The organism is Actinomadura sp. NPDC000929 (assembly GCF_040492065.1).
GTDB lineage: Bacteria > Actinomycetota > Actinomycetes > Streptosporangiales > Streptosporangiaceae > Spirillospora > Spirillospora verrucosospora.
Genome location: NZ_JBEUPA010000003.1, coordinates 55,230 through 160,727 on the forward strand (window position 1 = coordinate 55,230; position 105,498 = coordinate 160,727).

The window sequence follows — 105,498 nt, forward strand, 5'->3', positions numbered from 1 at the left end:
CCTGCCGCTGACCCTGCTGGTCACCGCCGTGCTCGCGCACTACGTCGTCGGCCTGGGATGGGTGCAGTCACTGCTGATCGCGGCCGTCCTCACCCCGACCGACCCCGTGTTCGCCGCCGCGCTCGTCGGCAACGACAAGGTCCCGCCCCGGCTGCGGCACCTGCTCAACGTCGAGTCGGGCGTCAACGACGGGCTCGTCCTGCCGTTCGTGGTGCTGTTCCTGGCGATCGCCCAGGGCGAGGAGAACCTGCACCTGGGCGAACTCGGCGCCGAACTGGCCGGCGGTCTGGCCATCGGCGTGGCGATCCCCTGGGCGGCGATCATGCTGGTGCGCACCCGGTGGTTCGCGATCTCGCCCAAGTACGAGCCGCTGAACGCCGTCGCGATCGGGCTGCTGGTGCTCGCGACCGCGCAGGCCACGCACGGCAACCTCTTCCTGGCGGCCTTCGCCGCCGGGGTCACCGTCGCGACCGTCGGGCACCGGCACCGGGAGGCGTTCGAGCAGTTCGGCGAGCTGGTCGCCGAACTCCTCAAGCTCGCCGCGCTGCTGGTGTTCGGTGCGCTGCTGTCCCCCGCGTTCCTCGGCGACGTCGGCTGGACGGGCTGGGCCTTCGCCGTGCTGGCGCTGGTGGTCGCCCGGCCGGTGGCGATCTGGGTGTCGTTCCTGCGCTCCGGGCTGACCGCGCGGGAGCAGGCGGCAGTGATGTGGTTCGGCCCGAAGGGCTTCGCCTCGGTCGTCTACGGGCTGCTGGTCCTGGAGTCCGGCATCCCGGCGGGTGAGAAGATCTTCCACCTGGTCGGAGTCACCATCACCCTGTCGATCCTGGCGCACTCCTCCACCGACATCGTCGTCGCCCGCGGCTTCGACGACGAACGCGAAGTACCGGCCTGGTTCGAGCGCACCCGCACCCGGATCAGGCGTCCGGGAGTCTCCGGCAAGGCGCCGGACGAACCCTCGCCACCGTCGAGATCGGAAGATCGTTCCGAGGACCGTCCGCAGTGACCGCGAGGCTGCCCGTCCGCGCGGGCCCGGTCCTCCTTGACCGGGTCCGCGCGGCACCGGGACCGCCCGTCACACCTTGAGGACTCGGATCGACGGGTGGTTCCTGGTGTTCAGGTAGAGCTTCTCCTTCGTGCCGTCCTGCTCCAGTTCGAGGACCAGGCGGTAGCGGTACAGCCCCGGCCGGGCGGTGCTGAGGACGGCCCCCGCCCAGTAGTAGTAGATCGGTGTGTAGGGCGAGCGCATCAGGTCCGGCATCCCGTAGATCTTCAGCTCGGTCATGACGCGACGTTCGGCGACGTCCTCCTCGTCGCCCCGCTCGGTGTCCAGGAACACCAGGTTGTTGATCTTCGGCATCGGCGGCCATGTGCCGTCGGGGCGCTTGTGCATCTCGATCGGGCGGATGATCCAGTTGATCACCTGCCCCTGCTTGCAGATCGTCTCGAGGTGGTCGGTGCCCTGCCCGACCCCGCCGACGCTGTTGTCCATCATGTAGAGCGCGTCGTCGAGGGAGCCGGTCCGGGCGGCGCGCTCCATGTTCACCAGGGTGACGACGTTGAGCTGGACGGAGTTGAGCTGACCGCGGGCCTCGGTGGTCATCGGTGCCCCCTTCCGGTGGCACTCTGGCCGACCAGGGCCGGCGTCGATATGGCGTACGGCTCCGTGACGGTGCCGAGCCGGAACTTCAGCCGGTACGAGACGGGCTCGGCGACATGCCGCTTCACCGTCGCGGTCCAGTAGGTGATGTCGGTGTTGGGGTAGACCTTCCGCTCGGGCGCGCAGAACTTCTCGTCGATCACGATGCCGTCGAGGGCGGCGTAGGTCTCGCACTCCAGGACGACGACGTTCCAGATGATCCGGTCGCCGGAGCGCACCCGGGTGCGCAGGTCCACCGTGCCGAAGCCGGTCGACCCCTCGGCCTTGTTGGTGTCGTACAGGTACAGGTTCCCCTCCAGGGTTCCGGAGGCGAGGGCCGCGACCGGGTCGATCACCGCCGTGATCGACACGGGCCGGGACTCGGGTGGTCTGGCCTTGCTGGGCATCGGCTTCTCCGTTCGGTGCGGGACTCGGGGGGATGCGGGCTCAGGGCATCGGCAGCGCGCCGAGGCCCGCCCCGGTGAAGGCGTTGCGCTTGGGATCGCTGATGACCTTGATGGCGGAGTCGCAGGTGAAGTCGACCGGCTCCCAGGACGGCTCGTCGTTGCGCCAGACCAGCTCGTGCAACTGGATGTGCATCGTGTAGCGGTACGTCCCGGGACGGGCCGTGTCGACCGAGGCCGCCCAGTACCAGCCGTCCGACACCATGTCCGGCGAGCCGTACTGGGCGGGATACATGACCTTCTCGTCCACGGCCTGGCCGGTGATGTCGGTGATCACGGGGTTGGGGTGGTTGTAGGCCTGCCCCTCGCCGGTGACGACGTTCCCGGTGACGTCCAGGACCTTGCCGACGGCCGGGGCTCGGCCCCCGCGCGGCCTGCGGGCGCGGGCGCCCACGCGGCGACGCAGGCCCTCCAGTTCGGCAGCCGTGTCGACGGACGGGTCCCCGGCCCGGTCGGCGACACCCGCGATCTCCTCCAGCGCCTCCTGGTCGGTGGCCTGCGCCCGGTCGGCGTGGTAGCTGCGGGGGACGGTCGGAGGGATGGAGCCGAGACTGGCGGGCAGCCAGTTCAGCACCTGCTCGGTGGCCTGCGACCCGTCCGCCCAGTACGTGCCGGGGCAGATGGTCACCAGGTCCGGTGTGCCCTGTCCGGTCGAGCCGAGGAAGGCCATGTTGTCGAAGAGGTAGACGTTGCCGGTGAGCGTTCCGGCCTGGAGCGCGTTGGCGATGTCGACGAGAACGATGATCCCTTGCTGCTGCGCCATGGATGCGCCTTTCGGGTCGCTGGTGGGGTCACGCGCACATCAGCGCGGGCGAGTCGAGATGCAGGACGCTGTGGCGGCCCTCGTGCATCTGCACTTCCAGCCGGTAGTGGTAGGGGACGCCGCGGGTGAGGTGGGCCGGGACGACGCCCTCCCACACCTTCAGGTCGAGGTTCTCGTGGCCGCCGGACGGCGCCTCCCAGACCGGTGCCCGCGCCGGGGCGGCTCCGCCGGGGGGCAGGAAGGTGATGGCGGAGATCTCGGCGGTCGTCTGGACGTCGATCGCGATCGCGGTCCACTGGACGACCTGCCCGGGCACGACGATCGTGCACAGGTCGACGGTGCCCTGGCCGTGGCTTTCGAAGTCTCCGTCGTCCACCAGGGAGAGGTTGCCGTTGTGCAGCGTCCCGTCCGACAGGGCTCCGACGGCGTCCACGAGCACGACGATGTTGACGTGGGGTTTCACTGGCACTCCTGTTCTGGTCGGTCGCCGTCCCTCAGCCCCGGTCGCGCACGAGGGGAACCTTGCCGACGGCCGTCCGTTCGATCTCGGGCGAGGACCGGGGCACGAACGCGAGCTGGAAGCGGTAGCCGGTCCGCTCGACCGCCTCCGGGGTGGCCTCCCGGTCGTTGAACAGCGACAGGGAGCGGAGAAGCGCACCGACGAAGACCTGGTGGACGCCGGCCGGGCCGAGCGCGGCCGACAGCGCGCAGGTGTGGCCGTCGGCGTCGTCGACCGCGGCGAGCAGCGTGATGGTCTTGTGCTCGCGGTTGTTCACGAACTGGATCTCGTGCGCGGCGGCGTCCAGGTCCATGCCGGTCGTCTCGCGCAGCCGGTCGCGGAGCGCGGCGTAGGCGATCGCCGCCGAGTACTGGCTGTCGTTGATGTGCAGCACGTCGGCGGTGCGGCCGGCGAACTCGAACCGGCCGGTCTTCAGGCCGGGCCCGTCGAGGGCGGGGCGGCGGATCATCCGGTCGCCGAGCTTGAGCCGCAGCAGCGGCGCCTCGTGCGCGTGCAGCCGGGTGACGACGAGCTCGCCCTCCTCGCCCTCGGCGACCGCGCGGCCCTGGTCGTCGACGACCTCCACGAGGTGCAGGCCGGGCACCGCGGCCAGCCAGGGCGAGTCGTCGCTCAACTGGAGACCGACGGTCTCGGCCTGGGTGGCGGCGAAGTAGCTGAGGATCGCGACGTTCGGGAAGACCGCGCGCAGCTCGGCGCGCTTGCGGTGCGGCAGCACGCCGCTGCCGTACAGCGCGACGCGGAAGCTCTCCCGCGCCTGGGGGCTCAGTCCGGCGCCGAGGTCGCTGAGGATCGCGATGCCCGCCGAGATGCCCATCATGGCCTTGGGCCCGGGGTAGGAGAACATGTGCTCCAGCACGGGACCCGTGACGGGACCGGCGCCGATGTAGTTGACGCCCGGGACCTGCTGCAGGACGCCGCCGACCATGGTCCCGCTGCTCCACATCTGGTAGTCGGCGAGGTTCGTGAACAGCCATTTGGGGTCGCCGCCGGCCAGGTGGTCGCGGAGCTGGTAGGTGCCCATGAAGGCGCCGGCGATGCGGTAGGTGTCGTGCAGCTCCCGCAGCGAGTAGACGATCTCCAGCGGCAGCCCGTCACTGGTGCCGCCGCTGGCGACCACCTCGAACCCGCCGTGCGCGAGCGGCACCACCATTCCGGCGCGGGCGCCCGTGAACATGTCGCGTTGGACGGTCTTGTCGGACAGCGGCACCCGTTCCCATTCTTCGAAGGTGGCGGGCGGACCGGTGATGCCGGAGGCCGTCAGCCGCTCCCGCCACAGCGGGTTGAGCAGCGCCGTATTGATCATCTGGCCGAGGCGGCGCAGGACCAGAGCGTCCTGGACATCGTGCGGAGTCTCGGCGTAGGGGACGCCGCAGAGCCGCTCGCACTCGCGCAACTTGCTCGCGAAGGAGGGCAGCGCCGGGACGGCGTCCACCGACCACGGCCGCATCTCCTCCTCGGGGATCAGCCGCGCGGCCAGTTCCGGGCCGTCCACGGGTGACCGGCCGACCGGCGTGAGAATCGTCGAGGTCATGTCGCGCTCCTGTTCGTCACGGGGGGTTCGTCATTCGGGGAGATCACCACGGAGCAGCCGCTCACCGGTGCTCCTGATCTCGGCGAGGAGCATTCGGAAATGCTCCGCGCTGATCTCGTGGTTCATGAAGACGATGCGCAGTGCCGCGGTTCCCTGCACGTCCACCTTGGAGATGAAGAACCGTCCGGCGAGCCTTACCTGTTTCCTGATTCGCAGTTGCAGGCGGTGGACACGGTCGGCGGCGACGCCTTCCGGCCGGTAACGGAAACAGAGAATGTTGGCTTCCGGCTCGTGCAGCACCTCGAAATCGGGTTCGTCGAGCAGGATGCGGTGCGCCTCGTACGCCGTCCGGCACAACTGCTCGATCTTCTCGGCGAAGAGGGCGCGCCCGTACACCGCCCACAGCGCCCACAACGGCATGATCATTGGCCGTTTCGTGCACTCGAGATTCTTGTCGCCGCTGTCGAACGCGCAGTGCGCGTCGGGCTCCTCGTCGAGGACGTAGCTGGCGGCACGGCGGCCGAACGCCTCGGGGGCGTCCCCCGCGTCGCGGTAGAACAGCATGGTGCAGGGCGCGGGGACGAACATCAGCTTGTGCGCGTCCCAGGTCAGCGAGTCGGCCTTCTCGATACCGCGCAGTTTGTGCCGCAGCACGTCCGACACGAGCAGGCTCGCGCCGTGCGCCCCGTCGACATGCAGCCAGATACGGCCTTCGGCGGCGATACCGGCCAGTTCGTCGATCGGGTCGAAGGCGCCGAGCGCGGTGGTGCCCGCGGACGCCACCAGGCAGAAGACCTCCAGGCCACGGCGCTCGGCGGCGGCGAGCACCGCGGGCACCCGGCGCACGGCGATGCGTCCTCGCGCGTCCACCGGCAGCCGGACGATCCGTTTCTCGCCGATGCCGAGGACGCCGGCCGCGCGGGTCACGCTGTAGTGCACCTCTTCGCTGACCGCGATGGCGGGCAGGCCGCGACCGCCATGCTCGCCGGACGCCCAGATGCCGGGATAGGCGCGGTTCCTGGCGGCCAGCAGCGCGGTGAGATTGGCCAGCGACCCCCCGGACGTGGTGACCATCGCGAAGGAGCCCGGGTCCCAGCCGATGAACCGGTTGAGCTCCTCGGCCATGATCCGTTCGGCCGTGATCGGCAGCTGCCCCGCCTCGTAGTAGGACGAGGGCTGGTTGACGACCGAGCCGACGAAGTCGATGACGCCGGCCAGCGGGACGGTGCCGGAGAACTGCCGTCCCATGTATCCGGGCGAGTGCACCTGGATGCCGGTGCGGAGATAGAGGTCGACGATCGCCGCCAGCCGTTTCTCGTCGAAGGCGGCGATGCCCTCGCGCTCGACGGTCATCAACGCCCGCGCCGCCTGCGCCAGGACGTCCGGATCCGCGAGGTCCAGGCCCCGGACGGACCGGTCCGCCAGATGCGATTCCAGGCGCGCGGCGACCGTTTCGGAATTTCTCCGAAAGAGGACCGGATCAAATGCGGCGAATAACGAGTCCCCTGGCGCCGCCCGTCGCGAGATAGACGGCGAGCATTCTTCCGACACGTCGGCCACGCCTAGCCTTTCATTTCTCTGACTGCTCCGAAAACTCACCCGACCCGGGCGAGTTTAGGCAGGATCCAACAAAACCAACAAGGGCATGCACTGCTAACCATCGGGACACCGCATGCTATGACCACTCAGAAACGCAATTAAATCCAGTTGACGACTTTTGTCTAATATCAAGCCATTTTTGGCTTATCGTCGAACCGCATACGCGCCCAGGCCCGACAAAAGCGCCACTCGCCGGCGGGTCAGCCGACGTGCGCGGACCTGCACGGTCGCCCCCACCGGGGGTGCGCGCAAAAACCCCTCTCAGGGGCTGGACCGGCACTGAGTTCACCGACCCGCCGCAGATCGGTGGAGGCATTACGAAGCGCGTGCACAGTGTCAGGCGCGCATTGCTGTCGGATGCCGCGAGCACTGAGCCCGCCCCAAGAACGCACGCCAGGAAGCTGATCAAAGGTGCCGAAGGCGTCCCGCCCTCGAGTCCCGTGGCCGGGCGGCGCTATGACGTGGTCGAGGGTTGGATCAGCTGCGGGGGCCTGAGCGTGCAGAGCCGCCGGGGTGACAGCGCGGGTGTTGCCGGAGTTGCGCTTCGCCACTACCGACGGCACCGGGACGGCAGGTGCATTCGCGTGACGCCGGGCATCGTTCCGAGACCTTTTTCGGGCAGGCCGCTAGGTAGATGAAGGCCGACGCCGTCGGGCGTAGGCCCGTGCCGCCCGGACCCGATCTCCGCAGCGCACTGAGCACCAGAGACGGGCTCCATGGGTGCGCACGAGGAACCGAGAGCAGGGTTCGGCAGCGCACGCAGCAAGTTTGGGCACATCTGAACCCGTGAGGAGGTCGGCGGCGTCGGCGGCCAATTCGGCGAGAATGTGGTCGGTGGCCTGGTCCAGCGGATGGAGCCGGCGCCGATACAAGCCCTGTTCGGAACTCCAGGCCAGCAGTTGCGCGCGCGGCACCGCGGTCAAAGCGTCGTTGACCACGGTCAATGCATGCTGAGGCGCGGGCTCCTTCTGCGTCAGAGCAGTGAGCAACTCGCGGATGCTGTGCCGCAACGTGCGCAGGCGCGCCGTGCAGGGGTCACCGAGCGCCAGCCCGGAATCGATCAGATCACGCTCGACGAGCCAGGCCGTCGCGAGCTCCCGATCACCGATCATGTCGGTCGTGCCGGCGGGGGTGACCAGCCAGGTATTCGCCAGTGCCAGCGCCGGACGTCCGTCATCGCCCGGAGCAGGGGGCAGGAGGTGTCGTGAGGCCGCAGCGTCCGTTGGACTCATCTTCTCATGTTAACTGCTTGGTTCTTCCGTGACGTCATGCTAGTGTCCTCACGGAGAAATCCATTAATAACGTGAGGAGTGTTCATGTCGGATTCTCGCGCCGGCGCCGCCCGCGTTCGGGTCTTCGGCGGGCCCACCGCTCTCATCGAGATCGGCGGGCTGCGCATCCTGACCGATCCCACGTTCGACGAGCCGGGCGACTACGAGGTGGGCCCCGGCATGTTCCTCAGCAAGACGGCATCAGCCGCCGTCCAGGCGAGCGAGATCGGTCACCTGGACGCCGTACTGCTCTCGCACGACGAGCACCCCGACAACCTCGATCACGCCGGACGGGCCCTGCTGCCGAACGTTCCCGTGGTCTACACCACCGAGAGCGGCGCGCGGCGCCTCGGCGGCAACGCGCTCGGCCTGGCGCCGTGGGACGCTCACGAACTCCCCCGCCCCGACGGCGGCCGGCTCACCGTCACCGGCGTCCCGGCGCGCCACGGGCCCGAGGGCTGCGAACCCGTCACCGGCGACGTGATCGGCTTCGTGCTCTCCGCACCCGATCTTCCCAGCGTCTACGTCAGCGGCGACAACGCCTCGCTGGGACTCGTCCAGGAGATCGCCGACCGGTTGGGCCCCGTGGACACAGCGGTGATCTTCGCGGGCGCCGTCCGCACGCCTCTCCTCGACCAAGCTCTGCTCACGCTGAACAGCGAGCAGGCAGCCACCGCAGCCGCGATGCTAGGTGCGCGACGGATCGTCCCAGCGCACGTCGACAGCTGGTCCCACTTCACCGAAGGCCCCGACGACATCCTGGCCGCGTTCACCGCCGCGGGCCTGGCCGAGCGCCTCTACCTGGACTGAGCGAAGGACGCAGCCTTTCGTTGCGAGACGTGGGCTTTTCGCTGCTCCTGATACACCGACGACAGCGTGGAGCTCGGCAAGGGCCTCGACATTCGCACGCCAGGCCGCATGAGCGGCGCGTCGCCGGTCCGCTCCGCGCCCACATCACCAACGGTCGGCTTCCTGGCCGTGTCAGTGGCTCATGGTGTCTTCAGCAACGCGCGGGGTCGGGCTCGTCGGCCGTGACCGTTGTGTGCTCCTGGTCAGCCACAGGCCCGTGAACACGGCTGTGGCCAAAGTGACGACGCCGGCCACCACGAAGGCGCTGTTGAGTCCGTCCTCAAGGGAGGCGCCACCGGATTCCCGGGTGCGGACGACGGCTCCGAGCACCGCCACGCCGAGGACCGCGCCGATCTGCCGGGTGGTGCTGCTGACACCCGACGCCAGACCGCCCTCCTGCGGACTGACCGACTGGATGGCGGCGCCGGTCAGCGGGGACATGGTCAGGGCGAACCCGATACCGACGACGGCCAGCCGCCACCAGACGTTCGTGTAGCCGGTGTCGGCGTGCACGAAACCCAGGGCCAGCAGTCCCAGCCCGGCCAGGATCAGGCCGAAGGTGACCATGATCCGGAAGCCGTACCGGGCGGCGAACCGGCCCGCGAACGGGCTGATGACGACCATCGCGAGCGTGGCGGGCAGGGTCTGCACCCCGGCTCGCAGGATCGAGCTGCCCTGGACGTAGACGAAGAACTGGGAGAAGAAGAACGACGAGCCCATGAGCGCGAAACCGACCACGATCATCGCCGTGTTGGAGACCGTGAACAGCCGTTGCCGGAAGAGGCGCAATGGCAGCATCGGCGCCGATACCCGTCCTTCGACGACCACGAAGACGGCGAGGAGCACGGCCGCTGCGGCGAAGCTGCTCAGGATCACAGGCGAGGTCCAGCCACGGGCGCCGCCCTCGATCAGCCCGTAGGTGAGCGCCCCCACGCCCAGGACGGACAGGACCGTTCCCGGGACGTCGATCGAGGGCGCGTTCGGGTTGCGGGACTCGTCCAGCACGCGCAGCCCGGCGACCAGCAGGACCGCGCCGACGGGCACGTTGACGAGGAAGATGGCGGGCCAGCCGAAGGCCTCCACCAGAACACCACCGGCCAGTGGGCCGGCGGCCAGACCGATTCCGCTGAATCCGGCCCACAGCCCGATCGCCCTGACCCGCTCCTGCGGAACCGGATACGCGGCGGCGAGCAGGGTCAGCGAGGCGGGGCTCAGCGCCGCGGCCCCGATGCCCTGCAGAACCCGCCCGACGACCAGCCAGCCGAGCGAGGGCGCCGCGGAGCACACGACGGACGCGGCGGTGAACACCACGACGCCGGCCAGGTACATCCTCTTGCGGCCGAAGCGGTCGGCGAAGACGCCGCCGGACAGCAACAGCATGGCGACCAGCAGCACATAGGCGTCGACGATCCATTGCAGCCCGGTCAACTCGATGTGCAGCCGCTGCTGCATGTCGGGCAGCGCCGCCCCGACGATCGTGTTGTCGAGCAGCACCATGAACTGCCCCAGGCAGGTCACCGTGAGCAACGCCGCCCTGTTCGGCACGGCCACCGGCGGTGCAGACTTCATCGTTCCTCCTAAAGCAGCTCTTAACTGCTTTAGGAGAGAGTAGACGGCAGGCGTCATTAACGCAACCACGAGCTGCGCTAAGGTGAGGGCATGGAAGAGCGACGACCGGTCCGGCGGCCCGGCGGGCGCAGCGCCCGTGTCCGGGCGGCGGTGCACCAGGCCGTGACGGACCTGGTCGGCGAGCGCGGCTACGGCGAGTTCACGGTCGGCGACGTCGCGGCCCGCGCGGGCGTGGCCGATACCAGCATCTACCGCCGGTGGGGCACCCTGGAAGCCCTGCTCACCGACGTGGTCCTCACGCGCCTGAACGCGCAGTCGCCGATGCCCGACACCGGAAGTCTGGCCGGTGACCTGCACGCCTACGCGGCTCAGGTGGCGCGCGAGATCACGGGACCCGACGGTCTGGCGGTGCTGCGCCTGACCGTCGCCCTGTCGAACAGGGGCGAACAGGGTTTGCGGGCGCGTGACGACTTTCTCGCCGAACGCACCCGGTTCATGCAGGCCATGCTCGACCGCGCCGGCGAACGGGGCGAGAATCCACCCGACGTGCTGGGCGTGCTCGACCACATCATGGCCCCGATGTACATCCGCGTCCTGTTCGGCGCGGGCCCGCTCACCCCGGACTACATCGCCGGGCTGGTCGACCGATTGCTGGCGCAGCCCTGATCTACGCGGATCACCACCACAAAGAGCCCAGGCGGGTGAGTGTCGGGGGCCGCGGGGCGGCACGCATCAGGACCTACCAGTCCTCCTCCTCGCCGCCGCGCATGTGACGCCACTGCTCGACGGCCTCCCGCGCACCGCGTGCCAGCTCGGCGTAGTGCGCCGGGCATTCCCACAGTTCGCGGGCCGAGAGCTCGACGGGCACCGGAGTGTCCGGGTAGTCCTCGGGCGCGTACAGATGCACCACCGCCTCGTACCGGGAGTCCACGTGCGTGGTCGCGGACCAGGGGTGCTGGGGGTGCTCGCACGAGGCGTCCGGGTCGATGGTGTCCAGGGCCGCGACCAGTTCGCGGGTGTAGGAGGGAGGCAGACCTTCGTAGGTCTGGGCGATGCCCATCCACAGGGACAGGAACAGGCCGATCCGTTCCTCGTCGCGCACCTGCCCGGCCAGCCAGCGGCGGGCGGACCACAGTGCGACGGGGCCGGTGTTGGCCTCCCAGGAACGCCGGATGGCCTCCTGCAGGGCGACGATGTCGATCCCGCCGCCGTCCCGGAGGAACCGCGCGTCGAGGTGGGAGACGTCCACACTGCCGAAGAGCTCCTCGTGGGCCTCGCGCATGCGGACGGTGGCCCCGTCGGCGAGGCCGGCGAGGAACGCCTCGCAGTCGAACGCCGCCAGCTCCTCGCCCTCCAGCCCGTACTCCTCGGCGAACACGGCACGGCCGGCCTCGGACAGCATGCTCACCCCGGCCTCGACGCCGTACTCGTCGTCCACGTCCGTGGGGTGGGCTCCGTCCGGGCAGGTGCAGGACGCCGGGTCGAGCGTGGCCCGCACCCCTTTCAGGGCCTGCGTGTACGACGCGAAGAGGGACTTGCTGAAGACGCGTGCGGCGACATACCAGCACGTGGTGTGGAGCAGGATTGTGTACCCGGTCCGTTCCCGGCGCCCCTGCGGAGTGCCGATGCGGGCGAGCGCGTCCGCCGCGTCGTCGGCGAGCAGACCAAGGGTCGCCGACGGACTCCCGTGGGGGTAGTCGCTGACGATCCCGCAGAGGTCGGAGATCAGTTCTTTGTGGTCGTCGGACAGGGCGGGGGTCACTTCAGTCACGTCAGTAATCGACGACGCAGTGGGCCGGCCGGTTCCCCACGGCGTCGTGGTGGGGGACGTAGTCGGCCCGGGCCTCAGGTGTCTGGGCGATACGGGGGTATCCGGTCTGGGCGGCGGAGGTCAGTCGGCCGCCACGGGGAGCAGGGAGTAGAGGGTCAGGCCCTGGTAGTCGTCTCCGCCTGACACCTCGAAGTTGCCCTGGAAGACGAACTCGCCGTGCACGAAATTGAGCCCTCTCCAGGGGCGCTCGTCATTGCCGATGTTCACGTGGTAGGCGGTGCAACGTCCGATTTCGGGCTTCTCGTTCTCGGGAAGGCCGCCCTCGCAGGTGGACCAGACCTGGAAGATGACGTTGTCGTGTTCGGCGCCGCTCGTGTCGATGGCGGCGCCCTTCCCGTCGGTGATCTTGAGGTCCATGTTGAGGCCGACCTTGAGCCGCACCTTGCGGCCGATGTTGTTCTTCAGGAACGAGCCGAAGCCGGAGCGGCCCTCGCTCAGATCGGAGACCGACCCCTCGAACGACGGCCGGGAGGCGGCCGTCACCGTCGCGCCGGCGGCGGGGCGGCCGGTGGGCGGCCGGTCACTGTTGTCGCCGTCCCCGCTGTCGAGGTAGCGGAAAGCGACCGCCGATCCCAGGACCAGGACGGCGGCCGCGGCACCGGCGATGACGCCTGTGCGGCGTAGCCTTCTCGTTCTCCCGTGGCCGTGCGGTACCAGCCCCTGCCGCACCGCTGTTGCCACGTCCGCCGGAACTGGCTGCGCTGCCAGCGCGGTGATGTGCTGGTACGCGGAGTCACTGGCGAACCCATCCTGCAGACCGCGTGGGGCGGCGGGGCGGTCGCCGGTATCGGCTTTGCCCGTTCGCGCAGGTGCCCCGCATGCCGCGGCCAGTTCTTGTGCGGTTGGACGATCAGCGGGGTCCTTGGCCATCGCCGCCGCCAGCGGTGCCGCCAGCTCGGCGGGCAGCCCGGCCAGGTCGGGTTCGTCGTTGATGGTGCGCAGCAGCACCGCCTCGACCGGACCTGCGCCGAACGGCGGACGGCCCGTGGCGGCGTAGGCGATCGTCACCCCGAGGGAGAACACATCGGCGGGCGGCCCGAACGCCTGCTCGCGCAGCACTTCGGGCGCGACATAGCCGGGGGTGCCGTTCCAGCCCCCGGTGCGGGTGATCTGCGTCTGGTCCTCGCCCCGCGCGATCCCGAAGTCGATCAGTTTGGGGGCGTCCGGGGCCAGCACCACATTGGAGGGTTTGAGGTCGCGGTGCTCCACACCCTGGGCGTGCACCTCGGCCAGCCCCGTGGCCAGCGCGGCCAGCAGCCGCACACAGGTGCCGACGGGAGGCGGGCCGTACCGCTGCACGGCCTGGCGCAGCGTCGGGCCGGGCACGTACTCGGTGGCCAGCCAGAACGGCTCCTCCATCAGGCCAGAGGCGACCATCGCCGCCGCGTACCGGGTGCGCACCCGCGCCACGGTCTGCGCCTCCCGCCGGAACCGCGCCAGCACCTGCGGATCGTCCAACCCCTCGCGCACGACCTTCAACGCGATGTGGCGGCCCCCTCCGGCCAGCGCCAGGTAGACCAGCCCCATCCCGCCCTCGCCCAACCGGCCGAGCAGCGGATAGCCGCCGATCGCGACCGGATCAGCCGGACGCAGTGGCTGCACGGTGCACCCCCGCCCACAACAAGATCATGGCGCGCATGATCGCAGTCCCGTCGGCCACGTGTCATTCCGGTTTCTCGAACCGGCGATCGAAGCGCGCGGAGGACTGGAACACCTGGCGGCCATGGCACGGGACGTCTGACGGCAAGCACCCGCACGCGTGGCCACGGCGGCTATTAGTAGGGTCGTCCCTCGGTGGCCGGTCGCTCTGGCCACTGCGGGACCGGCGTAGGAAGCCGCGCGTCCGCCAGAAGAGCATCGCAGCGGAGGCGGCGACGAAGACGAATGCTGGCTGTTCACGGTTCATCTCCGCTCAGGATCCGCCTCCATGGCAGCCGGATTGCCCGGCGAGGAGCGACTGCCCAGCGGAGTGCTCGTCGGCTCCCGACACGAAGCCCTCGACCGCGCAGGAGCCTTCACCTCGCACCCCTCTCGCACCGGTGATCCGGGTGCCGGCAGGACTCGTCGTCCTCGTCGGCCCACCAGCCTCGGGCAAGACCAGCTTCGTCCAGGCCCTGATCGCGCGCCGGCAGATCGACGCGGAGGCCGTGGTGTCCAGCGACGAGATCCGCGCGGAGCTTTTCGGCGGCTCACCTGCGGAAGCGGGATCCGACGCGGCGGACGCAGCGATCTTCGAGGAACGTGACCGCAGGATCGTCGCCAGGCTCGCCACGGGCCGCACCGCGGTCGCCGAGTCGACGAACGTCACGCCGCGGGCACGCGCGCGACTCATCGCCATGGCCAGGCGTTTCGACGCACCGGTGACCATGCTGCGGTTCGATCCGGACGTCACCGAACTCCTGCAGCAGTACACCGAGCGCGGCCGCACGGATCTCACCGCCGCGCAGATCCGCGCCTACGCCGCCGTCATGGCCCGGGATGCCGGGGCTGGCCAGCTCCGCTCCGAAGGCGCGGCCACCGTCCACGATGTTCCCGGACGTCGCCAAGGGAGCACGCCCGTTCAAGCCGCCGCACTCTTTTCCTTCGCCTGACCCCGGCCGCAGGACGCAGGCTTCTCGGATCTCCTAATCCCCTGCCAGTCGGATAGGCGGTGCGGCAAAGAGCGAGACCCACGCCTCTGGGCGGCAAGCGTGGGTTGCAGCCGACGGTTCCACTAACTCTTCGCGGTCCTTCCTGGGTAGGGGATGAGCATGGACGACCTGACACCCGGGGAGGCCGGTCCCCAAATAGGCGGGCTGGGGGTGGCGGAGGTGGCGCGTCGGCTGGGCGTGGCGCCTTCCACGCTGCGCGTCTGGGATCGCCAGTACGGCGTGGGCCCGACGGGCGGCGGCCCTGGCAGGCATCACCGCTATACCCAGGCCGACGTCGCCCGGCTGGAGACCATGCAGCAGATGATCTCCGCAGGAGCGCCTCCGGCGGAGGCCGCTGAGGCGGTCCTGCACACGCCGCACGGGCAGGACCAGGGGCCGCAGAGCCACAGTGCCGCCGACAGCCACAAAGAGCTTGAGATCTCTGCCGCCGAGCATGCCGAATCGCAGGTCACGCGGATCAGGAACCTCGCGGATGCGGCGATGGCGCTGGACGAGCTTGTGATGACCGGCATCCTGGAATCGGCTCTGCGACACGAGGGCGTCACTGCGACATGGGAGCAGGTGATCGTACCGCTGCTCGTCGACCTCGGACGCAAGCATGCGGCCACTGGCGAGTACGTGGAAGTGGAGCATCTACTGTCGGCCGTGGTATCGCGCTGTCTACTTGCGGTGACGTCGCCTCAGACGCAGTTTCCAGCCGGGCGGATTCGTAGTCCCGTGGTGCTGGCATGCGCCCCAGAAGAGGAGCACGCCCTGCCGGTCCTCGTGCTGGCCGCCGCCTTGGCCGAGATCGGCGCGGCGAGACTCATGCTGGGTGCGCGAGTGCCGGCATCGGCCCTGGCAGCCGCGGTAGCCCGTACCGGGGCGCACACGGTGTTCGTGTGGTCGCAGACCTCCGAGACCGGTGACCCGTCCTGGCTCACAGACCTGCGCACCACGCATCCTGCGCTCCAGGTGGTGGTCGGAGGCCCGGGCTGGGACCGTGACCGTCTCCCACCCGAGGTGCCCTTCACATCATCGGTGTCCGCAGCACTCGGGGCGTTGCTTGCAGCAGGCACCACTGACCGCTGAAGGCCCACCCACTGATCCAGCGTTCATAACGCGAGTCCGCGTCACTTACGAGCGACGCAGCCCACTTCACCGCGCTTTCCGGATTGCCTACGCCATATCTCCCCGGCAGTACCGTCGCCAAGTCCTCGATGAAGGCGAAAGAGCGCATTGAGTCAGAATGCCTCTTCAATGGGCGGCTGGAGCGGATCGCGCTGGCGCGTACTTCTGGTCGGCCGCCACTGCACGCGGTGCCGGACTGAGGTCCCCGCTCTCCGGTTTCAGGGCCCTAAGGCCCTGAAACGCGAACGAGTCGGCTCGCTAACTTCGCTGATTGTCAACGACGGGACTGAATCGCTCAGTAGATGTGCCCGTCCCCCAGAAAGGGTTCAGCCATGAAACGGAAGAACGCACTCGTCGCGGCGGGCGCCCTGGGCGTCGCCCTGGCCGGCGGAGCGGTGGTCTCCGGCCTCACCATCGAGTCGACGTCATCGCCGAAGCCCGCGGCGCGCGTCGCGGACACGGGGTCGGTCGCGGCCGCCGGAGGCCAGGCCGCCGCGACAACGATCAAGAAGACGGACTACGGCCCCTGGAGCGGCCACTTCGCCAACCAGAGTCTGCAGTGCCGCACCTACGCCAGCGCCGGTACCGTCGGAGGCCGCGTCTGGCACTACGGCAAGATCGAGTGCAACAAGAAGACCGCGATCATCGACGTGGTGTCCGGCGTGAACCCGGGCAAGCCAGCCATCGCCCAGCATCTGTGCCGGGACGTCCAGTCCTGCTCGGTCAAGGGGTGGGTGAACAACCCCTCCGGCAACCAGAACTGGTCCGTCACCACCACGGGAAGCGTCGGAGTCCTCCTGTTCAGCGGCGAACGGCTCTCCGCCCACGTCGCCTTCCGCGCCTGACCCCGCTGGCACATGGCCTGAATGACAGGTCAGGGCAGGCCCCTTCTCTTCGGCACTGAGAGCCGAACCTCCGTCGAGACACCGGCACGCGCGGGGCGGCACATGTTCGCCACCCCGCGCGTTGCCAGATGAGGCGACGTGCAGCGCAACAGCACTGTCGCACCGCCCTCATACTGGGCACCGTCCGCGCCCACCAACTGCGGTTCCGCGACGACCCGGCCAGCGCCGGCTGGCTACAGCAGGAGAGCCATCGCGTACTCGTCGCGCGGAATCCCATCCACGATCACTGCGTGCTTGCGTACGCCCTCGATCGTGAACCCCAGCCGCTGGTACAGCCGGTGCGCCGGGTTCTCGACGGCGACGTTCAACTGCAGCCGGGTCAGGCCCCGTTCGGGGGCTTCGTGATTGATGAGCGTGTGCAGCAGGCCCGTCCCGATTCCTTGTCCTCGGTGTGAGGGCAGCACTCCGAGCACGAGATGCCCGCAGTGCGCGACCCGCTGGAACCGCCCGACGGCAACGCGCAGCGTGCCAAGCAGCGGGTTACGGCCGGCCACGACCTCGAACGACCGGTCCTCCAAGGGGGCAGCCCTCTCGCCGGGTTCCGCGAGCATGTACTCGGCGTCACTCTCGACCTTCCGCCACAGTTCCGCCACGGCTGGCCGCTCCGTGGCGTCCGCGACACGATAGATAACGTCGGCCATGCGGACCCCCGGTTGACGCTCGCTCAGACGGCTTGGCCGCTGGCAGTACGGCTTCGACCTCGACAGATCCTCATCGTGCCAGGCCACCGGCGGGCCGCCCGGGTGTTTCGCATGTCGGCCCGCGCGCTGGGCCCGGCTGGCCGAGGCCGCCCGGGTGCCCTCCTCCAGCGACGCTCACTCGGCGTCGTGGGCAAGCAGGGCGATCTGGACGCGGTTGTTCAGGTCGAGCTTGCGCATGATGCGTGACACGTACGACTTGACGGTGGTGACGCTCATGTACAGCTCGGCGGCGGCTTCGGCGTTGGACAGCCCGCGGCCGACGGCCTCTGCCACCCGGCGCTCGCTGTCGGTGAGGCAGGCGAGCCGGGTGCGGGCGACCGTGCGGGTCTGGTGATCCCGGCCGGTGACATGGGTGATGAGCTTGCGGGTGACCGACGGGGAGAGCATGGGCTCGCCGGCGGCCACCCGGCGGATCGCGGTCACGATCTCGGCCGGTGGGGTGTCCTTGAGCAGGAACCCTCCGGCGCCCGCGCGCAGGGCATGCAGAACGTGCTCGTCGGTGTCGAAGGTGGTCAGGACGATGACCTCGGGGGCGTCGGCGGCGGCGCGCAGCAGGCGGGTCGCCGTCAGGCCGTCGGTCCCCGGCATCCGGATGTCCATGAGAACGACGTCGGCGCGGGCGGCACGCACCGCCGCGGGCACCGCGGAGCCGTCGGCGGCCTCGCCGGCGATCTCGATCCCCTCGACGCCGCCGAGCATGGTGGCCAGGCCCGCCCGCACCAGCCATTCGTCGTCGACCAGCAGCACCCTGATCGGTTCCGGCATCACGCCTCCCATGGCAGCCACGCGCGCAGCAGGTGGGCGTCCGCCACCGGGCCATGCTCCAGCCGCCCGCCGGCCAGCGTGGCACGCTCGGAAAGCCCGGTCAGGCCGGTGCCGGTCCCCGGAATCGCCGGACGCCCGCGATCGGGGCCGGGCAGCGGCTGATGCACCTGGACCTCCAGCCCATGCCCGGCCTCACCCCGCACGGTGACGGTGACCGGCATGCCCGGCGCGTGCTTGCGCGCGTTCGTCAATCCCTCCTGGACGACCCGGTAGGCGGTGCGCCCGGCCAGGGTGGGCACCGCCTCCACGTCCCCGACGTCCATGTCCAATGTGACCTGTGCGCCCGCACGCCGCGACTCCTCGACGAGCCCGGCCACGCCGGCGAGCGAGGGCGGCGGGGCGTCCGCGCCGTCGACCGGGTCCTCGCGCAGCAGCCCGATCACTTCGCGCAGGTCGACGAGCATCTGGTGGACGCCGCTGCGGATCACCCCGGCGGCGCGCGATATCTCCTCCGGCGAGGCGTCCGGGCGGAACTCCAGCGCGCCGGCGTGCACGCTGAGCAGGGACATGCGATGGGCGAGCACGTCGTGCATCTCGCGGGCGATCCGCACCCGTTCCAGCCGCCTGGCCTCGACCTCCCGGAGGTGCCGGTCGCTCTCGGCGCGGTGGGCCCGCTCGGCGAGGGAGGCCAGGAGCTGGCGTCGCGCGCGGATCGCCTGCCCCCAGCCCACCGTCGCGGCGGTCAGCAGGGCGACGATCGCCACGCTCACCGCGTAGGGCAGCTCGGGAGGGGGACGCAGAGCCACGGCGATCATGCCGGTCAGCACGCCGAGCGCGCCGATCCCCACCGCCACGGGCCAGGGCCGCCGCACGGCGACCGTCAGCGTCGCCACGAACGCCGCGCCGCCGGCCGCCAGGGACACGGCCGAGACCGCCGTGACGACCAGTGCCAGCCCGACCGGCCGGCGGCGGCGCATCACCAAGGCTGCGCAGCAGGCGAGCCCGGCCGCCAAGTCGGCGTTGGCGAGCGTGTCCGCTCCCCGTGCGTAACTAGGCCAGAGGTTCAGCGCGCCGATCACCACCGCGACGGCGATGACCACGAGGGCCGGCGCCGACCCTGCCGGCGTTTCGGCGGCCGGGTCACGATGCGGCTCGGCCCGGCGCGCCCCCGGCGCCGGCCACCACGGAGTCCTCATGTCCGTGACGCCCAGAACCGGCAGTGGTGACCGGCGGCCAGATCGGTCTGGGAGATTCCGCCGCGCGCGGAGTCCAGCGACTGGGTCGCCGGGAACCCCGGCCAGCGGGGCAGCCCCGCCCTGTTCGGATCGCCCTGGGCGGCGAACGCGGCCCAATACATGATCATCGATTCGGACAGGTTCCGCTGCGCGGGGTCGAGTGGCACGGACGTGCCCTCGATGTCGAAGAGCAGGGGGAGCTCCGAGCCGTGGAAGGCGCCGGGCGGGTAGCCCTCGGGGAAGATGCCGAGGAAGTCCGGCACGTTCGGCTCGGCGAACTCGAAACTGAAGACGGGCATGTGCCGGGCCAGAAGCCGGTCGGCGGCGAGGGTCGGGCACACCCATCCGACGTCGGTGCCGACCGCGGCCCAGGCCAGCGCGGCCGGGGAGCCCGACTGGCCGGAGTACGCCCGGGGCGGATACCTGACGTAGACGCGACGGGCCATGCGCTCTCCGAAGGACGTCGCCAGCAGAGCCCGGTAACGGGCGTCATCGATGGGCTCCTCCGCCTCGAAGAGGCTCCCGAACAGCCGGTGTTCGTCCCGGGTGTTTCCCTGCATCACCGGTACCCGATGGAAGGCGCCGGTCCGCAGTGCCTTGACGGGGTCGGTGGGCAGCGCCCGGGTCCCGAACGCCGGGGTGACGAACTGGCCGTTCAACGCCAGGAGCTTCCTGGTGTCCGTCCGGCGCAGGCATGCCGGTCCGTCCGGTCCCGCGCAGCCCAGCCCCGCTGCCGCCGCGGCGCCCCGAGCCTGCACGGCCGTTCGGGGCGCCCAATAGGAGATGGCGCCGAGCCCGGGGCCCATCACGTTCTTGGGCCAGCTCTGCAGGCACGATCCGCTCTGGATGATCGCGCGGTGGAAGAGCCCGGCCGCCGGAGGCGAGACCACTTGGGCACAGACGCTCGCCCCGCCCGAGGACTCTCCCATCAGCGTGACGTTTCCCGGATCGCCGCCGAACGCCCGCGCGTTCGCCCGTACCCAGCGCAACGCGGCCCGCTGGTCGGCCAGAGCGTAGGTACCCGACCCGGCCATCCGGGGATGGCCGAAGAACCCGAACACGCCGAGCCGGGAGTTGACGGTGACCACCACAACGTCGCCCATGGCGGCCATGCGGCGGGCGTCGAAGTCGCTGCCCGAACCCGAGCTGAACGCTCCGCCGTGCAGGTACACCACGACCGGCCGTCGCTCAGAACGGTTCCGGCGGGGGCCGGTGACGTTGAGGTAGAGACAGTCCTCGGAGGAATGCGCCGCGACGCCACCGGTCTCGTCCAGCTGCGCGCATGCCGGTCCGGGCTTGCTCGCGTCCCGTACCGCCGTCCAGGGACGAGGACGGACCGGCGGGCGCCAGCGCCTGGCCCCCGTCGGCGGCTGGGCGTAGGGAATGCCTTGATAAAGCTCCGTGCGTCCTGTCGCGACTCCGCGCACCGGACCCAGATCGGTCTGCACCACCGGGTCCGCCTCGCCCGTCGTGACCGACGCGCCGACCGCCGGGACGCTCAGGGAGACCGTCATCAGGGCCGTCACGGCCCAAACCGGCTTGGCCGTCCGCCACCTTCGTCCCATGCCCGGCTCAGCCATGGCCCGACACCAGCCAGCTCTTCAGCAGGCGGGTCCACTTGCGGTTGGCGGTGGTCTCCAGGAACGTCTTGTGATCCACCATCAGGTAGATCTCGCCGGCCGTGACCGTTTCCATGATGAGCGGCCTGCCCGAGTTCAGCAGCCCGCCGACGAACCGCCCGTACAGCTCGGTGTACTCGTTGGCCACCGATCTCACCTCCTCCGGCCGCAGCACGAGATCGGACCCACCATGCCAGCCGCCGATCACGAGGCGGTCGGGATGGAGCTCCAGCCGTCCGGACCGCGGGAACAGCACCCGCTGGTCCACCCCCGCGGCGATCCGGTGACCTCTCTTGCGCCCCGCGAGCTCGTCAGCCGGGGAACCGACGTACGAGCCCTCCGCAAGGGGAACCTTCGATTCGCTCATGATCCCAGGCTCCCGCCATGCCCGGTACGCCCGCAGCCTCCAAAAGAAGGCAACGCGCCACCGACTTTGGTCGGCCGGTACGCCTCTACCTCAGACCAGGGAAAGACGACGATCTGAATGATCGGCCGCGAGCCGTCCCCTTCGGGAGCTCCTGGTGGTGGGCACGAACCGAGTCGGTAGCCAGAGCACGGCAACCGACTTGCGGCCGAGGCCGTGTGACTCCCCCGACGTTGTCGGCGGAAAATCGGACCGGAGTTGTCGGATCCGGGCCGCGCCGTTCGTAGCGATGGTGAGACGCCGCCCACGAGGGCGGCTGTGACGATCACAGGAGATGCCGACCGATGTCGCACGCACAGTCCAAGATCCACAAGATGTTCGAGCTCGTCGAGCCGATCGCCACCGTCACCTTCTCCGAGGTCCCGAACGAGGCGTTCCTGGCCCTCGGAATGCGCAACTACTGGGACGGATACTTCGCCGGGCGAGCCGCGCCGCTGGGGCTGGCACCGGCCGAGGTGGTGCACGCGGTCTTCTACAACTTCGCCGACGGCGAGGTGGCGCGGCACATCCCGTGGGTCTGGGGGAAGATCACCCCGCAGGAGGCGATCGCCGTGCGCGAGCGGGGCAGCGCCACCGCGCTGCGGCAGATGATCGGACAACTCGCCGACTCCCCCGGCCTGGCGCGGGCCGCCGACCTCGCCACCCGGGCAGCGGTCAGCGCACCGACCGAGGGCCGAGTGCTGTACGCCGCCCTCCGGGCGCTCGACGTCCCCGAGGAGCCGGTGGCCCGGCTCTGGCACGCGGCGACACTGCTGCGCGAGCACCGCGGGGACGGCCACAACGCCGCCCTCGTCGCCCACGGCATCGGCGGCACCCAAGCCCACGTCCTCATGGCCCTCTCCCTCGGTATGAAGGCCGAGGAGTTCGGCCGGATCCACCACCTGCCCAAGGCGCAGCTGGCCGCTGTCGTCGACGGGCTACGCGGCCGCGGCCTCGTGAACGCCGACGGCGGGTTCACCGACGCCGGCCGGGAGACCAAGGAGCGGATCGAAGCCCTCACCGACGAGCTGGCGGCACCGCCGTTCGAAGTGCTCAGCGCGGACGAGCTCGACGAGCTGGCCGCAGGACTCGAGCCGATCGCCGCCGCAGTACGCAGCTACGACAACTGAGCAGCCAGATGCAAGAGACGCCACAACTTCCACCCCAGCCACCGAAGTGAACAACATCCCTGCAGGACGGGAGACTGCGGGCGTCTCGCCCTGGACGCCCGACAGGTCAGGTCCGCCGCTCAGGAGGCGATACCGCAACCCAGCTCGAGGCACCTGAACAAGGAAGCTGCGAGCTCTCGGGCCCGTCCTCGACCGCGCAGAGTGACCGGCAGCGCGCTCCTCTCGTGACCTCCTTCGCGGTGGAAGAAAGATGATCTCCCGGATCCCTCCCACTGAATCGCTGAGGGCCTGGCCCAGAGTCGAAGAAGGCCCCGCTCTAAACGGGGGTCGCGCGCGCTGCCGGTTAGCCCCGGTGACCTACTGGTCACTGCGACCACACCAAAGAGGCCTGCCGTTCGTTCGAACAAGCCTCTGACGTGAAAACGTGGGCGAGACAGGCGCGGGCGAGCGCGGCGGATGCTCAAGCCAAGGTCGTCCCGACGGCAGCGGTAACCGTCGGCGGCGGTCTCTCCTCGTGCGGTGCGGCCAGCGGGCCAGAGCACGTTCGGTGTTCTCTGCCTTCAGCCGGGTGATCGGGGTCGGCTCCCGGCTCGGGCGGCCGCCCCCCGTCGATCACGAGTGGAGCCGGAGTCGGCGCTTGCCCCAGTACTGTCGGGTCGTATGACGGACTCCGAGATCGAGGTCACCGCGGATCTGGTCCATGAGCTGCTGCAGGAGCAACATCCCGACCTTGCGGAGCTGCCCATGCGCGAGGTGGCGGGCGGGTGGGACAACCAGCAGTGGCGCTTGGGGGACGAGTTGGCCGTGCGCATGCCGCGCACGGAGCGTGCCCCGGACCTGCAGCGCAAGGAGCGCCGCTGGTTGCCCGTCCTGGCCCCGCGCCTGCCGCTCCCGGTCCCTGACCCGGTACGGCTCGGTGAGCCCTCCGAGCGTTTCCCGAAGCCCTGGACCGTCATGACGTGGGTTCCCGGCGAGCCACTGGACTCCACCTCGATCAACCGCGTCGACCACGCGACCGACACTCTGGCGGGCTTCCTCAGGGCGCTGCACGTGGAGGCGCCCGCCGAGGCGCCGATCAGTTCGGACCGCGGTGCTCACCTCAGCAAGTACACGGACGACTTCCACCACGTCCTCGACGCCGTTGCCCTTGGTGGTATCGCCGACGATGTCCAGGCCGTCTGGGATGACGCCGTTGCGGCGCCCGAGCGGGAGGGCCCGCCGGTCTGGGTGCACGGTGACCTTCATCCCGCGAACGTCATCATCTCGGACGGGACGCTCGCAGGAGTGATCGACTTCGGTGACATGTTCGCCGGCGACCCGGCGTGGGACCTCGCGGCCGCATGGGTCATCCTTCCCTCGGGCGCCGCCGCACGCTTCTTCGACGTCTATGCGCATGCCGACGAGGCGACGATCCGACGCGCTCAGGGGCTCGCTGCTCTGAAAAGCCTGATCCTCATGCTGATAGGCCAGAACGGAGACCGAGGCATTCCTGGCGGCAAGCCGACCTGGGGACCCGCAGGCCGGGCAGCGCTCGATCGCGTTCTGAGGGGAGCTCAACTGTAGGCACACCACGCGGATTTTCCTTGTGCGCGCATGGCACCCACCCGCAGCTGAACCTGCATCGGCTGCGCCTGCCCGGTGGCTTCGGCCGAACGGCGGGCTGCCTATCGACGCCCCCGATCGCGGCCAGGCAGGCGTGAGCGGGGCTCGCGGTTTGCGGTTGCCGACTTACTCGCTCGATGTCGGCTCGGTTCGCCAGCGGGCACGCAGTACCCCGTCGGTGTCGGGCAGCACCGCGGCGAACAGCGGGTGATGGTCACCCGCGGTCAGGGGGATCACCGCCGCGGCGCGCGCATGGCCAGTAGCGCGGCCAGTTCGGCGAACTGTTCCTCGCCACCGATCCGGCTCGCGATGTGTCCTGCCGGGTCCTGCCAGACAAGTTCGATCGAACCCTCCTCGGGGAACGCGGCCACAACCGCATCTAGGTCGGTGGACAGGTCCGGCCACACGGTCACCCGGGCGCGCGGGGTAAGCCCGGCACGTACTCGGTCAATGTCCGCGAAAGTGAGGCGATACCACCGGGAGGCGTTGCCGACGTAGCACTCCTGCAGGAGAAGCGCCCCTTCCCCGGGAATCTTCAGGGACACAGCAGCCCAGAAGTCATCGTCAGCGAGGCACTGTTCGCCGGGCTCTATTTCCGGTTCGTAGGGAGATGCGTCGATCCGTTCGGGAAACAGCCCCAGTTCACCGGTGAGGGCCTGCGCCCGCTCACATGGCACGTTGCTCCCAACGTACACGTACTGGTCGTACCCGACGTGGACGAAGAACCGGTCTTGGACCTCCAGCCGACACCAGGCGCCGTTGTCGCGCAGTATCGCCCGGACCAGTTCCAGCCCGACGGTCACCGGCACCTGCGCGCCGTCGTGATAGCCCGATAGGTCGGCCGGGAACAGCCCGGCCAATCCGTATCCCTCGACCGGAGCCTCAAGCCCGAAATGCGCCAGACCGGCCACCTCCGGCTCGCGGATGTCAAGACGCTCGACTCCGGTGTCGTGCGCGAAGGCGGCCACGGCCTCCAGATAGGCGGCCTCAACCGGCCCGCGATCGCTTATCGAGTCCTCGCCGCCGACATAGTGACCACGCTCATCGCGGTCTGCCGGGTTGTACTTGGTAATCCGGTAGACATGCGGCAGCACGTCACCACCACTCCTTCGCAGGACGAAAGGACGGGGACAGGACGGTGAGCTCAGCCGTTCGCATGGTCACCAACCGATCCTGTGCCCTACTCGCTCGAACGATATTCGAGGATCAACCCCCGACCTACGGATCAAAGCCGGAGCCCTCGTATCAGAGCACTTGGCCGCCTGATGACCGGGCGGCCGGTCCATCTCCTCGGTTTCGGGCAATCGACGACCCGGCCGGCCATCGAAGGTTTCACCTCCCGCGCCCGGAACTGGTGTCGCCGGGTGGACGTCGTAAGGATCATGCTGAGAGCTGAGGACTTCATGGCGTCGGCCGATGTGAACACCGACGTGGCCGCCAACGTGCTCGCTTATGTGGCCGAGTTGGAGCGGCGTGGCGTCATCGTCTCCGATGTGGAACACGAGCCGGACGCCGACGGCGCGGAGGAGTGGTCCTTCCGCCTCAAGATCGCGAATCGGTGGCTGGTGCGCGTCATGATGCCGGTCTGGCCGCTGGAATGGGTACAGCGCCCCGCGGAGTTCGAGGAGCAGATCGCAAACACCGAGTGGCAAGGCGGCATGTACGTCGACGGCAGCCTGGACGGCCCGACCGACTTCGACGATGAGTACCCGACCTGGGAGGAGGCCGTCGAAGCGGGCGTCCGCATCGCCCAGGCCGCCGAGCAGGACTGACCGGCCCCAGACGAACGGCCGGGCGGATTGGGAGACCAGTGTGGTCGGTGCGCTCGCCGCATTGATCGGGTTGGCCATGACGGCGTACGGGTTGTTCGCACCGGGTGGACATCAGGTGTCGCAGCGGGCCACGGCGTCGGGCCAGGGCCGGGTGAGCCAGGTCAGCGGAAAGCAGACCACCAGCGGCGACCGAGGCGGCGCAGGAGATCCTTAGCCGACTCGACACGCCGCTGGCACAGGAGGCCGAGCAGGGGCTGGACTGGGTGGCCCAGGCCCGCCGGCAACGGCGGACGGCGGCCGGGCGCACCACAACACCAAGAAGAGCAAGGGGAAGCGCGGAAAGCGGAAAAGGTGAAGATGATCCTTCGCCGGGCCCGGCGATTCGGACGAGTCAGCCCTCAAAGGCGGGGGTCGGCGCCGAGGCGGTGAGGAGAGCCGCGATCTGGGGTGCGGCACGGTCGGCCCAGGCGTCGAGGAGCTGCTCGGCGTCGGGAAGTTGGGATTCGAGCAGGACGATGCCGGGAGTGGGGACGTGCGCCCCCAGTTCCACGAGCAGCGGCCGGAAATGGGTCTCCACGGCCAACGCGTGCTTGGCGTCGCCCATGACCAGCAGGGGCACTGCGATCGTCCTGGTGAGCGCGTAACCGGGCAGGCGGTCAAGGAAGGTCTTCAGCAGCCCCGTGTAGGTGCCTTTGTACGTGGGGCTGGCGGCTACCAGCACGTCCGCGGCAGTGACCAGGTCCAGAGCCGACTCGACGGCGGCGGAGGAGGCGGTCGGCAGTTCCGGCGCCAGGGCCGCCAGGTCGATCGTCTCCCCCAGCGCCGCGTTCTCGATGCGGTCGGCGATGGCCTGCGCGGCCTGCAGGGCCGCCCGGTTCGTGCGGGACCGCGCTCGTGGATTGCCCACGAGCGTGATGATGTTGTTGGTCACCTGTTCTCCTTGGAAGTGGTCTCGGTCGGTCGGCGGGAAGGGTCCCGCGTCAGGTCAGGCGCCGGAAGACGCTGGCGTGGAAGACAAGCGGCGGGGTGCCGGGGACGGCGTCGAGGTCGTGCACGCGGAAGACGACGATGTCGTGGTCGCCGGACCGGACCTGCTGCTCGATCGAGCAGTCGAACCAGGCGGCGGCGTCGTCGAGCAGGACGCAGCCGTCACTGGTGGCGCGCCAGTCGACCCCGGCGAAGCGGTCCGGGGCGCGCGAGCCGATCCGCCGCCCCGCGTGCTCCTGGTGCGCGCCGAGAACGCTGATTCCGATGCGCGGAAGGGGGCGCAGCAGCGGCCAGGTGGTCGAGGTGTGCGCGACGCAGACCGACACCAGCGGCGGGTCCAGCGACACGGGGACGAACGAGCTGGCGGCGATCCCGACGGGCCGGTCGTCCACGAGCCCCGCCACCACCGCCACACCCGTCGGGTAGGCGCCGTAGACGCGGCGCAGATCGAGTTCCACGGACGTCATCGTGCGGTTCCCTTCGGGAGGAAGGCATTGTGCCCGGTGCCGGTACCGCCCCCGACATGGAAGAGCCCGTGCCGGTCGAGGTGGGGAAGCACTCCCTCTCCGAACCAGTACAGCTCCTCCAGGTGGGGGTACCCGGACAGGACGAACTCGTCGATGCCGATGCCGGCGTACTCGGCGATCCGGTCGGCGACCTCGGCGTGCGAGCCGACTAGCGCCGTCCCTGCGCCGCCGCGGACGAGCCCGACCCCGGCCCACAGGTTGGGCGCCACCTCCAGCGCTCGGGGGTCGCGCCAGGTGCCGTCGGCGCGGCTGCGCTCATGCAGGTCGCGCATGCGCCGCTGGCCGGTCGACTCGCTGCGGGCCAGAGCGGACTGCGCGGCGGCGACCGTCTCCTCGCCGAGCGCGTCGACGAGCCGTCCCGCCTGCAGCCATGCCTCCTCGGCGGTGTCGCGGGTGATGACGTGCAGCCGGATGCCGAAGCGCGGCTTGCGGCCCCGGGCGGCTGCGAGCCCGCGAATCCATTCGATCTTGCGGGCCACCGCGTCCACCGGCTCGCCCCAGGTCAGGTAGACGTCGGCGTGCTCGGCCGCGACCGGTCCCGCCGCGGCGGACGAGCCTCCGAAGTACAGCGGCGGTACCGGATCGGGCCGCGTCGGCAGCCGGGCCGCGTCGATGTCGAGGTGGGCGCCGCGGTGGGTGACGGTCTCGCCGGCCCACAGCCGCCGCACGACCGACAGGAACTCGTCACAGCGGGCGTATCTCTCGTCCTTGGACAGGTGGTCGCCGTAGGCGCGCTGCTCGTGATCCTCACCGCCGGTGACGACGTTGAGCAGCAGCCGTCCGGGAGCGTGCGCGGAGAAAGTCGCGGCCATCTGCGCGGCCAGCGTGGGGCTGACCAGCCCGGGACGGAACGCCACGAGGAACGCCAGCCGCTCCGACTCGCGCGCCAGCATCGCCGTCGTCAGCCACGCGTCCTCGCACCAGGCCCCGGTGGGGGTGAGAGCGCCGGCGAAGCCGAACTCCTCGGCGGCGCGCACGATCGACGACAGGTAGCCGACCGAAGCGCGGCGGTCGCCGGCCGCCGCGCCGGCGAGTTGCCCGTGCCCGCCGCCCACGATGAAGCGCGAGTCGCCGTAGGTGGGCAGGAACCAGTGAAGAGTGAGGGTCACAGTGTCTTTCCTTCCTTCCGCCCCGTCTCGGGCGCCGCCCGGGAAACCGGGTCAGATCTGGCCGTGGCGCGGCGGCGGAGTGCCCGACAGCAGCCAGCGGCCGACGTGCTGCACCTTCCAGCGGGCCGGGTCGTGAAGCGTGTGCGTGCGCGCGTCCCGCCAGTAGCGCGACAGGTTCAGCGCATCGGCCGCCGACCGCGTCCCACCCAGTTCGAACAGCGCCGACGACGCCTCCAGCGAGGCTCGGGACGCGGCGACCTTCGCCACGGCCGTCGCCACCGACGCCCGTGCGGTGGCGTCGCCGGTGGGCTCGCGCTCGGCCGCGTCGATCGCTTCCGCGGCCTCGCGCAGCAGCGCCTCGGCGGACCGGACGGTGATCTCCAGCTCGCCGGCCTGCTGGACGGTCAGGGGGTCCGCGGCCGCGGTCTCAGCGCCGCTCTCGAACCACGGTCGTGCCTTCGCCACGGTGGTCACCGCGGCGTCCAGCGCGCCGCGGGCGATGCCGGCGTCGAGCGCCGCGTGCAGCACCTGGGCGCGGGCGCCGTAGGTCGTCGGCCCGTCGAACAGCGTGCTGTAAGGGACGACCTCGTCGCCGTCCACGCGCACGCCGACGAGCCGGACCGTTCCGCTCGCGGTGGTGCGCTGGCCCATGCCGTCCCAGTCGTCCTCGACCGTGACGCCTTCGGCGCCACGGCGGATGTACGCCAGGGCCTTGCGCGGGAGGCCGTCCGGTAGCGGCGGTCCGTCGGCGAGAACCGCCCGCACGACCAGCCAATCCGCGAACAGCGCTCCCGTGCTGTAGTACTTCTCGCCGTCGAGGGTGTACCCGCCTTCCTCGCGGCGGCGCAGCGTCGTCGCGTCCTCGGCCGCCGTCCGCCCGCCCCGCTCGGACTGGGCGTTGGCGAAGCGGGCGCCGGCCAGGGCCTCGGCGAAGTACCGGGCCTGCTGCTCCTCGGTGCCCTGGCGGCGCAGGGCCTCCAGGAACACGAAATGGCTGTGCGGGATCTGGGCGAGGCTCGCGTCGGCCGCGGCGAGCGTCCGGAACACCTCCGCGAGGGTCGCCACGTCCACCTCCGCCCCGCCGAACCGCGCCGGGACGGTGACGCCGAGGAGTCCGGACTCCGACAGCTCCGCGACCTCGGCGGCGGGCGGTCGCCGGTCGCGGTCGCGGTCGCCCGCCCGCTCGGCGAACGAGGCGGCGAGCTTGCGTGCGGTCTCCACGGCCTCGCCGCCGGAGCGGATCACGTGCGTGGTCGTCATCGGCCCGGTCCGGGGTGCACGAGCGCGGTCGTCGTCATGGGTCTCCCTTCGCGGACCCGGTCCCGCGGCGGAAGGGGGACCGCCGCGGGACCGGGGGGACGGATCAGTGCGTTTCCAGGGCGGCGCCCCGCATTTCCTGCCGGCGTCGCCGGGATCAGCGATAGAGCGAGAACTGCGGGGCGCGGCGGTTCAGCGTCCAGTCCCCGACCTCGCGCGCCTTGTAGGCGACGGGGTCGTGGAGCGTGTGGGTGCGCAGGTTGCGCCAGTGCCGGTCGAAGCCGTAGTCGCTGGTGGTCGCCCGTGCGCCCTGGATCTCGAACAGCCGGGACGCCGCCCCGAGCGCGACCTTCGTCGTCAGGTACTTGGCCTCGTAGACGGCGACGGCGGCCTCGGCGCGTTCCTCCTCGGTGAGCGACGGGCCGGTGTCCAGGGCCGCCTGGAGCGCCTCGCCCGCCCGGTCGGCGAGCAGGGCGGCGGCGCGGATCTCGCTCCGCAGCTCGCCCACGGTCTGCAGAACGTAAGGGTCGTCGGTGGCGCCGTCCACGCCCGATGTCTCCCACGGGGCCGCGTGCAGGCGCGTCCAGTCGAGGGCCTCGCGGAGCGCGCCCTCGGCCGTCCCGATGTAGAAGTTGACGAACGCGAGCTGCCAGTGCGGTGTGACGAGCGTCTGGTACGGGCTGAGCTCCCGGCCGGTGAGCGGATCGGGCCCGAGGATCTCCGAGCGCTCGACGCGGGTTCCGTCGAACTCGACGCCGCCGGAGTCGGTGAGGCGCTGGCCGATGTTGTCCCAGTCGCCCAGGGCGCGAAAGCCCGCGCGCCCTCCCGGCAGCGAGACGAAGACCAGTTCGCCCTCGTAGGAGGCGGTCACCGACAGCTGGTCGCCGAGGCTCGCACCGGACGCGAACGAGCGGCGCCCGTCGAGCCTGAAGCCGTCCCCGTCGCGGGTGAGGACGATGCCGGAGCCGCCGCGCGGGTTCTGCACACCGCCCCAGAAGAGCTTCTCCTCGCCGTTGCGGCGGGAGAGCGCGTCGGCCTGCTCCGACGTGCCGAACAGCGGCGCGATGCGGGTCTGGGCGTAGTGGTAGCCGATGAGGTGGGCGATGGAGGTGTCGCCGCGCGCGATCCGGCGGGTGATCAGGGACGCCTGCGCGTACGACAGCCCGTCGCCGCCGTACTCGACTGGTTCCTGGACCTGCAGGAGGTCGTGTGCGCGCAGCAGTTCGACCTCGGCGCGGGGAGTTCCGTTGGCGCGGTCGCGTTCGGCGGCGGTGGCGCGCAGCTCGGCGGAGACGAGGTCTGCGCGCTCCAGGGCCGCGGCGAAACGCTCGTCCCGGCTCTTCTGCTCGTTGGCGGTCTGCTGTTCGGTGGCGGTCTGCTGTTCGGTGTCGACGGACATGCTGCTGTGTCTCCTCAAGGGGGCTGCGGACGGGTCGTGGACGCGGCGTCGCGACACAACGCGCTGCAGGTCCTCTGCAGGTCGATGTGGCGGCGGCGGACGAGGCGCATGACCGCGTCAGGACCCGGTGCGCGCCGGCTCGCCGCGGTCGGCGTCCGCGGCCTCGAGCTCGCGCACCAGCGGCAGGACGCGCTTGCCGAAGTACTCGACGTCCTCCAGGTAGTGCAGGAAGCCGAGCAGGAAGAGGTCCACGCCGAGGCGCTTGTAGGCGACGATGCGCTCGGCGATCTGCTCGGGCGTGCCGATCAGCCCGGTGCGGAAGCCGTCGTTGTACTGCACCAGATCGGCGAACTCTGAGTCCTGCCACATGCCCTTGCCGTCGGACGTCGACCGCCCGGCCTGCCTGACCGCGGTCCCGAAGCCCTCGACGGCGTCCCGGTCGGCCTTGGCGACGATCTCGCGCAGCACCTCGCGCGCCTCGGACTCGGTGTCCCGAGCGATCAGGAACCCGTTCAGGCCGAACCGCACCCGCCGTCCGTGCAGCGCGGCCTCCGCGCGCACCTCGGTGATCTGCTCGGTCACGCCGTCGAAGTCCCTGCCGTTGCTGAAGTACCAGTCGGAGACCCGACCGGCCATCCGCCGGGCGCTGGTGGAGTTGCCGCCCTGGAAGATCTCCGGGTGCGGGCGGCCGGGGCTCTCGACCGGCTTGGGTCGCAGGTCGAAGTCGTGCAGGCGGTAGAAGTCGCCGCGGAACTCGGCGTGCTCGGACGTCCAGATCTCCCGCAGCACCCGGATGAACTCCTCACTGCGCCGGTAGCGTTCGTCGTGCTCCAGCCACGGTTCGCCGAGCTTGGTGAACTCGTCCTTGAACCAGCCGCTGACGACGTTCACCGCGGCCCGTCCGCCCGAGAGCTGGTCGGCCGTCGCGACGAACTTGGCGAGCACGCCGGGCTGCCACAGCCCCGGGTGGATCGCCGCGATCACCTTCAGCCGCTCGGTGGCGAGCAGCAGCGCGAGGCTGAACGCGGTCGACTCGTGCTGGTAGGCGGCGCCGTAGGACGCGATGTAGCGCACCTGGCTGAGCGCATACTCGAAACCGTTCTCCTCCGCCAGGACGGCGAGCTTCCGGTTGTAGTCGTATCCCCAGTCCGTGCGCTGCTCGATCTTGCTCACGACCAGGCCGCCGCTCACGTTCGGCACCCAGTAGGCGAACTTCACCGGCCCGGCGGGACTGTTGTCGATATTTCCTACTGACATAGTTGAGATTATGGAGTCCCGTCCCACCGCCGGTCAATGCGGCGCTGGTGACGGGCCGAGAGGGACCTGTCACCGGTGGCCGCCCGCCCGCGGAGACCTTCAGTGGCGGCGGCGTTCTGCGGGCTCCAGGAGAAGGACCTCCAGTGCCTGCGCGCAGGATTGGGCGTGCGCCAGGAACCAGGGGATGCGCGTGTCGGTGATGACCTCGGGCGTGGAGCGCAGCGCGAGCGCGTAGCGGACGTACCCGGCGCGGTCGAGCAGCGGCACGGCCAGCGTGCGCACGCCCTCCGCCGACTCTCCGTCGTTCATGGCGTGGCCGGCGGCCCGGACCTTCTCGATCTCCGCGCGCAGCAGGCCCACGTCGGCGATCGTCCGGTCGGTCAGGGGCCGGAGCGGACCCAGCTCGGCCAGGTCGTCCTCACCGGGAGGCGCCCAGGCCAGCAGCACCTTGCCCAGGGCCGTGGAGTACAGGGGCCGGCGCAGGCCGATGCCCGTGTCGGTGCGCCGCACGGTCCCGCCGGCCAGCAGCAGGGCTTGGTCGCCGCTGCGGATCGCGAGGTCGGCGGTCGCGCCCGTGAGCCGGGTCAGGTGGTCGAGTTCGGGCGCGGCGCGGTGAAGCCCGTGCTGGTGGTAGGAGAGCAGGCCGAGTTCGGTGACCGAGTGGCCGATGCGGTAGCGGGCGGTCACCGCATCCTGCGCGAGGAAGCCGGACGAGGTGAGCGCCCGGGCGAGCCGGTGGGCGGTCGAGGTGCTCAGCCCGAGGCGCCGGGCGATGTCGGACGCGGTGAGCGCGGTACCGCCGTCCCGGAAGCACAGCAGGACCTCGAGCGCGCGCAGCACCGTCTGGCTGCCCGGCGCGCGGTTCGTCGTCGGCATCAAAGACCTCCGGCCGGGGCCCACGATGCAGTAATCCTGACCGGAGCCGTCGATTGGCGAACACCCTGGCCAGGACGCTGATCGACCAGGAAGTTTCCCATCATGTGAAATCCATGTTGAGTTGGTAGGTTTTACCGAGAATACTCCCGGCCATGGTCACCACGCATCCGGCGAACCTGTGGTTCACCCGCTGTCCCGTCCCCACCGCGACCGGCATCGCCGCCGACCGGGGATGGCTGGCGGACGAGTTCGCCGCCGACGGAATCGCGGTCCGCTCGCTGCAGGACGCGGGCACCGAGGACGTCCGCGGGGAGCACTACCGGCACCGGCTCGCCACACTCGTCCGGGAGGGTGGGAACGTTCCCGCCCTGTGGGCCAGGTCGAACGGCGCGCCCACGCGGCTGATCGGGCTCACCTGGTTCGAGGAGCGGCAGGTCATCGCCGTCCGGCCGGGCTCGGGCATCACCGAGCCCAGGGACCTGAAGGGCCGGCGGCTGGCCGTCCCGCGGCGCGCCATCGAGATCGACTTCTGGCGGGCCATGGCGCTGCGCGGCTTCGACGGGGCGCTGCGCCAGGCCGGGCTGACGCTGGCCGACGCCGAGCAGGTCGAACTCGACGGCGACGCGCTGCCGGGGCAGTGGGAGGCGGAACTGGCCGCCCTGCGGGACGGGCGGGTCGACGCCGTCTACACGAAGGGCTCGGTGGCCGTGGAGACCGCGGCCCGCTACGGCGCCGAGGTCGGCATCGACCTCGACTCGCTCCCGGACCGGCGGGCGCGGGTCAACAACGGCACGCCCCGTCCGATCACCGTCGATCAGCGGCTGCTGGACGACCATCCGGACCTGGTCGTGCGGTTCCTCGCGGTCCTGCTGGGCGCGGCGGACTGGGCCCACGACCACCCGGAGGAGCTGGCCCGGGTCCTGCAGGCCGAGACCGGGTCCGGTCCGGCCGGAGTGGCCGGAGCCTACGGCGCGGGTTACCACCGGAGGCTGCACGCGGAACTCGGCGCCGACCGCCTCGACCTGCTGGCCGAGCAGGAGGACTTCCTGCGCCGGCACGGCTTCCACGACGCCCGGGTGGACGTGTCCGCCTGGGCCGATCCCACACCACTGGCCGAGGCCCGCGGCCTCGTGCCGCGCCCCGCCTTCTCCCAGGAGTATTCATGACGCGGTTCCTCTCCCGCAGGCCCCTGCTCTCCGCGGGCGCCCTCGCGGTCCTGCTGGCCGTCGCGGGCTGCGGCGGCTCGGGCTCGAAGGCGGCCGCCGACGGGACGGTCGTCCTCCGGATCCCCGATCCCGGCAACTCCGGGGTGCTGGCGCTCGGCAAGAAGGACGGCAGCCTCGCCAAGGCTCTGTCGGCCGTCCACGCGAAGGTCGCCTGGACGGGGAGCACGGGACCGTTCGCCCCGGCCGCGCAGCAGATGAACGCCGGCCAGCTCGACTTCGCGCAGGGCTCGATCACCTCGGCGATCGCCGCACTGGCCCAGAAGCCGGGATTCGCGCTCTTCGCCCAGGTCGCGCCGGACAAGGCGGGCGAGGGCATCCTCGTCCGCAAGGACTCGACGATCACCTCGGTGCAGGGCCTGGTCGGCAGGAAGGTCGCGGTCAACAAGGGCGGCACGGCGGAGTACCTGCTGCTCAAGGCGCTGGAGTCGGCGGGGGTGAAGCCGGACCGGGTCACCCGCGTCTACCTCAACCCGGCGCAGACCGCCCCGGTCTTCAACTCCGGGAAGGTCGACGCGTGGGCCGCGTGGGCCGCGTACACGATCCCGGAGATCGCGTCCACGGGAGCCCGCTTCCTGGTGAAGGGCGGAGAAATCGACTCGCAGAACTACTCGGTCTGGGCGGTCCGCGCCAAGTTCGCCGAGGAGCACCCGCAGGTCGTCAAGGCGTTCTACCGATACGTGCACGACCAGGGTCTGCGGCAGATCCAGGACCCGGCCCCCTTCGTCAACGTGTTCACGAGGTCCGGGCCGCAGGCGGTGACCGGGACCGCCGAGCAGCTCACCATCGCCAACGTCCGCCAGGGCGCCGCCGCCGCGCCGATCGGCGCGGCGGACCTCGCGAACTTCGCCGCCGTCGCGCGGTTCTTCGCCGACCAGAAGATCACACCGACGGTGGTGGACGTGAAGCCGCACGTCCTGGACCTGGCAGAGGACGGATCATGACCGCCGTCCCCGCCGGCCCGGCGGCGTACCCGGACCTGGTCGTGCCGCGGCCGCGGCTGCCGAAGCCGCGGCGCCGCGAGGTGACGCTCGCGCTGCGGACGCTCGGTCCGCTGGCGCTGCTCGGCGGCTGGTGGGCCGCCTCGGCCGCCGGTGTGCTCAGCCCCGACGTGCTCGCCTCCCCCGCGACGGTCCTCGGGGCCGCCGGGGAGCTGTGGTCGGACGGCCAGCTCACCGACGCGCTGCGCGTGTCGCTGACCCGCGCCGTGCTGGGACTGTCCTGCGGCCTCGCCGCCGGGCTGATGCTCGGGGTCGTCACCGGCTTCTCCCGGCTCGGTGAGGAACTGCTCGACTCGCCGCTGCAGCTGCTGCGCGCCCTGCCTTTCCTGTCGCTCGTCCCGCTGTTCATGGTGTGGTTCGGCATCGGGGAGACCGCCCGGATCGTCCTCATCGCCGTCGCCACCACGTTCCCGATGTACGTCTCGACGGCGGGCGGCGTCCGCAACGTCGACCGGCGGCTGCTGGAGGCGATGCGCTCCTTCGGGCTCCGCGGCTGGCCGCTGGTCCGCGAGGTCGTGCTGCCGGGGGCGCTCCCGTCACTGCTCGCGGGGTTCCGGCTGTCGATGACCCTCAGCGTCATCGCGCTCATCGCCGCCGAGGAGATCAACTCGACGTCCGGGATCGGCTACCTCATGACGCAGGCACAGAGCTTCTCCCGCACCGACATCCTCTCGCTCTGCGTCCTCATCTACGGGATCCTCGGGCTCCTCGCGGACCTCGTCGCCCGCGGCGCCGAACGGGTGCTGATGCCGTGGCGTCCGAGGGAGGCCGCCCGATGAGCGTCGCCGTGCACATCCGCGGCCTGCGCCGCGTTTTCGGGACCCGCGCCGTCCTAGACGGCCTGGACCTCGACATCGAGCGGGGCGAGTTCGTGGCCCTGCTCGGAGCGAGCGGCACGGGCAAGACGACCCTGCTGCGGATTCTCGGGGCGCTCGACCGCCCGGACTCGGGAACCGTCCTCGTGCCCGAGGCCCGGACGATCGTCTTCCAGGAGCCGCGGCTCGTCCCGTCCAAGCGGGCCCTCGGGAACGTGCTCGTCGGACTGCCGCGCGGCGCCGCGTCGCGCGAGCGCGGGCAGCGAGCCCTCGCCGAGGTAGGTCTGACCGAGCACGCGAACGCGTGGCCGCACACGCTGTCGGGCGGCGAGGCGCAGCGCGTGGGCCTCGCGCGGGCCCTCGTCCGCGAACCGGAACTGCTGCTCCTGGACGAGCCGTTCGCCGCGCTCGACGCGCTGACCCGGCTGCGCATGCAGGACCTCGTCGGCGACCTCGTCAGCACCCACCGGCCCGCCGTCCTGCTCGTCACGCACGACGTGGACGAGGCCGTGCGGCTCGCCGACCGGGTCGCCGTGCTCCGGGACGGCACGCTGATCACCGACGAGACCGTCGGCGCGCGGCACCCCCGCGACCCCGCCGACCCGGCCCTCACCGCCCTGCGCCGCCGCCTGCTGACCGATCTCGGCGTGCGCCTCCCCGAAGAGCCGGGCGGTGCCCCGGAGCCGGACGGCGTCCGGCAGCCGACGGAAGGAGCGATGCGATGACCCGCTTCCATGTGGTCGTCCCCACCCGCGTGCCGGAACGTTCGGCGCTGCCGGGCTTCGTCACCGACATCCGGCCGCCGGCGCGCGGGCCCGAGCACCGGCTCACCGCCCGCGCGGCCGAACTGGGCGGGCTGGACGGCGCCTTCGTCCCGTTCGACCCGGACGGCCACGACTCCCTGATCCTCGCGCCGGCGCTCCTGCGCGACTCGCGCCATCTGCAGGTCACCGCGGAGTTCCACCCAGGGACCGCGACACCGGTCTACGCGGCGAAGCTGTCGGCGTCGCTGCAGCGCTACGCGGCCGGCCGCCTCGCCTGGCGGCTCGTCGTCGACCTGCCTCCGGCGGTCGCCCGCGCCCACGGCGACTTCCTGGAGGGCCCCGCCCGGTACGCGCGCGCGGACGAGTTCCTGACGATCGCCAAGGGCGTCTGGAACCAGCGCGGCTACAGCCGTGAAGGCGAGTACTTCCAGGTGAAGGACGGCGGATTGCTCGCTTCGCGCGTGCCGAGCCCGTTCCCGCGGGTCTATCTCTCCGGCACGTCACCGGAGGCGCTCGCCCTGTCCGCCCGTCACGCCGACGCACACCTGCTGGACCCGGACGGCGACGTCTCGCTGGTACCGGACGGCGTGGACGCCGCCCTCCGCCTGCCGTTCCATCTCGCCTCGGAGGACGACGACCTGGAACTGGCCCGCGCCATCGCGCGCCGGCGAGAGGAGGGCGTCTCGGAGTTCTTCCTCGACCCGGCCGATCCGGTGGCCGACACCTACAGGCTGGCGCAGCGCGTCCTGCCGCTCGTGGAGAAGGAGGGGGCCGGGCATGTCCGTTGACGTCTACTGGCGGATCGCCATGGAGGGGGACGCTCCGGCGCTTCGCCTGGGCGACATCACTCGGGGCGGTTTCGGGCCGTACCTGCCGGGGGCGCTCGGTCCCGGGCTGCGCGGCGGCGAGCCGGACGGCCACGGCCCGCTCGACTACATGGCGGAGGTGGCGCGCGCCACCGAGGGAGCCGGTTTCGTCGGCGGCCTGATGCCCTCGTTCCCGGTGACCGACGACCCGTGGGCGGCCGCCGCTGCGCTGTCCGGTGAGACCTCCGCCTACCGCTTCATGATCGCGTTCCAGCCGGGCTTCCTGCATCCGGTGCAGGCCGCGCGGATGTCGGCGTCCCTTCAGGCCGCGACGGGCGGGCGGGTCGTGTACAACATCATCTCCGGCGGGGGCGGGCCGCAGCAGCTCTGGTGGGGCGACAAGGTCCACCACGACGACCGGTACGCCCGCACGTCCGAGTTCCTGGACGTCCTCAAAGGCGTGTGGAACGGCCCCTACGACCATGAGGGCCGGTTCTACCGCGTCGCGGGCGCGGCGCTGCCGCCCGATCTGCGCGAGCAGCCGTTCCCGGAGGTCTACTTCTCCGGCTCCTCCCCCGCGGCGATCGCCGCGGCCGGACGCCACGCCGACTACTACCTCTCATGGCTGGAGCCGTTCGACGCCCTGGCGGAGAAGTTCGCGCTCGTCCGCGAGCACTGCGACACGCCGCCGAAGTTCGCGGTGCGCGTGGACGTCCTCGCCCGGGAGACCGAGGAAGAGGCCTGGGAGGAGATCCGCGAGGGCTGGGCACGGGCCGGTGACGCCGAGCGCACTCCGGACGCGAGCGAGTCCGTCGGCTGGCAGCGCGGGCGTTCCTTCACCGCCGGCGCCGTCGACTACCGGGACCTGGAGGTCCAACCGGGTGTCTGGGGCGGCTTCAACCGGCTGCGGCCAGGCCCCCTCTTCGGCCTGGTCGGCGACTACCACCAGGTCGCCGAACGGCTCGACGAGCTCATCGGCCTCGGTGTGGACGCCTTCATCCTCGCGGGCGTGCCGCACCTGGAAGAGGCCCGGCGCATCGGCCGCCACGTCCTCCCACTGCTGAAAGGAAACAAGTCATGAGCCTGCGTGTGGGCTACTTCCCGCAGAACAACTCGCTCTGGGTACTGCGGCACCGGGGCATCCTCGAGCGCACCGTCCCTGACGTGGAGTGGGTCGACCTGCGCTCGCTGCCCGCCGGCGAGCGGCCCGACCCCACCCGCGGCCTGCCGTCCGCGCACGGCGACCACCTGTTCGACGGCGGCTACGACTTCATCGGCACCGGCTCCACGCCGCCGGTCACCGCGCAGGCCAAGGGGCACGACGTGGTGTACGTCGCGGTGTCCGGTCCGCGGATCGAGAACGGGCGGCTCGTCGTCCGGGAGGACTCCCCCGTCACCTCGCCCGCCGACCTCAAGGGGCGCAGAATCGCCCTCGGCCACGGCTCCTGGCAGACGACCCTCGTCCTTCTCGCGCTGGAGAAGGCCGGGCTCAACTGGAGCGACATCGAACCGGTCGACGCCTACGGCAACGCCGCTGAGCTGTTCCTGAAGGGCGACGTGGACGCCTGGGTCGGCTCCTACCCGTACCTGACCGGCGTGGAGCGGCGCGTCCCGGTACGCACGGTCATCGAGACCGACGGTCTGTTCAGCCACCGTTCGCTCTGGTTCACCAGCCGGGCGTTCGCCACCAAGCGCCGCGACGAGCTCGCCGCCATCGTCTCCGCGCTGCAGGAGTCGGACGCGTGGGTGCGGCAGAACCCCCGCGAGGCGGCCGAACTCTTCGCCTCCGACGACGGAGGGAGCCTCGACGCATGGGAGCACGCGCTGCGCACCCGCCCATGGGGCCTGCTGCCGGTGGACGACGGTTTCGTCACCGAACAGCAGCACGCCGCCGACCTGTTCCACGCCAACGGCCTGATCGAGCGTCCGGTCAGAGTGGCCGACGCCGTCCTCCCAGAGGTCAACGAGCTGGTGTGAACACGATCGACTACCCGTAGGTCACCCTGCGCATCAAGATGCCGCCGGCGACGACGAGGCGCGCGCTGGTGGCAGTGACCGTTGCACCCGCGATAGCTCACCGCTTCCGGTCGGAGGATGCAGAAACCTCGCCCACCCTCTTGGCTCCGACGGAGCCGCGTCCTTCTCTCTCCCCGTTCCGCGCCCTGGAGCGCGAAGCGGCATGCGTGGTGCGGGGGCCGGTTTCGGTCGGATTGGTTGGCCGACCACGGCAACCGAGGTGATCGCCGGGGCGTCCCCACTGCACAGCGCGGAAGCGGGGAGGAGTTCATATGCGGTTCGTGAAGCGTTTCGCGATTCCCATGGTGGCGGTGGCGGGAGTGGTGCTCGCCGGAGCGCCGCCCGTCTTAGGAGCGGAGGCGGACTGGCGGAAGGTGCCGCACTCAAGCGCGGAGGGAACTCTCAAGGACGTCGCCGTGCTCGGCGGAAGCGACGCGTGGGCGGTCGGGGAGAAGCATCCTCCGTACGAATCCGCCGATCCGGTCGCCGAGCACTGGGACGGCACGTCCTGGAAGGAGGTGACGGTTCCCGACACGCCGACGGGCACGGGCAGCCTCGACGGTGTCAGCGCCGTTGCATCCGACGACGTCTGGGCCGTCGGCGACAGCACCGGTCTCGGACCGGTGATCCGGCACTGGGACGGTGCCGTGTGGACAGCGGTCCAGCCCGCCGCGCCACCCAACGGAGCGCATGTCGGGGCCGACCGGCTCAACGACATAGCGGCGGTCTCCAAGACGCTGGCATGGACGGTCGGATCCTTCTCCGACCGGAACACCCCCGGCCCGGTCACCCTGGTCGAACGCTGGGACGGGACGAAGTGGTCGCGGATGACCTCCCCGAACCCGGGTCGTCTCAGCAACACTCTTCAAAGCGTTGCCTCCCTCTCGGCGACGAACGCGTGGACGGTCGGGTGGTACCTCAGCGACGCCGGCAACAACGTCGCCCTCGTCCTGCATTGGGACGGCCGCGCCTGGACCAGAAGCCCAGTGACCCTCCCGACGGGCAACACTGAACTCCAAAGCGTCACCGCCGTCTCAGCCAACAATGTGTGGGCGGTCGGCAACCATGAGGGCAGACCGCTCGTGATGCACTGGAACGGCACTCGCTGGCGCGTCCTGCCGGAGCCCGCGCTCACCGAGTCGTGGCTGAGCGCCGCGGCTCCGGACGGCAGGGGCGGGGTCTGGGTCGGCGGCTACCGCATGACGGACGGCGGGGTGACGAGCAGACCGCTGTTCCTGCACTGGAACGGCACCGCCTGGACCACCGGCACCAGCGAGGAGGCCGAGGGCACCGTCGAGGGACTCACCCGCGTAGGCACCTCGATCTGGGCCGTCGGAACGACCTCGCCCTGCACCTGCTTCGTCGCACCCCCACTGGTCGAGGTCAACGGCCCCGTCCCGCAGTGACGCCGCACCCCGCGGATGCCGCCAGCACGGGGCCGCGGTTGTCGATGCCCTTGCCGAGGGCGGGCTGCCGCGTGCTGGAGTGGTCCTCGGGGTCAGCGCAGCACGGCAAATTCGGTGACCATAGTCAGGATGCGCTGCGAACCGTCCCGGGCCAGTGAGCCGGCGAGTGCGCCAACCCGGTCGGCTATTCCGAAGGAGGGGCAGACAGCCTGGTCGGTGAGCCCGGGGCATCGGGCGCCGAGTACCACGGGGCGAGCAGCCTATCCATAAGGACGTGAAGGTGTGCGCGGAATGACTCGACGACCTCTGGCTGAGCCGCGTCCCTCATTCCCTGGTTGGGGCTGAGAATTCCCGAGCCCAGGAAGCCGTGCACGCACCAGACCATGGTGCCGAGAAGGTAGTAGGTGTTCACGTCCGGGGGGACCGCGTCTTTTATCCTGCGGGCGGCGAGTTGGAGCAGCGGCCGGGCGTACTGATCCTCCATGGTGGAGAAGTCGGCGGCGTCGGCCACCCAACGATGTGCCCACAGTGCACGGTTCTGCGGGTTCGCCACGTGAAAATCGAGATAGGCGTCGACGATCTCGTGCACCGCCGACCGCGCGGAGTCCGCCCGGGACACGGCAGCTTCCAGCATTTCCCGTTCCGCCTCGAATGCCTGCCGCATGACCTCCTGGTAGAGAGCGCGCTTGTCTCCAGCCACCTCGGCGACAACCGCAGAACCGACGCCGAGGACGTCACTGATCAGCTGCAAGGAGGTCCCGTCATAGCCGAGTTGCCCGAACAGGCGGGCGGCGACCTCAAGAACCTGTGAGCGCGCGATCTCATCCGACACAGTTTCACGCTACGCATCGTTCGGTGAGGCAATGCCTGCGCCAGGGCAAGAGCCCGGCACCAGAGGGCAAAGACGACTTTGAGGCTCCCGTGGCAGGTCAGCTGCCTCAGTAAGCCTCGCGGCAGAGCGAGCAGGGGGCCATGGGGGCTACAGCCCCGTCCCGCAGGTCGACCCTCGCCAGAAGCCGCGCCTCATCGAGATCATCGGCAATCTCCGCGACCTGATCGCCGAGGCCCCGCATCCCAGCCCCGCCCCTTGCGGGCCCGCTCTCATCCAGGGTCTGTCCGGCGGATCTATCCGGGCTTGGCGCTCCTGGCACGGCTGCGTTACTGGTCGACTTCAGGTCGGGCTCACGCGAGGGATGGCCATCTGTCGGCGGCCCACTCCAGCCATCCCGGCCATCCAGGAGGTGGACCTCCTAGCTCTTGTCCATCGAGTTCCGTGGCGTCGGGCTCCTCGAACAGCGTTCCCCAGTGCAAGAGGTCTGTCTCGCTCATCACGAACGTCTGATCAGGGGTGGTGGCCTGGCGATGGGCGATCCGAGCACGTTGGGTCTCATGATCCACCGGCACGTACACGAGTTGACAGGACGCGCTCACAGACATCACCAACCAGCGGATCGCGCACCTCTCGACACGAGACCAGCATCCGAAATCCAGGACCACGTTCGTTCCCAGCTTCAGCGCCTCCAGACCGAGCCAGAGCAGCCGTCCTTCCAACACATCGCGCTTCCCGACCGGCTGCGGATCGCCGAACAGCGAGCGCATCCACTCATCAGGCGTCAGCCGCAGCGCGTTGTACTCCTCGGCCAACTGTCGAGCTCTCGTGGTCTTTCCGGCCCCGGGCAAGCCGACTGTCAGGAACAACGTCGTCACGCCCAGATCTTGTCACGAAGGCCAAGTGATCAAGGATTGAGCAAAGGTCGATCGAAGCCACGGTGACGGTGCGGTGGCAGACTTAGCCGGGACGGTTGGCCCACTGGTCCTTTGTGCGGCTCCGCAGCTGCCTCTCCTAGAATCAGGCCGCCTTCCCTTAGTCCGGAAAAGACGCCGGGCACCGACTGCCGCGGAGTGGGCCGAGATGGGGACCAGGTCCCCTCATTCTCGGCTGAGCAAGCCTGGGTCGGCCCCGAACTGGCAGGTGGTAGGAGGCGGCGCTGTTCCGCGCTACTGCAACGCGGCAAGGCCTTTCTGTAGGTCCTCGCGGGTCATGACCGGGTTGATCTCGATCTTCGCGCCCAGTTCCTGGAAGAGCGGCTCGGCGATGGTGGGTATCGCAGCGGGGTCCTGGAGATCGAAGACGAGGATGCAGCAGCGCCCGCCGTCGCCGGGGCCGAAGTACGCCGCCTCGGGATCGAGCCGGTCCATCAGTGACTTCACGATCTCCGGCAGCCTGCCGGTCTTGATCGCGCCGTTCGAGACCTGGGTGTCCATGACCGCTCTCAGCATGACTCTCATCGTGTTCTCCCCGGGCGTCCGGGCCGGCGCGGCCCCCTCCGCACCTGCGTAAACCCGGTGCCGTCCCACCCACTCTCCTACCGGCGCGTAGCGGAAACACCCCCGAACACGTCCCCTGCGGACATCGTTATGGGAGATCGTTCGACTGCGGGAGGTCGGCCGCCGCTGAGGTGGCTGATGGTCGTTTCAAGTTGGTCCGCCGTCAAGTCCACCACCCCGATCGCGTCGTCCTGCACCTGGACGTGCGCCAGCAGCCGCTCCCAGGTCTCGCCGCGCTCCAGCGACAGAATCGCTGACCGAGCGTCAACCACACGGCCCATAGCGTTCGAGCACGTCCCGCCGGTCCGCGCCGGTCCGGACCTTCCGCGAGATTCCGTCGACCACCTGACGCTGGTCACGCCACCGCCCACCAGGACCGGAAGCGACCGGCAACACCGGCCCAATCCGCGCCCAGACCACATCAGTCAACTCATGTCGCCGCACCATGGTCACCACCGAGCCACAACGTTGTTGGCGGTCACTGCGCGCATGGCGCTGCCACGCAAGGCAGCTCCGCTGATCGACGTCGGACGCGGCCTGGTCCCGCTCAGGACGGGCACCATGATCGGCACGTCCCTCCAGACCTGTTGCTGCTGTGGGGCGACGAGTGGTCCGGGTGGGTGCCGAAAGCGTCCGCGCAGGGTGACTTCGTCAAGCGGATGACCCAGACCGCGATGGCGCCCAGCAGGACACCGCAAACTCACAAAGACAAATTTCGCATCACTTGAATAAAGCTGCCGATGCCCAATATTCGCCTACACAAGCCTCCAATCCCGAAGAAACCTGGGTTCCTGGTTAGCTCCGGGCCACCTAGCACGTAGGTCGACCCTCAGATCATCGACTCGTGCACGTGCAAAGTTCGCACGTGCACGATTACATGGGGCGCGGTTTTGCCCTGACAGCTTGCACGTCAAGGGCCGAGCCTGGCGGGTCGCCTGACCGATGCCCTGGAGCCGGCCCGCCTCCCCCAGCGGAAGGGCAGAAGAGCGTGGGCGTGGACAATCCCCCTGGTGGGCCGGGCAAAGGCCCGGAGACCACCGACAAGCCCACCCCACCCGACACCGGCGGCACGTCATCGCACGACCATCCTGGAGCGGACGGTAAAACGCCCCGCATGGACAGTCTCGCCGCAGCGGGCTGGAAATTTCCCGGACGCCCCGAAACCAGCGCTGGGCAGCCCGGCGACCGCGATCCGACCAACGCATCCATCGCCGACCCGCCTCGCGACAACCCACAGACACAGAGTGGCCCCCAGGCCGAGGCCAAGCCGGACGCCCAGAAAGACACCGAGACCGATGAAACCGACTCCGGTCCCCCGCCGACCGAACCTGACGACGACGAAACCGACCCTGCCCAGACCAGCAACGGCGGCTCGGAAGCGGAAAAGCCAGGCCAAGCCAAGCTCGAGGACCCGGGCCAGGACAAGGGCGAGCGCGGCAAGAACGACCGCGAAGGCAAAACCGGTCAACCCGAAACCGACAACCTCGGCTCCCAAGACCACCAAGACAACAAGGAACCACGCCCCCAAGAGACCGGCGGCTCCACCAGCGACAAGGCCGACGGCCCCCAACCACCCCAGCAACCGCCTTCTCGCCTGGAAAGCCTTGCCCGCGCCCGCGAAGCACAACACGAATACGCAGAACAGCTACGCACCAATTCCCAAGACACCCAACTCCCCAACGACACCGGACAACAACCGCTCCCCGAACATGGCGACCAACATGCCCCGTCCCAACACGAGAACACGGAAGGGCAGGAACCCGGGCCAGAAGCACAGCCGCCTGTCACCGAGACACCACCCGAAGGCACCGACAACAACGGGGGCGACAATGTCCGCAAGGACGACAGACTGCCTGAGGAAAAGACGGACGCCGCGAGCAGCCCTGGCTCGCGACCCAAGTCGGAAGAAACGATTCCCGTAACCGAGGAGCAACAACGATCCTTCGAGCAGAGCCAGGAGCAGCTCGACGGTCTCAGCAAGAAGAAACAGTCCGAGGAAGTCGGTAAAGGCTTTGAAAGAGACGGCCAGAGATACAAGCCTGAAGCTGCTCTCCTCAAGGCCGCGAAGCACGGGGTAGATTGGTCTGAAGGAATGGCTCGCGCGGTAAGAGATGGTCGACCGCAAGGGCAGTTCGGCAGCGCAGCAGACGTCCGGTACGCGACGGAGTGCGGGGCCGAATTAGGACCGAAGAAAACGGGCTTCTTCAGACTCCCTGAAGGGCATGACTGTATAGAGTATCATCCAGACGGCTCGACAAGCACACCGGACAGCATTTTCGTCAAGGTGTACCCCAACGGCAAGGTCCACGCTTACCCGCTGACTCGAGAGGGAGATGCATGAACTTTTGGCTGCAAACCGGAAACCCTGAGACCCTGAAAGTAGGGTCGGCCGAAGACATGGCGGACGCAACAGGGCAGATGTATCCCATGGACACCGAAGACGCCATCTTGTTCTGGAACCGGGTCCCCGTGCGACTCGAATACCGTTACGATATTGCCGTCCTACTTGATGATTTGGTCCCGCTGCTAGAAGAGGTCCAGAACCCGGAGTTTTCCCAGACACAGATCCATTGGGGATCCGACACATTTTCCACCGAATGGAACATCGCGCGCGATGGAGATTCCCTCAGAATCGATTCGCGCTGGGACAGCATTCATGGAAGCTACGAGTTTCTTCTCAACGAGAGAAGCCAGTTGACCGTAAGGATCGAGTCCTTCGTAGCCGAGTGGCTGAAAGTACTACGCCGGATCACATCGGACCTCGCCATCCGCCATGTACGCCTGGAAGATGATGACATCGCGACCCGGGCGAAGACGTTGTCATCGAAGTCGAACTGACCTTCAAAAGAGCAGACGTATATCTCTCCCGCAGCGCCGGACGCTGCACAAGGGTCTGGACGGCCACCGGGACGCACAGCATGTGCGTGGCGCGGACCTTGTCAGCACGCGCAGGTAGCCCTCGGGTGTGGCGTCGGCGAGGATGACTGACCGCGCTCCCCGGCCCAGACAGTGGAAGAGCCATCCCGCGAGGCCCGGCTGGACGCGGGGCGCTGCGCGACGTCTAGTCGGGTTTCGCCTCCGACAAGGCCGTGATTCAAAGTCCCGGCCACTTCGCTCGCCTGGCGGCTCGCTCCGTGACCGGGTCCCACCGCGCTGCAGGGCTCTGGGAATCTGGCCGACGACGGGACCGTCCAGCCTTGAATCCCTCGTTGTGGGCTCCGCTAACGGACAGCTCGCCGACCGCTTCGGCGTGACCTGGGCGCTCGACATCGCCGTGCGGTATTCCGCAGGCTGACTGACATGCCGGACGCGGCGAGCGAGGTGGGCCCTCGCCGCCGCTTCCGTGCACCTCGTGGGCCGGCCATGCCGCGGCGGTCAGTCCAGGACCGCGGTGGCCTCCACCTCGACGAGCACACCCGGCTCGAACAGCACCTCAACGCCGATAAGCGACGCTGGCGGCATGGGCGAGCCGATGCCGATCTCGTCGGCCACAGATTCGACGCCGGCCACGAACTCCGCGATCTTTTCCGAGCTCCAACGGGCCACGTAGAACGTCAACCGCACCACGTCGTCGAAGGTCGCACCGGCACCGGCGAGTCCAATCGCCGTGTTCCGCAGGGCTTGCGCGACTTGCCCGGCCAGGTCGGACGGGATCGGCGAACCGTCGGGTTGGTGGGCGACTTGACCTGCGACGTAGACGTGCCGGGTTCCGGTGGCCACGGCCACGTGGTGATACGGGGCGGGCTGAAGCATCCCCAGGGGAGTGAAGCGCTGAACGGTCATGACGAATGCCCCTTCCTTAGGTATCGTCAAGATACTTAGGTGCGAGAAGACACTTCAACGAGACCAGGTTTCACGATGGATACCCCTGCAGAGCTGCGGATCAGCACCGCGCACCGAGAGCTCCTCGACCAGGTGCTCGACAAGTGGTCGCTCAGCATCCTGAACGAGCTGTGCGAACGCCCCTGCCGCTTCAACGAGCTCCGGCGCGCCATCCCGGAGGTCACGCAGAAGTCGCTCACCGGAACGCTCCGCCGGCTCGAGCGCAATGGCGTCGTCGAACGCGAGGTGACCTCAACCCGCCCGGTCGCCGTGACCTATAGCATCACGCCGCTAGGCAAGACCCTCCGCGGCCCGGTCGACGTGCTTGTGGCGTGGGCGGACCGGCACCTGCCGGCCATCGAGGCCGCACGGGACGCATTCGACGAGGCGGACCACACCTAACCGCCGCGCCGGGCAGGCACCGAAGGCGGGTGCCGAGAGACCGACATCGACGCTCAAGCCATTCGCCTGCTGGGATCTCGGGTCCCCGTCGCCGGGCCGACCCCCAGGCCGACTTCAGGAGTTCATGCGCACCCACGCCCGCAGGCACCACACCTACGGCCCGACGGCACCCGCGTCCCTTTCGAGGAATGGGTCCCGCCCGGTAACACCAAGCCGTCGACGTCGGCAGCGGCCTGGCCCTGCCCAGCGTGATCGCCGCCGCCACCGTCGACCTGCCGCCGCCCTCAGCGCCGTCACGGCGCTCGGCCTCACGACCAGAGCCGGGAAGCGTCGATGCGGGCCGCTGGCGGCGAGCGGGCCGCAGCCCGTGGACGCCACCCTGGCGACCGCTCTCACCATGATCGGTCCCGCGAGCGCCGCAGCCGTGATCCACACGAGCGCCCGCACGCCGGACGCCCCGCAGCGTCCGCCACGGCGCCCTCACAGCGGGCCGACGGTTCGTTCATCGCCGTCTTCTCCTGCTAGTGGCGTCCCGAAGTCAATCCGCTCAGGAAGCTGATCTTCGAATCGAAGGACTTCGGTAGCGGAACGTTCGAGATGCCCCCTGCCGCCTGTCTGAGCGACTCCGCCATTCGGCGTACGGCCCGTGAAGTCCGGATGGAGGCCCCGGTGGGCGACTCGGCGCAGGCGAGGTGCCCTGCTCTGGCGCAGGGAGCCGGTTGCACGATGTCCGACGCCTACACCCTGGCGGTCACCGCCACCGAGGCGGATGGCGACGACGAGATGACGCCGCGCTGGACCGGTGGTGATGGCCGGAACGGCCCGTCACCGACCATTGCCAGCGGCGATCCGCCGACGTGGCGGCCACCCGCGACCTGTCGAAGGGCAATCCGCTGGAGACCAACGCTCGTGGTCTAGGCCGATTGATTCTCGTACCGCGGAGCGGAGGCCGTCCGCGCCGAGGGCAGGCGGTCTTCGGGCGTTTCTCTCGTAGCGGGCGTGGCAGTGCCGCGGGGGTCGGCCGAGGTCACCTCGGAGCCGGTGACGATCTCGACTCGGCGGATTGTCGGTTTCGGCGCCGCACAGGCCTCGCTGCCTGCGCCAGGAACAGCGCGTCGGGCTCCAGGGGTGACCGCGCTCCGGTCGCTGCCTCCGCGCACAGGTCGGGCCAGTCGTCACCGACCGGTGGCCGATGGCCGGCAAACGCCACCAGACCGCAACTTAACCCTTTCATGGGTTTGCATGGGGATTTACGCCAATAGTGTGGGTGGCCATCGGTCAGAGCAACCTGGGCGGCGACGCCGGGTGGGATGGTGATGGCTTCAGCGGGACCGAACGAGGCGACCAGATGGCAGCTGTCCAAGCCCCCCGCGGAGGCGACGAGCTTCGTTGGGCGAAGCCGAGAGTCGGCCGAGGTCAAGCGTCTGCTGTCCGCGTCCCGATTGGTGACGTTGACGGGCGCTGGTGGAGTCGGCAAGACCAGGTTGGCCGGTCGGATGGCCACGAGCTTGGAGCGGGAGTTCCCCGACGGGGTGTGGATGGTCGAACTCGCCAACCTCGATGAGCCCGAACTCCTGACCACCACGGTCATGGAGGTGCTCAAGATCAGGGATTGGTCCGGCCGGCCGCCCTTGGAAGCGCTGATCGAGAATCTGCGTGACAAGCGCATGCTGGTGGTGCTGGACAATTGCGAGCACCTTCACCACGCGTGTGCGTTTCTGGCCGAGAATTTGCTGCGCTCGGCCTCAGGGTTGCGAATTCTCGCCACCAGCCAGCAGGTTCTGGGGATCGCCGGGGAACAGACCCTGCCCGTCCCGCCACTGCCACTGGACCAGCGGACTTCACATCGGAATGCCGCCACGCCGCGCGCCACGGAGGCGGCCGAGTTGTTCGCCGACCGCGCACGGGCAGTGCTGCCCGAGTTCACGCTCACCGAGGCCAACCAGGAGGCGGTGGAGTTGATCTGCCGGCGCCTGGACGGGTTGCCCCTGGCCATTGAGATGGCGGCGGCACGCCTGCGCGGGCTCTCGGTGGAGCAGGTGCTGGAACGACTCGACGACCGCTTCCGGCTGCTCACCCGAGGATCGCGGGCGGAACTGCCGCGGCACCAGACGCTGCAGGCGCTGATGGATTGGAGTCACCAACTCTGCGACCAGCAAGAACGCAGCGTGTGGGCGGGAATGTCGGTCTTCAGTGGGGGTTGTGATCTGGAGGCCGTCGAGGAGGTGTGCTCGGGCGAAGGCGTCGAGCGAGCGGACGTCGTCGACGTGGTCGCCGCGCTGGTCGAGAAGTCGATTGTGAGCCGTGAGGAGCAGGCGGGCAGGGTCCGGTATCGGCTGCTGGAGACGCTCCGGCAGTACGGCCGAGAACGGCTGGCCGAATCCGGGCGAGATGCCGAGCTGAGACGCCGCCATCGCGACTACTACCGGAAGCTGGCGGCCAAGGCGGATGCCAGCCTGTTCGGCCCTGACCAGATCGCATGGCTGAGCAAACTCCAAGTGGAGCACAGCAACCTGCGCGCCGCCCTGGAGCACTACCTGTCCGACCGCTCCGGCGTCCGCGCGGCACTCGGCATGGTCGCCGACCTGCTCTACCACTGGATCACAAGCTACTACCTGACCGAAGGACGGCACTGGATCGACCGGGCCCTGGATCGCGCCCCCGCTGCCGACGAGCCTCGCGCCCGGGCCTTGTGGTGCGCCAGCTGGCTGGCGATCATCCAGAGCGACCTCGAGACCGCGGCCGCGATGCTGGAGGAGAGCAAGGCGATCGGAGAGCGACTCGATCTCGAGCACGTGCTCGGATATGTGGCCGTGTTCTCCGGAATGGTCGCCATGGGTCGTCAGGACGTGAAGACGGCGATCGTCCTGTACCAGGAGGGCATCGACCGGCACACCCTTACGGGCGACCCGGTCGGCCACGTGCTCGCCCTGGTTCGCCTCTCACTCGCCTATTCCTATCTGGGCCATACGGCGGCCGCCGTCTCGCTTGGTGAAGAGGGGCTCGCCATTTGTGACGCCCACGGGGAGACCTGGCATCGGTCGTACACGATGATGGCCCTTGGGGTCGAGAGATGGCTGGAAGGCGACACGGCCCGCGCAACCGCGCTGGAGCAGGACAGCCTGCGCGCCAACCGCTCCCTGGAGGACCCTTTCGGTATGGGCCTCAACTTGGAGGTCTTGGCCTGGGTGGACGCCACCGAGGGGCGGCATGCGCGAGCGGCGAGCTTCTTGGGAATCGCCCAAGCCCTGTGGAACGCACTCGGCGCTCCCCTCTCCGGGTACGGACACCTGGTGCGATACCACGACGCCTGCGAGGAAGAAGTCCGGCGCGCACTCGGCCCTTCGAGATTCCTCAAGGAGTTGCACCGCGGGCTGGAGATGCCCTTCGACGAAGGGGTCGCCTATGCCCTGGGCGAGTCCTCGGCCGCTGGCACCGAGAGCACTGATCCCAGCACGTCCTCGCCACTGACCCCACGGGAGGTGCAGATCGCCGGCCTGGTGGCGGAGGGAGCGAGCAACAAGGAGATCGCCGCCTGGTTGGTGATCTCGACGCGCACCGTCGAAGGGCACATAGAGCACATCATGAACAAACTCGGCTTCAACTCCCGCGTGCAGATCGCGTCCTGGGTCTGGAGGCAAGGGCGGGGAGACGAGGCGAGCCCTGGCGGCTGAGTACGCCTAGGTCAGCATCCGACGTTGGTCACCGTGCCGTTCGTGTGCACTATGCGGGCACGCAACTCCCGGGCCTCCAACCAGGTGATGGCAGCGTCTCCCAAGGAGAGGGCGGCGATGCTGGCGGTCTTGGCGGCGACGCAGCGAAGACCGAAGACCAACACCGCATGCCAGGACTGATCACTGGCCGGCAGCGACCGCGCCGGTGCCTGTCCGGGCTCGCGAGCCTGCGCCGCCAGGACGGAGGTGGCCAGTCCGCCAGGCGTCCGCAGCACGAGGCTCATGCCACGGAAAGCTCCGTCGTCCTGCTCACGGCGACCGTTGGTCACCTGCACCGGCCAGCCCGAGACGGGCACCGGTCCCGCGGTCGCGAAGCTGCCCGGAAGGCAGACGCAGACTCCGCATCCAGCCAGTCCGGCCGCGGATTCGGCTGCCCTGTCGGCGGCGAACGCCTGCGCGATCCCCCACAGGTCGAGAGTCGTCCCCGGGGGCGTCATCACCGTGCCGGGCGGTTCGTCGATCACGACACTCCGGTTTCCGGCGGGAGAATCGCCTACGACGGGATCGACGAGCCCTTCCGTCAGGTCGAACGCGTGGAGCGCCGTCCAGAGCACGGCCAGGAAAGTGGCGCTGACCCGCACTGGAGCGCCACTGGCGGCGTTGACGCGCGCAAGATCCGACCCCTCCTGGACGAACGCGGCATCGAAGTCGGCGACCACCGAGTCGACAGCGCGCCGGGCCGCATCGAGGCACTCGGGCTTCTCGACCATCACGGTGGCCAAGGAACCCCACAGGGGGAAGTCGTCCCTTCCGAAACTCATCGAACCGCTCCAAAGATCTAGAACAAGACGCCTGGTTCCGCCATAGGAACCGGCTCCTCTCCAGCATGCTCAGCGGACCCGAGAAACCGGGAGGGGGAAAACCCCTATATCGCTCCGGGAGCTACCCACCTGTCTATGGACAGGTTTTGCGCAGGTCTGAGCAAATACAGCTCCGATGCTCCCGATCGCATCAGGGGAAAGACCTGCGGAACGATGGTCAAGACGCCTGGCGGAGGGCGATGCAGAGCGCCTGGTGCCGGTCACCGGCAACAGGCCCCCAGGCCGGACGTCCGGCTCCCGTTCGCGGCCCTGTAACACCCGCGCGGACATGGTCGAGTCGGCGGTTCCGTCCCGCGTCCCCGGCAACCTCGACCTGTTCGTCATCGGGTTCGACAACCGCGCCTGGAGCGAGTTCCGGAACGACCGGCGTTGGCTGGGGCTGACCTGCGCGGTTCCGTGGGCGGCGGCGCGAGCGACCTACCGCCCTGACCGTCCTCCTGCTCTGGGAGTGTCGCTGGCACTCTTGACGTGAAAGTACTCGCTGTTGCAAAGTACTTCGCAAGCGCAAGACGATGGAGGCATCGTGGATTCACAGTCCCCCGACCAGATGCTCGACGAGGTGGCCAGGCTGCGGCGGCTCACCCGTGCCCGTGCGCGCGGGGCGGCGGTCCCGCTGATGATCTTCGGCCTGCTGACGCTGGCCTCGATCCCCCTGTACTCCCACCCCTTCCACGCGATGCAGACGCTGCCGGACGGCGGCAGCGTGAGCAGACCCGGTTCGACAAGCGGCTATGCGGGGCTGGACGGGTTCGACCGATCGGGAGCCCTCTCGATCGCGTTCTGGCTGATCACAGGGCCGCTGAGCTACCTGGCATGCGCCTGGTGGTACCAGCGACGAGCCGCCCGCGTCGGCCTCACCGTGCGGTGGCGGCCCTGGGCGTACGTGGGCACGGCGCTGTTCGCCGTGTTCTTGCTCGCCGTATTCGCACAGAACCACGGCGCCCAGAAGGCGCCTCCGCCCCTGGGAGAAAGTTTCGTGGCGAGTGCCGTGGTCAGTCCTTTGCTAGCGATCGCGCTCGGGTTGCTGGTCCTGGCCAAGGTGGAGCGGAGCCTGGGGGTCGCGGTCTGCGGTCTGGTGTACGGGGGGCTGTGCGTCATCATGAACGGCTACGGCCTCGGCCAAATCCCTGCTTGGCTCGTGCCCCCGTCCGGCGGCATGATCGATGGAATGCTCAACCCGGCACAGAACCTGATCCTGCTGGCCGCCGTCCTGCTGGTCGGCGCGCTGGTCGTCCAGTTGCGGGCGTGGGCGCGACTGCGTTCGGTCACCGCAGCGGCCCCAGTCCAGGCATGAGGGAGACCAGCGGGCAGCCAGGGGCACCGCACCCCACGCAAGGCCTCAACGACACCGTCCACCATCGCACCCGTCTCGGCATTATGACGGTGCTGCGCGAGATCGACCGTGCCGAATTCGGGTATCTGCGCGACACCCTGAACCTCACCGACGGCAATCTGTCCCGCCATCTACGGACGCTGGACGAGGCCGGCTATGTCGAGATCCACAAGGGCTACCACGGACGCCGTCCCCGGACCTGGCTCAGTTTGACCCCGAAGGGGTCACGTGCGCTGGCAGAGGAGTTGGCCGCCCTGCGCGATCTGGTCGCCCGGCTCGACCGCGTCACGGACTCCACGGAGACAGCCGAAGGCAAATGATGTGGTCGGCCCTCGGAACCCACGGCCGGAACGGCCTTGAGCGACGGCGAGATCGGCCTAGGCGTCGCACGACGCGATGCCTGGGCCGATCAGTTGAAGCAGTCCTGGGCCTTGAGGCGATCTTCGCGGGCGGCGCAGGCGGTGACGATCCCGACGAGCCTGCGCTTTGCACCGGCCCCTCGCCGTCGAGAAGGTCGACCACCAGGGAACCCGCCTCCGAGGGCCTGCTCGATGGTTGTCGACTCTGGTCAATTCATCAGGTTTCAGCCCGCGGTTCTTCGTGGGCACGGAATCCCGGCACCCCGCGAGTGGGCGCGCCCTGAACGGCGCCCTGGGACCCTTGGCGGCGACCTTCGGTTAGGGGTCGTGACAAATGGTGAAGACCTTCCTGACGTCCTCGACTCGGTCGACGGGGGGTGAGACATGGCGCCGACCGGCACTCAGAGCACGACCACCGCGCTGTCCGACACTGCGGGGCATCGTGCCGCGACGTGGCCGTACCTGGTGATTCCAGGGGTGGTCACGCTCGGCATGTGCATGTGGCGGATCAGCGTGCCCTCGTACTGGCGGGACGAGTCGGTCAGCGTGACCGTCGGGCGCGGCGGGCTCGGCGCGCTGACGAGCTTCATCTCCCGCATCGACGCGGTCCACGGCCTGTACTACCTGCTGATGCACCTGGTGACCAGGCTGGGAACGAGCGAGGTGATCACCCGCACGCCCTCGGCGGTGGCCTCCGGCGTGGCGGCCGTGGGGATCGCCGCCATCGGCGGGCGGCTGTACTCGGCCAAGGCGGGCCTCTATGGCGGGCTGCTTTACGGCCTGCTGCCGATCACCAGCCGGTACGGTCAGGAGGCTCGCCAGTACGCGATGGTCAGCGCGGGCGCCGTCCTGGCCACGTACTTCCTGGTCCGGGCGTTGCAGGATTCGCGTCCCCAGATCAGATGGTACGCCGCATACGCGGCGACAATGGGCCTGGTGGGCTGGCTTCACCTTTACGCGCTGTTCCTCCTACCCGCCCACGCCGCGACCGTCGGCATGTGGAGGCATCCCCGGTGGCGGCGCCGCCACCGCGCGAGCTGGGGGCTGGCCGCCCTGGCTGCGGTACTCCTGGTGTCACCGCTCGCAGTGGTCGCGCGCGGCCAAGAGGCCGCCCAGGTGTCCTGGTTGGAGCGCCCCGGAACCAGGGCGCTTTACAGCCTCGGCCTGTGGGTCACCGGCGGCGGACGCGTCCTCCTGCTCGTGCTGGTGGCGGCCGTCGTGGTGGGGACGGCACGACTGCTCGTTCGCGATCATCGCAACGCCGCCGCGCTGACCGTCCCGTGGATGTGCTTACCGTTCGTCCTGGCGTGGAGCGTGTCCCAGGTCCATCCCGTCTATCACCCCCGATACATCCTCTACTCCGTCTGCGCTCTCGCGCTGCTGGGCGGGGTAGCGCTGGACACCGTGGTCGGGCGGCTGCCTGTTGGCCGATCCTGGTTCCCCGTAGCGGCCGCGGTCACCGTGCTGGCGGTCCTGGCGCTGGTGACGCTCCCCGCCCAACTCGCTGAGCGTGAACCGCGGAGCCGTCCGGACGACCTGCGCTCTCTGGCCGCCGCCCTTCGGCGGCACTCGCACCCGGGGGACGCGGTCCTGTACCTGCCCGCGGATCGGCAGGCCTTCGCGACCGCCTACGCCGACGCCTTCGCCCGGTTGAACACGACGACTCTGCAAGACCACGAGACGAACCTGGAGCCCGGCTCTTTCCGGTCGGCCCTGGCAGCCGAGTCCCGGATCTGGCTCGTCCAGATACTCCCCCACGATCACCGGTACCGCAGCGCAGCGTCTCCGCGCGATCTCGCGATCCTCAAGAACGACAAAGGTCTCCGAGCGACCATCTCAAGGCGGTTCGGGAGCATCCGGCTCACCCTGTACATCCGCCGCACAGCCGGAAGCTGACGTCCGCGCCCGGTGAGCTGAGCTCGTTGCGCAGCCGTGCTCCACGCCCCCCGCCCCGGTGAGCGGGCCACCGAGACCACTTGCTCAGCGACCCAGAGTCCGGCGCTTCCGCCGTATCGGCGGACGGTGCTGGTGTGCCTTGTGCGGACGATCTGCCGAGCCAGCGCGCGACGCCCCAAAAGCATCCTCGAATCCAGCCAGGCCACCGTCTCCATCAACACGGTCACCGGCCCGAGACGGTGCCCAAGGAACCAGGCGTACACCGGCGCGTCCCACCGACCCGCCTCACCGGCCGCGACATCCACGGTGAGGGCCGTCAACGCCGTAGCGCATCCGAACGCGAGCAAGGCGAGCACGGGCGCGGGCGGGCGCCGTGGCGCGTCGGCTCTTACGCGGTTTCAGCCCGATCGAACAAATGAGGGCTCCCGTCGCCCATCCTGCCCACGGGCACGAGGCGGTTGGCACAGCGTCATGCCACTTAGGCGACTACATGCATTCAAAGTGTCACTATTCGTGACTTGGGTATCTGGTGTTACGTCCCCCAGATCAGTCGAGGCACATGTCTGGGGGGGACACTTCATGACGGGTCGGCGGCCGACGATCTTGCTCGCCGTTGGACTTGCCCTCCTCAACACTCTGATCTTCTCGGCAGCGTGCAGCAGGCCCGGGAAAGCCGGTCGGTCGGCGGCGACATATGGGGCCCGCAGGACGGTGTTACTGGGCAGATCCGTCCAGGGACGCCCGATCGTCGCCGTCGAACTGGGGAACCCGCGAGCGGCTCGACGAGTGCTGGTCGTCGGCTGCCTGCACGGAGACGAGCAGGCCGGCGTGCCGGTGGCACATGCACTGGCCGCCAGAACCGGGCCGACGGACACGAACTTGTGGGTTGTTCCAACGTTCAACCCGGACGGGATGGCGTCCCGGACGCGGGGAAACGCGCACGGCGTCGACCTCAACCGCAACTTCCCAGCCGGGTGGCGACCGATCGACTCGCGCGGCTCAGTCAACTACTCCGGCCCACGGCCACTCTCAGAGCCGGAATCGCGGTACGCCGCCGACCTCATCCGGCGGATCCGCCCGACCATCGGCATCTGGTTCCACCAGCACTTGGCCGTCGTCGATGACTCCGAAGGACCCAAGGACGTCGAGCGGCGCTTCGCCCGCGACGTCGGGCTCCCGCTGCGCTCGCTCACCCACTTTCCAGGCAGTGTCACCGGCTGGGAGAACACCGTCGTCCGCAGTAGCGCGTTCGTGGTCGAGCTCCCCGCCGGGCGGCTCCCGGCGCAGGCAGTCCGCCGATACGCCGACGCCCTCCGCCGGATCGCCAGCCCCTGACGGCTAGGACCTCGCGAACGCGGCTACGCTCATGCCTCTCCGTAGGTGATATCCGCGTAGGCCGCAAAGCCGAGGACGAGCTCGGCCAGGGCGGACGTCCATGTTCAGCGGAAAACGCCGGTGTGGCCAAGGGAGTAGCGGCCAGGCTGCGGAAACACGCACAGACCGTGCGGGCCGTCACCGACACGGATGCGGCGAATCAACCGGCCTGTGACCGTAGAGATCGCGTACACCTCGCTGTGGTAGCGACCCGACAGCCACAGCACCTGCCCGTCGGCCGACACCCCACCCATGTCGGGCGAGCCGCCACCGGGCAGCCGCCATCGCCGCGCTACCCGCCCCGTCTTGAACGAGATCAGGGAGATAGAGCCTTCAGCCCGGTTGGTGACGTACAGGGTGGTCGAGTCACGGCTCACATACAGCCCATGTGCGCCCTTGCCGGTACGGATGAAGCCGGTCACGCGGAACGTCGACGCGTCGATCGTCCAGACGCCGTTGGAGGCCATGTCAGCGATGTAGAACGTCCGGCCGTCGGGAGAGGTCTTCACGTCCTGCGGCATCGCGCCCTTCGCCAACTTGAGCACGCCGGTGACCCTCTGCCCACGGGTGTCGACGCGCAGCACTTCGCCGGAGAACTCACACGCGGTGAGGAAGAAGTCTCCCGAAGCCGAGAAGTCGGCATGGTTGGGGCCGCGGCACGGCACGTCCACGTGCTTGCGCAGCCGCATCGAGTGGGCGTCCCGGAAGTCGATGCGCTGCAGCCGCTCCGCCATGATGATCGCGAACCGGCCGTCCGCCGTGAAGTACATGTTGTAGGGGTCGTCGACCGAGACCGGCTTGCCCGGGCGGCCGGTGCGCGGGTCGATCGGGACAAGGTCGTTGGAGTCGTTGTCGTTGACCCACAGCGTCCGCATGTCCCAGGACGGGACGACATGCTGCGGCTTACGGCCGACCCGAAACCGCCCCACCCGTGTGAACGTCTTCTGATCTAGCACGATCACGTCGTCGCTCTGTGAATTCGGCACATACACACGCGCCGGCAGGTCCCGCACCTGTGGGCTGAGCATGCCCGGCCGGTCGTGCTCGTAGAGGTCCGTCGGCGACGTCAGCGGCCTGGCACCAGCGTGACTCGTGAGCTTCCGCGAATCAGCACCATCCGGCTGCCCAGACGAAGAGCACCCCGCGACCAGCAGCCCGGCGGTCACAGCCAGTGCCCATCGGCGCTTCATGTTCGGACCAGCTCAGCGACGGTCACCGCCCGAAGCCCACGCCGACGCAGGCCGTCCAGAACCGCCGCCAACGCCTCGACCATTCCAGTGTGGCCGGGGTGCATGCTCACCACCGACCCGCCGCGTGCCTCACCGAGAACTTCACGAATGATGGCCGACATGCCCAGATCGGCGAAGTCCAGCAATTCCACGTCAAAGGACAGGCAGCCGCGGTAGCCGACGCGCAGACCCCCGCGCCGACAAGGCCAGCGACACCCACAAGGACAGCACGTCTCTGAATCGTCACAATCTGTAGCCTACTTTGGCTGCATCTCGGCACGGTCGACCGTCGCAGCGGAAGCCGCAAGGCCAAGCGGGTCAGCACGCGATGGCCTAGCGTTCGCGCCCCGAGCCGGCGCGCAGCTCAACGCTGGGGACGTCCGGCGAGAGTTCCGGCGCGTCATCGCCCAGGTCGGCCTCTATGCCGAGCAGCGGACGCCGCAGGAATCGGACCGCGGCGTGCCGATCGAGCACATCTCCCCCCGGTCGGACACAAGAGCACGACCGTCACCGAGAAGGTCTACCGGCAGCAGACCAGGCCCGCGATGGACGAGGGCGCGACGGCCATGGACCGGATCTTCCCCGCGCTCATCGAGGAACCGCCGTCAGGCAGTCGGGCCCGGATCACTTCGGAGGTCCCCCAAGCCCATTCGGCCCTCACACTGCCAAAAATCTGATTCCGGCTCCCGACCAGCGGAAAGGTCCATCGCCTTCCGTGGTTCGGACGACCGCGAATCCGTAGGCACTCCGCTCCGGGCGGAATGAAATTGGACCGCGAACCTGCCGGCCCTGGAAACACGGGGCCGGCAGGCTCACGGTGCGACCCGTCCGGTAGAGCAGGCACCGAGACGGCGTATCCACTTGCCGTTCCGCATGGAACACGGACGGTCTTCTATGCCTGCATCAAAAGGATGCGGGGGCAACTCAAACAAGAAGGGGGAGAGATGCATGTGTGCAGCAGAGCTCCCAAGGAATTCTAATATTGCAGTTTTTGCGTTAATTTTTTCAATTGCCCTGGGCGTGACGGCGGGCACCGTTCAGATCGCCTTGGGACTGGTTGGCAGGGTCGGCCCGTTCACGGCTGCTCTCTGGGTCGCGATAGTCGGCATCGCGCCATTGATGATCACGTACAGGCCGTCTTTGCGGGCGGGTTGGCCGATCTGGCGATCGGCGCTGATTCTGGGGCTCTGCCTTAGCGTGGGGTTCGTCTCATTCCAGTATTCCATCCGCATGCTGCCCCTCGGGATCGCGCTGGCGGCCTTCTACGTTGGAGGCCCGATGCTGCTCGTCACCATCGAGATCCTGAGGTCCCGCCGGTGGCGGGACTTGGCGTGGCCGGCGGCGGGTTTCTCTGGTGTCGTCGTGCTCACACCCTCCTGGGAGGGCGAGATCAACTACTGGGGATTCGCTGTCGTTGCGGTTTTGGCGGCGAATTTCTTGGTCGGCATGAAAATGATGTCCAGTATCAAGAAGAGCGACATCACCACCTGCACGACTTTGGCAAGAATCCCTAATATTCTCCTTATGTTCGTGTTGGCTTCACTATGGGAGGGGTCAGACGCGGTCTTCGGTCTAGGCAGGAATGATCTATTGATCTTCCTGGCGGCAGGGGCGCTGACCTTCCTGTCGACGGTGTTATCCAACGTGGCATGGCAGCGGGGAATCCGCCCCTTCGCCGTGGCCTTGTTGAATCCCACCGAACCTGCGTGCGGTGCCATCCTGGGACTGATCGCAGGTCAACAGCTGAACTGGGCGTCCTGGATCGGCATTTCCATGGTCACGGCCGCCGGCGTCGGCGCTGCGATCAGTCAGCACAGGAAGTGACCTGGCTGACTCCGCATTTGCGGCGGGGAGGACCCAACCTCCCCGCCGTCCACCGACCCGGCTGCTGGGCCTTCTGTGGGTTCCGTGGGTTCTGCGGAGCTCCCCGGCTCGCCCGACCCAGGCCACCACGCGGCCAGCCCGGCGCTGGGCACCGCTGGCCGCCTCGCGTACGGACCGGGTTGAAAACGGTTTCGATGACGGCGGGCTCTAGGCACCGCCCAGGGCACCCCCACAACTACGCCGAGCCTCAGCGGTCTCGACATCCATCGGGCGAGTGCCGGAGAGTCTGCGCGGCGGCGGGGAGACGGCTACGATCACCGCGTTCATGTCTGATCATGTTCGGGAGCGGCGCATGGTGGGGATCCGGCCCTTGGCTTTCGGTCTGCTGATGGTGCCCGTGCTCGGCCTTGCGGCCTGCTCGGGCGGCGACAGCAATTCCGCCGCAGGAAGCGCGGGGAGCGGCGCAGAATCGCAGCGTCCCTCACCTGTACTGCCCTCCTTCAGGGGAAAGACGCTCGACGCCGTCAGCGGCGAGTTGCAGCGTTCCTGGCCCGCCTACACCAGCGCGTTCAGAGCCCTGCCCGACGGTCACCTGTTCGACGGCGAGTCCTATTCCGGTACCTGGGTCGTCTGCACGCAGGTCGAGGACCCCCAAGGGAAGAAGGTGGAACTGGGCTTCCTGCCCCCGCAGGTGTCCTGCCCACCCGACGGCCGCGTGACCACCTGGCCCGTCGTGCCCAACTTCGTCGGCAAGACCGGCACTGACGCAAAGCAAGCCGCCCTGCGGCTCGGCTTCCCGCTCGTCAGCAGTGAGCCCATCGTGACCGAGGGATACGACGACAGCTCGCATCTGGAACGTACCGTCTGCACCCAGGACCCGCCCGCCGGCCAGAGCATGCGCCAGCACTACGGCACGACACTGAGTCTGCGGGTCGCCGACAGCAAGGGGTCGTGCACCCCGTAGCTCCCTCGCCCGCGGGCCTATGGATGGCCTCCGCCCGCTCCGGCGAGGCCGCAGGGCGGCGGGCGGCGCCGGTACGGGGGTCGTGAGGTGCTGGCGGCGATCATCTTCGTGGCCACCACTGGCCGTAGGTGGCAGCAGTTGCCGTCGGTGTTCGGGCCGTCGGGTCCTACGGCGCACCGGCGCTTCACCGAGTGGACGACCGCGCGAGTGTGGGCCAAGCTGCACAGCGACAAGGGCTACGACCACGCCGACCTGCGGCGCTGGCTACGCAGGCGGGGCATCACCCCGCGCATCGCGCGCCGTGGCATCGAGTCCTCCGACCGGCTCGGGCGCTACCGCTGGGTGGTGGAGCGGACGGTGTCCTGGCTGAGCGGCTGCCGCCGACTGCACCGCCGCTACGAACGCAAGCCCGAGCACTTCCTGGCCTTCGTCGCCATCGCCGCAACCCTCATCTGCCACCGCCGACTAGCCAAATGAGATGACTTCGTAGGAGGAAAAGACCTCGAGGAGGTGGTCGCCCTACGACCAGGGCAGGGTCGGCTTTAGGATGATAACCTTGCCTGCTCTACTGTCCGGAAGTTCATGGAATGGGCGAACGGACCGGCGGGCATCCGGTCGGCTCTGCGGGTTCGTGGCGCAGAGTGCGAATGGTAGGTCAGAGTTAATGCACGCAAAGGAGCCGACGGAAGCCCGCATCGAGGACGCGGGGAACGTCCTGGTCGCACCTGCGGCGTTGCACGACGATGACTCGATCAGAGGCTTCTTCGGTTCAACGATCACGCCGGAGGACCTTGCCTCGGGTTCGCTCGACCTTGCGCAGAAGACCGTCTACCTGTGCGGCGACGTCTCCGGGATCAGCGGCCCCCGGCTGTACGCGGCGGCACGGGTGTTCGTCGTCCGGGAGCTGTCACACGGTTACCGCGAGGGTGCCGACGGACCTTGGGTCCCCATCGGCCTCGGCAGGCTTCCCCTCCGTGTCCACGGCGCCGGTGTGTACTACCGCCGTTTCTTCGACATCGACGACGATTACTTCGACCGGATCCGCGCGGAGCACGAGTTCCAGTCTTTGACGGAGTCCACGAAACCTGGAACAGCCCATCGCAGCGGAATCTATCTGACGCCCGTCACCCAAAGAAGCGACGGACTGCATTTCCGCCTGCTCCGCTGTTCCACGAACCTCTCGGGGCCGACCGAGGGCTTCCGGCCTACCGACACGAGCATCGTCGAAGCCCTGAACGGCGAGGCCGCCGCCGTCTTCCGGAACCAGGCGCCGCTGAATCACGTCCTCGCCCAGATCTACCACAACACTCCCGCCGCGACCGAGCGCAAGCAGTCCAAGGCCAAGATCTCGGCTCATGCCGACAAGACCAAGGACATGCCCGTCAACGGCATCATGGCCTTCTGCACCTTCTATGACCGGCTCGACCGATTGCGCCCTCTCGCCGAAGACACCTTCGATTACGGCGTGAAGGGCACCAGCGGGCTGACCAGGCTCCACTTTCGCCTCAAGGAGCCGACCGGGGAACGCGACGGGGTCGCGCTCCCCCAGCAGTTCACCCTCACTCTCCACCCCGGCTCCGTGTTCTTCATGCCTCTGTCCACCAACCGCCTCTACACGCACGAGATCCGACCCTCGGCGTTGGACGCCGGGCTGCTTCCGACCCGCCTGGGCTACGTGGTGCGCTGCTCCAGCGCCGAGGCCGTCCACAAAGAAGGCCAGACGTTCCTCAAGCTGGACGAGGGGCTGGTGAGGCTGGAACCGCCGACGCCGGAGGGCATGAACGAGCTGCGCGGGCTGTACGCCGAGGAGAACAGGACCACGTCCTTCGTCGACTACGGCGACGAGTTCCTTTTCAGCATGAACAAGGGAGACTACGTTGCCCCCCGCATCTGACATCTCCGATGAAATCTTCTCGTGCACCTTGCCGGCCGAAACGGATCTCTTCGCAGAACTGTCCGCGTCGGCTCGCCTCGAGGACGTGGGAAAAGGGCGGCGCGGCGCCACGCTCACCAGGATCGACGAGGCGGGCGGCGTGCCTCTCGTGCGCACCACCACTCGCTACAGCAGTCCGGCGCAGCGTTTCCGGCCGGTGCACGAACGGCTGGCGCAGCGGATCCAGCAGTGTGCGGCGCTTCCGGTCGCCTTCAACAACGCTCTCATCGAGAGCTACACGAACGCCTACAAGACGATGGGCGGCCACTCCGACCAGGCCCTCGATCTGGCCGACGGTTCGTTCATCGCCGTCTTCTCCTGCTACGAGCGTCCCGAAGGGAACCCGCGCAGGAAGCTGATCTTCGAATCGAAGGTCTCCGGTGGCGGAACGTTCGAGATGCCCCTCGCCGAGAACAGTGTCGTCGCGTTCTCCGTCGACTCGAATCGGCGATTCAAGCACAGGATCGTGCTGGACGCGTCCGCCCCGCCAACGGACAACCCGTGGCTGGGTGTGACCTTCCGGACGTCGAAGACCGTCGTCCGGTTTCGCGACGGACACGTCTATCTCCCGCAGGGAGCGCGCCTCACGACGGCCAACGAGGAGCAGAGGCGCGAGTTCTACCGGCTGCGGCGCCGTGAGAACAGCGAAACGGACTTCGCCTACCCCCTGCTGACCTACACCATCAGCGAGAGCGATCTGATGCCACCCGTCTGAGCGACCGCCGCCCGCCACCCGGCATACGCCAGCAATCAATGATCATCATTGCGCCCATTGGTCGACGATCGAGCCTCCTGGCAGGCGAAGCAGGACCGAGTCGTGCTGCACTACCTTCTGAACTTCACGACCGCTGAGGCGGCTAACGCCCTTGGGATTTCGTCGGGCTCGGTCAAGCATCACTTGTTCGCCGGTCGGCGCGACCTCTCGAAGGAGATGGAGATCGCCCGCTAGGCCGCGTGGTGACGCTGCAAGGTGAGGCTTGGTCCCATGAGGGTTAGCGGTTCTCGTTGCGGATCGTGCGGCGCATTGGTTGGGCGGGTCGTCGCCGTAGGTACCCAGATCGGCGGCGATTGAGCGCGGAGTCCTCGTCGGTGGGGTGGCGAAGTCGTTGCCGGTGAGCACTCGGGCGGCACGGGTCAGTGGATCTGTCGCGCCATGAAGATCGCTTGCTCGCCGGCCGACTCGGTGCCGTCGTAGAGCCTGGTGTCCAGCCCGCAGAAGACGAAGCCCATCCGCAGGTAGGCGCTGATCGCGGGGGCGTTGATGTTGCTGACCTCAAGCCATACATGCCCGGCCCCCCGCTCTTCGGCGAAGTCGAAGGTGTGGCTCATCAAGGTTCGTCCCAGCCCCCTCCCCCTCCACGCTGGCGCGACCTCGATGTCGCAGATGGTCAGTCGCCTGTTCCACGGTTCGAAGGAGCTCTCTACGAACCCGCACAGCTCGTCGCCGTTGCAGGCGACCACCGTCTGGCTCAACTCGGGATCGCGGTCGTCCTTGGTGTCCTCGTCGGCTGGGAAGACCTTGTGGATGGGAGGGGTCACGGGAGTCTGGCGAAGCGTGAAGCCCTCGCCCGTTTCGACCACTTCGAACACCGAGTCTGTTGTGAACGACCCATCGAGCTTCGCCAGGACCTGATCGTCCTCGGGTCGAGCAAGGCGGTAGGTGACGGTGCCCTGCACGCCGAGCACTGTCGGATCGTTCCCGGTCTTCTTCATGATCGACAACTTACGGCCGTCTAAAGTCTGCTCTCCCTTGTCGGGTCCCCCCTGCCCGGATCACTGCGACGACCTACCGTCCAGTGGAGCCCGGCACCGACACACCGCCAGGACAACTTCCTGACGGCATCACGGGCCGCCTCGCCCGTGGCCGAACCCCAGTAGGCTCCGGATACCTGGTTGAGGCTGTAGAGCCGTTCGTTCATGTGCCGCCGGACGCGCCCCAGCATGTCGATATCCGGTTCCAGCCCCGGGCCGCAGTCTCCAAGAGGCCACGCGCGACGGTCTAGGTCGAGAATATCCCGCCCGCAGGCATGCGCAGCATCGCCACGAGAGCCGAGGCATGACATAAGCCATCCGGGAGGGCGCCCGGCGTCCCGCGCCTCGCGCATCAGGGGCAGTCATGTTCACCCCTCTGCGAGGCAGATCAGCCTCGCAGGGGGTTCGAAAACAGCTTCTTACCGCCGTCTACCGGTGTGCGGTTCGCTCTTCAACGTGTCGGCTATGTCAATCGGCTGTGCTGGCGTGCACGGCGATGATTCGCCAGCCGTGCGTCTCGTCGTGTAGCCAAGTACGGGTGTAGCGCATCCTGGCCGCGAACGGCGCCCCGGAGGCGGTCCCCTCGACGGTGCCGAGAAACCACGTCACGCCGGTGCGCCCATCGGCGAGTACGGTCAACTCCTCCTCAGCCACCTTCGTCATCACCAGCGCCCGAGTGCGGTGCGCCTCCAGGTCGTCCGCCTTGGTCTGAACGCTCGCACCGAAGGTGAAGATCAGCCGATCATCCAGCAGCCGGTCCAGCGCCTCGACGTCTCCAGCAAGCTGCGCGCTCTGAAGTCGGCGCTCGGCGTCCCGCAAGTCCTCCATGAGGCACACCCTCCCAGCTGACGCCGTATCCGCACCAGGACGTTCACGCTCGGCTGATCTTCGTAGTCCGCCCCCGGGACCAGCGCGCTCCGCGCCTCAGTCACCCTCCGCCCCGACCGTGAGCACTGCGACGGACGCGACCCGGGCACGCAGCAATGCGAGCAGGATGCCGTCACCGTGCCTCACGGCACCCTGCACGGCGACCGCTACGACCTCGAACTTCGTGGAGCCCACGTGCCAGACCAACTGGCCCGTGCCCGCCCCGTCTCGGGCGCGGCCGCCGAGAGCTCGCCAAGACGGCCCTCCACCCCGGACGTGTCCCCGACCGCCAGGTAAGCCGTCCCCGCGCTTTGGAGGAGCCGTGCTGGCTACAGCGCGGCTCCTCTCGCGAATACTGCCTCCTCACGCGATGGCGCTGACAAGCAGTATCGCCGAGGCAGGGCCGCCAAAGTCGCTAGGCATCGGGAGCAGGCTGTCGTGGCTGGCCCTGCGTCTACCTGCTGGAGGACTGCGGAGTGCCGGGGGCCCGGTCGTAAGTGAGGAAGGCAGCTCCGGAGTTGAGGATGGTGTGGTCGATGAGCTCCCAGACGTTGGGCGCGAAGACCGTGGTCCGTCCGAAGAGGGGGATGCCGGAGCCGATGGTGAGCGGGCTGAGTTTGATGATCACGCGGTCGATCTCGCCGTACAGTGCGCCGGCCAGTTCACCGCCGCCGACGAGCCAGATGTCTTTGCCGCCATCGCGCTTCAGTTCTCGTACCGTCGCCGCCGGGTCATCGGCGACGATTTCGACGCCGGGGTCTGGGCTTTCGGTCAGTGTCCGGGAGAAGACCAGGTGCTTGAGGTGGGCGTAGGCGTTGGTCACGTTGGCCGCGAGGCCGACCTCATAGCTTTTGCGACCTTCGACAACGGTGTCGAAATGGGTGCCTTCGGCAGTGACACCGAGCGCGGCCCGGGCCGGCCCCGGCAGGGTCTCGGGATACTCCTCGATGAGGTGCTGGACGTAGTCCTCGGACGGGGACCAGAAGCCGCCGGGGCCGGTGGGGTCGGAGCCGTCGGGGCCGGCGACGAAACCGTCGAGGGTGGAGGCGATGAAGTACACGAGCTTGCGCAAGTCAGTCCTTTGTTGATCGGTCGGCGTGGACGGTGGGTAGCCGGTCGGGCCGGGCCCGCCCGGGGTGTCACTTCGTGGCTGTGGGGAACGGAGTGACGATGCGCTCTACGGCCTGAGTGACCAGTTCGTCGCGCTCGGCGTCTGTGAAGACATCCGGAAGTGTGAGCTGCTCAACGATCAGCCAGTTCATTGCCAGGTACATCAGCAGGACGGCGGTTGCGCCGCCGGGCAGGCCCGCGGTCTCGTGCAGGGTGACGTTCTCATCGATGTCGGCGCGGACCCGCTCGGTGAGCAGCGCGCGCAGCTCCGGCCTTCTGGTGGCCTCCAGCCGAAGCTCCAGCATCGCCAGGTGCCCGGATCGGAAGGCGGCGACCCTGCCGACGCTCTCCCGCAGCATCGTGCCGTACGACGCGGCGTCCCGCGCCTGGTCGAACATCTCGGTGAGCGCGCTCTCCGCGGGCCTGAGCCGCTCGTAGACGCGGACGCCGGCCTGGACGAGCAGCTCGTCGCGGTTGCGGAAGTAGTTGGACGTGGTGCCGATGGGCACCCCCACCTCCTTGTCGAGGGCGCGCTGCGTCAGGCCCCGCGCCCCCTCGCGGGCGAGAACCTCGATGGCGCCGTCGAGCAGCGCGGCCCGACGGGCCGGGTTCTGACGCATCCCACACCTCTTTCCGCATCTGAAGTACTTCAACTGAACCACATCATGTGAAGTACGTCAATTGATGCATCCTGCTGCCCGGCGCGGACGCGGACATCACCATCTGGGGCCCGTCCGCGCACTGGCAGGTCACCGCCGGCGCGCTCCACATGGCCACCGACTAGACCCCCTACGAGGGCATGCACCTCACAGGCCGCCCGACAACGGTCATGGTCGGAGGCCGGATCGTCGTCGATGACGACACCCTCACTGATCCGACTCCCCAAGGCCGCCACCTCAAGGCCACCCTCGCGTGACAGGACTGGGGCTCAGGCACGCAACCTGAAGGCGGGCCAGTGGCCGCCCTGGAGCGGATGCGCGGTTCCTGGGAAGACTTGTGGTGCTCGCCCGGTCCAGCCGCTGTCGCTACGGCGCCACGCATCCATCGCAAAAGTAGACTTACGAGGACAAATATCCCCAATTGCGGGCATTGGTCCCGGCAATCTCGGCAATCCGCACTTTTCCCTTGAGGGGTTGTGACAGCCTAGTCACGGGTTGTGCCCATACGAGAGTCCGCATTAATCAATGTGGTGACTGCTGTCGACGCACCGAGGATGCCGATGCCTGAGTTCTTCCAATCCACTACCGGTGCCGAGCGACGGAATGTCCGGCGAGCCGGCAGGTCGGTGGCCCATGGTACGCATCGACAGAGTAAAATGCGCGCGCTTCACCTGTCCATTTTCATGCTCCCCTCGGTTGTCGTGGGCTTTCTCGGCTTCGCCGCCGTGGCGGTCGTGTACGACGGCGCCGCCGTGGGCCAGGGTGCGCGGCTGGTGCTGATCATGGCGACCGCGGGGGCCGCGATCACCCTCGGAGCCGCCTTCGTGGCGGCGGACTCGGCGACCCGCCGGATACAGCGGCAGCTCGCCGAGTCGGCCCTCCAGGGCCAGGAGAACATGCAGCGGCGGCTCGGCGAGCTCGGGTTCCTGATCGCCGAGGGGCGGCGGGACCTGCAGCGGCTGGCCGAGGGGCTCCGCGCCGGCGGGACGGCCGCCCCGATCAGCGAGGACTTCCCGCCTCCCGTCAACGCCGACTCCTACCTGCAGCTCGTGCATGAGCTGCGGAAGGCGCAGAGCGCGGCCTGGAACGCCGTGGTCGGCGCCGCAAGCCGCGATGCGGCCGGTGGAGGCGGTCACCGGGTCGCGGTCTTCGTCAACCTGGCCCGGCGGATGCAGTCGCTGTCGCATCGGGCCATCCAGGGGCTCGACGAGCTGGAGAACCAGGTCGAGGATCCAGACCTACTCAAGGGGTTGTTCAGGGTTGACCACCTCAGCACCCGCATGCGTCGCCAGGCCGAGAGCCTCGCAGTGATCGGCGGAGCCGCTTCGCGCCGCCGGTGGACCAAGCCGGTGACGGTGTACGAGGTGCTGCGCTCGGCCATCGCCGAGGTGGAGCACTACAACCGGGTCAAGGTGGTGCCTCCGGTCGAGGGGAGCCTGGACGGTGGCGCGGTCGCGGACGTCGTCCATCTGCTGGCCGAGCTCATCGAGAACGCCACCAAGTTCTCGCCGCCGCAGACGCAGGTGCTCATTCGCTTCGAGAGGGTTGCCGCGGGCATGGCCATCGAGGTCGAGGATCGCGGCCTGGGCATCCCACGGGAAGACCAGCGGCGGCTGAACGAACTGCTCGCCGACCCCGAGCGGGCCGACACCGAGGAACTACTGAAGGACGGGCGGATCGGACTGCTGGTGGTATCCGCGCTCGCTCGCCGCCACAAGGTCCGCGTCCAGCTCCAGGGCAATGTCTACGGCGGCACGCAGGCCATCGTCGTCGTCCCGGAGGAACTGGACGGCAGCGAAGCGGAGGAGGCGGAGGCGAGGCCCCCGGCGGAACCGGTGACCTCCGGGGCACAACCCGCCGCGAGCCCCTCGACCCCACTGCCGTCGCGTGTTTCCGGCTCCGGGCAGGGCCTTGAGACCCGGCCGGGTCTGCCACTGGATGAACGTGATGTTCTCGGCGCTTCCATGCCGCCGCCCCCGGCGGCCGAGGATTCCCGGTATCGGCTCTCTCCCTTGCCCGCGTCCGGCCCGCCGGCGGCCGTGACGGCCTCCGGGCCCGCGCCCGACTCCGGAACAGGGCCGGGCTTTCCGGGCGGTGACGGCGAGCGGCCGCCGTTGCCGCAGCGCCAGGCCCAGACCAACCTGGCGCCCGAACTGCTCAGTGCGCCCGCTCCCCAGCGGGATGATCAAGAAGTCGACTACAATCCGGGTTTTATGGCCGCATTCAAGAAGGGTTTGAACAGCGCGCAGGAAAACACCGACTTCGTCGATGACCCCGACAATGCGAACTGACGATAATCACACACGACAAGGAGTTTTCCGTTGAGTGCTGCCTCCCCGAACCAGGGTCGAGATCTTGCTTGGCTGTTGCGGGGGCTTGGCGAGCAGGTTCCGGTCATTCGCGGCAGCGTGCTGCTGTCGTCCGACGGCATGATGAAGGCCTCCGACGGCTTTGACCGCGCCGGCGCGGAACATCTCGCCGCGCTCGCGTCCGGGCTTTTCTCCATAGCGCGTAGTGCCGGAACGAAGTTCGACGACAGCAACGAGGTGCGGCAGGTCGTCGCGGAACTGAAGTCCAGCCAGTTGTACATCTCCTGGGCCGGCTACAATTCGGTGCTCGCGGTGCTCGCCCGAGCGGAGGCCGACCCGGCCGTCGTGGGTTTTGAGATGGCCCGGCTGATCAAGGCCGTCCGGCCCTTCCTGGACACCGCGGCACGGTCGACGGCCGCGACGAGCGACCGAAGCCGCGCGTTTTGACTTCCGGCGAGGATGAGCTCTGGCTCGACGAAGCCGCAGGGCTACTGGTACGCCCGTACGCGGTGACGGCCGGCCGCACCCATCCGACCGTCGACCTGGACATGCTGTCCTTGGTGGTGGCGGCCGACGGGCACCCTCCGGTCCTGGATCCAGAGCACGCCAAAGCGCTTGAGTTGTGCCGCAAGCCGACCCCGGTCGCCGAGGTCGCGGCGCACCTGCGGCTTCCCGTGGTGGTCACCAAAGTCCTCATCTCCGATCTGGTGGACAGCCGGGCGATGACCGCGCACGCGCCGCGAACCGCGGCCGATCCCACCGACCGAGCCCTTTTGGAGAAATTGCTCGATGGCCTACAACGAGTCTGAGGTGCTCCCCACTCAGGTCAAGATCCTCATAGCGGGCGGTTTCGGTGTGGGGAAGACGACGTTCGTCGGTGCGGTGAGCGAGATCGAGCCGCTGAGCACCGAGGAACTCATCACCTCGGCCAGCGTCGGCATCGACGATCTCGGCGGGGTCGAGAACAAGTCCACCACTACCGTGGCGCTCGATTTCGGCAGAATCACGATCGAACAGCACGGGATCGTCCTCTACTTGTTCGGGACGCCGGGGCAGCGGCGGTTCTGGTTCATGTGGGACGAGCTGTGCGCCGGAGCGTTGGGCGCGATCGTGCTCGCCGACACCCGCCGCCTGGAGGACTGCTTCGAGGCGGTCGACTTCTTCGAGAGCCGGGGGACCCGGTTCCTCGTCGCGGTCAACGAGTTCGACAACGCGTACCGCTACGGATCCGACGAACTGCGGGGCGCTCTCAAACTCGACCCGCGCGTACCGATCGTGCTGTGCGACGCTCGGGACCACACCTCCGCCATTTCCGCGCTGCGGGCTCTGATCCAGTACCTCATTACAGCCGCCCCTGCAGTCCCTGCCTGACAGAACTCGAATACATGGGGAACGCTCCATCCGGCGCCGCCGCCGCTTCGTTCTCGGGATTCGAGTTCTGTTAATCACCGCGCCCATCTTCACACTCGGCCATAATTGGAGGCCTCCGTGACGTATCCACCCAATGACCAGGCAGGGGCATTTTCGGCCCGTCCCTTGATGCCGCCCGATCGTGAAGCGTCCCAGCGCGCGAGGCGCCTGCGGGAGCTTGGCCTAGGGCAGGCGCGGGAGAGCGAATTCGATGAGTTCGCCCGTAGGGTCGCGATGGAAGCGCAGGAGCTTGTCGGGCTTCCCGGCACACCGGTGGCTTTCGTGAACCTCGTCGGCGACGATCAGTTCATCTGCGGTGTCCACACGCCACCGGCCGCCGCCGAACTCGTGGGCGGTGTCCTTGGGGCGAGAGTGCCCCTCGACGCCGGATACTGCCCGCATGTCGTCGTTCGGCGCAAGGCCCTGATTCTGGACGATGTCCTTGACTATCCGCGCTTCGCGGGCAATCCGATCGTCGACAAGCTCATGGTGCGCAGCTACGCCGGAGCTCCGCTGACCGACCGCACGGGCACGGTTCTCGGCACGATCTGCGTCGTGGACAGCGAACCGCGCCCGTGGGGCAGGACCGGACTGGATCTCCTGAAGCGCAGGGCGGCCGACCTCGTGGACCTGATACACCGCCGCGAGGGCCTGTCGGGCTAGCCGGCCGGCGGGTCCGGTGAGAGGTCCGGAGAAACGGACCGGGGACGATCCCGGCGCCGCTCTCCGGGCCTCCTCGGCGATGAGACCGGTCAAGGCTCAGGCCGCCCGGCAACCTCTTCTTGTGCCGACAAGGGCGCCGGCCGGTGAGGGGCGCCGGGAGGACCACGGTGGCCGAATCGCGGCCGCCGTGTTCGTCGGCGAGCCCGGATCACGAGGCCCGTTGCCGACCCTTCGGCCCGTAGGCGTCGAGTATTCCGGTGGCCAGCAACCGGAATTCCGTGGCGACACCGGCGATGTCATGTCTGAGGAACTCGATGGCGGGCCGGACCCGTGCCGGATCGGCGGCGGTCTCGGCAGCCCACTCCAGGACCAGGGTCACCGCGATCAGGTAGGCGATCGCGCGGCCGGCGAGGACCTGCTGCGCCTGGCCCAAGGGCTGGTCGAGGAAACTCAGGTCCTCCCGGAGCGTCGCGACGGCAGGCGCTGTGAGCGGCCAGTCGGCCAAGAACCCGCTGAGGGGCCGACCGGACCGCCGGGTCAGGCAGTGCGCGGTCAGCTGCTGGCTGAGCATGTCGTTGTTGCCGTCGAAAATACTGAAGACGCGTGTGTCCAGGAACGCCTGACCGGCGATGTTGGTGGGCGATCCGCAGCGGTATCCCTCAGCGCCGGTCAGCTGCTGATAACTCTGGGCCGCACTGATCATCCGCTCGGTCGCGACGGTTTTGAGAGCCTGCACGGCCGGAAACACCGGAGTCAGGTCGCCCTTGAAGTCCACCATCGTCTTCAGGTAGTGGCTGAGCGCTTCGCAGATGGTGGAGGAAGTGTCGATGGCCGCGAGCCTGTAGTTCACGAACCCGATCCTGGACTGCGTTTTCCGCCCGATCTGGCGGCCATCCGCATACGCGTGCGCCTCCCGGCTGATGCGGCGCAGGAATCCGGCCCCCGCCGCCGCCAGCAGCGCTCGCGACGCCAGGAACACGTCCACCGAGTCCAGGCCCGTCTCCTCGGCATCGATCCGCCGATGCCGAGGGACGGTCACATCGATGTCGTTGACCCCGTAGTCCAGCAACTTCAGGCCGAGCGCCTCGTACAGTTCGACGGTGCGGAACCCCTCGCTCCGCCTGACGACGAAGTAGCCGTACTCGCGACGGTGTGCGTTCTTCGCAAGGACCAGCCACCAATCTGCTGAAGAGCTGAGAGCCTGCCAGTGCTTGCGGCCGCGGATCCGGTAGCCTCCCTCGCACTCCTCGAATGTGGTCGTCATGGAGGACAGGGCCGAGCCGGCGCCCGGTTCGGTGGCGGCGAGCCCGGCCATCACGGGATCGCCGCCGGCGAACAGCGGCAGCATCTCCTGCTTGACCTCTTCACCGGCCCACTTCACCACCGGTAGAAGCGCCAGTGCCGTGTTGACTATCACGTAGACACCGAGGGCCAGGTTCCATTCGGAAGCCGTCTCGACGATCCGGCACATCTCGACGCTGCTGTCCCGCCCTCCGTACCGCTTGGGCAGAGTCGGAAGCCGAACCCCGGCCCTCACGAGAAGCGCCCAACTTTCGGGCGGCAGGACCTGCTGCGGGAAGGTCGCAGAGTCGAACTTGGATGCGACCGCGTCGAAGCCGGCGATGAACTCGTCCGTCGACAGAGCCAGCAGATGATTCGTCGGCAGTACATCATTCGTCATGGTGTCCGCTCTCACGGGTCGTCCTGCCAGAGGCAAGGGGGGAAGCTGCCAGGTTCCGGCGATCAAGTGCGCGCTCACGTTCGTTTCATCCGCCGCAGCAGGCCATGGACCACCTTCCGAATCACCTGGATCTTGGGCATACGTCATGGTCATTCGGCTGATCAAGGAGTGCAAGGAACATAATGCTTACCACAGTGGACGTGTGAATCATTCGCCCGGCGTGACCTGCACAGACTCGCGGATCGGCAGGGCTTGCCCTCCTCGGGTCTTGACCTGGCCACAACGCAACCGCGAGAAGTGGTTCCAGTCCGCATGCGGAGATACACCCGGACGGGAGTACCACGACGTCACGCCACGGACAGATTCCACACTCGAACCGACCGCGATGCTGATCAAGGTTACACGGAGCCCTTTTCAGCGTGACGCGCCCCCGCGAAGTCTCAGAGTGTGGACAGGCCTGTCGGGTCCTTTACAGGGCCTTACGCAGGTGGACCAGGGCCATCAACACACCGCCGAGAACTACTGCGCAGTCGACCCGTCCGGGACCGGCAAATCCACAGCCTCTCGCCACCTTCGGCGCCGGCACAATTCACGCCGGATTCGAAACCCGCTACCGCGCCGCCGCCGACCTGGTCGCCACCCTCTACCGCAGGACGGCGGCGACTCCGTCGGCCGCATCATCGAGACCCCGCCGCGCCCAGACCTGATCATCGTCGACGAGGCCGGCTTCGCACCCCTGGAGAACAGCGTCGTGGCGTCCGGAACGTCACTCATGCCCCCCGGTGCGGCGCCGGCAGCGGAGCTAGGATCGCCGTGGGCCCGCTTCGGGGAAGAGGTAGACGACGGCCACGGGTACCCCACCGTGACCGTCGGCGGAGTGCGCCCGATCGGACTGCGGACACTCCGTGCGAGCCCCGCGCCAGAGAGCCCCGAATCTGGGCGAGGCTCCTTCCCACCTGAACATGAGCCGGCGTGCTGGAAGAGATGGCGATGACTCCGGGAAGACGCCCACTGGCGACGGTGTGGTATCCCCGGGGCGCTGCAGGGAGGCTGGCGGGAGGCCACAGGATGGACCAGTTGCTCGAACCGGGACGATCCAGCCGCGTACGTGACGCCATTGTCCGAGTCGTTACCGGGCGCGGTGCGGGCGCTCCCTTCCCCGCACATTTCCCGAATTGTGATCACCAGAAAGTTCGTCATCGTTTCCTGCGTTTGATCGCCACCCAGAGGGCTGTTGCCTGTGAACCCCTTGAACAGGTCGGCGATCTGATCGTCCGAAGGGTGGCATTCACCTTGCGCAGCTTCGCCCGGGTCTCCGGCGGCAGCGGAAGCTCGACGGCATCGGCCGCCAACTCACCCACTTCGGCCGCGAAGTCTGCCCTCCATTTCGCCCCCTTTCTCGTGCCTCTGGCCAAACATCTGTGACGGAACGGTTCGGCTTCAGGTGAGGGGTTCGGTGTCGGCGGGGAGGTCGAAAGTGAGGCCGCTGGAGCCTTCGCCGCGGCCGGCGCCGCGGCGGGCGCTGAGCCAGACGGCGACGCGGCCGTTGCCCCAGCGGGTGCGGTTGTAGGCGACGGTGACCTTGGTGCCGGTCTGCGGGACCTCTTCTTCGTTGAGGAAGTACGAGCGTTGCGGGGCGGCGTCCAAGCCCTCGCGGAGGATCGTGGTGCGGGGGCGGACGGGCTTGGCGTCGATCTCGCTGGGCATGGCGGCGCGCTGGAGCTGGATCTTGCGGCTGTCGCCGGGGACGTGCACGGGGATGAACGGAATCCAGTGGCCGGGGACCGAGGTCATGGCCAGGTAGGCGATGGGGGCCAGCGGGGCGGTGGGGGGCGTGGGCGGGAACAGGCGGCGGCGCTGGGCGAGGATCTCGGCGGCGACCTCGCCGCCGCGGCGGCCCGGGCCGGTGGGCAGCCGTACGGTCTGCTCGATGCCCCACACCATGTTGGCGTTCTCGTCGCGGATGAGGTCGACCTCTTCCAGGACGGGTCCGTCGGCGACCTTGGGGACGGTGGGGGCGAGGAACAGGCCCGTGTCGGCGGGGACGGCGTCCGAGCCGATGGTGTCCAGGGTGAACATGGACCAGCGCTGCCAGTCGTTGTCGGGCCCCGCACCGGCGGGCGTGATCCACAGGCGCTGGCCGAAGACGTCGGTGACGGCCAGGCCGCGCAGTGAGGCCAGCGTTCCGGTGGGCAGGTCGCACGGCAGGTAGAACCAGTCGTTGCTGTAGACGAGGGCGAACTCCAGGACGACCAGGCGGGCCATGTCGGTGCGGTCCGGGCGGACGGCGGCGAAGTTGGTCTTGCCGTCCTCCACCGCCCACCAGCGCGGCAGCGGCATGCCGGAGTAGCGCACCGGGGCCGGGAAGACCGTGCGGTTGATCGGGGCGGGCGGTGCGGCGGCCCCGCCCACCCGGGTGCCGGGGTCGATGGAGAAGGCATGCCAGTCGAGCTCGCCGCCCGGATACTCCTGTGCGGTCAGCACCTTCTCCGCGCCCCCCGGCTGCCCCGCGGCGACCGAGAACCGATGCTCCAGGCGGCGCGGATCCCAGGTGGCGTCGCCCGCGGGCTGATCGATCAGGCCGTCGAACCAGCCGACCAGCCGGACGCCCAGCTCGTTGATCAGCCTGCGGTGCGGGGGCGCGACATGGTCGATGCCGTCGGCGGCCTCATGCCCCGCCTTGATGCGAAGGTACAGCTCGTACCCGTCCATCCGGCGGCCGGCGACGGCCTGCAGCGTGGACCAGACCTCGGGGTGGGCCACCCGCGGGGTGTCGGCGTCGCTGGCCGGGGACGGCAGTGCGATGGGATACAGCTCGACGAAGTCCTGCCGATGGTGGTGGATCTGCGGGTGCAGGCTCATCAGTTTGAGCCAGCGGCGGCCGATGGCAAGGCGCAGATCGTACGAGATCCGCTCCGGCCCGAAGGCGAACGGCAGCGCCCGGCGCTCGGCGACGTCCTCCAACGGACGGTCGGCGGGCAGATTCTCAGCCGAGCCGCCCAACGCGGACTGGAACCGGCTCGGAACCGCCATCCCCACGGAGTACATGGCGGTGACCGGCGTCCCGGCGTCGGAGCCGCGGAACTCGCCGAGCTGCCATTGCCGGGTGAGCAGCCACAGCGCGTCCCGCACCTCCACGCGCAGGGCCCGCTCGAAGTCCGCCGTGCGGGGACGTCCCTCCAGCCGGTTCCACAGGCCGACGGTCGGGAACTCCCGCTCCGCCAGGGCCTTCGGCAGGTTCTCGATGCGCTCTGTCATGGGTTCTTCCCGCGCAGATTGTTGGTCGCGAAGTCGGTGCCGATGGTGATCGGCTTGCTGGCGGCCGACACCAGCGTGGCGGGCAGCAGGTGGGCGTAGGCGGTCTCGTCCAGGTGCGCGGGCTCGACGGCGCGGGCCTTCATCAGGTCGTACGTCTCGTGCAGCGCCGCCACCAGGTCGTCGGCGTTCCACGTCCCGGTACGGGTGGGCGGGGTGACCAGCAGCATGGCCTGCGGCGGCTCGGAGTCGGGCTTGTCATAGTGCAGCGCGATCCCGGTCGTCTCCTTCTGCGCCGGGATGACCTCGGTCCACTCGTCCAGCAGCAGACCGCAGAAGTCGACGGTCGGCGGAGTGGGTTTGGCGGCGTAGTGCGCGGTGAACAGCAGCCGGTCCTCATCCAGCGTCGTGCCCGGCGCGAACTCCATGGCCAGCCAGTGGTCGTCCGTCCGGTACGGCAGCTGGATCGGCACCAGCTCAGGCTCCTCGAAGCCGGGCAGATGGCCGAGCAGTCCCCCGTCACGGCGGAGCGCGTCGCTCAGGATCGTTACCTGCTCCCACAGCCGCGGCTTCTCCCTGACTCGGGCGATGCCGTGCAGCCAGTCGTCCACCGGGAAGTCGCGCCCCGCGTCCTCCAGGTGCTCGATCAGGTCGCCGCTGTCGTCGCGGGCCTTCTTCCAGTCCGAGGCCAGCGCGGCCGACGGGGTGTATTGCGGTACGGCCAGTACGTCCTCGCCGAGCAGCGCCTTGAGGGTGTCGAGCGCGGCTTCCACCCGGTCGGGCCCGGGCACCGCCGCATCGTGCTCGATCAGCGCCGCGTCGGTGGCGGTCAGCCGCTCCACGATTTCGGCTTGCAGCGCCCGTGCCCGGTCCAGCAGTTCCTTCCCGTACGCGACGACCAGGTCCTGGTGGGGGGTCAGCGTCAGCCCGGCCGGGTCCAAGCCGGTCAGCGGCAGCAGCGCGGCGACCTCGGCCAGCAGCCCGCTCAGCGTCTTCTGGCCGGTGCCGGCGACCTCGCGCAGATCCCGCAGCTTGTTCTGGAACACCTGCCGCCGGTTGTTGATGATCGAGCGCAGCCGCTGAGGCGTGTTCGGGCGCGGCGCGGTCGGCGTGGTGGTCAGCAGCCGCTCGATCCGCTCCAGCAGCCGGAACCGCTCCGCGGCCACGGTGGCCGCAGGGAGCGCGTCGTAAGCGGCGATGAGCGCGTTGGCGTCGGCCAGCGCCTTGGCCATCCGGCCGGCGACCTCGTCGACGGCCGCGAGCACCTCGGTGTAGCGGTCCCGCCGCCACCCGGCGGCCTCGCCCCAGCCGCTGCGCACCATGCCGAATCCGCCCGCCGTCGCGATCAGATCCCCGTACCGGCGCAGGAACGCGTCGATGCCGCTGATCAACTCGCTGCGCCGGACCGGCGCAGGCGGCTCCGGGAACAGCGGCCCGAGGTCGTTCAGGTAGCCGGTGACGGCCGTGCGCAGCGCCACCAGCGCGTCCCGCACCGCCACCAGCCGCTCGCGGGGCAGCGTCACGGCCGCGTCGGCGGAGCGGTCGACCGGGGCGTCCCCGGCGGCCGGGATCAGGTCGGTGGGCCGCACGGGCCGGGACGTGGTCAGCAGCGAACGCAGAGCCGCGATCAGTGGCGACAGCTCGAAGAACGTCACCTTGCCGGTGATGCGCCTGGTGTGCTCGATCACCAGCCGCGCGTCCGGACGTGGCTGGTCGCGGGTGGCGACCACGCCGATGATCCGGTCGTCCAGATCGGTCATCGACGCCTCGCTGGCGGGCCGTACCGCCCACAGCAGGTCGATCGGCCGCAGCCGCAGGTCCCGCTGGGTGACCACGCTGCTGCGGGCCACCCCGTTCACCGGGTCGGTCCAGGTGACCAGCGCGGCCACATCCCGCTGGTCGGGCAGCAGCGTGGGCAGCCAGTCGTCCACGGCGGGCTCGGCCTTGGCGCGCGGGCCTTCGCCCTGCACGGACGGTGCGCTGTGGCCCGGCCGGATGCCCGGCGTCAGCTGCAGAGCCATCCGGTGGGTCAAGGTGGTGCCGCTGCGCGGTGTCCGGACCACCTCGGGTTCGGGCGCGACGCCTTCCTTCGCGTAGGCGTCGAGGGTCGTCGTCGCCCGCTCGGGATTGCCCGCGAGCACCTGGTGCGTGCTTTCGGCCACCGCCAGGTCCGCCAGCGCGTCGTGGGTGTCGAGGAGCCGGTGCACCTCCTCGTTGATGGCCCTGCGCTGGTCGGCGTCGGGGTCCGGGAGCCCCTGGGCGCCGAACGGGTAGACGTCCGCGCCGGGCACCTGGGTCACCCGCCGCACGAGTTCGAGGCCGTCGATGACGTTGCGGGCCTCGACCAGCTCGACGGCGGTGCCGGGGGACGGCTCGGTCTCCTCGATGCGCCCGGCCCGCAGCGGGAAGGCCCCGCGTAGCGCGGTGATGAACGAGTCCAGCTCGGCATCCGGATACCGGTCGTGCAGGGCCCGTTCGAGCCGGTAGCCGAGCAGGGCGCCCAGCGACTGGCCCCGCCGCAGCCCGTCCAGCAGGGTCAGCGCCACCCGGACCCGTTCGGAACTCAGGTTGACGGCGAACGTGTGCCGGTCGGCGGGACTGGCGTTGGCGATGTATCCGGCGCGGAGGACCGCGGCGGTCGTGGCCTGCGCGGGCGAGGGAGCGTGAATGTATCCGCCGTTGGCCTTGTCGTGCATCAGTGGCTGCGTGCCCGGCGGGTTGAACAGCTGCCCGAGGTCGCCGCTCAGCTCGACCGGCGTCATGCCGGGGCGCGGCTTGGGCCGTACCTCCTCCAGCCAGCCGTACGCACCGAGGTGGATGCCGCGCCGGGCCGGTCCCGTGCCGGACGCCCCGTAGCGCAGCTCCGCGAGCCGCTCGTTGACCAGCCCCAAGCGCCAAGCGTCGAGCCGGTACGTCGCGCAGTCCAGGTGCTCGGTCAGCACCCGTTCCAGCCGGGCGGTCGGCAGCCCGGCCAGGTGTTCCAGCGCGTCGATCTGTTCGGCGAGCTGCACGGTGGCCGGGCTCTGCCTGATGACCTCGGGGATGAAGCTCGCCACCAGCCGGTCCGGGCTGCCGGTGATGGCTCGGTCCGGCGAGTACAGCTGGCGGAACCGGCTCTCGCTGTCCACCGGGGGTGCGCCGGGCCGGTTGGGACGTACGTGGACGAACAGCGGATCGCGCGCGGGTGGCACCGTGCTCCCGGCTGCGGCGGCCAGGCGGCGGGCGGCGTCCTCCCAGGCGAGCAGGACCGCGTGCCGCGCCAGCAGATACAGCAGCGCCGCGGGCGGCTTGTCGCCGTTGAAGCCCAGTTCGAGCCGGACGGTCTCCAGGTCCTGCTCGGCGTGCTGGGCGAGCCAGTGCAGGTAGTTGCCGCCGTCGGGAAGGTACGCGCGGATGTGGTCGCTCTCCGACAGCGGCCGGTCGTCGACCAGCGGTCCGAGCAGTGGATACTGGTCGCCCACGAACAGCCGCCGGATCACCTCCGGGTCGGCTCCAGGCGGGACGGCATAGCCGAGGCGGTTGAGCAGGGCACGGATCGGCTGCGGCATGTTGAGCTGGTCCAGCGCGGGGATGACGCGCGGGCCGCCGCTGTTGAGGTTCTCCCGGTTGAAGATGTCCTCGACGCTCTGCGCGTACCGCTGGTAGAACTCCGCCGACGTCGGATGCAGCGCCAGGATGTCCAGCAGCAGCTGATGGGGGTCGCCGCCCTTGCCCAGGTAGCTGACCTTCGCGAGGGCCTTCTGCCAGTCCCCCGCCGCCACGCTGAGGAGCTTGTGCAGCCCGCGGCGGTGCGTCGCGCCTTCCGGGAAGGACATCTTGGAGAAGGCGGTGGTGGGCAGGATGCCGTACGGCTGCCGCCCTATCTTGACCGCCGGGACCGGGCCGCGCCCCGACACGTACCGCACGAAGAACTCGCGCGTCTGGTCGACCACCTGCTCGGACAGGATCGGATGCATCATGCCGCGCAGGTACGCGCCCCAGGTCGCCGGCCACAGGGCGACGTTGGCCGCGCGGGCGTCACGCTGGTCGGTGCCGTCGGCGTTGGGCATGCCGGTCAGCACGGCCGGGTCGATGCCGAGCAGGTCGGCCAGCCACTGCCCGTCGGTCCGGGTCCGCCAGTCGTCAGGCGCGTCCGCCGCCGCGAACCCGAAGGCGGTGCGCAGCGCTGCCTGGGCTTCGGCGCGGCGGTCCTGCCCGGCGGGGGCGGCCTCGCTGTTGTTGGTCGGGGTGCCCTGTGGCAGCAGCCCGTACCCGGACGGGCTGCGCAGCTGCCGGGTGATGAGGTCGGCCAGCTGGACGGCCGTCTGCTCGGGGCCGGACCGCTCCCGCAGCCCGAACACCAGTAGCCGGTCCAGGCCGTTGCGGATCTGCGGGGTGAGCGGGATGCGCAGGCCCATGCCGAGTGTCACCGCCCGCCCGAAGTCGGTCAGCCACTGGAGCTCGTCGGGCACCCGCAGCGCGCCGGTCCGCTCATCCACCTTGAGCTGTTCGTCGGCGTCGGCCTCGGGGTCGGGGCTGACCGCGAGCGCGTCGGGCACCGCCTCGCCGGTCGCCGTCAGCACCCGCTCGCCGCCCACGTATCCGAGCACGGTGAAGCGGTCCGGCAGGAGCCTGGCCTTCGCCGCCTGGGTCCACGACTGCTCGGCCAGGCTTCCCGCGGCCGGCGGCGGCAGCACGAGGAACGCGACCATCACCGCGTCGTCGACGGCGGTAGGCGCGGCGTCAACGCCCACCGGCCGCCGGGTCCGGATCGTGTCCGCCCGGCCGGCCCCGACGTCGGCGCGCAGCGCGGTGTCGGCGGCGCGCAGCTTGGCCCGGTCGCCGTGCGCGCGCCACACCGCCGTCCAGTACGTGACGGTCGGTTGCCGGTCCGCGGCCGGTACGGCCTGGCCGGTCACGACCACCAGCACGGTCGCGCCCTCCGGCACCGTCACGGGCCGGTCGGCGAGGTTGGCGGGGGTACGGGTCCGCAGCAGCCAGCCGGCCCGGCCGCCGGGCACCCGAGCGACCAGCTCCTGCCAGGCCGCCTGCTCGGCCACCGCGTTTCCGCCGGTCCGCCAGTGCGCCGTCCAGTACGCGTCCACCGCGGCGATCTCGGCGCGGGTCGGCTTGGGCTCGAACTTATCGGTGCACCACTCGTCCGGGAAGATCCGTACCAGCAGCTCGGTGGCGGTGAACCGGGTCTCCACCCGGACCGGGCCGAGCAGTACCGGGAAGTCGTCGCTGAGCGCGGTCACAGCAGCATCTCCTGAGCGTGGACGGCCATCAGCACCGGAGCCTGGAACAGCATGTAGGCCACGTCGGCGGAACTCAGCCCGCCGTGCCAGACGGGCAGGAACGCGTCCTCCAAGTGCTGGTCGTTCTTCTCGGCATCGGCGGCGGGGTCGTCGAAGTCCTTGAGCGGGACCTGCACAGTGCTCGTGTCCAGCCGGATGAACCCGGTCCCGCCCGGATCCACGTCGGCCCACGTCAGGTCGTTCCACACCTCGACCGGGGTGGGCGGGCCCTCGTCCGCGCCGAACCGGGGGTCGCCGGGACGTTCCTGGATCACGAAGAACCAGCCCGCCGCGCCGGTGGCGAAGTCGCCCTTGGCCTCGGCCGCCGTCAGGTCGAAGCCGAGCAGGGTCAGGTCGGGGTCCACCTTGGCCTCGTACAGCGGGAGCCTGATCTCCTCCAGCGTCGGGTGCGCGGGGTCTGCGAGTTCGACCGGGACCCGTTCCTGGGCCGGGTCCGGCGGTCCCGCCTCGGGCTGCCAGCGGGCGCGGTGCGCGTAGATGGCGGCGTTCGGATACTTCCTCAGCAGGTCGCCGCGGATGACCAGAACGAGGTCGTCGGCCTGCTCGCCGGTCTCCCGCGCGTCGTTCTCACCGAGTTCGGCGGCCTTCGGCCAGGTGTGCAGCGGCTGGATGTCGTACTGCTTCACGCCCCCGCGCGTGTCCCAGAACTGCCGGAAAGGCGAGCCGCGCTGGTCGGTGGGGTACTCGCGCCAGAGCAGCTCGCGGGCCATCTCGTGGTTGAGTCCGACGAGGTAGGACTCGATGAACTCCTGGTTGGTCTCCAGCAGCGTCACCGTGTTCCGCGGGATCAGCCCGAGGTTCGGGGCGAAGTAGTCCACCGACAGGTCCAGCAGCGCCTTGTACATCGGCAGGTCGATGACGGGATACGCCATCGCCTCGATGAACCGCTCGGCGAACGACCGCAGCCGTTCCGGCAGGCTGACCGACGTCAGCAGGCTGGTGGGCACGGTCTTCTCGGCGCGCAGGCCGGTCATCATCGCGTCGGTGGTGGCGCGGACGTTCAGCGGCTCGTCGCCGCCCTCGGTCCGGCCGCCGACGCCCGCCGCGTGCCAGCCCCGGTAGATGTCGCGCAGCCCGTCCTTGAAGCGCTTGGCCTCCTCGCTGTCGGCTCCGCCTTCGGAGGGGACGAACGTGTCGCCCGGCAAGGTGATCCGGAAGTCGGCGCTGCGCGGAAGCCGGTCGACCGGATCGGCTGGGTCGGCCTCGATGGCGGCCGTGAGCCCGATCGGCGGTGGTGCCGGGTGCAGGACATCGGTCAGCTGCTCGGTCGTCACCACCGCGTCGGGAGTCTCCTTGGCGCCGGCCGCCGTCACGGGGTCGTCCGGGTCGTCCATCCGCGGGATCAGCGCGTCGGGCGGCGTGGTCTCACTGAACGGCAGGTCGCGGATCAGCCGCCCCGGCCGCAGCATCCGCCGCATCGGCGGGGACAGCGGCGCGGCCGTCACGCGGCTGCGCGCCACGTGGAACCCGACCGCGACCCGCTCGCCCTCGACCGCCGCCGCCCCGCGCACAGCACGATCACGCGTGGTCACCCGCGAGTTGGCGGGAGCGGTGAGCACGAGGGCCTTGCCGGACGGCACCGGCTCCTCGGCCAGCATGATCGGTGCGCCGGCGGGCTCCACATGCTTGGCCTGCAGCACGGTCCCGACCTCGCGGGCGAGCTGGGCGGCGCGGATCTTGGCGTTGGCCGCCAGCACGTCGCCGACCTGCGCCCAGGCGGCGACCATGAACTCCTCCTGCCGCTCCTGGACGACGCGGGTGCCCAGGTGGGCGGCGACGCGGTAGCGCGGGTCCAGGTTGAGCCGGTGCACCCAGTTGCGGTCGGGCGTGATCGGGCTGCCGTCACGCTCGGTCAGCAGCCGGTTCGCGGGGGCGTGCCAGCGCCCGTACAGCGGCGGGGTGATGATCGGATCGACCTCGCCCGCCACGTCCTGCACCCCGTGGGCGGCGTGCGCGGCGGCCGGGGTCTGGTCGAGGTAGGCGTCGGCCAGGTTGACCAGTCCAGCGAGGGCCTTCTGGAACGGATGCGGGTACGGCTCGTCCCACTTGTCGTAAACGTCGCCCTTGGGACGGTTGGGCGACTGGAGTGCGCCGCCCAGCTTGAGCACGCCGTGCAACTCCGCCGGGCTGGTGATGGGCGGCAGCCCCGGCCCGGCCGAGTTGTGCACGTCGAGGTCGCGGCGGCCGATGGCCGGGTCGGCGGGCCGGGGCTCCAGCAGCCGGACCAGGTACTCGAAGTCGCCCGCGCTGCCGGTGCCGAAGAACCAGCGGTGGTAGTACGGCAACGTCGCGGGCTCGGGGCGGCCTGGGTAGTCGGGGCCCCAGCTGGAGTGCAGCGCGCCGGGCGCGGTGGCCGGGTCCAGGCCGAGCCCGGCCAGGCGGCCCGTCTCGAACGCGGGGACCAGGAACGCGTGGTAGCCGGTGTCGGGCTTGAGCCGCCGCGGGCACATCAGCCGCGAGCACGCCAGATCGGCGTTGGTGATCAGCACCTGGCGCAGGGCGGCGAGCGCACCGGCGGGATCGTCGTTGGCGACCAGGCCGTCCAGCGCGCCGTTGACGTGCACGTGCGCCCAGGCGCCGAGCTGGCCCGGTGGCGGCAGCGTCCCGGCCGGGTCCTTGACCTGGATCGACGGCAGCGGCCGCCCGGCGACCGCGCCCTCGGTGAACTCCGCGCCCGGGTCGCCCGCCGGCTCGGCCGCCCCGGCGAGCACGACGAGCGCCAGCCAGGGCAGCAGCCGCTTGGTGGCCCCGTCGGGCGGGGCCGGGCTGTAACTCCACGGCAGGCCCTCGTCGTAGAACTCGATGTGCGCCAGGTAGTTGGGCTCCACGTTGGTGATCCAGGGCCGCGGCTCCACCCGCGAGATCACCCGGGGATCGACCCCCACCACGTCGCCCGGCCCGTACATCTGCACGGCCTTCTCGACGTCGCGGGTGATCGTGCCGCCGGACACGCCGTCCCCGGTCAGCCGCAGCTTGACCGGGATGACCGCCCGGTCGGCGGTGCCCGGATCGGTCGTGATCCGGGTGCTGAGGCCGGTCCGCAGCCACGGCAGGAAGGAGTACGCGTTGCTCACGGTGTCACCGGGCCGGTGCCGAAGATCTCGCTGGTGGCGGTGACCTCGGTGGCGCCGGGGCCGGCGGCGGCAAGGCCCGCGCGGGCGATGCCGCCGGTGACCAGTACCGTGCCGCCGGTCAGCGGGACGGCGGCGAACCCCCACCGGCCCACCGTCAGACCGCCCGCCGGGCTCCAGTTCCGGGTGGCCGCGTCGAAGATCAGCGCGCTGGCGTAGCCGACGCCGTTGTCCGGGGTGTCGGTGCCGCCGGCCACCAGCACCTTGCCCCCGCCCAGGGAGACCGACCGATGCAGGCCGCGCCCGGCGGGCATGTCCTGCACCGCGCTCCACACGCCCGCGACGGGGTTGAACGTCTCGGCGGTGGCCCTGCTGAACGGGTCGAAGGTGCCGTTGCCCGGTGCGCCCGGAGGACTGCCGCCACTGGCCAGGACGGTGCCGTCCGGGAGCAGCGTGGCCTGGTGCCCGCTGCGCGCCACCAGCAGGCTCCCGGTCGGCGTCCAGGTACCGCCGGTGCCCGAGGCCGGATCGTACAGCTCGCAGAAGGCCAGGGCCGCGTCGGTCTCGCGGGACACGGGTGCGCTGCCGCCGACCACCAGCACCTTGCCGGTGTTGAGCACGAGCGCCGGGTGGCCGCAGCGCGCGTCGGTCATCGCGGTGACCTCCGTCCACGCGCCGGTGTCCGGGTCGTAGACCTCGGCCGAGCGCAGCGCCTTGACCGACTGCCCGGACCGGGTGGTGCAGCCGCCCGCGACGAGCACCTTACCGTCGGGCAGCAGCACCGCGCTGTGCCCCCACCGGCCGGTCTTCAGGCTGCCGGTCGCGGTCCAGGTGCCCTGAGCGGGGTCGAACACCTCGGCGGAGGCCAGTCCGGCGGACGGGAACGTCGCCGCCCCGGTGATGCCACCGGTGACCAGCACCTTGCCACTGCCCAGCAGGGTGACGGTGTGCAGCCGCCTGGCGGTGTGCAGCGCGGCGGCGGCCGTCCACGTCTTGGCGGACGGGTCGTACAGCGACACTTGCCCCAGCGCTTCTCCGGCGGCGCCGGCTCCACCGGCCACCAGGACCTTCCCGCCGGCGAGGACGACCGGGCTGTCATGCTGGCCGGACCACACGCGCGCGGAGGGAAGGGCCCCGGTGCTCGTCCACTGTCCGGTAGCCGCCGCGGTGGGACTGGTCATGGGGTGCCTCCGTCGTCAGGGCGTGAAGATCTCGGCGGTCGGGGTGAGGATGTCGGTGCCGGGGTGCGGGGCGGCAGCGGCCGAGCGGGTCCGGCCACCGGCCACGAGCACCCGGCCGTCGGGCAGGTCGATCACGGCGAACGCCCACCGGCCGGTGGCCAGGCCGCTCGCGGGGGTCCAGGTGCCGGCGGCCGGGTCGTACAGCAGCGCACTGCGGAAGCCGCCGTCGAAGGCGGGGGCACGGGTGCCGCCCGCCACGAGCACCAGGCCGGACCGCAATGGCAGGGCGCGGTGCCGGGTACGCCCGCCGGGCATGTCGCGAACCGCCGTCCATGTGCCGGATCCGACGGTGAAGCGTTCGGCACTGGCGAGGGCGGCGGAGTCGTACGGACCGCGCGCCGGGCCGGTCGGGGCATCGCCGCCGGTCACCAGGACGGTGTCGTCGGCGAGCAGCGTCGCCTGGTGACCGGCGCGAGGTGTGGCGAGCGAGCCGGTCGGGGTCCATTCGCCGGTCGCCGGGTCGTAGATCTCGCAAAAGCCGAGCGCGGCGCTGGTCCGGCCGGTCTTGAGGACGCCGCCGACCACCAGGACCCGGCCGTCCGCGAGCAGTACGGCTTGGTGGTCGGAGCGGGGGTCGGTCATCGCGGTCTCGGTCCACTGCCGTTTGGCCGGGTCGTACACCTCGGCGGACGCGAGCGAGTTGCCGCGGGCGCCGGTGCCGCCGGTGACCAGGATCCTGCCGTCGCGCAGCACGGTGGCACTATGGCCGGACCTGGCGGTGCGCATCGACGGAACGTCGCTGCTCCAGGTCGCGGTGAGCGGGTCGAAGATCTCGTTGGTCGCCAGGGGCTCGGTCTGGGTCACGCCGCCGGCGGCGAGGACCCGGCCGTCCGGCAGCAGGCAGAGGGTGTGCCCGTCGCGGGCGACCGGAAGCGGCGCGGCGGCGGCCCAGTTCCCGGCGATGGGATCGAAGAGCGCGGCGGCGGCGAGCGGCTTGCCCGCGGCGTCCTGACCGCCGGCGGCGAGAATCCTGCCGCTGCTCAGCCGTACCGCTGCCGGGGCGATGGCCGGGGTCGGCAGGGAGCCGGTGGAGGTCCACGACTGCGGGGCGACGGGCAGGGCGGCCGCCTCGGATTCGGGGATGACGTGCAGCCGGCCGATGAGCGCGGGGTCCGCCATGACCCACTCGGCGAGGGCCTCCTCGGCCGCCGCCTGGCTGCGGAAACTCGCCGCGGCCGAACCGAGCGAGGCCGGCGGGAAGGCCTGGGCGTTGTTGCGCAGGTGGGCGACCACGAAGCGCTGGCCCGTGACCTGCACGGTCTCGTCAGGGGTGTACGGCCGGCGCTGGTCGGCCTCGCGCTGCGACAGGGGTGAACGGCTGGTGCTGCTGCCCTCCAGAAGCCGGGTGAACACGGCCGGGCTGACGCTGGTCAGCGTCTTGGTGGGCGCGGCGGTGGGGGCGACCTGGCGGACGAGTCCGTCGGCCCGCACGATCGTACGGGTCAGCGGTCGTACGGTGCCGGGCCGGCGGCGCAGCCTGCTGTCGATGACGATCTGCTCGTAGCGGGCGCTGCGCTTGACGACGCGGGCGGAGGCGATCGCGCCCTGCGCCGCCACCAGCTCCAGCCCCGCGTCCTGGTCCTCGTACGCCGGTCGCGACAGTTTGGTCGCGTCGTCCATGTCCTGGAACTGAGCCATCGCGAACTTGTCGGCGGTGATGGAGGCGCGCACGAGGCCGCTGCCGGGCAGGGGCTCGACGGTGAACCGTCTGCCGTCGCGCGGCCGCTGCGCGCCGATGCGATCCAGCCGTACGGCGAGCGGGATCGCACGCTGGCGGACGAACAGCGAGCCGAGGGGGTGCAGCACCAGGTCCTCGGTCGGCGGCAACGCGCGCAGCGTGACCAGCGGGTTGCCGCCGCCGGTCGGCAGCCGGGTCTGCCAGCCTTCGGGCTTGGCGACCTCGCCCGCCAGGAGCGGGAGCACGTCGACCGGGGGCAGCGTGGTGTCGCGGTCCTCGCCCCAGGTGATATCGAAGTCGGCGGAGATCTCGAAGAACAGCAGCGAGATCGAGCCCCGGCCGTGCGCCCGGAACGGGGCCGGTCCTTCGAGCTGGAAGTCCAGGTCGATGCCGAAGAGGCCGACGCCGAACGCCTTGAGCGAGACCCCAGCGGAGATGGCGATGACGAAGCGGAACGGGGAGAACTGGAAGAGCGCGTCGAAGCTGAGATGCCCTGAGATGCCGAAGTCGTCGAAGCCCAGCACCATCTCGGCGCGCGCACCGAACTGCACCGTGTTGCTGGTGATCGCGAAGTAGCCGGAGACGGTGATCCGGGCGCCCGGCCGGTTGAGGATGTCCACCCGGATGCGGGGCGGCACCGGAAACGGCAGCGGCGGCGGCTTGTACGACGGGTGGAAGCCGCCGACGGAGATGACCAGGTCGGGGTCGTCGCCCCAGCCGACCAGCAGGCCCATTCCGCCCTCGAGGGTCATGAACAGCACGCGCGACTCGAAGAGCTGGGCGAAGAACCACAGGCGCTGCTTGTCGAACTCGATCGCGCCGACGAACTGCACCTGCAGGACCAGCAGCGGCAGGTCGGTGGTGGGCAGCACGCAGCGCAGCACCCCGAGGATGGCGATGTTGCCGGGGATCTCGATGATCACCGCGAGCGAGACCGAGACCAGCGTGGGGGTCCCCCAGCCGATCTTGGCCATCGGCCCGACCAGGAACGTGCCCTGCTCGGGCGGGAAGAACGCGCGCAGGTCCGACAGGATGCGCGGCGCGTTGGCCACCACGTCGCGCGGGAACATCACCGACTCGATCGAGCCGCTCCGCACCCCCTCCACCAGAGCCTGCAGGTTCATCCGGCGGTTCAGCCCGACGATCCCGCCCACCGCCAGCAGGGTGAAGCCGAAGCCGAGCTGGATGCCGGTGCCGAACTCGGCGGTGATGATCAGCAGCAGCGAGAAGCCCGTGGAGCCGTCCGGCATCCTGGTGGTGATCAGCCCGATCGCCTTGACGTCGAAGAGCCCGGCGAACTCCAGCTCCAGCGCCCCGCCGTACTCGCCCCTGGCCGGGTCGAAGAACAGGTAGCCGCCGCCGCTGACCACCCCGGCGTCCACCGACAGGCCCGCGCCCTTGGGCGGCTTGAACCCCAGCGAGACGTCCAGCGGGCCGAGGTTGCCGTCGTTGCCGGACGTGAAGCCGAAGGTCGCCGCCAGACCGAGCTCCTCGACGACCGCCTTGATCGGGCCGAGCTCGGCCTTGATCGTCGCGCCGAGGTTGATCGGCAGGCCGTCCGCGCCGGGGGCGGCCGAGACGGTCAGCGACTGGACGTCGATGGGGCCGAGGTCGAGGTGGACGGGCAGCTGGATCTCCAGGCTGGAGGTGCCGCGGAAGTAGAAGCCGGTGCGCTGGGAGACGCCGAGCGTCAGGTCGGCCCCGAAGGAGAAGCCGCCGTCCGGCACGATCTTGGCGATGAAGCCGTCGGCCTCGCCGGGATCGAAGACGAACTCCAGACCGGCCAGCTCGAACTCGGCGAACACGTCCGCCGCACCGTCGGACAGCCGGATGCCGCCGGTGCCGCCGACCTTGCGGAACTGCAACCGGGTCGCTCCGGGCGAGCCGAGCAGGACGATCGGGGCGGCGTCGGCGCCACCGCGCTCCGCCTTGACCACCAGCGAGCCGGCGGCGTGGGACGGCGAGCCGCCGCCGGCGAAGCCGACGATGATCTCGATCGGGCGGTCCGGCCGCACCCGCAGCCCGATCCCGCCTTGCAGATCCAGGTCGGTACGGATGGTGAGGGCGATGTCGTCGCCCAGCTGGAACCTGAAGTCCAGCGCGCCGTTGAAGGCGGGGATCAGCGCCAGGCCGGGCGGGTCCCCGGCTGCCGCCGGCACCGGCAGCAGCCTCATCTCGGCGGCCATCCGGCCCGAGGCCTGCGCCCGTTCGAAGAAGACCGCCCGGATGCCGCGCACCGGCGGGTCGGTCAGCTTGGGAGCGGTGCCTTGCAGGGCGGCCGCACTCGCCTTCGGGATCTCGGCGGTGGCGATGTCCACGCCGAGGGCCATCATCAGGTTGTCGACCTGCACGGCCAGCGCCTCGAAGTCGAAGTCCGCCTCGCCCCAGCCGAAGGCGTTCTTGAGCACCAGCGAGGGTTCGCTCAGCGTCTTGGGCAGGTCCGCCAGGTCGAGCCGGACGTTCATGTACGGCGGCCGATTGCCCTCAGCCGGTGCGTAGCCCGTCTTGACCACGCCCAGCGCGCGCAGTCCGAACCCGATCGACGGGTGGTACCGCTGCAGGTAGGTGATGACCAGGTAGTCGATGAGCTGGCCGGGGAACTTCTCCTTGAAGCCGTCCGCGCGCAGCGGCGCGGGGATGGCCGAGTCGGGTGCGGTCGCGATCGCCTTGATCGCGTTGACCACGTCCTGGAAGGCCCGCAGCACCCGGCCCACGTCGTCGGGCGAGATCTGCACGGAGGCCTCGCCGTCGCCCACGGAGCCGCCGACGTTGAGGCCGCCCTCGCCGAGCAGCCTGGTCAAACCGTCGTAGAGGGTCTCCACCCCGCTGCCGAGGTCGCGCAGCGGCTGCGGGACGTCCTCGGCGCGCCAGCCCAGCTTCTGCAGGAACGCGATGAAGGCCTCCGGGGAGGCGAGCGCCTCGCGCAGCGGCAGCAGCGCCTGCCCCAGCTCGGCCACCAGCCTGTCGAACGTGCCGGGCTCAGCCATTCTTCTTCGCCTTCGGGTAGAACATCGCGTCGAGGATGTTGTGATAGCCCGGATCGACCCGGTTGACGATCAGCCACTTGCAGACGAAGCAGAACTCGCCGTCGTTGTCCTCGTCGTCGGAGCGGCGCATCTTGCACGCTCCGGTCGGCCGGTAGTAGCCGCCCGCGAAGTCGAGCGCGCCCTCGTAGACGCCGATCAGTTTCGAGGACTTGCAGGGCGCTTTGAAGTCCGGAATGGACCTCGGGTTGTCGACCTCGTGCTTGGGATGCAGGACGTCGGGGTCGACGTTCAGCGGAAGCCTGTTGGCGGGCGTGGGAGTGGTCAGGTGTTTGCGGACCGCCGGCTCGACCACGGTGAGGAGCTGACCGGCGGCGTCCTTCAGCGGCACGTACACGGCCGAGCCCGCGGCGAACGTCGGGAACGGCGCGGGCGGCAGGCCCGGGCCGTCGAGCGTCATGGTGCCCAGCTCGGGCTCGATGTGGGCGATCTTCAGGTTGGTCAGGACCTGGGCGGAACCGGTGGCCAGCGGCAACTGGATCCCCTGCGGGCTGACGTGGAAGTTGCGCAGGTGCACCTCGGCAGGCGGGTTCTGCGCCGCGACCTTCTGCCACGGCGCCATGTATCGCTTGTCGATCACGATCTCGATGCCGCCGAGCCCCGGCGCGGAGTCGATCACCAGCCGTGCGGACTGGCGCATCCGGGGCAGCGCGAACCATTTGACCTTGGTGACGTCGATCTGCCGATCGGGCGCGGGGTTGATCCGTAGGAACCCCAGCATGCTCACGTTGTCGCCGAGGATGTCGTTCGTCGAGGTCGCGGGCGCGTTCGGGTCGTCTCCCCCGGAGTTCTCGTACTCGTCCATCAGGCCGAAGCTGTGGCCGAACTCGTGCGCGACCGTGTCGACGGTCTCGGTGAAGTTGACGTCGGGCTCCGACGACGGCTTGCGCCGCATCACCCGCTTGTCACCCGCGGCGTACTCGAACTCCACCCCGAGGCCCTTGTTGGTCGTCAGCGCCGTCAGGGTGTTGTTGTTGACGTTGCTGCCGCCGTTCACCTCGTCATAGGTGATGAGGGCGACCAGTCCGCGGCTGGGCTTGAAGTTGGCGTCGTCGGGCTCCCACACCGGTCCGATGTGATGGAACGGGGCGAACGCGTACTCCAGGCCCGCGAGGTACTGCAGGATCAGGTTGCCCGGATTGGTGCTGTCCCGGCCGGCGAAACGCTCAGGAGGATGCCTGCGGGGATCGGGCGTCAACGCCCTGGTCGCCTGTTCGGGCTCGTAGAACTCATAGAGCCGGGCGATGAACTCGCGCAGCCCCGGCGTGCCCGGCTGGTCGCTTCCGGGCGGGATCACCGCCGCGCTGCGGCCGGAGGAGCGGTCGCCCCACCGGCAGCCCAGATGCATCCCGAACAGGGTGTCGCGTGCGTGCAGGATCCCGGTCCCCTGGTGCTTCTTCCACGCCTCCAGCAGCGGGCCGTCCACCTTGTTGCGATCGAACCCGGTCAGCTCCTGCCCCGCCCAGATGTCCTTGAGGTTGGCCCTGTTCTCGTTGCGCATCGGAAGCCCGACCTTGGCGACCAGGTCCCGCAGCGTGTAGACGTTCTCGTTTTCGCTGACCGGGTGGATGAACGGGATGGGCACGCCGGTCCCCGTCGTCTGGTCCGCGTCGGCGACCCGGTGAGCGACGGTGGCGCAATGCTCCTGCGAGGCGCCGAAGGCCTTGAAGATGTTGAAGCTGCCCTCAAGCATCGGGTACGGCTGATGCCGGGGCTGGTCGAACATCTGGTCCACGACGCGAGTGACGATCTTGTCGAAGGTCCCTTCGTCGGACTTACGGAACCCTTCCGCGAGGAAGACGATGTTGTGCTGCTCGGCCGCGTGCGCGACGTTGGGCGTCTGGACCGGCTTCAGGTCGCGGCGGTGCTTGGCGTAGTTCACCACCCGCACGGGCAGTCGCTGGGTCTGGTTGACGAAGGTGCCCGTCAGGTCCACGGTCCCGGGGGTGCCGGTGGTCTCGCGCAGCCCGCGCAGCCGCCCCTGCGGGGTGACCACGAAGGTGGCGGTGTCGGCCGACGTCAGCGTCACGTACCCGTGCCCGGTGATGTCGCCGATCAGGTCCGTACCGGTCGGATCGTCGCTGAACTTGGCGTAGATCGACGGCTGGGCGTGCGCCACGGCGTCCACGGCGGTGGTGATGGAGTCATTGCCGAACCACCAGGCCACGATCGAGGTGTGCACCTGTAGCCGGCCGACGATGTAGTCCCTGCCGCGCCGGACCTGGAACAGGTACACCCCCGGCTGGGCGGCGGTGACCTGCCCGTTGGCGCTGTTGTACGCCGGCAGCGGCGGGAGAAGCCGCTGTCCGACCGGGCGATGCGGCGCGAAGAAGTCCACGTTGATCGCCCCCGGGGCGATCGGCGTCAGCGTGTACCCACCGGCCGTCACCACCCGGTCGAACACCTGCAGCGTCAACGGCGGCGTACCGGACAGGGCCAGGTGGAGATCGCAGTGCGGGAACAGCACGATGTCCGGTGTCATGAGCGCCCCCCATCCACGTGGGACTGCGGACGGCTCAACGGAACACGACCGATTATCGCCGTCAGTGATGCCTGGAATACTCACCGTGCCATCAGGAATATCCGGATGTCTCGTTACTGGCCGACTCTGGCCGCAACTATCATGATCGTGTCCTCAACTCACGGTCAGAACCCGTATTAACTCCGAACCGGAACTGCGAAACCAGGACCTGGCCTCACACAGCGGCCAGCGCGTTCACTATAGGGATCTTTGATATGGACAACCCCGTAAAAAAGCCAGAGTGAGCCTCGATAAACGGTCGAAGTATCCAATATGTTTCTCGACGCTCAGGGGACGAGTTCAGCCCGGTTCGAGGGCTGCCGGTTTCCGAAGCCCGTTGCACTGATCGCTGTAGGCCCTGGCCCACGCGGTCCAGCGGGCGGCTCCCGCGAGAGCGGTGCGATCACCTGCCGAGGAAGGTGCCGAGCGCGCTCTACCTGGCCAGTGGCCCGAATGCGTCATGACCGGTGTTGGCCCATGGTGGGTATGTCTCGGCGCCGATCCCACGGGCCACCCCAGTTGACAGGCGCCCGTGCAGCCTCACCTGAGTCTGGGATGAAACACCGACGCGAGCACACTGGGTGACTTGGTGGTCAATTCGGATGAGTAGACCGGGAGGGGCGGAAGCAGTCCCGTTTCGCGTTGTGACGGCTTGCCTGCATCGCTTCGGCCCGGAAATGCCGTCGCGGTAGCCGGATCACTTCGCAAGTGGGCGTTCCGACCGGCCCTCTCCAGAAATGCGAGTAAATTTGGGGCTAATGTTTTCGGTCCGTTGCTGTAGCGCCCTTGGGCGCCGGTTGCCCTGCCGGGAAGGCCGCGGGGACAGTGCCGTGAACCCGGTTCGACGGAAACTGGGATACAGCAAAGGGGCTGCTCTTCGTGGGCTTCATGCGGATCAAGAACACCGGGTACAACTCGGCGCTGGTGCTGCCGACCGGGGCATGGAAAACCATGTTCCTGCGCGGCGATCAGATGGCGCAGACCAGCGCGGCGGGCCTGGACCACAACGGGCCGATCGGCGCCACGAGCATTCACAGCGGGAAGCTGAACGGCATTCCCGAACCGTACAAGAGTGCCTGTGAGGGCGCGCTGATGCTGCCGATGACCGGCGGTTCCTGGCAGATGCTGCTGTTCAAGGGCGACCGGGTCTGCTGGTACCACTGGGACACCAAGGTCCGCAGCGAGGGGCCGGTCACCGAGTTGAGGCATGCCGACGGACTACCGGCCTGGGGCACGATGCTGCCCGTCGGCTACCGCGAGGGCGTGGACGCGCTGCTGATGGACTCCACGGCCGAGTCGCCGTACTGGACGACCTACGTCTTCAAGAACGAACGGGTCGCCACCATCGACTGGCGAAACGGCTGCACCCGGGAGTGCCGGATCTACGAGGGCGCGCAACCCACCGCGGGCTGGGCGAAGCTGCCGGCCGAGTGGCTGCGGGACTACGACCACGTACTGCCGCTGCCGGGCGCGTCGGACGCCAAACGCAGCCTGCTGGTCAAGGGCGGCAACGGGTGCGTGTTCAACTGGAAAACCGGCCCGGAGAAGACCGGCGCGCTCACCACGCTGATGCCCGAGCTGGCCGCGCTGCCCGCGCCCTACACCACGCAGTACAAGCCGATCGTGGGCCGCTGGGCCACTCCGGCCGCGCCCAATCCGGTCACCGTGCGTGTCGATCTGGACGGCCTGGGCGCGACGCGCCAGTTCAGCGGTGACTTCGACCTGGTCAGCGGCTCGACGCGGAGCCCCATGTACTCCTTCCGCGTCAGCGCGCCGGAGATCGCCGCCTCGGCCACCGAGGTGACCGCCACCGGCAGGGTGCGGTGGAAACCGGATTGGACCGGCTGCACCGCCAAGATCACAATCCCGCGGGTGACGCAGTCCTCCGCCGCCCCCGCCATGCGGGCAGAGTTCCGCTTCGACGACGGCAACGTCCCCACCTACGATCTGCCCTTCGAGTCGGCGCACCTGCGCACCATCGACGTGGAGATCGACACGATGGCCAACCGGGCCGCGCCGGCCTCGTACAACACCGCCACCGACGCGGTGGCGGGCCCGCCCGACTACGTCGACCGGGAGCTGACCATCGCCTCCGCCTTCGCTGAGGCGGGCATCGAGTTGCGCTCCGCGGGCACGGTCAACGAGGTCGGCACCGCCGACGCCGGCACCGACCTGAAATGGTCGGACTCCGAACTGCACACCGCGATGCTCCACAACTTCTCGGGCCACGCCGAGACCGAGCAATGGAAGCTGTGGGCGTTCGTAGCCAGCCGGCACGTCAACGACAGCACGGGCGTCATGTTCGATGTCAACGAGGGCAAGCAGCGGCAGGGAATGGCCGTCTTCTACGACCAGATCAGCGGCCAGCCCGGCTACTTCATCCTGGGCCTGTACGTCCATGAGCTCGGCCACTGCCTCAACCTGCAGCACTCGTGGCAGAAGAACGACTCCGGGGCCCCGCTCGGCCCCAGAAACGGCCATGGCGACCTGTCATGGATGCAGTACTGGAACCTGTACACCGCCGAGGACGGCAGTAGCGGCTGGGACGTCTTCTGGAGCCGGTTCCCGTTCACCTTCACCGCCAACGAGCTCGCCCACCTGCGGCACGCCTTCCGCTACGACATCATCCCCGGCGGGGCCAACTGGGCCGCGCAGGGCAGCGCCGCCTACAACACCAACGACCCGGCGCTCGCCGCGATGGGCGACCCGATCGCCGACGACTCCGGCCTGGCCCTCACCCTGTCGGCCCGGCCGTTCGCCTATGGCGAGCCGGTCACCGTCGAGATCAAACTCGCCCGCGACGGCCGTGATGTCACCGTGCACCGCGACCTGTCACCCAAGAGCGAATACCTCACCATCGCCATCACCGCCCCCTCCGGCATCACCCGGCCGTTCCGGCCGCTGGCCCGCCAGTGCAGCGGGCACGGCAACGACACCCTGACCACGTTGACCGCCGAGGCGCCCGCCCTGTACGAATCGGCCTACCTGGGCGCGGGCGCCGACGGCCAGTACTTCACCGACCCCGGGCTTTACACCGTCCGCGCCCTCTACACCGCACCCGACGGCTCCCGCGTGGTCTCACCCGACCTGACCATCCGGATCCGGCTGCCGCTCACCGGCGACGACCAGGACGCCGGTGAACTGCTCATGGGCGACCAGGCCGGCACCCTGATGGCCCTGCTGGGCTCGGACTCACCCGCCCTGCAAGCGGGCAACGACGCCCTGGCCGAACTGTCGGACCGCTTCCCCGACCACCCCCTGGCCGTCTACTCCCACCTCGCCCAGGGCGCCAACGCCGGCCGCCACTATCAGCACATCCGCGACGGCCGGCTTCACATCCGGCAACCTGACACCGAGGACGCCGTCACCCAACTGACCGCCGCGATCGACGCCTCCACCGGCTCGGGCGGCCTCAACGACATCACCCTCAACGCCGCCATGCGCCGCCTGGCCACCGTCCACGCCAAGGCCGGCGACCGCACCGCCGCCGGCGCCACCCTCGACCGCATGGTCGACCACTTCCGCGCCCGACACCTCCCCACGCACGTCCTGACCACCATCCAGGACCAGGCCGACGCCACCCGTCGGCAGATCATTCCCGGCGACCAGAACCGCCCCCACAAGGGTCGCAAGCGCACCTGATCCCCACCACCCCGGCCACATCGTGCGCCCGCCGCCAACAGGCGGCGGGCGCACACTCACCCGCTTCGACAAGCCCGCCCGCCACACCGCAGCGAGAGGGCATGAGGCTGAGGTTCATACTTCTTGGGGACGAGCCTTAGCCTCCCGGCGCAGAGGCGCTTTTCTTGTCTGGACGGTCACTCCGGACCCGCCGGCCAGTGAAAGCCTGTGGCTAACACTGACACGAGCGCCGGTTTCGGTTTCAGGTCGTCCAGACGCTTGAGCTAGCGCCGCCCACTATGCGGCCTCGCTTGATGGTGGTTCGGCGGCCGGGGGCGTTCCGGAGCACGTCGCTGAGGTGGGTGGCCGAGAACAGCACCAGGTCCGCCGCGGCCCCCACCTGGACGCCTTCGGCCGGTGCGCCGACATAGTGGGCCGCGTTCACCGTCACCATGTCGAAGACCTGCCTGAGTTGCCGGTCCGACCACATGCGGGCGGCGATGGCGGTCACCATGGCGACCTCCACCGGATCAAGTCGGCCGAACGGGAACCACATGTCGTTCATGTTGTCGCCTCCCGCGGCGACGGTGACGCCATGGGCGAGCAGCGACCTGAGACGGGCCACTCCCCTGCCTGGCGGGCGGGGGGAGTCCCCCACCAGCAGCAAGTTGCCCATAGGGCAGACGCAGACGGCGATCCCGGCGGCGAGCACTGCTTCGACGACCTCGGTGGCGGTCGTTTCGTCGTAGGCGTCCAGGGCACAGCAGTGGCCGGCTCGGACGCGGCCGGTGAGGCCCGCGTCGATGGTTCTGCGCGCGAGTTCCTCCAGGTCGCGCTGGGCGGGGTCGTAGCTGTAGTCGCAGTGGACGTCGAGGTCCGCACCGGTCTCCGCGGCCAGTTCGACGAGCAGGTCGAGGTGCCGGAGCCGGTCTTGGGGCTCTTCCACGTCGGGGGCCCCGCCGAGCACGTCGGCGCCTGAGGTCAGGGCTTCGCGGAGGAGCCGTAGTGCTCCGGGGTCGCGGACGATGCTCTCCTGGGGGAACGCCACGAGCTGGATGTCGAGCAGGTCGCGGTGGCGGTCCCGCAGGTCGGCCATGACGCCGAGGGCCGACAGTCCCCCCACCGGGTCGACGTCGACATGGGCGCGCAAGGTTCCCACACCGTGACCGACGGCGAGCCGGATCGCGGTGGTCGCACGGTCTCTCAGTTCCTCGGGGGTGTAGCGGGCCTTGACGTACCGGGTGCGCTCAAGCGCGGCTTCCAGAGGATGGTCATGGTCGCTCGGGGGCAGGCTCGGGTGTGTGAGCGCCTTGTCCATGTGGAAATGAGGTTCGACGAAGGCGGGCGTCAGAAGCCCGCCCTCCGCGTCGATGATCTCCACGGTCGGCGGGGCCGGGAGGTCGCCGATCGCGGCGATCCGCCCGCCGGCCAGGTGGACGTCGACCGGGGCGGTCGAGTCGAGCAGGCGGGCGCCGCGGATCAGCAGCGGTTCAGGGTCCGGTCGCATCGGACTGTTCCTGCTCGGTACCGAACCCGTCCAGAGCGCTGCGCTCCTCCAGGGTCGTCAGCTCCTCGAACAGCGTGATCTGCACGCCGCCGGGCGCGTCCAGGCGGGCGTTGAGCGACTGCCAGGGCGTGACGGTGGGCGGGGCGACGGGTTCGGCGCCCGCGTCCAGCAGCCGGTCGTTGACCGAGCGGGTGTCGCCGACCTCGAACGCGACCCTGAACTTCGGCGCGACCTGCCGGCCGACCTCCACATCGTCGATGAGCCGCTTCTGCGCCGGGTTGGCGATCTCGAGCGTGGCCCGGCCGGCGTCCAGGATCACTACCCGGGCGTCGCCCTCACCCGAGAACGCGGCCTGCTCGGGCAGGCCGAGCGCGTCGCGGAAGAAGGCGACGGCGGCCTCGTAGTCCTCCGCCACGACGACGAGGCGCAGTTGGCGGACGGCAGGAGCGTCGTCTCTTTCGGTGGTCATGGCAACTCCTTCTCTTCGAGCCGTACGGGTGTCATGCCGACAAGACCGCGCCCCAAGGTGGCGGGGTCCCTGGGCGTCCACCGGCCGTGGGTGACCTTGTCCAGGAAGTCGTCGAGCACCGCGTTGAACGCCGCGGGCTCTTCCAGGTTGAGGGTGTGGCCGGTACGCGGAAGCACCGCGAGCGCGGCCCCGGGGATGGTCCGCTTGAGCATGACCTTGACGTCGAGGCAACCGTCGTCCTCGTCGCCGACGACCAGCAGGACGGGGGTCCGCACCGCCGCCAGGCGGTCGCGCAGGTCGTACAGCGAGGGGCGTTCGGCAAGGACCTGGGAGAACGTCAGGGACATGCCGACCGGGTCGCGTCCGGCGAGCCGTTCGCAGAACGAACGCCATCCGCCGGGGTCCTTGAGCCGGTACTGCACGCGCGTGGGGCCGTTCTGGTAGGCGTTCGCGGCGGCCCGCACGTCCTCCCGGAACATGCGGGCGGCCGTGCGCGCCTCTTCGGTGAACCCGGCCCGCTGGTGCGGCGCCGAGCCGTATCCGGCCCCGGCCACCGTCGCGCTGAGGCAGCGTTCCGGGTGCTGCAGCATCAGGTGGACGGCACAGAATCCGCCCATCGAGAGGCCTACGACGTGGGCGGCGTCGAAGCCCAGCCCGTCCAGGACGGCGATCGCGTCCTGGACGGCGATGTGCTGCCCGTAGCTGTCCGGGGCGGCTGGGACGTCGGACGGCGGGTAGCCGCGAGCGTTGTAACGGACGCAGGTGTACCGGTCGGCGAAGTGCGCCACCTGCGCGCGCCAGTCGTGGAGGTCACCGGCCACCTCATGCAGGAAGAGCAGGGGCGGGCCGGCCCCTTCCACCTCGACCGCCAGGCGAGTGCCGTCAGGGGTCGTCACGGTGGTCATTCCGGCACCTCCCCCGCCCGGGCGGCCTTGAGCGCGGCCCATGCCGGCCACACATGCCGCATGAGCTGGAACGCCAGCGCGGTGACGGGCATGGGGAAGTCGCCACTGTCCGCTTCCCGCTGCACCGACCGCATGTCCTTCAGGAGGATGTCGAGGTCCTCGCCGGGCACGTAATGCTCCCACCAGGGCTTGACGCGCCGCCAGTTGTCCACGACCCAGCTGCCGCCCACGCTGACCGACAGCATCTCCATCAACTGGTCTTCGCCAACGCCGAACTCGTCGGCCAGACGGATCGCCTCGTACACGCCCATCATGTTGACGCCGAAGGTGAGTTGCACGGCGAGCTTGGCCGCCTGAGCGGTGCCCACCTCCTCGCCGACATGGAAGATGTTGCGGCCCATGAGGTCCAGGAGGGGGCGAAGCCGCCCGAACACCTCGGGTGCGGCCGACACCATCAGCGTCAGTGCGCCCGCCTCGGCGCCCCAGGGTCCCCCGGACATGGTCGCGTCGACGGCGGTCACGCCGTGTCCGCCGAGTTCGGCCGCCAGCGCGCGCATCGTGGACGGGTCGAGGGTGCTGGCCACGACGACGGTGAGCGGGCGGCCCTCCCGGACGACACCCTGCTCGCCGAGCAGGACCTCGCGGGTCTGCGCGGCGTCCCGCACCACGGACAGGATCACGCCCGAGGACGCCCTGGCCGCCTCCCGGGGGGAGTCCACCAGCCGGATGCCCGCCTCGGCGGCCTTCTCGCGGCGTTCCGGTGAGGGATCGTATCCGTGTACTTCGTGGCCGCCCTTGACGAGGTTGCCGGCCATTCCGAGCCCCATCGCGCCGAGGCCGATGAAGCCGATGCTTTCCGTCATGTCCGCTGCGCTCCCTGGGATGCGAGGCCGGTGGCGGCCGCCGGCAGGTCGACGACCAGCACCGAATCGGCCGCCGCGGGCAGTTCGCGGGCCAACTCGGCGTGCCGGGGGTTTCGAAGGTAGGCGTCGCGGGCGCTCTCGCCGGGGAAGGCGATGGCGAGCCCGGTCGTGTAGCCGCCGCCGAACGGCTCGATGCTCACGTCGGGGCCGGCGTAGACGTCGCCGGCGCCCAGTTCGGCGGCGAGCGCGGCGAGCCGGGAGGTGAGGTCGTCTGCCCGTGACTCCTGTCCGTCCCGGGGCCTGACGAGCACGATGTGGACGAGGCTCATCGGGCCGGCTCCGCTCTGGTGAACGGGCTCACGCGGGGTTCTCCGCGGAACTGCACAGTCTTGTACTCGGTGAACTCCCGCATCCCCTCCTCGCCGCCCTCGCGTCCGAAGCCGGACGCCTTCACGCCGCCGAACGCCAGCGCCGGTGACCCGTCGCTGGCGGTGTTCACCCAGACGGTGCCGGCCTGGAGCTCGCCGCTGACCGCGAAAGCACGGTCGAGGTCCCTGGTCCACAGGGACTGGGCGAGGCCGTACTCGGTGGCGTTCGCCAGCTCGACGGCCTCCCGGTCGGTGCTGAACGTCGTCACCGACAGGACGGGCCCGAAGATCTCCTGCTGGAACACCGGCGACTCGCGGTCCACGGAGGCGAGCACGGTCGGCTGGTAGAAGGCGCCCTCCGCCAGTTCGGGGGCGTCGGGTGAACTCCCGCCGGTCAGGACCTTCCCGCCGGCGTCGACCCCGGCGAGCACGGCCGCGTGGACCCGGTCCCGGTGCTCGTGGTGGATGAGCGCCCCGATGTCGGCCCGAGGATCGTCGGGCATCCCCACCCGCAGCGCGGACGCGCGGGCGGCGACGGCGGCGGCGAAATCGTCGGCCACGGTCTCGTCCACGAGCAGCCGCGAGCTGGCGACGCACGACTCCCCCTGGTTGGCGAAGGCGGCGAAGACGATGCCGTCGGCCGCCGCTTCCAGGTCGGCATCGGCGAAGACCACGTTGCCGGTCTTGCCGCCCAGCTCCAGCCCGACCCGGGTGAGGGAGTCGGCGGCCGCGCGCATCACCTCCCGGCCGACCCGCGTTGATCCGGTGAACGAGACATAGGAGACCAGGGGGTGGGTCACCATGGGGAGCCCGGCGCCGGGCCCCGTGCCGGTGACGACGTTCACCACGCCGGGCGGGAAGCCCGCGTCCTCGCAGCGGGCGGCGATCTCCAGCGCGCTGCCGGAGGTGAACTCCGACGGCTTGACCACCACGGTGCATCCGGCGGCGAGGGCGTAGGGGAGTTTCTGCAGGAGGACGAGCGCCGGGAAGTTCCACGGGATGATCAGCGCGGCGACCCCCACCGGTTCCCGGGTCGCGAGCGCTGTGTACGCGGGTGCCAGGCCGGTGTAGGCCTCGCCCCTGGACGTGCGGGCGAGCGCCGCGGCCTGCCGGACGTGCGCGATGCCGAGCTCGATGTCGCCGCGCGCGAACGCCAGCGGCTTCCCGACCTCCTCGGAGTCGAGGGCGGCGAGCCGGTCGGCGTCGTGTTCCAGGAGGGCGGCCAGGTTCTCCAGGAGCCTGGCCCGGGCCATGGCGGGGGTGCGTCGCCACTGCTCGGACGCGAACGCCCGAGCGGCGGCGCAGGCGGCGGCGTCCACGTCGTCCGCCGTGCCGGCGGCGTAGCGGGCCACGACCCTGTTCGAGGCGGGGGCGCGTCGCTCCAGGAGCGGGCCGTCGACCCGCTCTCCGGCGATGTGGTGGCCGTGGACGCGGACGGCGGTGTCACGGGAGCTCATCGGCTCAGCTCCACGATCTCGCCGCCCGCGATGTGCGGGACCTGGCCCCGGCCGGCCTCGACGACGGCCTGCCATTCGGGATCCTCGCGGAACGCCGTCCAGCGGGTCTCGCGGTCGTGCTCGTCGGCGAACTCCAGGACGTAGACGAGTTGCTCCCCCTTGGTCAGCCGCCGCAGCCACGGGCCGTGCGCGGTGATGCCGTGCTTGGCGAACAGAGGCAGGCTGGTGCCGGTGAACTGGTCGAGCAGCGCCTCGGTGTGGCCGGGCGTGATGGTGTAGTAGCGCAGTTCTGCGATCATGTGGCCTCCTCGTCGGATTCGGTCAGGTCCAGGCGGCAAGGACGTCCCCGGTCGCCGCCACCACGGCGAACCGGCTCTCGGCGGTGCTGAGCGCCGCGGCGTGCAGGCCCATGTCCCACGACGCGCAGGCGTCGGCGGCGATGGTGACGTAGAAGTCGCGGGCGAACGCCTCGCGGGCGGTGGTGTCCACGCAGACATTGGTGGAGACGCCGCAGCAGAGGACGCTGTCGCGTCCCAGGCTGCGCAGGATCAGTTCCAGGTTGGTCCCGGTGAAGCCGCCGTAGCGGTACTTCTTGACGACATGGTCTCCGGGCCGGGGCGCGACCTCCTCGGCGATCTCCTGCCCCCAGGATCCGTCGAGGCAGATGTCGGGGGCGGAGTACGCGGCGCGTGAGCGCGCGTCCCGCCACACCGGTGAGTCGCCGGCGCCGCCCGGCAGCGTGGTGTGCTGGCTGTGGATCACGGCCACCCCGGCCTCGCGGGCGGCCTCCGCGAGGCCGGCGGCGACGGGCAGGATCCGCTGGGCGTGGCTGACGTCCCGGCCGCCCACGGTGGCGGTCTTGCCGCGTGGATGGACGAAGTCGTTGGACAGGTCGATGAGGATCAGCGCCGTCCGGTCCGGCCGCAGCCGGTCGGCCAGCGTGGCGGTCGCCGTCATGACAGGGCCTCCGCGGCTCGCTCGATCGGGTTCGGCCGCCGCTCCTCCCGGCCGGGCGGCGGGGTTCGGCCTTCCGCGGTCGGGAGCGCGGTGACGAGCCACCGCCGGCCGAGCCGGTCGGCGGCGGCGGCCGGGTCCGCGGTGGGCGCCATCAGCGCGTACAGGCCGCGCCTTCCTTCCAGCCCGGTGACGGGAGCGGTCATGCCCGCGCCGGCCAGCCGGGCGGCCTCCAGTCCGTTGCGGGCGGCCATGCGTCGCTGGAACGTTCCGAGCGGGGTGTCCGAAAGGATCTCCAGGCCGGACGCCTGGGTGACGGCGATGCCGACCGCGCGGGCCGTCGCCTCCCCGTCCAGGCCGTCCTGGCGGGCGGCGGCGCAGGCGGAGCCGACGAGCACGGCCGCGCACACCGGATCCCACCCGCCCACGACGTGGCCGTCCAGCGAGTCGCGCACCCGCAGAGCGGGTTCCAGCCCGGCGGCCAGACTCTCCGTCGCGAGGTCGTCGGCGCTGCCGGCGTGATGCAGGAGGGCGCAGGCGACCCAGTAGGCGACCGCCGCCCGCTGGTCGCGGACGGACGCTGTCTCCAGTCCGGACAGGTTCTCGCACAGAGCCGCCGCGGCGGCGGCCGCGTCCGGCGGGACGGGCGTCTCGGCGACGAAGCCGGCGACGCTCGCGGTCGTCCCCTCGGTAGCGGTCATCGGGCCACCACTTCCCTCCGGGTCTCCTCCAGCAACGCCTGGACGGTCCCCGGTCCGGACCCCTCCCCCAGGCGCGCGACCGCGTCCCAGATCGCCTGTGCCCGGCCGGGCGCCAGGGCCTCGGCCTTGCCGATGAGCTCGTCGTCGGTCAGCGGGCGCAGCAGGCTTCCCCGCGCGTGCTCGACGGCCGACACGACGGTTCCCCCGTCGACGGTGTGGATCTCCAGTACGGCCGAGTCCCGCGGCATGCGCGGTTCCGGGCACAGGTCGACGCGCGTCCGCAGGCGGGCCAGCACCGGGTCCGCCGCCGCCGCGTCGCCGAACTCATCGAGCCCGCCGGTGCCGCGGGCCAGGCCGGCGGCCACCCCGTGCACCGCCGAGAAGCGCGCTTGCAAGCCGGTCCGCGGCTCGAGCCGCCCCATCAGCTCCGGGACCAGCGGATGGCAGCGGTAGCGGATCCGGACGACGTTCGCCGGGGCGACACCGCGGTCATGGGCTCTGACGGCCGCGTCGATGCCGGGGTGCGCGACGATGCCGCAGGGATAGGGCTTGAAGGTGTTGTCGGCCAGCTCCCACCGCGTCCCGAACCGGTCGAGAAGGCGGCCCGGGGACCGGCCCCCGGGCGCGAGGGCGCGCAGCAGCCCGCCGGTGTCGGGGAGGACGGCCGCGGCGCCCACGGTGAACCGGCCGCGGCCGGCCTCCGCCGC

General features: G+C 69.7%; 92 protein-coding genes and 1 pseudogene (1 of these 93 cut by a window edge). 40 read left to right on the plus strand and 53 right to left on the minus strand.

What is annotated here, in order from left to right; all coding sequences use genetic code 11:
- Positions 1-1,003, plus strand: the 3' portion of a protein-coding gene (locus ABWI04_RS01825; protein WP_353831149.1) for a cation:proton antiporter. It extends 284 nt beyond the left edge of the window; 1,003 of the gene's 1,287 nt are visible here — the last part of the coding sequence; the start codon falls outside the window, past its left edge; its stop codon occupies positions 1,001-1,003.
- A 69-nt stretch (positions 1,004-1,072) separates the two neighbouring features.
- On the opposite strand, the gene ABWI04_RS01830 is transcribed toward ABWI04_RS01825, so the two are convergent.
- From ABWI04_RS01830 to ABWI04_RS01860, 7 genes are all read right to left on the minus strand, one after another.
- On the minus strand, positions 1,073-1,600 hold the full coding sequence (locus ABWI04_RS01830; RefSeq protein ID WP_345173854.1) for a DUF8788 domain-containing protein: 528 nt from the start codon (positions 1,598-1,600) through the stop codon (positions 1,073-1,075).
- Positions 1,597-2,043, minus strand: coding sequence for a DUF8788 domain-containing protein (locus ABWI04_RS01835; protein ID WP_345173857.1), 447 nt, complete (start codon positions 2,041-2,043; stop codon positions 1,597-1,599). The genes ABWI04_RS01830 and ABWI04_RS01835 overlap by 4 nt, the downstream gene beginning before the upstream one ends.
- A gap of 40 nt (positions 2,044-2,083) precedes the next feature.
- A complete protein-coding gene (locus ABWI04_RS01840; RefSeq protein ID WP_345173859.1) occupies positions 2,084-2,863 on the minus strand; it encodes a DUF8788 domain-containing protein in 780 nt (259 codons plus the stop codon).
- A 28-nt stretch (positions 2,864-2,891) separates the two neighbouring features.
- The gene (locus tag ABWI04_RS01845) at positions 2,892-3,326 is read right to left on the minus strand and encodes a DUF8788 domain-containing protein (RefSeq protein ID WP_353831150.1); all 435 of its coding nucleotides are present in this window, start codon (positions 3,324-3,326) and stop codon (positions 2,892-2,894) included.
- A 31-nt stretch (positions 3,327-3,357) separates the two neighbouring features.
- Positions 3,358-4,914, minus strand: coding sequence for a phenylacetate--CoA ligase family protein (locus ABWI04_RS01850; RefSeq protein WP_353831151.1), 1,557 nt, complete (start codon positions 4,912-4,914; stop codon positions 3,358-3,360).
- Positions 4,915-4,944: 30 nt separating this feature from the next.
- Positions 4,945-6,474 (minus strand): pyridoxal phosphate-dependent decarboxylase family protein, encoded by a 1,530-nt coding sequence (locus ABWI04_RS01855; RefSeq protein WP_353831152.1) that lies wholly within the window; start codon positions 6,472-6,474, stop codon positions 4,945-4,947.
- A gap of 665 nt (positions 6,475-7,139) precedes the next feature.
- Positions 7,140-7,745 carry an ABATE domain-containing protein gene (locus tag ABWI04_RS01860; RefSeq protein WP_345173868.1) on the minus strand — a complete coding sequence of 202 codons (606 nt, stop codon included), beginning with the start codon at positions 7,743-7,745 and terminating at the stop codon, positions 7,140-7,142.
- A gap of 84 nt (positions 7,746-7,829) precedes the next feature.
- Between ABWI04_RS01860 and ABWI04_RS01865 the strand changes: the two genes are divergently transcribed.
- Entirely contained in the window at positions 7,830-8,594 is a 765-nt protein-coding gene (locus ABWI04_RS01865; RefSeq protein WP_353831153.1) for an MBL fold metallo-hydrolase, read from the plus strand.
- Positions 8,595-8,765: 171 nt separating this feature from the next.
- Here ABWI04_RS01865 and ABWI04_RS01870 read toward each other — a convergent pair whose 3' ends face one another.
- Positions 8,766-10,202 carry an MFS transporter gene (locus ABWI04_RS01870; RefSeq protein ID WP_353831154.1) on the minus strand — a complete coding sequence of 479 codons (1,437 nt, stop codon included), beginning with the start codon at positions 10,200-10,202 and terminating at the stop codon, positions 8,766-8,768.
- A 90-nt stretch (positions 10,203-10,292) separates the two neighbouring features.
- Here ABWI04_RS01870 and ABWI04_RS01875 point away from each other — a divergent pair, with 90 nt between their 5' ends.
- Positions 10,293-10,868 carry a TetR/AcrR family transcriptional regulator gene (locus ABWI04_RS01875; RefSeq protein ID WP_353831155.1) on the plus strand — a complete coding sequence of 192 codons (576 nt, stop codon included), beginning with the start codon at positions 10,293-10,295 and terminating at the stop codon, positions 10,866-10,868.
- 73 nt (positions 10,869-10,941) lie between these two features.
- Here ABWI04_RS01875 and ABWI04_RS01880 read toward each other — a convergent pair whose 3' ends face one another.
- Together ABWI04_RS01880 and ABWI04_RS01885 are read right to left on the minus strand one after the other, a co-directional pair.
- The gene (locus tag ABWI04_RS01880) at positions 10,942-11,973 is read right to left on the minus strand and encodes a hypothetical protein (protein WP_353831156.1); all 1,032 of its coding nucleotides are present in this window, start codon (positions 11,971-11,973) and stop codon (positions 10,942-10,944) included.
- Positions 11,974-12,093: 120 nt separating this feature from the next.
- Positions 12,094-13,635, minus strand: coding sequence for a serine/threonine-protein kinase (locus ABWI04_RS01885; RefSeq protein ID WP_353831157.1), 1,542 nt, complete (start codon positions 13,633-13,635; stop codon positions 12,094-12,096).
- 437 nt (positions 13,636-14,072) lie between these two features.
- On the opposite strand from ABWI04_RS01885, the gene ABWI04_RS01890 reads away from it, so the two are divergent.
- From ABWI04_RS01890 to ABWI04_RS01900, 3 genes are all read left to right on the plus strand, one after another.
- Positions 14,073-14,624 carry an AAA family ATPase gene (locus tag ABWI04_RS01890; protein WP_345173885.1) on the plus strand — a complete coding sequence of 184 codons (552 nt, stop codon included), beginning with the start codon at positions 14,073-14,075 and terminating at the stop codon, positions 14,622-14,624.
- A 159-nt stretch (positions 14,625-14,783) separates the two neighbouring features.
- Positions 14,784-15,755: a MerR family transcriptional regulator gene (locus ABWI04_RS01895; RefSeq protein ID WP_353831158.1), complete on the plus strand. Its 972-nt coding sequence runs from the start codon at positions 14,784-14,786 to the stop codon at positions 15,753-15,755.
- A 371-nt stretch (positions 15,756-16,126) separates the two neighbouring features.
- A complete protein-coding gene (locus tag ABWI04_RS01900; RefSeq protein ID WP_345173889.1) occupies positions 16,127-16,639 on the plus strand; it encodes a hypothetical protein in 513 nt (170 codons plus the stop codon).
- Positions 16,640-16,872: 233 nt separating this feature from the next.
- On the opposite strand, the gene ABWI04_RS01905 is transcribed toward ABWI04_RS01900, so the two are convergent.
- From ABWI04_RS01905 to ABWI04_RS01925, 5 genes are all read right to left on the minus strand, one after another.
- A complete protein-coding gene (locus tag ABWI04_RS01905; RefSeq protein WP_353831159.1) occupies positions 16,873-17,340 on the minus strand; it encodes a GNAT family N-acetyltransferase in 468 nt (155 codons plus the stop codon).
- Positions 17,341-17,514: 174 nt separating this feature from the next.
- A complete protein-coding gene (locus tag ABWI04_RS01910; RefSeq protein WP_345173893.1) occupies positions 17,515-18,165 on the minus strand; it encodes a response regulator in 651 nt (216 codons plus the stop codon).
- Positions 18,165-19,361, minus strand: coding sequence for a sensor histidine kinase (locus tag ABWI04_RS01915; RefSeq protein ID WP_353831160.1), 1,197 nt, complete (start codon positions 19,359-19,361; stop codon positions 18,165-18,167). The genes ABWI04_RS01910 and ABWI04_RS01915 overlap by 1 nt, the downstream gene beginning before the upstream one ends.
- Positions 19,358-20,980 carry a carboxylesterase/lipase family protein gene (locus tag ABWI04_RS01920; RefSeq protein ID WP_353831161.1) on the minus strand — a complete coding sequence of 541 codons (1,623 nt, stop codon included), beginning with the start codon at positions 20,978-20,980 and terminating at the stop codon, positions 19,358-19,360. Before ABWI04_RS01920 ends, ABWI04_RS01915 begins: the two co-directional genes overlap by 4 nt.
- Entirely contained in the window at positions 20,973-21,386 is a 414-nt protein-coding gene (locus ABWI04_RS01925) for a hypothetical protein (RefSeq protein ID WP_345173902.1), read from the minus strand. The genes ABWI04_RS01920 and ABWI04_RS01925 overlap by 8 nt, the downstream gene beginning before the upstream one ends.
- A 341-nt stretch (positions 21,387-21,727) precedes the next feature.
- Between ABWI04_RS01925 and ABWI04_RS01930 the strand changes: the two genes are divergently transcribed.
- The gene (locus tag ABWI04_RS01930; RefSeq protein WP_353831162.1) at positions 21,728-22,552 is read left to right on the plus strand and encodes a MarR family winged helix-turn-helix transcriptional regulator; all 825 of its coding nucleotides are present in this window, start codon (positions 21,728-21,730) and stop codon (positions 22,550-22,552) included.
- 660 nt (positions 22,553-23,212) lie between these two features.
- On the plus strand, positions 23,213-24,115 hold the full coding sequence (locus tag ABWI04_RS01935) for an aminoglycoside phosphotransferase family protein (protein ID WP_353831163.1): 903 nt from the start codon (positions 23,213-23,215) through the stop codon (positions 24,113-24,115).
- A 272-nt stretch (positions 24,116-24,387) separates the two neighbouring features.
- On the opposite strand, the gene ABWI04_RS01940 is transcribed toward ABWI04_RS01935, so the two are convergent.
- On the minus strand, positions 24,388-25,248 hold the full coding sequence (locus tag ABWI04_RS01940) for an RNA-binding protein (protein ID WP_353831164.1): 861 nt from the start codon (positions 25,246-25,248) through the stop codon (positions 24,388-24,390).
- A 288-nt stretch (positions 25,249-25,536) separates the two neighbouring features.
- Between ABWI04_RS01940 and ABWI04_RS01945 the strand changes: the two genes are divergently transcribed.
- Positions 25,537-25,926, plus strand: a complete 390-nt coding sequence (locus ABWI04_RS01945) for a hypothetical protein (protein WP_345173913.1) — start codon at positions 25,537-25,539, stop codon at positions 25,924-25,926.
- Positions 25,927-26,317: 391 nt separating this feature from the next.
- On the opposite strand, the gene ABWI04_RS01950 is transcribed toward ABWI04_RS01945, so the two are convergent.
- The 7 genes from ABWI04_RS01950 to ABWI04_RS01980 all read right to left on the minus strand — a co-directional run bounded on the left by ABWI04_RS01950 (position 26,318) and on the right by ABWI04_RS01980 (position 33,338).
- The gene (locus ABWI04_RS01950) at positions 26,318-26,857 is read right to left on the minus strand and encodes an NADPH-dependent FMN reductase (protein WP_353831165.1); all 540 of its coding nucleotides are present in this window, start codon (positions 26,855-26,857) and stop codon (positions 26,318-26,320) included.
- Between the two features lie 49 nt (positions 26,858-26,906).
- The gene (locus tag ABWI04_RS01955; protein ID WP_353831166.1) at positions 26,907-27,380 is read right to left on the minus strand and encodes a flavin reductase family protein; all 474 of its coding nucleotides are present in this window, start codon (positions 27,378-27,380) and stop codon (positions 26,907-26,909) included.
- Entirely contained in the window at positions 27,377-28,549 is a 1,173-nt protein-coding gene (locus ABWI04_RS01960; RefSeq protein ID WP_345173920.1) for an LLM class flavin-dependent oxidoreductase, read from the minus strand. The genes ABWI04_RS01955 and ABWI04_RS01960 overlap by 4 nt, the downstream gene beginning before the upstream one ends.
- A gap of 51 nt (positions 28,550-28,600) precedes the next feature.
- Positions 28,601-29,809: an SfnB family sulfur acquisition oxidoreductase gene (locus ABWI04_RS01965; protein WP_353831167.1), complete on the minus strand. Its 1,209-nt coding sequence runs from the start codon at positions 29,807-29,809 to the stop codon at positions 28,601-28,603.
- Positions 29,810-29,963: 154 nt separating this feature from the next.
- Positions 29,964-31,205, minus strand: a complete 1,242-nt coding sequence (locus ABWI04_RS01970) for an acyl-CoA dehydrogenase family protein (protein ID WP_353831168.1) — start codon at positions 31,203-31,205, stop codon at positions 29,964-29,966.
- A 117-nt stretch (positions 31,206-31,322) separates the two neighbouring features.
- Positions 31,323-32,462, minus strand: a complete 1,140-nt coding sequence (gene sfnG, locus ABWI04_RS01975; RefSeq protein ID WP_353831169.1) for a dimethylsulfone monooxygenase SfnG — start codon at positions 32,460-32,462, stop codon at positions 31,323-31,325.
- A gap of 99 nt (positions 32,463-32,561) precedes the next feature.
- A complete protein-coding gene (locus ABWI04_RS01980) occupies positions 32,562-33,338 on the minus strand; it encodes an IclR family transcriptional regulator (RefSeq protein ID WP_353831170.1) in 777 nt (258 codons plus the stop codon).
- Positions 33,339-33,490: 152 nt separating this feature from the next.
- Between ABWI04_RS01980 and ABWI04_RS01985 the strand changes: the two genes are divergently transcribed.
- The 8 genes from ABWI04_RS01985 to ABWI04_RS02020 all read left to right on the plus strand — a co-directional run bounded on the left by ABWI04_RS01985 (position 33,491) and on the right by ABWI04_RS02020 (position 41,369).
- Positions 33,491-34,504: an ABC transporter substrate-binding protein gene (locus ABWI04_RS01985; RefSeq protein ID WP_353831171.1), complete on the plus strand. Its 1,014-nt coding sequence runs from the start codon at positions 33,491-33,493 to the stop codon at positions 34,502-34,504.
- Entirely contained in the window at positions 34,501-35,505 is a 1,005-nt protein-coding gene (locus ABWI04_RS01990) for an NrtA/SsuA/CpmA family ABC transporter substrate-binding protein (RefSeq protein ID WP_345173932.1), read from the plus strand. The genes ABWI04_RS01985 and ABWI04_RS01990 overlap by 4 nt, the downstream gene beginning before the upstream one ends.
- Positions 35,502-36,341, plus strand: coding sequence for an ABC transporter permease (locus tag ABWI04_RS01995; protein WP_353831172.1), 840 nt, complete (start codon positions 35,502-35,504; stop codon positions 36,339-36,341). Before ABWI04_RS01990 ends, ABWI04_RS01995 begins: the two co-directional genes overlap by 4 nt.
- On the plus strand, positions 36,338-37,102 hold the full coding sequence (locus ABWI04_RS02000) for an ABC transporter ATP-binding protein (RefSeq protein WP_353831173.1): 765 nt from the start codon (positions 36,338-36,340) through the stop codon (positions 37,100-37,102). The genes ABWI04_RS01995 and ABWI04_RS02000 overlap by 4 nt, the downstream gene beginning before the upstream one ends.
- Positions 37,099-37,929, plus strand: coding sequence for an LLM class flavin-dependent oxidoreductase (locus ABWI04_RS02005; protein WP_353831174.1), 831 nt, complete (start codon positions 37,099-37,101; stop codon positions 37,927-37,929). Before ABWI04_RS02000 ends, ABWI04_RS02005 begins: the two co-directional genes overlap by 4 nt.
- A complete protein-coding gene (locus ABWI04_RS02010; protein WP_353831175.1) occupies positions 37,919-39,028 on the plus strand; it encodes an LLM class flavin-dependent oxidoreductase in 1,110 nt (369 codons plus the stop codon). The genes ABWI04_RS02005 and ABWI04_RS02010 overlap by 11 nt, the downstream gene beginning before the upstream one ends.
- Positions 39,025-39,924 (plus strand): ABC transporter substrate-binding protein, encoded by a 900-nt coding sequence (locus ABWI04_RS02015; protein WP_353831176.1) that lies wholly within the window; start codon positions 39,025-39,027, stop codon positions 39,922-39,924. The genes ABWI04_RS02010 and ABWI04_RS02015 overlap by 4 nt, the downstream gene beginning before the upstream one ends.
- A gap of 311 nt (positions 39,925-40,235) precedes the next feature.
- On the plus strand, positions 40,236-41,369 hold the full coding sequence (locus tag ABWI04_RS02020) for a hypothetical protein (protein WP_353831177.1): 1,134 nt from the start codon (positions 40,236-40,238) through the stop codon (positions 41,367-41,369).
- 184 nt (positions 41,370-41,553) lie between these two features.
- Here ABWI04_RS02020 and ABWI04_RS02025 read toward each other — a convergent pair whose 3' ends face one another.
- The 4 genes from ABWI04_RS02025 to ABWI04_RS02040 all read right to left on the minus strand — a co-directional run bounded on the left by ABWI04_RS02025 (position 41,554) and on the right by ABWI04_RS02040 (position 44,144).
- Positions 41,554-42,201, minus strand: a complete 648-nt coding sequence (locus ABWI04_RS02025; RefSeq protein ID WP_353831178.1) for a TetR/AcrR family transcriptional regulator — start codon at positions 42,199-42,201, stop codon at positions 41,554-41,556.
- A gap of 350 nt (positions 42,202-42,551) precedes the next feature.
- Positions 42,552-43,076: a P-loop nucleotide/nucleoside kinase family protein gene (locus ABWI04_RS02030; protein ID WP_353831179.1), complete on the minus strand. Its 525-nt coding sequence runs from the start codon at positions 43,074-43,076 to the stop codon at positions 42,552-42,554.
- Positions 43,077-43,367: 291 nt separating this feature from the next.
- The gene (locus ABWI04_RS02035) at positions 43,368-43,634 is read right to left on the minus strand and encodes a DUF3303 family protein (protein ID WP_345173950.1); all 267 of its coding nucleotides are present in this window, start codon (positions 43,632-43,634) and stop codon (positions 43,368-43,370) included.
- A 327-nt stretch (positions 43,635-43,961) separates the two neighbouring features.
- Complete coding sequence (locus tag ABWI04_RS02040; RefSeq protein WP_353831220.1) at positions 43,962-44,144, minus strand: transposase; 183 nt, start codon at positions 44,142-44,144, stop codon at positions 43,962-43,964.
- A gap of 541 nt (positions 44,145-44,685) precedes the next feature.
- On the opposite strand from ABWI04_RS02040, the gene ABWI04_RS02045 reads away from it, so the two are divergent.
- Positions 44,686-46,038, plus strand: coding sequence for a putative sodium/potassium/calcium exchanger (locus tag ABWI04_RS02045; protein WP_353831180.1), 1,353 nt, complete (start codon positions 44,686-44,688; stop codon positions 46,036-46,038).
- On the plus strand, positions 46,035-46,535 hold the full coding sequence (locus tag ABWI04_RS02050; protein ID WP_353831181.1) for a hypothetical protein: 501 nt from the start codon (positions 46,035-46,037) through the stop codon (positions 46,533-46,535). The genes ABWI04_RS02045 and ABWI04_RS02050 overlap by 4 nt, the downstream gene beginning before the upstream one ends.
- Positions 46,536-47,072: 537 nt before the next feature.
- On the opposite strand, the gene ABWI04_RS02055 is transcribed toward ABWI04_RS02050, so the two are convergent.
- Entirely contained in the window at positions 47,073-47,480 is a 408-nt protein-coding gene (locus ABWI04_RS02055) for a RidA family protein (protein WP_353831182.1), read from the minus strand.
- Between the two features lie 75 nt (positions 47,481-47,555).
- On the opposite strand from ABWI04_RS02055, the gene ABWI04_RS02060 reads away from it, so the two are divergent.
- From ABWI04_RS02060 to ABWI04_RS02070, 3 genes are all read left to right on the plus strand, one after another.
- The gene (locus ABWI04_RS02060; RefSeq protein ID WP_353831183.1) at positions 47,556-47,921 is read left to right on the plus strand and encodes a winged helix-turn-helix transcriptional regulator; all 366 of its coding nucleotides are present in this window, start codon (positions 47,556-47,558) and stop codon (positions 47,919-47,921) included.
- Positions 47,922-48,647: 726 nt separating this feature from the next.
- On the plus strand, positions 48,648-48,839 hold the full coding sequence (locus ABWI04_RS02065) for a hypothetical protein (RefSeq protein ID WP_353831184.1): 192 nt from the start codon (positions 48,648-48,650) through the stop codon (positions 48,837-48,839).
- A 398-nt stretch (positions 48,840-49,237) separates the two neighbouring features.
- Entirely contained in the window at positions 49,238-51,595 is a 2,358-nt protein-coding gene (locus tag ABWI04_RS02070; RefSeq protein WP_353831185.1) for a LuxR C-terminal-related transcriptional regulator, read from the plus strand.
- An 11-nt stretch (positions 51,596-51,606) separates the two neighbouring features.
- On the opposite strand, the gene ABWI04_RS02075 is transcribed toward ABWI04_RS02070, so the two are convergent.
- A complete protein-coding gene (locus ABWI04_RS02075; RefSeq protein WP_353831221.1) occupies positions 51,607-52,365 on the minus strand; it encodes an FAD:protein FMN transferase in 759 nt (252 codons plus the stop codon).
- Positions 52,366-52,744: 379 nt separating this feature from the next.
- Here ABWI04_RS02075 and ABWI04_RS02080 point away from each other — a divergent pair, with 379 nt between their 5' ends.
- The 5 genes from ABWI04_RS02080 to ABWI04_RS02100 all read left to right on the plus strand — a co-directional run bounded on the left by ABWI04_RS02080 (position 52,745) and on the right by ABWI04_RS02100 (position 57,399).
- On the plus strand, positions 52,745-52,948 hold the full coding sequence (locus ABWI04_RS02080; protein WP_353831186.1) for a hypothetical protein: 204 nt from the start codon (positions 52,745-52,747) through the stop codon (positions 52,946-52,948).
- Between the two features lie 51 nt (positions 52,949-52,999).
- Positions 53,000-53,770: a hypothetical protein gene (locus ABWI04_RS02085; protein ID WP_353831187.1), complete on the plus strand. Its 771-nt coding sequence runs from the start codon at positions 53,000-53,002 to the stop codon at positions 53,768-53,770.
- Positions 53,767-54,129 (plus strand): winged helix-turn-helix domain-containing protein, encoded by a 363-nt coding sequence (locus tag ABWI04_RS02090; protein WP_345173976.1) that lies wholly within the window; start codon positions 53,767-53,769, stop codon positions 54,127-54,129. The genes ABWI04_RS02085 and ABWI04_RS02090 overlap by 4 nt, the downstream gene beginning before the upstream one ends.
- A gap of 423 nt (positions 54,130-54,552) precedes the next feature.
- Positions 54,553-56,064 (plus strand): glycosyltransferase family 39 protein, encoded by a 1,512-nt coding sequence (locus tag ABWI04_RS02095; protein WP_353831188.1) that lies wholly within the window; start codon positions 54,553-54,555, stop codon positions 56,062-56,064.
- Between the two features lie 579 nt (positions 56,065-56,643).
- Positions 56,644-57,399 (plus strand): DUF2817 domain-containing protein, encoded by a 756-nt coding sequence (locus tag ABWI04_RS02100; RefSeq protein ID WP_353831189.1) that lies wholly within the window; start codon positions 56,644-56,646, stop codon positions 57,397-57,399.
- Positions 57,400-57,503: 104 nt separating this feature from the next.
- Here the strand turns inward: ABWI04_RS02100 and ABWI04_RS02105 are convergent, their stop codons facing one another.
- The 3 genes from ABWI04_RS02105 to ABWI04_RS02115 form a co-directional block, all read right to left on the minus strand.
- Positions 57,504-58,604, minus strand: coding sequence for a YVTN family beta-propeller repeat protein (locus ABWI04_RS02105; protein ID WP_353831190.1), 1,101 nt, complete (start codon positions 58,602-58,604; stop codon positions 57,504-57,506).
- A gap of 20 nt (positions 58,605-58,624) precedes the next feature.
- Positions 58,625-58,819, minus strand: coding sequence for a polysaccharide deacetylase family protein (locus ABWI04_RS02110; RefSeq protein ID WP_353831191.1), 195 nt, complete (start codon positions 58,817-58,819; stop codon positions 58,625-58,627).
- A gap of 181 nt (positions 58,820-59,000) precedes the next feature.
- The gene (locus tag ABWI04_RS02115; protein ID WP_353831192.1) at positions 59,001-59,141 is read right to left on the minus strand and encodes a hypothetical protein; all 141 of its coding nucleotides are present in this window, start codon (positions 59,139-59,141) and stop codon (positions 59,001-59,003) included.
- 474 nt (positions 59,142-59,615) lie between these two features.
- Between ABWI04_RS02115 and ABWI04_RS02120 the strand changes: the two genes are divergently transcribed.
- The 6 genes and pseudogenes from ABWI04_RS02120 to ABWI04_RS02145 all read left to right on the plus strand — a co-directional run bounded on the left by ABWI04_RS02120 (position 59,616) and on the right by ABWI04_RS02145 (position 64,337).
- On the plus strand, positions 59,616-60,491 hold the full coding sequence (locus ABWI04_RS02120; RefSeq protein ID WP_353831193.1) for a DMT family transporter: 876 nt from the start codon (positions 59,616-59,618) through the stop codon (positions 60,489-60,491).
- 274 nt (positions 60,492-60,765) lie between these two features.
- The gene (locus ABWI04_RS02125; RefSeq protein ID WP_353831194.1) at positions 60,766-61,455 is read left to right on the plus strand and encodes a PASTA domain-containing protein; all 690 of its coding nucleotides are present in this window, start codon (positions 60,766-60,768) and stop codon (positions 61,453-61,455) included.
- Positions 61,456-61,485: 30 nt separating this feature from the next.
- Positions 61,486-61,932: pseudogene (locus tag ABWI04_RS02130) on the plus strand (transposase); the annotation flags it as partial.
- 187 nt (positions 61,933-62,119) lie between these two features.
- Complete coding sequence (locus ABWI04_RS02135) at positions 62,120-63,349, plus strand: hypothetical protein (RefSeq protein ID WP_353831195.1); 1,230 nt, start codon at positions 62,120-62,122, stop codon at positions 63,347-63,349.
- Complete coding sequence (locus ABWI04_RS02140; protein ID WP_353831196.1) at positions 63,333-64,103, plus strand: alpha-ketoglutarate-dependent dioxygenase AlkB; 771 nt, start codon at positions 63,333-63,335, stop codon at positions 64,101-64,103. The genes ABWI04_RS02135 and ABWI04_RS02140 overlap by 17 nt, the downstream gene beginning before the upstream one ends.
- A gap of 102 nt (positions 64,104-64,205) precedes the next feature.
- Complete coding sequence (locus ABWI04_RS02145; protein WP_353831197.1) at positions 64,206-64,337, plus strand: sigma-70 region 4 domain-containing protein; 132 nt, start codon at positions 64,206-64,208, stop codon at positions 64,335-64,337.
- A gap of 185 nt (positions 64,338-64,522) precedes the next feature.
- Here ABWI04_RS02145 and ABWI04_RS02150 read toward each other — a convergent pair whose 3' ends face one another.
- The 4 genes from ABWI04_RS02150 to ABWI04_RS02165 form a co-directional block, all read right to left on the minus strand.
- The gene (locus ABWI04_RS02150) at positions 64,523-65,101 is read right to left on the minus strand and encodes a GNAT family N-acetyltransferase (protein ID WP_353831198.1); all 579 of its coding nucleotides are present in this window, start codon (positions 65,099-65,101) and stop codon (positions 64,523-64,525) included.
- A 507-nt stretch (positions 65,102-65,608) separates the two neighbouring features.
- A complete protein-coding gene (locus ABWI04_RS02155) occupies positions 65,609-65,968 on the minus strand; it encodes a nuclear transport factor 2 family protein (RefSeq protein ID WP_345173999.1) in 360 nt (119 codons plus the stop codon).
- Between the two features lie 493 nt (positions 65,969-66,461).
- Positions 66,462-67,079, minus strand: a complete 618-nt coding sequence (locus ABWI04_RS02160) for a dihydrofolate reductase family protein (protein WP_353831199.1) — start codon at positions 67,077-67,079, stop codon at positions 66,462-66,464.
- Positions 67,080-67,146: 67 nt separating this feature from the next.
- On the minus strand, positions 67,147-67,737 hold the full coding sequence (locus ABWI04_RS02165) for a TetR/AcrR family transcriptional regulator (protein WP_353831200.1): 591 nt from the start codon (positions 67,735-67,737) through the stop codon (positions 67,147-67,149).
- Between the two features lie 599 nt (positions 67,738-68,336).
- On the opposite strand from ABWI04_RS02165, the gene ABWI04_RS02170 reads away from it, so the two are divergent.
- From ABWI04_RS02170 to ABWI04_RS02190, 5 genes are all read left to right on the plus strand, one after another.
- Positions 68,337-70,067: a sensor histidine kinase gene (locus tag ABWI04_RS02170; protein WP_353831201.1), complete on the plus strand. Its 1,731-nt coding sequence runs from the start codon at positions 68,337-68,339 to the stop codon at positions 70,065-70,067.
- 30 nt (positions 70,068-70,097) lie between these two features.
- Positions 70,098-70,532, plus strand: a complete 435-nt coding sequence (locus ABWI04_RS02175; protein ID WP_345174010.1) for a roadblock/LC7 domain-containing protein — start codon at positions 70,098-70,100, stop codon at positions 70,530-70,532.
- Positions 70,529-70,894, plus strand: coding sequence for a DUF742 domain-containing protein (locus tag ABWI04_RS02180; protein WP_345174012.1), 366 nt, complete (start codon positions 70,529-70,531; stop codon positions 70,892-70,894). Before ABWI04_RS02175 ends, ABWI04_RS02180 begins: the two co-directional genes overlap by 4 nt.
- A complete protein-coding gene (locus ABWI04_RS02185) occupies positions 70,875-71,456 on the plus strand; it encodes a GTP-binding protein (protein WP_353831202.1) in 582 nt (193 codons plus the stop codon). Before ABWI04_RS02180 ends, ABWI04_RS02185 begins: the two co-directional genes overlap by 20 nt.
- Positions 71,457-71,573: 117 nt before the next feature.
- Complete coding sequence (locus ABWI04_RS02190) at positions 71,574-72,158, plus strand: GAF domain-containing protein (RefSeq protein ID WP_353831203.1); 585 nt, start codon at positions 71,574-71,576, stop codon at positions 72,156-72,158.
- A 208-nt stretch (positions 72,159-72,366) separates the two neighbouring features.
- On the opposite strand, the gene ABWI04_RS02195 is transcribed toward ABWI04_RS02190, so the two are convergent.
- The gene (locus ABWI04_RS02195) at positions 72,367-73,854 is read right to left on the minus strand and encodes an acyl-CoA dehydrogenase family protein (RefSeq protein WP_353831204.1); all 1,488 of its coding nucleotides are present in this window, start codon (positions 73,852-73,854) and stop codon (positions 72,367-72,369) included.
- Positions 73,855-74,907: 1,053 nt separating this feature from the next.
- On the opposite strand from ABWI04_RS02195, the gene ABWI04_RS02200 reads away from it, so the two are divergent.
- Positions 74,908-75,264 carry a hypothetical protein gene (locus tag ABWI04_RS02200; RefSeq protein ID WP_353831205.1) on the plus strand — a complete coding sequence of 119 codons (357 nt, stop codon included), beginning with the start codon at positions 74,908-74,910 and terminating at the stop codon, positions 75,262-75,264.
- Between the two features lie 15 nt (positions 75,265-75,279).
- Here ABWI04_RS02200 and ABWI04_RS02205 read toward each other — a convergent pair whose 3' ends face one another.
- The 6 genes from ABWI04_RS02205 to ABWI04_RS02230 are packed head-to-tail and all read right to left on the minus strand — an operon-like array spanning position 75,280 to position 93,907.
- A complete protein-coding gene (locus tag ABWI04_RS02205) occupies positions 75,280-77,097 on the minus strand; it encodes a hypothetical protein (protein WP_353831206.1) in 1,818 nt (605 codons plus the stop codon).
- Entirely contained in the window at positions 77,094-82,331 is a 5,238-nt protein-coding gene (locus ABWI04_RS02210; protein ID WP_353831207.1) for a hypothetical protein, read from the minus strand. Before ABWI04_RS02210 ends, ABWI04_RS02205 begins: the two co-directional genes overlap by 4 nt.
- Entirely contained in the window at positions 82,328-85,465 is a 3,138-nt protein-coding gene (locus ABWI04_RS02215; protein WP_353831208.1) for a hypothetical protein, read from the minus strand. Before ABWI04_RS02215 ends, ABWI04_RS02210 begins: the two co-directional genes overlap by 4 nt.
- Positions 85,462-86,643, minus strand: coding sequence for a Kelch repeat-containing protein (locus tag ABWI04_RS02220; RefSeq protein WP_353831209.1), 1,182 nt, complete (start codon positions 86,641-86,643; stop codon positions 85,462-85,464). Before ABWI04_RS02220 ends, ABWI04_RS02215 begins: the two co-directional genes overlap by 4 nt.
- 15 nt (positions 86,644-86,658) lie before the next feature.
- The gene (locus tag ABWI04_RS02225) at positions 86,659-91,368 is read right to left on the minus strand and encodes a DUF6603 domain-containing protein (protein WP_353831210.1); all 4,710 of its coding nucleotides are present in this window, start codon (positions 91,366-91,368) and stop codon (positions 86,659-86,661) included.
- Positions 91,361-93,907 (minus strand): hypothetical protein, encoded by a 2,547-nt coding sequence (locus ABWI04_RS02230; RefSeq protein ID WP_353831211.1) that lies wholly within the window; start codon positions 93,905-93,907, stop codon positions 91,361-91,363. The genes ABWI04_RS02225 and ABWI04_RS02230 overlap by 8 nt, the downstream gene beginning before the upstream one ends.
- A gap of 927 nt (positions 93,908-94,834) precedes the next feature.
- On the opposite strand from ABWI04_RS02230, the gene ABWI04_RS02235 reads away from it, so the two are divergent.
- Positions 94,835-97,588, plus strand: coding sequence for a hypothetical protein (locus ABWI04_RS02235; RefSeq protein ID WP_353831212.1), 2,754 nt, complete (start codon positions 94,835-94,837; stop codon positions 97,586-97,588).
- Between the two features lie 241 nt (positions 97,589-97,829).
- Here ABWI04_RS02235 and ABWI04_RS02240 read toward each other — a convergent pair whose 3' ends face one another.
- From ABWI04_RS02240 to ABWI04_RS02285, 10 genes are all read right to left on the minus strand, one after another.
- Positions 97,830-99,074: an amidohydrolase family protein gene (locus ABWI04_RS02240; RefSeq protein ID WP_353831213.1), complete on the minus strand. Its 1,245-nt coding sequence runs from the start codon at positions 99,072-99,074 to the stop codon at positions 97,830-97,832.
- Positions 99,058-99,543, minus strand: a complete 486-nt coding sequence (locus tag ABWI04_RS02245) for a VOC family protein (protein WP_353831214.1) — start codon at positions 99,541-99,543, stop codon at positions 99,058-99,060. The genes ABWI04_RS02240 and ABWI04_RS02245 overlap by 17 nt, the downstream gene beginning before the upstream one ends.
- The gene (locus ABWI04_RS02250) at positions 99,540-100,448 is read right to left on the minus strand and encodes an alpha/beta fold hydrolase (RefSeq protein ID WP_353831215.1); all 909 of its coding nucleotides are present in this window, start codon (positions 100,446-100,448) and stop codon (positions 99,540-99,542) included. Before ABWI04_RS02250 ends, ABWI04_RS02245 begins: the two co-directional genes overlap by 4 nt.
- Positions 100,445-101,311 carry an NAD(P)-dependent oxidoreductase gene (locus tag ABWI04_RS02255; RefSeq protein WP_353831216.1) on the minus strand — a complete coding sequence of 289 codons (867 nt, stop codon included), beginning with the start codon at positions 101,309-101,311 and terminating at the stop codon, positions 100,445-100,447. Before ABWI04_RS02255 ends, ABWI04_RS02250 begins: the two co-directional genes overlap by 4 nt.
- The gene (locus ABWI04_RS02260; protein WP_353831217.1) at positions 101,308-101,640 is read right to left on the minus strand and encodes a Dabb family protein; all 333 of its coding nucleotides are present in this window, start codon (positions 101,638-101,640) and stop codon (positions 101,308-101,310) included. The genes ABWI04_RS02255 and ABWI04_RS02260 overlap by 4 nt, the downstream gene beginning before the upstream one ends.
- On the minus strand, positions 101,637-103,136 hold the full coding sequence (locus ABWI04_RS02265; RefSeq protein ID WP_353831218.1) for an aldehyde dehydrogenase family protein: 1,500 nt from the start codon (positions 103,134-103,136) through the stop codon (positions 101,637-101,639). Before ABWI04_RS02265 ends, ABWI04_RS02260 begins: the two co-directional genes overlap by 4 nt.
- Positions 103,133-103,435, minus strand: coding sequence for an NIPSNAP family protein (locus tag ABWI04_RS02270; protein WP_345174042.1), 303 nt, complete (start codon positions 103,433-103,435; stop codon positions 103,133-103,135). Before ABWI04_RS02270 ends, ABWI04_RS02265 begins: the two co-directional genes overlap by 4 nt.
- Positions 103,436-103,457: 22 nt before the next feature.
- Positions 103,458-104,093, minus strand: coding sequence for a cysteine hydrolase family protein (locus tag ABWI04_RS02275; RefSeq protein WP_345174044.1), 636 nt, complete (start codon positions 104,091-104,093; stop codon positions 103,458-103,460).
- Positions 104,090-104,791: an MmgE/PrpD family protein gene (locus ABWI04_RS02280; RefSeq protein WP_353831219.1), complete on the minus strand. Its 702-nt coding sequence runs from the start codon at positions 104,789-104,791 to the stop codon at positions 104,090-104,092. The genes ABWI04_RS02275 and ABWI04_RS02280 overlap by 4 nt, the downstream gene beginning before the upstream one ends.
- A partial coding sequence (locus ABWI04_RS02285) for an MmgE/PrpD family protein (RefSeq protein WP_502913112.1) occupies positions 104,788-105,498 on the minus strand: 711 nt, incomplete at its 5' end. The genes ABWI04_RS02285 and ABWI04_RS02280, both read right to left, overlap by 4 nt.

Excerpts from the sequence above, each read along its gene's own strand:
- ABWI04_RS01830 (WP_345173854.1), bottom strand. The coding sequence starts at position 1,600 with ATGACCACCGAGGCCCGCGGTCAGCTCAACTCCGTCCAGCTCAACGTC.
- ABWI04_RS01835 (WP_345173857.1), bottom strand. The coding sequence starts at position 2,043 with ATGCCCAGCAAGGCCAGACCACCCGAGTCCCGGCCCGTGTCGATCACG.
- ABWI04_RS01840 (WP_345173859.1), bottom strand. The coding sequence starts at position 2,863 with ATGGCGCAGCAGCAAGGGATCATCGTTCTCGTCGACATCGCCAACGCG.
- ABWI04_RS01850 (WP_353831151.1), bottom strand. The coding sequence starts at position 4,914 with ATGACCTCGACGATTCTCACGCCGGTCGGCCGGTCACCCGTGGACGGC.
- ABWI04_RS01860 (WP_345173868.1), bottom strand. The coding sequence starts at position 7,745 with ATGAGTCCAACGGACGCTGCGGCCTCACGACACCTCCTGCCCCCTGCT.
- ABWI04_RS01865 (WP_353831153.1), top strand. The coding sequence starts at position 7,830 with ATGTCGGATTCTCGCGCCGGCGCCGCCCGCGTTCGGGTCTTCGGCGGG.
- ABWI04_RS01870 (WP_353831154.1), bottom strand. The coding sequence starts at position 10,202 with ATGAAGTCTGCACCGCCGGTGGCCGTGCCGAACAGGGCGGCGTTGCTC.
- ABWI04_RS01875 (WP_353831155.1), top strand. The coding sequence starts at position 10,293 with ATGGAAGAGCGACGACCGGTCCGGCGGCCCGGCGGGCGCAGCGCCCGT.
- ABWI04_RS01895 (WP_353831158.1), top strand. The coding sequence starts at position 14,784 with ATGGACGACCTGACACCCGGGGAGGCCGGTCCCCAAATAGGCGGGCTG.
- ABWI04_RS01900 (WP_345173889.1), top strand. The coding sequence starts at position 16,127 with ATGAAACGGAAGAACGCACTCGTCGCGGCGGGCGCCCTGGGCGTCGCC.
- ABWI04_RS01905 (WP_353831159.1), bottom strand. The coding sequence starts at position 17,340 with ATGGCCGACGTTATCTATCGTGTCGCGGACGCCACGGAGCGGCCAGCC.
- ABWI04_RS01910 (WP_345173893.1), bottom strand. The coding sequence starts at position 18,165 with ATGCCGGAACCGATCAGGGTGCTGCTGGTCGACGACGAATGGCTGGTG.
- ABWI04_RS01915 (WP_353831160.1), bottom strand. The coding sequence starts at position 19,361 with ATGAGGACTCCGTGGTGGCCGGCGCCGGGGGCGCGCCGGGCCGAGCCG.
- ABWI04_RS01920 (WP_353831161.1), bottom strand. The coding sequence starts at position 20,980 with ATGGCTGAGCCGGGCATGGGACGAAGGTGGCGGACGGCCAAGCCGGTT.
- ABWI04_RS01925 (WP_345173902.1), bottom strand. The coding sequence starts at position 21,386 with ATGAGCGAATCGAAGGTTCCCCTTGCGGAGGGCTCGTACGTCGGTTCC.
- ABWI04_RS01930 (WP_353831162.1), top strand. The coding sequence starts at position 21,728 with ATGTCGCACGCACAGTCCAAGATCCACAAGATGTTCGAGCTCGTCGAG.
- ABWI04_RS01935 (WP_353831163.1), top strand. The coding sequence starts at position 23,213 with ATGACGGACTCCGAGATCGAGGTCACCGCGGATCTGGTCCATGAGCTG.
- ABWI04_RS01945 (WP_345173913.1), top strand. The coding sequence starts at position 25,537 with ATGCTGAGAGCTGAGGACTTCATGGCGTCGGCCGATGTGAACACCGAC.
- ABWI04_RS01955 (WP_353831166.1), bottom strand. The coding sequence starts at position 27,380 with ATGACGTCCGTGGAACTCGATCTGCGCCGCGTCTACGGCGCCTACCCG.
- ABWI04_RS01965 (WP_353831167.1), bottom strand. The coding sequence starts at position 29,809 with ATGACGACCACGCACGTGATCCGCTCCGGCGGCGAGGCCGTGGAGACC.
- ABWI04_RS01970 (WP_353831168.1), bottom strand. The coding sequence starts at position 31,205 with ATGTCCGTCGACACCGAACAGCAGACCGCCACCGAACAGCAGACCGCC.
- sfnG (WP_353831169.1), bottom strand. The coding sequence starts at position 32,462 with ATGTCAGTAGGAAATATCGACAACAGTCCCGCCGGGCCGGTGAAGTTC.
- ABWI04_RS01980 (WP_353831170.1), bottom strand. The coding sequence starts at position 33,338 with ATGCCGACGACGAACCGCGCGCCGGGCAGCCAGACGGTGCTGCGCGCG.
- ABWI04_RS01985 (WP_353831171.1), top strand. The coding sequence starts at position 33,491 with ATGGTCACCACGCATCCGGCGAACCTGTGGTTCACCCGCTGTCCCGTC.
- ABWI04_RS01990 (WP_345173932.1), top strand. The coding sequence starts at position 34,501 with ATGACGCGGTTCCTCTCCCGCAGGCCCCTGCTCTCCGCGGGCGCCCTC.
- ABWI04_RS01995 (WP_353831172.1), top strand. The coding sequence starts at position 35,502 with ATGACCGCCGTCCCCGCCGGCCCGGCGGCGTACCCGGACCTGGTCGTG.
- ABWI04_RS02000 (WP_353831173.1), top strand. The coding sequence starts at position 36,338 with ATGAGCGTCGCCGTGCACATCCGCGGCCTGCGCCGCGTTTTCGGGACC.
- ABWI04_RS02005 (WP_353831174.1), top strand. The coding sequence starts at position 37,099 with ATGACCCGCTTCCATGTGGTCGTCCCCACCCGCGTGCCGGAACGTTCG.
- ABWI04_RS02010 (WP_353831175.1), top strand. The coding sequence starts at position 37,919 with ATGTCCGTTGACGTCTACTGGCGGATCGCCATGGAGGGGGACGCTCCG.
- ABWI04_RS02015 (WP_353831176.1), top strand. The coding sequence starts at position 39,025 with ATGAGCCTGCGTGTGGGCTACTTCCCGCAGAACAACTCGCTCTGGGTA.
- ABWI04_RS02020 (WP_353831177.1), top strand. The coding sequence starts at position 40,236 with ATGCGGTTCGTGAAGCGTTTCGCGATTCCCATGGTGGCGGTGGCGGGA.
- ABWI04_RS02035 (WP_345173950.1), bottom strand. The coding sequence starts at position 43,634 with ATGGACACCCAGGTCTCGAACGGCGCGATCAAGACCGGCAGGCTGCCG.
- ABWI04_RS02040 (WP_353831220.1), bottom strand. The coding sequence starts at position 44,144 with ATGGTGCGGCGACATGAGTTGACTGATGTGGTCTGGGCGCGGATTGGG.
- ABWI04_RS02050 (WP_353831181.1), top strand. The coding sequence starts at position 46,035 with ATGAACTTTTGGCTGCAAACCGGAAACCCTGAGACCCTGAAAGTAGGG.
- ABWI04_RS02055 (WP_353831182.1), bottom strand. The coding sequence starts at position 47,480 with ATGACCGTTCAGCGCTTCACTCCCCTGGGGATGCTTCAGCCCGCCCCG.
- ABWI04_RS02060 (WP_353831183.1), top strand. The coding sequence starts at position 47,556 with ATGGATACCCCTGCAGAGCTGCGGATCAGCACCGCGCACCGAGAGCTC.
- ABWI04_RS02065 (WP_353831184.1), top strand. The coding sequence starts at position 48,648 with ATGTCCGACGCCTACACCCTGGCGGTCACCGCCACCGAGGCGGATGGC.
- ABWI04_RS02070 (WP_353831185.1), top strand. The coding sequence starts at position 49,238 with ATGGCTTCAGCGGGACCGAACGAGGCGACCAGATGGCAGCTGTCCAAG.
- ABWI04_RS02075 (WP_353831221.1), bottom strand. The coding sequence starts at position 52,365 with ATGGTCGAGAAGCCCGAGTGCCTCGATGCGGCCCGGCGCGCTGTCGAC.
- ABWI04_RS02080 (WP_353831186.1), top strand. The coding sequence starts at position 52,745 with ATGGTCGAGTCGGCGGTTCCGTCCCGCGTCCCCGGCAACCTCGACCTG.
- ABWI04_RS02090 (WP_345173976.1), top strand. The coding sequence starts at position 53,767 with ATGAGGGAGACCAGCGGGCAGCCAGGGGCACCGCACCCCACGCAAGGC.
- ABWI04_RS02095 (WP_353831188.1), top strand. The coding sequence starts at position 54,553 with ATGGCGCCGACCGGCACTCAGAGCACGACCACCGCGCTGTCCGACACT.
- ABWI04_RS02100 (WP_353831189.1), top strand. The coding sequence starts at position 56,644 with ATGACGGGTCGGCGGCCGACGATCTTGCTCGCCGTTGGACTTGCCCTC.
- ABWI04_RS02120 (WP_353831193.1), top strand. The coding sequence starts at position 59,616 with ATGTGTGCAGCAGAGCTCCCAAGGAATTCTAATATTGCAGTTTTTGCG.
- ABWI04_RS02135 (WP_353831195.1), top strand. The coding sequence starts at position 62,120 with ATGCACGCAAAGGAGCCGACGGAAGCCCGCATCGAGGACGCGGGGAAC.
- ABWI04_RS02150 (WP_353831198.1), bottom strand. The coding sequence starts at position 65,101 with ATGAAGAAGACCGGGAACGATCCGACAGTGCTCGGCGTGCAGGGCACC.
- ABWI04_RS02155 (WP_345173999.1), bottom strand. The coding sequence starts at position 65,968 with ATGGAGGACTTGCGGGACGCCGAGCGCCGACTTCAGAGCGCGCAGCTT.
- ABWI04_RS02165 (WP_353831200.1), bottom strand. The coding sequence starts at position 67,737 with ATGCGTCAGAACCCGGCCCGTCGGGCCGCGCTGCTCGACGGCGCCATC.
- ABWI04_RS02170 (WP_353831201.1), top strand. The coding sequence starts at position 68,337 with ATGCCTGAGTTCTTCCAATCCACTACCGGTGCCGAGCGACGGAATGTC.
- ABWI04_RS02185 (WP_353831202.1), top strand. The coding sequence starts at position 70,875 with ATGGCCTACAACGAGTCTGAGGTGCTCCCCACTCAGGTCAAGATCCTC.
- ABWI04_RS02200 (WP_353831205.1), top strand. The coding sequence starts at position 74,908 with ATGGACCAGTTGCTCGAACCGGGACGATCCAGCCGCGTACGTGACGCC.
- ABWI04_RS02205 (WP_353831206.1), bottom strand. The coding sequence starts at position 77,097 with ATGACAGAGCGCATCGAGAACCTGCCGAAGGCCCTGGCGGAGCGGGAG.
- ABWI04_RS02220 (WP_353831209.1), bottom strand. The coding sequence starts at position 86,643 with ATGACCAGTCCCACCGCGGCGGCTACCGGACAGTGGACGAGCACCGGG.
- ABWI04_RS02225 (WP_353831210.1), bottom strand. The coding sequence starts at position 91,368 with ATGGCTGAGCCCGGCACGTTCGACAGGCTGGTGGCCGAGCTGGGGCAG.
- ABWI04_RS02230 (WP_353831211.1), bottom strand. The coding sequence starts at position 93,907 with ATGACACCGGACATCGTGCTGTTCCCGCACTGCGATCTCCACCTGGCC.
- ABWI04_RS02235 (WP_353831212.1), top strand. The coding sequence starts at position 94,835 with ATGCGGATCAAGAACACCGGGTACAACTCGGCGCTGGTGCTGCCGACC.
- ABWI04_RS02240 (WP_353831213.1), bottom strand. The coding sequence starts at position 99,074 with ATGCGACCGGACCCTGAACCGCTGCTGATCCGCGGCGCCCGCCTGCTC.
- ABWI04_RS02245 (WP_353831214.1), bottom strand. The coding sequence starts at position 99,543 with ATGACCACCGAAAGAGACGACGCTCCTGCCGTCCGCCAACTGCGCCTC.
- ABWI04_RS02250 (WP_353831215.1), bottom strand. The coding sequence starts at position 100,448 with ATGACCACCGTGACGACCCCTGACGGCACTCGCCTGGCGGTCGAGGTG.
- ABWI04_RS02255 (WP_353831216.1), bottom strand. The coding sequence starts at position 101,311 with ATGACGGAAAGCATCGGCTTCATCGGCCTCGGCGCGATGGGGCTCGGA.
- ABWI04_RS02260 (WP_353831217.1), bottom strand. The coding sequence starts at position 101,640 with ATGAGCCTCGTCCACATCGTGCTCGTCAGGCCCCGGGACGGACAGGAG.
- ABWI04_RS02265 (WP_353831218.1), bottom strand. The coding sequence starts at position 103,136 with ATGAGCTCCCGTGACACCGCCGTCCGCGTCCACGGCCACCACATCGCC.
- ABWI04_RS02270 (WP_345174042.1), bottom strand. The coding sequence starts at position 103,435 with ATGATCGCAGAACTGCGCTACTACACCATCACGCCCGGCCACACCGAG.
- ABWI04_RS02275 (WP_345174044.1), bottom strand. The coding sequence starts at position 104,093 with ATGACGGCGACCGCCACGCTGGCCGACCGGCTGCGGCCGGACCGGACG.
- ABWI04_RS02280 (WP_353831219.1), bottom strand. The coding sequence starts at position 104,791 with ATGACCGCTACCGAGGGGACGACCGCGAGCGTCGCCGGCTTCGTCGCC.